The sequence below is a fragment of the Paenibacillus violae genome (assembly GCF_032461945.1).
GTDB lineage: Bacteria > Bacillota > Bacilli > Paenibacillales > NBRC-103111 > Paenibacillus_E > Paenibacillus_E violae.
On the sequence record NZ_JAWCUD010000017.1, the window covers coordinates 1 to 97,681 of the forward strand.

Below are 97,681 nucleotides of genomic sequence, written 5' to 3' on the forward strand. Positions count from 1 at the left end.
GGTAACAGGGGTTCGAGTCCCCTACGGGTCACCATCAAGTAATTCCCATGGAGGCTTAGCTCAGCTGGGAGAGCATCTGCCTTACAAGCAGAGGGTCGGCGGTTCGATCCCGTCAGCCTCCATTTTTCCTTTTTTAACGACGCGGGGTGGAGCAGCTCGGTAGCTCGTCGGGCTCATAACCCGAAGGCCGCAGGTTCAAATCCTGCCCCCGCAACCAACCTCTTGATGAGGTGTTATATTTTAGTGTGGAGCCGTGGTGTAGAGGCCTAACATGCCTGCCTGTCACGCAGGAGACCGCGGGTTCGAATCCCGTCGGCTCCGCCATTTTTTATGAAGTTTGAGTCATTAGCTCAGTTGGTAGAGCACCTGACTTTTAATCAGGGTGTCGTAGGTTCGAATCCTACATGACTCAGTTTTTTTTTGTTTTATGCGGTCATGGCGGAATTGGCAGACGCGCACGGTTCAGGTCCGTGTGGGCTAACCCCCCGTGGAGGTTCGAGTCCTCTTGACCGCATCACCAAGAGCTTTCTTAATTCCTTTTACAGGAGTTAAGGAAGTTCTTTTTTTGCATATCTATTTCTAAATTTCTGTTGACATTGATTATTATTATCACTAATATCATGGTATAGGCGGTAGATATGAGCGGTGGAGGTTATGACATGAAAACGATTAAATACTGCTGCAGAAATGAGAAATTCGGATCCAAACAAATATATAAGTCATTGAAAAATGAATACCCTGATTTGAAGCAAAAGAAGAAGGATTGCCTAGGAAACTGTAAGCATTGCAAGAAAGAGTGCATCGCGATGATCGGCAAAAAGAACTTGATTTGCGCCGCTTCGCCTGACCTACTATATGCTCAACTCAAGCAGATTATTGCTGAATCCAGGGCTGAAACTGTCATGGCCTAAGTACATAATCTTTGTAAAATTTATGACTTCCGTTTGTATTTGTATATGAAGTTCTGGTAATCTTGTATGTATGGGGATTTGCAAAAAATAACCATACAGAAAGGATGTGCAGCACATCATGTTAAAAGATGAACTAACGGAAGCGCTCAATGAGCAGATGAACTATGAATTTTACTCCGCGCACGTCTATTTGGCCATAGCTGGTTATTGTGCAGCAGAAAGCTTGGATGGGTTCTCGAACTTTTTTATCGTTCAAGCGGAAGAAGAGAAATTTCATGCAATGAAGATTTTCAAATTTATTAATGATCGCGGGAAAAAGGTTACTTTCGCCGGCATGGATACGCCTGTGAATGAGTACAAATCGATTCTCGACGCTTTTGAGCATGCATACAAGCATGAGCAGGAAGTCACTAGACGTATTTACCATCTGTCTGATTTGGCTCTCAACGATCGCGAGCATGCGACGATGCAGTTCCTCAAATGGTTTATTGATGAGCAGGTAGAGGAAGAAGCGATGTTCGACAGCATTATTAGCAAGTTGAAACGAATCGACAAAGACAGCAATGCCTTCTTCATGTTGGATGCGGAATTTGCACAGCGCACGTTCACTCCACCAACCGGGGAATAATTACATACGATACTAAGGAAGACCGAAACTTACTTTTTCGCCGTTTACAGCGAAGGGTAGGTTTTTTCTATGTTTACTGACGTATAGCTGTCAGGGTTTCTTTTATATACTGAAAGAAAAAAAGGAAGTGGCGCATGGAAAAGTTAGATTTAGCCAAAGTCTACAAATCCTATTACACAGCTCCGACGAAACCACAGCTAATTGAATTTGGACCTGTTTGGTATGTGACCATCGTAGGAACCGGGGACCCGAATGGAGATGTCTTCGCACAAGCGACTGAAGCGCTCTACACGCTTTCTTACAGTATTAAGGGCATTTATAAGATGGAGGAGAAAGACTTCACTGTGGCCAAGCTGGAGGGCTTGTGGTGGGTAGATGGAGATAGCCGGAACGCGCTCGAGGTGCCGAAGGAGCAGTGGTGTTGGAAACTTATGATCAGGATGCCCGATTATGTTACTTCAGAGAAAGTGGAGGAGGCTCGAGTTAAAGCTTTAGGCAAGAAAAAGGAGCTAGATTTGCTTTCAAGTATTGTATTTGAAAGCTTGCATGAAGGAAGCTGTGTCCAGATGCTGCATATGGGTCCATATGCTTCCGAGCATGAAACGCTAAGTCAAATGTACGAATTTATGGAGACAAGCCATTTAAGCATTAGCGGCCTCCATCATGAAATCTATTTATCTGATCCGAGGAAGATTGATCCTTCGAAAATGAGAACTATTTTGCGTTACCCTGTTAAGGTGGCAGGAGTGGTGAAGGGGTGATTTTTGCTGTAAAATAGAAGAAAATGTCGAGCTGTTGGGAGGGAAGGCGATGCGGACAAGGCATATATCCGTTATTGGTCATGTAATCGGTGTGCTGGTGATTTGGATAGGGCTTATGTACCCTGCCTCTGCAGCCCAAGCCTCCTGGCTCGATAGGGTGAAGGATATCTATCAGCTGCCTGAGAATGTGGAGCAAATTCAGAAAGATTACGAGGCAACGAAACAGCAATTAGAGGAGCAAAAGGACAAGCTCTCGGAAACGATTCGGCATTCGCAGGAAACCGAGGAAAAGCTCCTTCAGCAAAACGAAGCGCTTCAGAAAGAAAATGAACTCCTGCAAGAGCGTTTAAAGGCCATGGAGCAGGTTGCAATAGATAAAGAGAACCGGAATCGGAAGATAACGAATATGGTTATCGCGGTGGTTGTACTTGTAGTGTTGTATTTTGTACTCGGGCGGGTGTTTCGTTATGTGGTCTGGCGGAGGCAGAAGCGTCAAATGAGATAGGAGGTCTGAGAGGCGTGGAAGTTACTTTCGAACATGCAAGCTCACACGCAAAAATGGCCACACTGCGCATCGAGAAGGACGAATCGATCCATGTGCTGCATCCGAGCCAAATCATAGCTTTTCAAGGGAAGTCTGAGCAAAGAGAGGATTCTTTGATGAAGCTGCCCAGCATGTACCGCAAAAAACGTCTGATTCAGTCGCGCGTGTATGGTCCTGCTCAGCTCATGCTAGGCTTGCCAGAAGGCTACAGTATGTCTGTGGTGCCTATTGGCGATGAGGATGATCTTTTGTACGAGTTTCGGCATGTTCTGTTTTATACCAGCGGTGTCAGCTTTACTTCTCACTTACAAAATGTTAAAAATACGCTGATCACGCAAGATCTCGTGAAAATGCAGTTTAAAGGGCCGGGAACGCTGGGACTTTTGACCGCTGGTCCGTTGTATCAGATGGCTTTGGATCCGAAGCAGCCTTTATATGTGGATATTCATTGTCTAATTGCGTATCCTCGGAATGCAGCACTGCGTCTTTGTGTATATGGCAATACATTAGCGAGCCAGCATATGAATTATCATTGGGAGATGACAGGGCAAGGGCATGTGCTGCTGCAGCCATGCAAGCCGGATCGTAAGTTGGATGAGCATATGAAAAATGATAGCTTATTGCGGCGAATTGCAAGGGAAGTGCTGCCTTTTGGCGGTATTTTTATAAAATAAGCGATTGGTAACAAAAAACATTTGCATTTGTTCTGAAATCCTGATATATTATTCCTTGTCGCCTCTGAGAAAGAAATCAAGTGACAAGCAACACATACCGTGCGGAAGTGGCTCAGCGGTAGAGCATCGCCTTGCCAAGGCGAGGGTCGCGGGTTCGATCCCCGTCTTCCGCTCCATATTTTAAGCGCCCTTAGCTCAGCTGGATAGAGTATTTGACTACGAATCAAAAGGTCGGGAGTTCGAATCTCTCAGGGCGCGCCATTTTAATTAAGTTATAAGCGTTTCGGGATGTAGCTCAGCTTGGTAGAGCACCTGCTTTGGGAGCAGGGGGTCGCATGTTCAAATCGTGTCATCCCGATATTTACGCGGGTGTAGTTCAATGGTAGAACTTCAGCCTTCCAAGCTGGTAGCGTGGGTTCGATTCCCATCACCCGCTTCAAACAAGAGATCACCTTGGGGTGATCTTTTTGTTTTGTGCGGGTAAGGGAAGAGAACCCACTAGGGGTTCGACCGTCCGTGAAGACAGCTTGAGTAATCCCGAGTAGGACGCGCAGAGACACGATACAGCTATGGGGACCATCCTAACGAAATGCCCGAGCCCGCACGTTTCTTGGCAAAAGTAGATGAAAGCGGTATACTTGTTTTGTTAACGTGTGCATTATCGTGAGACTATATCAATGAAATGAGGTCGGCGACTATGAAGGCGAAAAAGCTTGGACATGCAGGTTTTGACATCTCAAACATAACTTTTGGCTGTTGGGAGCTTGGAGGCGGCCCCTGGGAGTTCACGAACGACCAAAATAATATCGAGCTCATCCGTAAAGCGTTCGAGCTGGGCATCACAACGTTTGATACAGCTGAAGGCTACGGCAATGGACACTCGGAAGAGATCGTCGGTGCTGCTTTGGCGGATATACGTAAGCAATGCATTATTACGACGAAGGTGAGCAGAAGCAATCTAGCTCCTCAAGATGTAAGAAGATCGGCAGAAAACAGTTTGAACCGTTTGAAGACTGATTACATAGATGTTTATTACATTCACTGGCCAAGTTTTGAGATCCCGGTGCAGGATACGCTTGGTGAATTTGTGAAGCTGAAAGAAGAAGGCTTGATTCGGGCTATCGGCGTTTCGAATTTCTCTTTGGAGCAGCTGAAAGAAGCGGTAAACTATGCGCAAATCGATGTGATTCAGCCGGAATACAGTTTGCTGCACAGAGCTATCGAGCCAGAGATTTTGCCATTCTGCCAGAAACATAACGTTGGTGTAATGAGCTACAGCTCGATCGCCAAGGGGATACTGACAGGCGCGTTCCATCTTCATGGCAGGACGCTGAAAGAGGGAGACTTCCGCAAGGAGAGAAGGCTGTTCCTACCGGAGCATCTGGAGGCGGAGAAAGAGCTTTTAGCTGTCATGAAAGAAATGGCGGATGCCAAGGACGCTAACGTAACACAGATCGCAATTGCTTGGCTGCTGCACCATGAAGCACTTACTTCGGCTATTATAGGGACACAGGATGAGCATCATCTTGAAAATAATATCAAAGCGGTCTCATTGTCATTATCCGATTCAGAGGTAGCAACTTTGAACACAGTCAGTGATCGTGTGCTATCCGTAATTGGCTACTCCTAATCGCAAGCAAAACCACCCTATTGGGTGGTTTTTTTTGCCTATTATCCCGTGTATTCCGTACGCAATATGCGACAAAATCTATTGGTAAAACTTACCGTTTTGCAAAGCTTGTACCTACCAATTAAACTATGCTAGTCTAACATAGACAAAAAATGCCGAATCTTGGAGCATCGCAAGCTCTGGTACGGGGGACTTCTTTATTTGGGGTGAATGAGCGCTGCTAGCTGAGCGTACTAGGGAAAACCTCTTCCCGAACCCGTCAACTAACCTCGGAGGCGTCAAGGAGGCAAGGTTTTGAAATCTTTTTCTTCACGTCTTATTTGTTCATGCGCACTATTATGCGCCGCAGTACCGATGTTTACAGCACACTCCGCTCAGGCTGCATCCACGCCTACGGACAGCCCTGTCAAGGTGCAAGTCAATGATGAGCTGCTGAAGTTTCCGGAAGTTCAGCCTTATATTGATAACAAGGGCATCATGCAAGTTCCACTCCGAGTGCTATCTGAGAAGCTGGGCTATCAGGTGAGCTGGGAGAAGCAAGAGGACCAAATCGAGGTCACACTGGTTAACAAACAGCAGTCCATCTTACTTATTACAGAGCAGCAACAAGCGCTTGTGAACAGTAAGAAGATCAGTTTGGAAAGCAGTCCAACCGTGTACCAAGGGAATACATATGTTCCACTGCGTTTCATCACGGAAACCTTCGGTTCGCCAATTGAATGGAATGAAGCCAATCAGATTGCGATTGTGGATGTGGATGGAAAATCACACAAGCCAGCCTGGATTGCGCCGCCACCACCACCAGCACCTAAGGTTGTAGCCGCGGCCGCTCCCGTTGTTCCGTCAGTGAGTGAGCAAATTATTCAGACGGCAAACTCCTATATGGGCGTGCCTTATGTATGGGGTGGGACGACGCCGAGAGGATTTGATTGCTCCGGTTTTGTGCGATTCTTGTTTCAAGCGAAGGGGATCGATTTGCCCCGTACGTCAGCGGAGATGCACAGTGAAGCAGGTACGAAAGTGACGGATTTGAAAGCCGGAGATTTGGTATTTTTTGCTTCAAAAACAGTGAATCACGTAGGCATTTATCTTGGCAACGATCAATTCATTTCAGCGACTACATCCAGAGGCGTGGCTGTGGATAGCCTTTCGAGCGCTTATTGGAGCGCAAGGTATGTCGGAGCGAGAAGAGTTCTGTAAGGATAGGACTATCGAACACTTGTTTCTATGTTCTTTCGAATGAAAGGCATAGAAGGCAGGTGTTTTTTTTCGTTCGCACAATCATGCGATTTTTATCGAAATTTTATGGTTTTTAGCCTATAATGAAGAAATGTTTGGAAGAAAGAAAGAGCAGGTGAACACGAGCGCATGCAATTAAGTGTCTGGAAGAGTTGGTTTCATAAAAAGAGACATTCGAGTGTAGCAGATAGCATGTATACCGTGGATAAGGGACCTGCAATGCCAGATGAGGTCAGGGAAGTTATTCAGCAGTTTTTCCGTACATACAATCATTTCAAAGGGGCCAGAAGCCTGCAAACGGATACGTTTATCAAAGAAGTATTTTATGCAACGAAGCAGGATCCGAGAGATCAGCGAACAGTTGAAGAAATGGAAGCCTATATTCAACACAAGAATGTGCTGCGATTGCGCTTGAAATCTTATGTAGTCGATGAGTATCTTAGTCTAGGCGAAAAAATATGTATGATTGGTGTTACGAGGGAATTTAGCAACAATCACAAGAATCGCGTCTTGTATTTTCTCATTAAAGAAAACGATTCCTGGAAGTTTCACCATATCGCAAGGTCGCATCATGGCACCATTTTAGATAAATTTCAAATTAAAGAACAAACAGGTTTCGTCGTAGGCAACGATAAAGCCGCGCTCCTGTTCCTTACACACTCCAGTTCGTTAGATGCCTCCACGTTTATTACGGGAGATTATGTGCATGCGGAGGGGTATTTGGAAGTGGAACAAGAGTCGAGCAGCCATTTGTATTATAGGGTTGTGCGAATGAATCGTGTTCACTAGAACGATAAGATGATGCCACAAACCGTGAGGGTAAGCTTTGCTCTATCGAGTAACGCTTATTTGGCGTTTGTCCAAGGTTACCTTTTACTTCTTTTAAGTTCACGAAGCGAATAAAAAGTGCCTCTCCAGTAAATGCCGCCTTGTTTCCAAGTAAGCCAAACGGAGCGAACGATTGTATAAACAAGCAGTGAAGCGCTGACCGGAAGCAGATAGGCCGAATCACCTCTAAGACTCATTAATCGGGACATTAGCTTGCGATAGAGCCAGATTTGCAGGATAACCGCAACCGCATAGACGGCTCCGCGCCAATCCCAGAGGAAGAGGAGGCCAAGCCAGGGGCATATAAAAAAGCCGATCTGTCCCAAACAAGCTAGCAATGCGACCATATAGCTGTAACGAAAGCCGGAAAACAGGTTTTTTTCCAGTCCAATTACCGCATCTTTGAGCGAACGGTACCATTCCACTTGAAGCAGGTGTTTGGCAGACAGCACTCTTTGGCGATAACCTGCTCTTTTGAGGAAGATACCTAACTGTAGATCATCGTCAGGTCGTAAAGCGATCGCTTTATGCATGCCAATCGCTTCGTAGGCGCTCCGGCTTACCATATTAAAGGCTCCGATACCGATGCCCGGTCCTTTCGCGTTGTCGATATTCGCACGCCAAGGTCGAACGAACAAAGAAAATGAGAACAGAAAGAAATGGACGAATCCTTTGAGTAAAGCGCCTCTCGCAAACATATTGGGGGTCAGCGTGAGATGGTGCACATCCTGTTCCTTCATATAGGTGACTGCGTCGGTTATCGTACCGGGAGCGAAAAGAATATCCGCATCTGTAAAAAGCAAATACTGCCCTCTAGCCTGGAGATACCCTTGGTATAGCGCATGGTTTTTGCCAAGCCAACCATCCGGCAGATGCGTGATGTGAATGATTTGCAGTTTGGTACGGATGTCCTGCTTACCTTCCGACCACTTGCGCAGTTCCTCCAACCGGACACCGGTAGCATCCCGAGATCGATCATTCACGGCAATGATCTCGAGGCGCGGGTAATTTTGGGAAAGCAGATGCTTGACGGTTTCGCGGATTGTCGTTTCCTCTTCTTTGGCTGCGATGATAACGGATACGAGCGGTGGCTTGTCCGAGAAAGGAGTGAGCGGAGACTTAGGCAGCGTTCGCAGGTTGGGCAAACCTTTTAACACATCCACAGTGGCGTATAACCAATACAGGAGGGTCAGAAGAGCGATGATGCCGAGAGTGGACACAGGATACCTCCTTATGGAAGAATAGAAGTTGATCGCATTATATCATTCATCCTTGGTAGGGGGAAATTTTTGCTGGAAGCTTGTAAGAGGAGGTAATGATGGATGGGGGAAACGTTGGACAAAAGGGAGCAATTTTGGAAAAAAATGAATGGCGAGCAGTTGGCTTCCTTTCTTGCAACCATTGGAAAATCGTCTGAGTTGGAGCCAAGCGCGCTCTTTTTTGTATGTATCGGGACGGATCGATCAAGCGGCGATGCTTTGGGCCCGTTAGTAGGCAGCAAGCTCGTTCAGTTTGGATATCCTCATGTTATAGGGACGTTGGAAGCACCTTGCGATGCCAGTAATATCGCGGCGCGTCTGCAGGAAATCCCGCAGGGCCATGTCGTTATTGCGATAGATGCTTGTTTGGGTCAAAAGCTATCGGTTGGCATGTACCAAGTATCGAATCAGCCCCTGGCGCCAGGGAAGTCGGTTGGCAAAGATTTACCGCAGGTTGGCGATTATACAATTGCCGCTATTGTTAATGTGGATGGCCCTAGGCAGTATAACATTTTGCAAACGACGTCGCTTTACAGGGTTATGAATATGGCGGATGAAGTGGTGAAAGCGATTCGGCATGCATTTCCCCTTGCATAGACAGTTAAAGTAACAGAATGGAGGATGAAAATGGCACCAGGCGATATGAGGCGTCTATCCGATAGGGACCGGCCTAAAGCGAAATTGAAGGATGTGTCGGTTAAAAGAATTCTGTCCTTATTCCGAGGATACTGGGGACAACTGTTAGGCATTATCGGATTGGCGCTGCTTGCAGCAGTGGTCGGATTGATTCCCCCTTTGGTCATGAAGGAGATCATTGACCAGGCGATTCCGCAAGGAAGTATGAAGCTGCTGGCCGAGATGGCAATGCTCATGCTGCTGCTTCCAGTCGTGAGCGGTGTGCTGGGCGTATGGCAAAATCACCTCAATACCAAAGTAACGCAAGGGGTTATCCGGGATTTGGGGCTGTCTTTGTTTCAAAATTTGCAGCGCCAGTCGATGGCGTTCTACACGGATGCCAGATCGGGCGAAATCGTACAGCGGATTACGGGGGATGTCCAAGCTGTTCAAGGGGTGGTAACCTCCCTTGTGGTTTCTTCCATCACCCAGCTTGTCATCGTTGCGACAACGATTGGGATTTTGTTTGCCCTGGATTGGAAATTGGCCATTATCGCTGTGCTGATTCTTCCTCTTTTCATGATGCCGGTTAAAAAGGTTTCCAAGCTGCGCAAGGCGCTTCGCATCGAAACACAAAAGGTGAGGTCCGATATTTCCTCGCAGCTGAGTGAAAACTTCGGTATCTCCGGCGCTTTGTTGACCCGTATTTTTGGCAGGGAGCGGCAGCAGGAGGCTGAATTCAAGGCGATGAACCAGAAGGTGATGGATCTGGAGCTGCGGCTCAATCTGGTCGGCCGATGGTTCGGGATGGCGACGAGCACGCTCGGGCCGCTCGGTACAGCCATTATTTACTTGTATGGCGGGTACTCGGTTATTTCCGGCACCATGTCACTTGGGGCGATTGTTGCTTTCTCGGCCTATCTCGGCAGACTGTATATGCCTGTAGGCACACTACTGAACCTACAGGTAGAAGTTGGGACGGCGCTGGGCGTATTTCAGCGCATTTTTGAATACCAGGACATGGTGCCCGATGTCATGGATGCTCCTGATGCGCGGCCGCTGAGCCAAGTGGCGGGGCGAGTGGCTTATAAGCAAGTTTCCTTCGCTTATAAGCCAGGGCAGTACGCGCTGCGGGACGTCACGTTCGAGGCGCAGCCGGGCGAAATGATCGCGCTCGTCGGGCCGAGCGGCGCCGGCAAATCGACGCTGATCGGCATGATCGCGCGGCTGTACGACCCGACGGAGGGGATCGTCGAGGTCGACGGCGTGAACGTCCGCGACGTAGGGCTTGCCTCGCTGCGCGAGCAAATCGCGTACGTGACGCAGGAATCGTTTCTGTTCCACGCGACGATTGGCGACAACCTGCGCTTCGCGCGGGAGGACGCTACGCGTGAGGAGATGGAGGCCGCGTGCCGCCAGGCCTACATCCACGATTTCATCGTGTCGCTCCCCGAAGGGTACGACACGATGGTTGGCGAGCGCGGGCACCGGCTCTCCGGCGGCGAGCGCCAACGGATCGCGATTGCTCGCGCGATCCTGAAGCGCCCGCGCATCCTCATCCTCGATGAGGCGACGTCGCACTTGGACTCGGAATCCGAGTCCTATGTGCAGGCGGCGCTCGAGGAGCTGATGCAAGGGCGCACGACGCTCGTGATCGCGCACCGGCTCTCCACGGTGCTGGCCGCCGATCACATTCTGGTGATCGAAGCGGGCAGCGTCGTGGAGCGGGGCACGCACCGCGAGCTGTTGGCTCTTGACGGGCTGTACGCGCGGCTGTACAGCACGCAGTTCGCCAAGACGGAAGAAGAGGCGTAGGGGACAGCCCTGCCCTGCCCTGGAAGGTCTGGAAAGATCTTTCGGGTTTTTTTTGTGTTTTGAAGAGAAGGGGAGCGCGAAGGTAGGGGAACTATGGCCCTCTATTTTGGCCGGGACCAGCGATTTGGCTTTGGGGTGGGAACTACGGTCCCCTATTTTGCTGTTCTCTGAGCTGGATATGCCTTCTTGGGCGAGAATAGGGTCCTGTAGTTCCACTTCACGAGGGAAACATGCCGATTTTGCCCAAATAACGGTCTGTAGTTCCCTTCGGCTATCCAACGGTTGCACAGAAGAGACACTTAATGTGGAGATTGCAGGATTTGGTGCATAAACCGCTAACTATAGGATATTCCCACATGTCGGTGAGAGGACAAGGAGTAAAAACGATGGTCGAGATTAACCAGGTGCTGGAGGAGATCGTAAGCGATATTTATGAGAAGTTTGGTAGGAGCGTTACGGATGCTTGCCGGCTTAATAGAGGTTGGCTGAATGTGAAATGGCGGTTTACGACGGATCATGGTCCTGCATTCGTTAAGTTTTATCATCCGGATCGGTATAAGCTGCATGTACCGGAGAAAAGGAGAAAGATAGAGTTGACTCTATCTTTGCAGCAGCGACTGCATGAGTCAGGTTTGTCTTGTCCAGAGGTTTATGCCTCCTCAGAGGGAGTGTTCATGCATGAGACCTCGGCTGGTCACCATTATGTGATCATGAACTGGGTGGAGGGGAATGTTCCAATTCCCGGTAGCATGGGCCATTCTCATATGGTTGATTTGGGTAAAACAACAGGCCATATGCATCAACTGCTTCAGAAGGTTCCGCTAGCCAAACAAGCATGGAAACCGGATCAAGCAGCATGTCTGAAGGAGCTTCAAGCTAACCTGGAGCAAGCGATTCAGAACAATAACCTGCGACTGACTGCCTTGCTGGAAAAGGCGATCAGGAACATTCAGACGCTGGATTTTGAACGTTTTTCGGAGTGCCCGGTCGGCTGGCTGCACTGGGATCTGTGGGCGGATAATCTGCTGCTAGATGCGGAGGGGATAGCGGCGATCGTCGATTTTGACCGAATGGATGTGGCTTATCCAGAAATTGATATCGCTCGAGCTGTGTTGTCCGGTGCATGGGAGGTTGGCGGGATTCGAGTGGATACGGTTCATGCTTTTTTACATGGGTATCGGGAGCATGCTGAGGCGCCTAAGGGAAAACTTCTGCGGGCTGTTCAGATGCTGTATTTAATTGAATCCGTTTGGTGGCTTCGTACGGAGATTTATGAGGAGACTGGCGTCCCGGCGCGGTTTTTGCAGGAGATGGAGTGGCTGACTGAGCAGTGGGACAAGCTGCCGGAATTAATTGGGCACTTGTAGTAAACATCCATGATCTGCACAAGCTAACTGCAAATAAGTAGAATGTGAGGTTGTTATTTTGAAAATACTTATGTGCATTTGGATGGTTGTCCTCCTGTTGAGTGCCAGTTATAATCCAGTTTCAGCAGCTGACGGGGCAGAAGCGTTTGATATTCAGAAGGGTGAGGTCGTGAAGATTATTCCCCACTCGGCCAAACTGCAGAGCGAAGTAGAGAAGTGGCTAGCAGCGATTGAAGGTCCTGTAGGTTCTATGAACATTGAGCCAGATAGTGGAATAGCTATTAAAATTGAGCTTGCGCCCCCTTTGAAAATCAACAATCCATGGCTTAAGGGAACGGTCACGCAAGTTGTCTTATTTGTAAGTCAGTCGGATACATACACTCCAAAGCTTTTAATTTTTACACAGGAAAATAATACGCTCGCAATGACGCTTAAGTATGATTTACATACATTCTTCATTAGGAATAATCTTTACCACCCACAGCTAAACCTGTCCATGCCAAACTAGAACTCTTGCATACGATATAGGGAATCGTATTTCTAGTAGGAAGCGGGTGAGGTTCCGTGAAAAAAACGCAGGCAGCTAGATTGGAAAATCAGGTGTATTCCAATCGGGTGGCGAGATCGGAGTTCGATAAAAACTGGCGGACGGTGATAAGCAGAGGTGGGTATATCATCTATATTGCGACGGCTAATCAGGCCAAAGTGACCGTTTTGCTGAATAACGGGTCAAGCAAATTAATTACCTTCAATAAAGGCGGCAGGGTGTTGGTTGGTTCTGGGGGCGTTAGTCATTATAGTAAACCCCATTTTGCCAAAGACCTTTAAATAGAAGTAGGAAGATGAAGGCTGCCGAGGTTCGGTGGCTTTTTTTACGCCCAGATATGGTACGATGTAAATAATATGTTTGCAGGAAGAGAGGTCATCCATAGTGGAATTAACGTATTTAAAAACCTTTCGAGAAGTAGCCAAATGGGGCAGCTACACACGCGCAGCGGAAGTGCTTGGGTATGCGCAGTCGAGTATTACGACTCAAATTCAAAAGCTGGAGGAAGCTTACGGTGCCGTTCTTGTAGAACGGTTCGGAAGAAGTATGAAGCTGACGCTTGCCGGCGAGGCGCTTTTGCAATATGCCAACGACATTTACAGGCTCCATGAGGAGTCTAAGGAGGTCGTTTCTCGGCAGTCCAAAGGCATACTGTCCATTGGAACGATAGAAACGTTAGCCGCTTTTTTCCTTCCGCCGCATCTTCAGACGTACCGCCAGCATTTCCCGGAAATCAATGTGATGATTCAACCGGGCAATGAGCCTTTCATTATTGAAGCTGTAAAAGAGGGGGCCCTTGATGTGGGCATCATTTTGGATCCGCCTTTTAGCGATCCTGAGCTTTATTGCCGCATTTTAAGGGAGGAAGAGTTGGTTATCATCGCTAGTCCTGCGCACAAATTTGCCGGTGTCAACGGCGTACAGATCGGAGATTTGGAGAAAGAATCGTTAATTCTAACGGAAGAGGGCTGTACATACAGGGCCATGCTGCTTAGGACACTCAAAAGTAATCAAATTCCCTTTTCATTGTCTTACGAGTTCGGAAACCTGGAAGCAATCAAGCAGTGCGTCATGTACGGTCTTGGCATTGCGTTATTGCCGCGCATCGTTGTTGCTGAGGATATTCAGAAAGGCCGGCTCACCGCGGTTCCGCTTGTTCATCCGGATTTTAAATTCTATACGCAGCTTATTTATTCGAAGAAAAAATGGCAGTCCAAAGCATTTACCGGCTTCTTAGACGTTCTCGGTGCATCCAATTATCAGAATGAATGAAGTATAGTATCGATTTCTATCGATAACTCCATGGTTTAGGAACGTGTTATAGTCAATTCAAGTCATTCAGCGATTGAAAATAACACTCAAATGGAGGTCTTCATTATGAACAAACAACCCTTAATTTCACTAGTCCTGGAAACACCTGCTGCTTCACCGGAGGCTGTACATCGCCATTTTATGAATAAATTAGCGGTCGAAACGGATGTAGCGGATGTGCGCTATGACATGCAGCATGGGATCAATGATTTCTTGCTGATTGATGTGAGGAGCAGTAAGGCGTATACGGAATGTCATATCCCCGGTGCAATCAATGTGCCGTCAAACCAGATCAATGAGGAGACGACCGCTGCATTTTCCAAAGACCAAGTGATTGTTGTCTACTGCTGGGGGCCAGCATGCAATGGAGGTACGAAAGGCGCAGCCCGTTTATCTGGACTTGGATTTAAAGTGAAAGAAATGTTAGGCGGAATTGAGTATTGGCGCAAAGAAGGAAACGAGGTAGAGGGCACATTGGGGCAAGCGGCTCCATTGATTGGATAGTATTATAACCGGAAAAAAGGCACTTCCTCGGTCATTTGATGACTTTGGGGGCGCCTTTTTCTTTTCTGATTGGAGGGGAATGGATATAAAGGGTTTTTTAGATAAAACAATTGATATTGATTATCAGTATCAATATAATAAAGTTATTGAATAGGTAATCACCCAACAAATACCAGGAGGTGAACGGATATTGTCTTTTCAGGAGCAAATCTTGCTTTGGAATCATGCGGCGCTGAAAGTGTTGGACGTACGTCGTACGACTATGCAGCCAGGTGAAAGTATACATGGTTATCAGCTTCCGGCGAGTGTATTTCTGTATGCATCTCGGGGAAGGGCACAGTTGCTGCTTGATCATACGGTGTATTCAGCGGATAGATGTCATGTTTGTCATGCGGGCAAGGGCACTTTTCTTGATATTGTCAATGTTATGGAGACTTTTGAGTATTTTATGGTGTTCTATAAAGCCGTTCTGGCGCTTCCTGCCAGGAAAGATCTGCTGCGACTGCAGGAGAAAAGCAATCCATTTAAATTGCAGTTTGGATTCATGCCGCAGCATTCGCTCTCCTTGTTTCTGCAGATGGAAGAAATGCACCAACAATGGATACAGCTTGGCGCATTGGAAAAGTTCCATGTCAAAGCGTTATTTCACCGTTTTGTCTATGAGATGCTGCAGCAATTACAGGAGCAGGGCGGCGAAATGACAGGCCCAGAGCCTGTCGGTCAAGCGATTCGCTATATGCAGGAACGTTATGCGGAGCAAATTACGCTGCAGGGATTGGCGGAGCTGCTGGACTGCAACGGACGACAACTGCAGCGGCTATTCAAAGCGCAGGTCAGCATGGGGCCAATGGAATATTTGATGCAGGTCCGATTGGGGAAAGCGAAATCGCTTCTGCAACACACAGACGTACCGATTACCGAAATTGCAGAGGATGTTGGATATGCGGACAGTTACTATTTTAGCCGAATATTTAAAAAGCATGTTGGCGTCTCTCCACGCCGATTTAGGGAGAAGTCGGGTCAGGCTGATTTCCGTCGTCAAAATCCATTGGTTTTGTCGCATTTTCCTATTGTTCCCAGTAAATTGCAAACGTATAGTGGGTTAGGTGAGGATGAATATCATTATCAAAATCTGGGTGGAGGTATGACGTCCTATGCCAACTCAAGTCCAAAGTCTTCTATTGCCATTGGCTTCATGATGACGCTTGCCTTGCTCCTTAGTGTATGTTCAGGACCGGCCGCTGTGAGCGCTCAGGCAGACGGGAGTTCAGTTTATACAAAAAGAGCTTTGGTACAGTCTACGGCAGTAGTCGGAGGGACGTCAGAGTCGACTGCTATGGCTTCTGTACAGACAACTCGTACGATCACACATCTTAAAGGCGAACTGCCCCTGGACAAAATACCCGAAAAAATTGTTGTACTCGATGCGCAATATATCGATCAGTTGTTGGCGCTTGGCACACAGCCCGTTGGCACGGTGATTGCTACATCGGATGTTTCGGAATTCCCCGCCTATCTTTCACATCAGCTGAGTGGCATCCAATTGATGGGGACTAAGGAGAAGCCTGACCTCCAAGCGATTAGGCTGGCAGAGCCCGATCTTATTATTTGCACGGAGTTTCAGGCGCATAAATATGACGAGCTTGCTCAGATGGCGCCGACGCTGCTGCTGGATCGGAATGCGGATTGGCGTTCTACGCTTCAAACATTCGGGCAGATTTTGGACAAAGAGCAAGAGGTTCCTTACGTATTAGCCTCCTATGAGCATAAGATAGCTACTCTGCAGGCTGCGTTGGCAAGCAAGTTAGGCGGCGAGACAGTTGCTTTAATCAGACCGCGCGATTATCAGATTCGGCTTCATACGATTGCACATCGCACAGCGGATATCCTGTACGGAGATCTAGGGATTCAAGCCCCGGATTGCGCTAAGGATAAGGAGAGTTCCAGCAAGTGGATTTCCCTGGAGTCGCTTCAACATGTTGATCGCTTACTAGTTTTAACTGACGATTCCAACAAAGAACTGATTAGTGAATATCAGAAATCCGAAGAGTGGCAGCGTCTAAGGGCCGTACAAGCCAATCAAGTGTACTCCGTTAATACAACAATGTGGATCGGATATTACGGTCCTATTGCCATCGATCTTATCTTGGATGAGATAGCAGAAGCTTTCCTGCAAGAAAATTTGCCGACGGTATAGAGATACTAGTGTGAGAGTCACCTACTATATACGGATGGAGAAGAGAATATGACCTTAACCAAAGTGCGATTGACGATCGATTCCAGTGCGGAGGATGAATTGGCACGTGCTAAACTGATCGATTTGCATCAAATTGTCGTTGATCAGGTGATGCGACTCAAGATAAATGAATCGGTGAAAGTCACGATTGAATATGGGGGAGCCGATCTGGAAGATCGGCTTTCTTCGCGAACGGTGGCTAATGGCGAGAATGATGGGGATGAACCGCAAAGCGGGAAAATGGAAAGCTTGAGTGAGAGGCAGCGGCAAATCGCCGAGATGCTCTGCAACCATTATTCGATTAAACGAATTGCGAAAGAGCTTTATGTAAGTGTAAATACCGTCAAGAAACATATTCAGAATATGAAAAAAGCACTTAATATCGATGTTTCGGGCGCAGATTTTATTTATACGGTGAAGAAGATACTTCAATATGGGGGCAGTGAGAGTAAGGTGATGCTTCAATCGGAGTAGTGATATTATCTGATCGGAGAATTTACGGTATTCGGACTTGTTTGGTATGCTAATTATGTTAAATGATAATGATTATCATTATTATGTAGATAACATCAAATAAACAAGATCTGAAGGAGTGAAGCAATAATGGTTAATCTTACTGTCACGAAACAGTCCCAAAATACGCGCTATCTCGAAAGCCAATCGCAGCGGGAATCCAATGCGAGATCGTATCCTAGAAGGCTTCCGATTGCGATACAAGAAGCGGAGGGAATTTACGTAAAAGATATGGACGGCAAGGTGTACTACGATTGCCTTGCAGGAGCCGGGACGCTTGCGCTCGGTCACAATCATCCTGTGGTCGTTGACGCGATCAAGCAAATGCTGGACAGCAAGCGACCGCTGCACACGCTGGATTTGACGACTCCGCTCAAGGAGCAATTCGTGGATGAGCTGTTTGCCAGTTTGCCGGAGGAATTCGCCAAGAACGCACGCATCCAGTTCTGCGGTCCAACAGGCGGAGACGCCATCGAAGCTGCGATTAAACTTGTCAAAACGGCTACAGGCAACCGCAGCATCTTGTCCTTCCAAGGCGGATACCACGGATCAACCCATGCGGCCATGAGCCTAAGCGGAACGCTTGGGCAAAAAGAAAAGGTGAACGGCCTGATTCCGGATGTACACTTCATGCCATACCCCTATGCCTATCGCTGCCCTTTTGGCGTCGGCGGAGAACAGACACATGAGCTTTCCTCCCGCTATATCGAAAATTTACTCGACGATCCCGAAAGCGGCATTGTTTCTCCGGCCGGCATGATTTTTGAGGTCGTGCAAGGCGAAGGCGGGTCTATCCCTGCACCTGTGGAATGGCTTCGCGAAATGAGGAGAATTACGCAAGAGCGGAATATTCCACTCATTATTGATGAGGTGCAAACAGGGCTTGGCAGGACCGGTAAGCTGTTTGCTTTCGAGCATGCCGGCATCATTCCGGATGTGCTGGTGCTGTCCAAAGCGATTGGCGGAAGCTTGCCTCTTTCAGTCGTCATTTATAACAGCAAATTGGATGTATGGAAGCCAGGCGCGCATATCGGCACGTTCCGGGGCAATCAGATGGCGATGGCGGCAGGCCTGGCTACACTGAAGTTCATTAAGGAGCATGACGTACCAGGTAATGTAGAGAAGCTTGGCCAACATCTGCGCAATCATTTAAACGAGTTGAAACTTGATGTGAACTGTATCGGAGATGTGCGTGGAAGAGGCTTAATGGTCGGCGTAGAAATCGTCAACGCGAAAGCAGCGTTGGATCAGCTTGGCCATTATCCCCAGTATCCCGAGTTGGCTAGAAGGATACAGCAGGAGTGTTTCAACAGGGGGCTGATCCTAGAAGTCGGAGGCCGACATTCTTCCGTCATGCGGTTCTTGCCACCGCTGATCGTCACGCAGCAGCAATTGGATGAAATTGCGCGTCTGTTCAGTGAAGCTGTTCATGCGGCCTGCGCTGCTTTGGATGCGTGAGCGGAGCGGTAGAGAGAGGAGAGATCGACCACGAATGTTACAACAGCAAACGGACGCAACCGCGAAAAGCACGGAGCTGGCGGAAACGGCGACCATACGCGCATTGCTAAACAGCTATTTGAGAGAAACCGGAGAAAGAGACCCAAGGGCAGCAATCCCCGGATTACGATATTTTATTGATTCCTTTCCTAAGCAAGGCGATCCGTTTATGCTTCATCTTCCCATGATCGGCAAAACGATCACCGGGGCCATAACGTATTACTCGGCTATTGGCCAGCATACGTATGGATCGTTCTTTTATGAAGCCATATCCGGTGGTGTATTTCGTGAGCTGAACCTGGAGCGGTTGCTTACGCTGCTGCTCGCAGAGCTGGGAAAAAGTGATAAGGCTGAAAATGGTCTTAATGACGAACAGCGGGTTAGATCCCGAATCGACAATAGCTACCGGAAAATGAGCCTGTATATGGAGCATTTTCTTAATCAAACCCAGTCGCAACTCGCCTGGAAGCCGGAATACGTCCGCTCGGAGCAGTCGCTCTATATCGGTCATCCATTCCATCCTTATCCGAAAAGCACCGAAGGTTTTGACTTTAGTGAGCTTGCCGCTTACAGCCCTGAGATGGGTGCTTCCTTTCAACTGCATTATTTTGCAGTCCGCAAAGAGTTGGTGCATGAAGAGTGGCTGGATGGAGAAGAAGCCGTGGCGCTTCGGCCTTTTGCTACTCTGCATGCGCGTCAGCAAATAGGCGATGCAGCAGGAAGTTACAAATTGCTGCCTATGCATCCTTGGCAGGCGGTTCATGTCATGCGCCAACCGCAAATTCAGGAAAGGATGAAGAAATCGGATATCATCAGCCTTGGTTTATGCGGTCCTGTCGTATATCCGACTTCATCGGTAAGAACAGTGTGGGAACCGGCCGGAGGCTACGGCTTCAAGCTGCCGCTCCATGTTCGCATCACGAATCTGCTGCGCGAGAATACACAGGAGCAAGCAGAACGGACGATGGATGCGGCACGAATGTTGCATCATCTTAAGAATGCTTGTAACAATGATCATTTTCAGATTCTTTCCGAAACGGGCTACAGCAGTGTTCGGTTGGCGGAAATGCCAGAGGAATGGTCAGCCTGTTTCACGGTCATTTACCGTCCAATGAAGCTTCCTAACCCATCCACGTACGTGCTGGCTTCGGTGTTAGAAAGCTTGCCAGGGCAAACGGAGCCTAAACTGATCCAGGCAATTAGACAAAGCGGGCAAGGAACACTGCCTGACTTGCGGGAGTGGCTGGCTGCTTACTTGCAAATCTCAATGGTATCGCTGCTGCGCCTACTAGCCGAGCAGGGAGTTTCCTTCGAGGCTCATTTGCAGAACTCGCTTGTGTCCTTGAAGCATGGCATGCCCGATTGCTTCTATGTGCGTGACCTCGAAGGCGTAAGCATCGACCGCCGTAAGGCCGTAGAAGCTGGCTGGACCCGAACGCTGCTGGCAGAGAGCAGTCCTGTGCTCTACGAAGAGTCTGAAGCCTGGATGAGAACGAAATATTATTTCTTCGTGAATCACTTAGGTTCACTGGTCCATACGATTGCAGCCTATAGCTGTGAAGCTGAGGAGCCATACTGGCACATCGTCAAGGACGTGCTCCAACAAGAGCGTTCAAGAGCGGACGAAAGGATGCTTCCTTACCTTGACGATTTGCTGCATAGCGAAAGCCTGCCCGCGAAAGCCAACTTCACAAGCTGCTTTTTATCTAGGGGAGAAAAACCGCTGTTTGTCGACATCCCGAATCCGATGAAGGTATAGCTGTGGAGAAGTGGAAACGGAATCTTTACATTTTATACGTCGGTCAATTTCTGGCTTTGGCCTCAACGAGCAGCATCACCCCCTTTTTACCGCTGTACTTACAAGAACTTGGACTTACGGATCCGAAAAAGGTGCTTTTCTGGTCCGGTATGATCTACGGAGCGAACCTGTTGACGGCCTTTCTGTTCTCCCCGATCTGGGGGAAGCTGGCCGACCGCTATGGTCGCAAAGTGATGCTCGTCCGATCCGGCATCGGCATGGCGGTCACGATTACGTTAATGGGCGTTGCCACCAGCCCGGTGCATTTGCTGCTGCTGCGCCTCGTCAACGGCGTGCTTTCCGGGTTCGGCCCGGCGGCCATCGCCCTTACCGCCACGAATACGCCGAAAGAGCGCAGCGGGTATGCGCTGGGTATTTTACACTCCGGGGCGGTAGCCGGAACGATTTGCGGGCCGCTGCTGGGCGGCTTGATGGCTGACCATTTCGGCCTGAGAGAGGTATTTTTTTATACCGGCATCAGCATATTTGTAGCTGCCCTAATCGTTATTTTCGGCATTAAGGAAAAGTTCGAGAAGAAAGTGAAAGCAGAAAAGAAAACGGATCTGATTCAGGATTTTAAACTCATTGTGGCTAGAAAGCCAATTGCCTCGCTTTTCGTCTCCTCCGCAATATTAAGGGCGGCAATGATCGGCACCCTGCCGCTCATTCCGCTATATGTACAGCATTTGGCGGCCGGATCCGATAATCTGGTCGTTCTGGCAGGGATCACCTCAGCATCCATGGGGATTGCCAATATGATCACAGCTCCGTATCTGGGCAAGCTCGGCGACAAATACGGTTCGCATCGCATTTTTATCTATGCGGTGCTTGGTGCGATTGTGTTTTCTATCCCGCAGGCGTTTGTCCACCAATTGTGGCAGCTAATTTTCTTGAGATTTTGCACCGGCGCTTGCATTGGCGGCATGATGCCATCGATGAACGTGCTGATTCGGCAGTATGCACCGGCAGGCATGGAGAGCCGCACATACAGTTATGTCAACTGCGCCGTGCTGCTTGGCGGCTTGGCAGGCTCACTCGGTATGGGTGCCATCGCGTCGAACTTTGGCTTGCCGATGATCTTTCTGTGTGCAGCCGGATTGCTGATAATGAGTAACATTTGGATGAGAGTGAACGTGTTTCCCCACATCACGCAGCGCAAGGAATCGGCTGCCCTGGCCGTCGGTCAGGAAATAATCAAATGAGGTGTAGCGAATGAATACGACACAATGGGTATCTGCAAGCCAGGTTGATTTGGATAAAAAAGTAGAAGAACGGGTGCTTGGCCAGTTAATTGAAGCTGTTCTTTATGAGCAAATTGCCATCCCCATAAGCGGAGTGCCGGCTTCCGGATTTGATGGGGAGCTTGTTTTGCAAGGGAAAGCGGCTGACGGGGAGACGGTTACATACCGTTTTCAGGCGAAAAGAAAAATGACCTTTGACCGCATCCGTTTAGCCAGAGATACGATCAAGCGCCAGAAGGGGAAAGAAGAATGGGCCACTGCGCAAGTATCCCAGTTCGTCCTGGAAGTGCTTGGCCAGATTCAGCCGGACAAAGAACGGCTGGGTATGCTGCTTCAAGAGCTGCAAAGCACGTTCGTGAACGATGTGCAGGCTCAGGCTTACCGGGCATCCTTGCCGCAAACAGGGCAGCAGCGCAGCTATGATGAGTTGGAAAGCTTGCTGGACGGCCATCCGTATCACCCGTGTTATAAATCTCGAATCGGTTTTAGCTTAGAGGAGAATGCACGTTACGGCCCTGAGTTTAATCAAGATTTGCAGCCTGTATGGTTGGCCGTTGCCAAGGCTCATTGTCAGCTTTCCCTTTTGGAAGGCGAAGATTATCGGAACATGATTCAGGCTGAACTTGGCGGTGACGTTGTTAGCCGATTCGAGGCGATTTTGACGGAAAAAGGGTTGAATGCGGCCGATTATCTGTTCATGCCTGTTCATCCTTGGCAGTGGGAACACATGATTACCTCTGCATTCCAGCAGCAATTAACGGATTCTACAATCGTGAAGCTTGGGTTTGGGGAAGATGTGTACCGTGCGCAGCAATCCATTCGCAGTTGGGCGAATCAGTCGAACCCAGAGAGAGCTTATTTGAAAATGGCGCTGAATATTACGAATACATCAACCAGACGCATGCTTGCGAAGCATACGATTCTGAACGCGCCGCTTGTTTCACGCTGGTTGTTGTCATTGACGGAGAAGGATGAAACGGCTCAGAAGCTTGATCTTGTTTTTCTGGCTGAATTTGCAGGCATCACCTATGAGTACGATAAGCTTCCAGCAGACTTGCAGCCCCAGGCTTACGGGAACTTGGGGGTCGTGTGGAGGCAAAGCGTACACCGCTTTTTGAAAGACGGCGAAGCCGCTATTCCGCTGAGCTCCGTCACGTATGTAGACGGCCAGCAGCCATTCATTGAGCCGTGGGTACAGCAATATGGCCTCCAGGCCTGGACGCGCCAGCTGCTTGATACAGCCATAACCCCGCTTATTCACATGCTGTATGCGCACGGATTGGCGATGGAGTCGCACGCCCAAAATATCGTGCTCATTCACAAAGACGGCCTGCCAGCTCGACTGGCGTTGAAGGATTTCCACGATGGCTTGCGATTCTCCAAAGCGCAGCTTCCGCAGCCGGAGCTTTGTCCGGATCTGAACTTAGAACCTGCAGCGCACCGGGCAATCAACCGGCATTCCTATATGCAAACGGATGACTTGGAAGCCGTGAAAGATTTTCTGCATAGCGCCTTTTTCTTCGTGTGTTTAGGCGATATCGGGATATTTTTGAACGAGCGTTACGAGCTTGAAGAGTCGAAGTTTTGGCAAATGGTCGCCGATGTGATTCAGCAGTATCAACAGGAGCACCCCGAGCATGAGGCTAATTTCAAAAAATATGATCTCTTCTCCGATACAATTCGGATCGAACAATTAGCGCGTAGAAGGCTGTGGAAGGACATGGAAGTCGATCCAAAGCATGTTCAGAACCCCTTAGCACATTATCGTTTCTCACAAGGAGGCCATATATAATGCCAAACAAACAGAAGGGCAATAAGGCTGAACAACGGGTAATGGAAGATCTGGTGAATGCTTTACTGGCGGAACAATTTCTAGAATGCCAAGCGTCTGTAGAGCTGCTAGCCAAAGAAGAGTGGACATCAATTGCCTCACAGGATGATCAGTTGACAATGGTTCAGCAGCAATTTGGAGCTGAGGTAGAAGCGCAGGCAACTCATGTATACCGGTGGAAGTTGGAGGATGCCGTCATTGTGTTTCCAGTGAGCACGTCGATCACACAGCCATATCGGTTTGAAGCTTCCTACGGTGTGTTTAAAGTGAACCAAGGAAAACTGTCCAGGCTCGGCTCGCTGGAGCTTATGGGGCATGTTGTGACTTTGTACGCCAATGACCCGGTGGCGGTCGATCCATATGGCGCGGTGAAGTTCCTGCATATGATCGAACAAACGCTGCTGCAAACCTCAATTTCGCTGGAAAATGAGCAGCCGAGCGCGCCGATTCTCGGATTGCCGCAGGCGGCTTCCCTGCTGGAGGCAGAGCGTAAAGCGGCTTACCGTGACCGGCCTTTCCATCCAGTGTCCAAAGTGAAGCAAGGATGGGTTTATGACGAGTACAGCAGCTACACGGCTGAATTCGGACGTCCGATCAAGCTGAACTGGATGGCTGTGAAGCAGGATTACGTCGTATCCGGGCTTGAGGAAGGGCGCGAGTTGTTTCCGGTAGATCTGCTGCTTTCGGAGGAGGAACGAAACCAAATCAATTCGGAGCTGGACAGACGCGGTCTAGGTGAAGGCGCATATACAGCGATTCCTGTGCATCCGTGGCAGATGTCCGCGATTTTGCCGGAGCAGATTAAAAGGGAGCTCGAAGAGAAGATCTGCATTCCTTTGGAGACGGAAACGGGCACCTTCTACGCAACATCATCCGTGCGTTCCTTAATGCCGGAGAATCAGAGTCCATATCATGTGAAACTGCCGCTAGGCATTTATTCACTTGGCGGACTCCGTTATTTATCAGCGATTAAGCTGATGAACGGCCAGCAGGCGGAGTCATTGATGAGACAAGCCGTGGAGCGGGATGCCGTGCTGAAACAAAAGCTGTTTTTATGCGATGAAACGAAATGGTGGGCGTATTTGCCGGAAGATCGCGATTTGTTCGCGGACTATCCAAGACATTTATCGACGATGATTCGGGAATATCCGGCAGAGCTTGTCCAAGATGCTGATATTCGTCTGCTGCCGATGTCGGCGCTATCGGTTCACGAATCCGTGGAAAACGGGCATCTATTTGATGAGTGGTTAACATGGATAGGATCGGATCTTAATACCGATGCCGTCGTGCAGCTGTTTCGTGAAGTGCTGGTGTCCTATTTCGAGATCTGCTTCCGCTTGTTCCGACTCGGGATGATGCCGGAAGTGCACGGTCAGAACTGCGTGCTGGTTTGGAAACAAGGCAAAATCGAAGGCCTGCTGCTTCGCGATCATGATGCGCTGCGCGTGCATGTGCCTTGGTTAAACGCGAATGGTCTTGAAGACCCGGCGTACACGCTCCGTGCGGGATATCCGAACTCGCTGTATCACGATCAGCCGCAAAAGCTGTTGACTTTTTTCCAAATGCTCGGTATCCAAGTGAACAGCTACGCCATTCTGAAAAGCGTTGCTGACTATTACGGCTTGAACGAAGCCTTCTTGTGGAAAGAGCTTCAGTCATGCTTGGAGGAGGCCATCCAGAAAGCAGAAGTGCCGGATGAAGTAGCGGAAGTACTGAACGACGCGCTGTTCGTTAAGGCTGCCTGGCCATGGAAGCAGATCGTGCGTCCGCTTCTTAAAAAGCAGGCCTTGCGCGTTCCGGGCAGCATGCCTTATGGCCAAGGCGAGGTGGCGAATCCCTTTCATGTTTTGAGTGAGGCACATCAGTCAAAGGACTTGAGCAAAGAAGCTCAGCTGACGAGTCGCGCATAATTAACAATGTTAACGATAGGAGTGATCACGTATGTTTCGTATTGAACCAAGGGTACAAGGCGTAACGCCTGAACTTCTGGATCTGTATAAAGACATTAGCCCCTCTACGATCGGTCATATGACAGACTTCGGCTTTCTGCACGGCGCTCAGCCGCTGTTCAGGCCGATTCGGCTGCTGGGGAACGCTGTAACGGTGCGTACACCGCATATTGACTCCAGCGCCATTACTAAGGCTATGGAGTTGGTGCAGCCCGGGGATGTGCTCGTGATTGACATGTCCGGTGATGAGCAGCGTGCTTGTTGGGGAGAATTCAGAACCTATGCGGCGATAGCCAAAAAGGTTGCCGGTGTCATTGTTTCCGGCTGCGCTGCGGATGTTCGCGCGATTACGGGGCTCGGCTTTCCCGTGTACTCCAAGGGAATCAGCGCGCTCACCACGCGGACGCTGAAGCTGGAGGGCAAGGTCAATACGCCTGTTAGCGTATTTGGGGTAAGCATTCAGCCCGGCGACTTGATCGTGGGGGATGATGACGGTGTTTTCGTTATCAATCCGAGCGAAGCGACGGAAATCGGCTTGAAGGCTTTGGAGAAACAGCAGAAAGAAGAGCAGAGGAGAAAAGAATACGGCTACGTCCTGCCGGTATAGGTAAATTCCAGTATATGAGGTGATAGGAGTGAACGAACCGAAGAAACAGTTGCATTTGAACTTGTTTATTTTGAGCACAGGCCATCATGAAGGCTCATGGCGGCATCCGGATGCGCAGCCGCAGCTGGCGACAAGTCTGGACTACTACCAGCAGCTGGCCAAAACCGCCGAGCGCGGCAAAATGGATTCTATCTTTTTAGCTGAAAAATACAGGTTAACCCCGTTAATTAAATATCGGGTCATTCCTCAGCTTGAAGCGTTCACGCTGCTATCGGCGATAGCGGCCGTGACCGAGCATATCGGACTGACGGCAACAGCCTCGACTACCTACAATGAGCCGTACCATATTGCGAGGAAATTCGCTTCTCTCGATCACATTAGCGGAGGTCGGACGGGATGGAATATTGTGACCTCGACAGGGGATGCAACTGCGCATAATTTTAGCAAGGAGCACCATTTGGACCATAAAGTTCGCTATGAACGCGGCAAGGAATTCGTGGAGGTTGTTAAACGGTTGTGGGCTGGTTGGTCAGAAAACTCGCTGCTGGTTGATAAGCAGTCAGGCATCTATGCCGATGTCAGCCGGATTAAGGGCGCTGAGTTTGCCGGTGAATTTTTCTCTGTAAAAGGGGCCTTGAATATCCCGCGTTCTCCGCAAACGCACCCTGTCCTGGTGCAGGCCGGTTCATCCGAGGATGGCAAGCAGTTTGCTGCCGAGTTGGCGGAAGTGATTTTTACGGCGCAGAACACGATGGAGGAAGCGATTGCCTTTTATACCGATGTGAAAAGCAGATTGAAGCAGTTTGGGCGCTCCGAGGATAAATTGAAAATCTTGCCAGGGTTTATCCCCTTTGTCGGGGACACGGAAGCGGAAGCTAAGGCTAAAGAGAGAGAGCTGAATAAGCTGGCTGTTTCGGAATATGGCATTCGGAGCTTATCCGATCTGCTCAAAATCAATTTGTTTCAGTATCCGCTGGACGGTCCGGTGCCGCTCGAGGATCTTCCATCCATAGACGAGATACAAGGGCAAAAAGCTCGGTTCCAACTATACGTCGATCTGGCACGCCGGGAAAACCTGACGATTCGTGAGCTTATTATTCGGACAGCCGGGGGCAGGGGGCATTTTACTTTTGCAGGAACCGCTGTGCAGATTGCAGACGAAATGGAGCGTTGGTTGGTGAACGGGGCGGCAGACGGGTTTAATTTGATGCCTGCGCTCTTGCCAGGGGGTTTGGATGATTTTGTGAATAAAGTGATTCCCGAGCTTCAGAAAAGGGGTATTTATCGCACGGAATATACAGGTTCCACGTTGAGAGAGCATTTAGGTTTAACGCTTGAACATGAACTGGTAACACGTAGTTAGGTTTGGAAGTACGGGGATGATTGTCAGAAAAGTCCAAAAAAGTTGTCGCGAATGTCCATTTTCATTGCCAAGCACTTCCGTATAATAAGAATGAGAATCAATATCATTTATCGAATATATATGTAGGGGGATCAACAAAAATGGTAAGGCAAAAAAAAGCAACACTAGTACTGGCTGCAATGCTTTCAATGGTAACTGTATTTACAGGCTGCCAGCCTAAGCAGGAAGCGGCTCCGGCAGCCGCACAGACGCAAGCGCCGGCACAGGCGACTGCGGACGCGAATAGCGTCAGAGTGATTAAGCACGCGATGGGTACGACGGAAATCAAAGGTACGCCTAAAAAAGTCGTGACTTTGTTCCAAGGGGCGACAGACGCTGCTTTGGCTTTAGGTGTGAAACCGGTTGGAGCGGTTGAGGCGTGGATTGAGCAGCCTTGGTACAACTATATCAAGGACAAAATGGACGGCGTTACGAACCTGGGGTCGGAAAATCAGCCGAACCTAGAGAAATTGGTTGCTCTGCAGCCGGACCTTATTATCGGAAGTAAATTCCGTGATGAAAAAATTTATGAGCAATTAAAAGCTATTGCACCGACGGTGATGACGGAAGACGTTTATTTCTGGAAAGACTCATTGAAATTGACAGCTGAAGCGACGAATACGAAGGATGCTGAAACTAAATTTTTGGCTGACTGGAATAAAAAAGTAACGGATTTTAAAGGGAAAATGGGAGATAAGTTGAAACTGGAAGCCGGTATCGTTGACTTCCGTGTGGATCATGCCCGTATCGTGTACACAGGGTTCTCGGCATCTGTTTTAGAGGAACTCGGTATCACACGCCCAGCTAACCAACGCGGCAAAGAGTGGGGCATTCAGCTGCAATCCAAAGAAAATATCACACAGATGGATGCAGACATCATTTTTGACCAAACGGCAAATCGTACGGATGGACGCTTGGAGTTAAGAAAAGCTTGGAGTGACTCCCCGCTATGGAAAAATTTGAGAGCTGTTAAAGCAAATAAAGTATTCGAAGTGAATGCAGCAACGTGGAATAACGGTTCCGGCCCGTTAGCAGCATCTCTAATAATTGATGATCTTTATAAATTCTATGGTGTGACGAAATAATTGGAAATTTGAGGCTGTTGACCTTTATGTCAACGGCCTTCCCTTAATTTTACAGTAAATGTATATGAGGAGGATCCCTGTGAGACCATTATTGCACCAGACACCTTATAAAGCGCTGGGTTTGGTGTTTGGGATAATTATTTTTGTATTATCCTTTGTACTAAGTGTTGTGCTTGGTTCATCGCATACAAGCATTGCTTCGGTTGTACAGTCGTTGATTCATTACGATGTGAAATCGAACGAACAAGTGATCATTCGAACGACCCGGATTCCCCGGGCTCTATTCGCTACAATGGTTGGAGGGAACTTAGCCATTGCAGGTGCGCTCATGCAGGCGCTGACACGGAATCCTTTAGCGTCCCCAAGTATTTTTGGCATTAATGCAGGGGCCGTTTCTTTTGTCGTCATCGCGATTACATTTCTACCGCTTACATCAATTGACCAATTGATATGGGTTGCCTTCGCTGGGGCAGGTATTGCTGCTTTCGCTGTATATTTCCTCGGTTCTCTTGGGCGAGAGGGACTGACGCCGATTAAAATTGTATTGGCCGGTTCCGCGATGACCGCTCTATTCAGTTCGTTTACGCAAGGGATGTTGGTCGTTCGTGAGGCTACTTTACAGAATGTCATGTTTTGGTTAGCAGGGGCTGTGGCGGGCAAAAACCTGGATACGCTGATTCCGGTGCTGCCTTATATGTTAGTTGCCGCCGTTACAGCGCTGGTGATGGCCCATCCTGTTAACATTCTTGCTTCGGGTGACGATGTTGCCAAAGGTTTGGGCCAGAAGCTTGGATTAGTTAAAGTGACGGTAGCCATAACCGTAATCCTGTTAGCAGGCAGCTCGGTGGCTGTCGCCGGTTCGATCGGTTTCGTCGGTCTTGTGATTCCTCATATTGCCCGGTTTGTTGTTGGATTCGATTATCGTTGGGTGATTCCATATTGTGCTGTTTTGGGGGCTATTTTGCTTCTTTTAGCTGATCTTGTTGCCCGGTTTGTCATTATGCCGGGAGAGATACCGCTTGGTGTTATGACCGCTTTGATCGGCGTGCCTTTTTTCATCTATACCGCTAGAAAAGGGCTGCGTTCGAAAGGAGGGACGTCATCGTCATGAGTCGATTAATCGTGTACCGAAGTAAGGCGGGCAGGTTTTCTTTTCTTTTTCATAGGAGGACACTCCTTGTTATATCCGGTCTGACATTGCTGACAATCGTGATGTTCTTAATTAGTACTGGGCTTGGCAGCAATTTCATAACACCGCAGGATGTGTTGAAAACGATCTTTGGACAAAGCACCCCGCAGCACGAACTAGTAATCGGAACGCTAAGGCTTCCACGGATTATTGTGGCTATCCTCGTGGGCGCTTCGCTAGGTGTTGCTGGATCGATTCTTCAAGGAATAATCCGTAATCCTCTTGCCTCGCCTGATATTATTGGTGTAACTGGAGGGGGCACATTAGCGGCAGTTACGTTCATTACTTATTTTGCAGGTACTTTCAGCATCCATTGGTTGCCTGTAGCTGCTTTTGTGGGGGCTGCCTTCGTGTCCCTTATCATTTATTTATTGGCTTGGCATAAAGGAATTACCCCTACGAGGCTCGTTCTAATCGGGATCGGAATTTCGGCAGCGACCAGTTCATTAACGATGTTAATGATCGTGCTTAGCCCGATGAATTCAGCGACTAAAGCATATACCTGGCTGACTGGGAGCGTCTACGGCGCTTCTTGGGACAACGTATATACCTTGCTGCCTTGGGTCATTGTGTTCATTCCATTGGCGCTCTATTTTGCCAGACATATTAACTTGCAGGAGATGGGAGATGATCTGGCTGCAGGGCTGGGAGCCACCGTTCAGCTGCATCGCTTCTTCTTGTTGTTCATCAGCGTGGCGCTGGCGGGTTCGGCCGTGGCGGTTGCCGGCGCGATCGGCTTCGTAGGATTAATTGCGCCGCATATTGCCAAAAAGCTGGTCGCTCCCTCATATGGGGGATTAATTCCCGTATCAGCGCTTATTGGAAGCCTGATGGTCTTGATCTCCGATACCGTGGCAAGAACGGCGTTTCCTCCGCTGGATATTCCGGCCGGCGTGTTTACCGCAGCCATTGGCGCTCCGTTTTTTATTTTTCTGCTGTATCGGAATCGGAATCGGTGAAAGCAGCCGAACAAAAGGGAACGGACACAGGGGATTCCCTGAATCCATTCCCTTTTTAGGCGATAGGATGCTGCGCTCCACGAGTCCTCGGCACGTACTCAGCACGCAGGTGGCTGCGCTTGGAGCGTATTGCGGCTGCAATCGATATACATCGGGTAAACAACTTCCCGTTTTTGTACGGAAGACAAGGGCAGTGGCATTGTCTCCTCATAGGCTCCGAAATCTGCAAGCCCTTCAAATACCTCAATGACCTTAGAGGACTTTTCACTGCTTTCATTCCCAAGTTGATTCTGATAGGAGAACCTCATCGCTTTGTCCTTTATGAGCACATCTACAAACATGCAGAACATGATACCTACAACGAACACACCCATTATAATGAATTCCAAATCTCTCATCATGGTTGTCCTCCTATGAATCATTTTTCATAGGTTAACGTACTTTGGATAAAATGTCGCTCGAATGGCGGTGTCGTATTCTAGCTTATTTTAACGACAAGGCTCAATAGCCCTCTGCCTTACTCAAAATAGGCTTTTTTCCCCTTTCCATGAACGCCGGCCAAGCCGATTTGCCCGAATCCGGTTACACCTTCACGGGCGCCGTCAATCATTGGATCGACGTAACGGGCAAACCAGGCTTCCAGTTCTCCTCTCATCGCGACACTCTGCTCTTGCGTTCCGGGGAGGTCGATCAGATTATGCCTTTCATCGGGATCCTCGGCCAAATTGTACAGCTCATGCGGGCCATAAGGGTAGCGGTGCACATATTTCCAGTCGGTCGTCCGAATCATCCGCACAGGGCCGTACTCGTCATAAATGACAACCTGCTCTCGCATAGGAGCTGATTCGCCCAGGAGGAGGGAGTGGAAGCTTGATCCAGGAAGCTTGGTGGTATTCGGTTGCTCACAGCCCACATAAGCAAGCAGCGTAGGCATAAAATCGTACCCGCTTACGAGATTATCGCAAACTTGACCTTGGGGAATGATGCCCGGCTGGCTAAAAATAGCCGGTACTTTGACGGAAGTATCGAACATGTTCTGCGGGAACGTACCGTTTCCTTTTCCCCATATGCCATGATGGCCGCAGTTGAAGCCGTTGTCTCCCATATAAATAAGCAGGGTATCCTTGCGAATGTCCATGCTGTCCAGCTTATCTACGATCCGGCCGATATTCGTATCCATGGCGGTCACAGCGGCAAAGTAACCTTTCAAATTCTCCCGTTGATCATCCGACCATGGCGCTGTTTTGATCGACCATGGATGCTTGGGCTCTTGCGGACAAGTTTCAAACTCGCAGCTATCGTAAGAATCGACAATGTCCTGCGGATGATTATCGATCCATGGACTGTGAGGCGCCGTGTAGTGGACGCTTAAGTAGAACGGCTTGCTGCCGTCCTGCCGATCTAAGAAGGAGAGCGCATCGTCCGTGATGACGTCGGTCAAATAGCCAGGCTCATTCACCAGTTCGCCGTCGCGAATCATCGGGGCATGGTAATAATTGCCGCCGCCGCTTTGGTGCACATACCAGTGCGTGAACCCTTTTTGCGGTGTGATGCTGTCTCCCAAATGCCATTTGCCGCTTAGCCCGCAAACGTAACCGGCGTCAGCCAACACATCGGTGTACGCCGTCTGCCCCTGCAAATACTGGATGGCGGATTGGCCCACATTGCCATCCCTGATCCAATCGTGTACACCGTGCTGGGACGGAATACGCCCTGTCATCAGCGAAGCACGTGCCGGCGAGCAGACCGGCGAGGTGCAGAAAAAGCTGGAGAACCTCATCCCTTGGTCTGCAATGCGATCCAGATGAGGTGTGCGGATCTCGTGATTGCCTGCACATCCCATAGCCCACGCCCCGTGGTCGTCCGATAGGATGACCACAATGTTAGGCTGCTCATTTATGCTTGCTTGCGTCGAACCCTGCTTTTGATCGGTACTCATCGTCGTTCATTCGCCTCCATCACTTATTTTTTTGTGCCAAATAAGCTTTATTGACAGCTTCCAGCACCTTGTCTCCGCCTTGTTCCCGCCACTTCTTGGACAGTTCGGTTAGCCCGCTGTCGATATCCTTCTTGCCCGTAATCATATCCAAATAATATTGATTGGCCAGTTCATTAATGACACTGCCTCGTTCAATTTCTTCCGGCGTTGTCGTGTTGACCAAATTCGTAACCAAATATTTGGAGGCAATCTCTACGGATTGTTTAGCCCTGTCGGCTTGAGGCTCGGTTTGCGGCAAGTAGGTTTCTGTCAGTGGCCAAACGACACTACCCCAAGCAAGCGGATGAGACCATCCGTTCGAAGCAAAGTTATCTTTTGCCCGTTCTTCTTCATTGTAAGTAATTTTATCGCCTTGTTTGGTATAATGGACGCCTTCGATACCTAGCTCCAGCAAATCCCGACCTTCTTTGGAGAGCATAAATTCAATGAATTTAGCTGCTTTTTCCGGATTTTTCGCACTTTTCGTAATAGCCGTGAATAAGCCGCTCTTCGGGGCCTGCGCCAAACCCCGCTTTCCTTCCGGACCTGCAGGCGGAGCCATAAAACCAAGTTTGCCGTTAGGGTTCACTTTTTGCAAACTTGTTTCCAGTCGATTCACATGGCGGTACAGAGCTGGGGCCATGAATCCGACTTTGCTTTGATAAAACTTTTGCTCGCGTTGCTGCGTGTCGTTGAGCAAAAATTCGGGATCGATCAGCTTCTCGCTCCACAATTTGTGAATATACTGAACGCCTTGCTTAAATGCGGGATGTTCAAAAATGGGAATGACCTTCCCACCGTTATCTAGCGCCCAATCCGAGTAAGGCAAACCATAGGCAAAAAATACAAAGTTAAAGGAACTGTTAAACCCCGTACTCTTAACTCCCGTTAGGCCATAGGTGTCCGCTTTGCCGTTTTTGTCCGGATCTTGCGTAGCAATGGCTTTCATGGTTTGATAAAAGTCATCCAGTGTCTCGGGCGGTTTCAGCCCAAGCGTTTCCAGCCAGTCCGCCCGGTAGGCAAGCGCTTGATTGGAGCGATCGAGTTCGACGAATGGATATCCATAATACTTTCCGTCAACAGCCGTTCCCTTGAAATTGGCCTCAATTTTCGCTTTCGCGGTCGGCATAACGGGGAAATAGTCGTTAAGCGGGACTAGCAACCCCTCACTGATCCATTGGCTCACGGAAGCCGAAGGATAGTTAATCGTTACGACATCCGGCATATCGCCCGAAGCCATGGCTACGCTGATTTTCTCATATCCGCCCTCTGGAACGGTTCTGACCTCGAGATCAATACCTAGTCGCTTGTTAATTTCAGCAATAATTCGGTCCCCGGGTTGAATCGACTTAGCGGCCGCATCGCCCGATGTCAGAAACACCAGCTTCGTGGGCTGCCCGTTTTTTGCGCTGTTCTCCGCCAGGTTCGCATTGTCCGTTTTAGTAGAACAACCTGCCGTTGTTAATGCAAGTATTGAAGCTAATGCAAAACTTACCCATTTTGTTGGCAATTGCATGCTTGTTCCTCCTCATTTTCCTATACTTCAAATTACGATTCTTGCTACTCCTTAACTGCTCCAAGCGTAACCCCTTGTACGAAATAACGTTGAAAGAATGGATAGATAAGAATAACGGGAATCACGGATATCATAATCGTCGCCATTTTGACGGATGGACCGAGCAGGAAAGGGCTGTCCCCTCCCGATTGGAAAGCGGCCTCGTTATCAATCAGCATGGAGCGCAGGAAGAGCTGTAGAGGCCATATCTTTTTATCTGTAATGTACATGACCGCCGTGAAAAATTCGTTCCACCTGGAAACCGAGTAGAAGAGGGCGATCGTCGCCAGCGCCGGCATGGAAAGGGGGATGACCACCCTTAGCAAAATGCCGAAATCATTACATCCGTCCAGCTTGGCGGACTCTTCCAAGCTTTCCGGTATGGAGCTGAAAAAGCTGCGCATGATGATCAGGTTGTAGGTTGTAATGGCTGTTGGAACCATCATGGCCCATACAGTGTTCATCATGCCAAGCTGCTTAATAACCAAGTAAGTCGGAATAATGCCACCACTGAACATCATCGTAAAAATGATCAAGAACATGACCGTTCTGCCGCCGGGAAGCTGCTTTTTTGAGAGGGCATAGGCGGCCATTGTCGTTGCGATCATGCTGATGATTGTCCCCAGGACGGTAATGAAAATACTGATCCCGTAAGATGTCCATAGCTGCTCCAGACTGAGCATGTATTGATAAGCCTCGAATGTCACGCTCTTTGGAATTAGATGCAAACTCGAAGTCACGCTCTCTTGCATCGGTGTAATCGAGACAATCAGCGAATCCCAGAACGGATATATCGTTAGTAACGCTAATAGAGCAAGGATCACGTAATTGAGCGAATCGAAGATTTTGCTCCCTAAGCTGCTGTTAGGCATAGCTGTCCCTCCTAATACACACCCTGCTCACCGAGCGCTCTGGACAACCAGTTGGCGACGATAAGCAGCGTGAAGTTGATAGCAGATTTGAACAGACCGACTGCGGCAGCCAGGCTGTAGCGCCCTTCGGTGAGCCCGATGCGGTAAACATAAGTGTCGATGATGTCGGCTACGCGATAAACGCCAGGATGATACAAAACAAATATTTGCTCAAATCCTGCCTCCATTAAGCTGCCAATCCGCAGGATGAACAAGATGATAATCGTACCGCGGATGCCAGGCAGCGTAATGTGCCAGATTCGCCGCCACCGATTCGCCCCGTCCATCACGGCGGCTTCATACAGCTGCGGATTTAGTCCAGCCAGAGCGGCCATGTAAATGATCGTATTCCATCCGAACTCCTTCCAGATCATCGAACCTACCAACGTGCTGCGAAAAATACGCTCATCGGTTAAGAATCCGATCGGTTCTCCGGATAGCGAACGGACGGCATTGTTAACGGCGCCCTGATCTGTAGAAAGCAAGCTGATCAAGAGTCCGCCCATAATGACCCAGGAAATAAAGTGAGGCAAGTAGATGATGGTTTGAACTGTCCGTTTGAACATGATTTTACGGGCTTCATTAAGTAGAATAGCGACGATAAGCGGCAGCGGGAACCCAAAGATGAGTCTGTACAAGCTGATTACGATCGTATTCCAAAAGACTTGCCAAAATTTTTCCAACTCGAATAAATACGTGAAATGCTGGAATCCGACCCATGGGCTGCCCATAATGCCCTTGGTGATGCTGAACTGCTTGAAAGCAATAAGCGCCCCGTACATCGGTACATAATGAAACACCGTATAATAGACAAGCGCAGGCAACAACATGGCATACAAATAACGGTTGGCCAGAAAACGTTTCCAAAAAGTCGTTTTACGAAGCTGACGTTTGCGTGTAATTGTCGTCATTGGCACTGACATAGCTTTTTTCCCCCTCTCTTCTCCTGCATTTGTGACTGCACTTTCATCATAAGAAGGAGGGGGAGGTCGGGCAAGAATCAATACCGTTAAATGGATTCAATTTTCGATTTTGATTAGGTATCAGATTTTCATTTTAGTATCAATTGTTGCTTTTTACCCCTTAATGCGCTGCACAGATCGCTGATTCCGATATTCGGAAGGCGTTAAACCGCAGTATTTTTTAAATGTACGTATCAAATTTTGTTTCTGCCCGAATCCGGTTGCTTCTGCAATTTCGTTTATTGTTAAATACGTTTGTTCAAGCAAATGGCAAGCTTCGTTGTAGCGTGTTTCAGTCAAATAGTCGAGGAAATTTTTCCCGGTCACTTCTTTGAACAATTTGGACACGTACTGGCTGTTCATCAAGGCCATATCCGCAAGCGTCTGCAAGCTGATCGGCTCACGGTAATTCCGCTTGGTATACTCGACCAGCTTCTCGACGACGTCTTGATGCTTGATCTCCCGCTTTCCTTCCAGCCTTTCAGCGATGTCACGTATAACGAGATCGAGGTCGACGCGCACTTGCTCCAGGCTGTTCTTTTTGCTGAATGCCAAAATCAAGTCTGGACTGCCGTCTTCTTCGCCTCCGCATAGCTCGATACGAACGGTCATGAGCGCATGAAGAAGCTGAGTCAACATAATATCCTTGTAAGGAAAGCCCACGAGCTCATCGCTCGCAAGCCGCTCGATCAGCTCGTCCTTGAGCTGCAGCGCCTTATCCGTGTTCCACGTTTTGAGTTCATGGATCAGCTTGTCCACAAGCTGCCTGCAGGCGGTGAAGCGACTTCGGTCCACATGGTTGGACTGATAGTCTGAAATGCTTAGAATGCTGCCTTTGCCGGCAATGCGCTCGTACAGCAAAGCATCCAAAGCTTCGTTATACGAGAGGGAGATCTCGCTTAACTTTTCATATTTCCCGCCGATGCCAACTGTAACTGCCGTTCCGTGCAGCTCGTCAGCCACCCGGTTGCGCAACCGAATCGCCAGCTCCTTCGCATAATGGTAGGCGGATTGAGGGCCTCCCCAATGACCGGCGTTCATAATAAGCACATCACGGCTGTGGAACTGGCTGACGTACAGCCCTTTCCCACAAGCTGCGATGAGCTCCTCACAGATGGCGCGTACCTGAAAATGCAGTAAGTTTAGCGCCTGCTCCTCAGGCCCTGCCGGAATATCGGCACCCACATGAATGCGAAGTACAAGCACAATGAAATGAGTGTGATCTAAATCCAGCTCATAGTACTGCATTTGGCGCATCAACTCGTTGTCATTCGTCTTGCCCGACAGCAGGCTGAGTACAACGTGATCCCGAATGACGAGTTCTTGACCGCGAAATTTTTCTTTAAATGCTTCTTTTTCGACATAAAGCCGATTGACCGAATCGCCGATGTAGCTGAACTCATCTCTGTCGTGCATTTTGGAGAATGGCTTGTCCAGCAGCGTTGAAATCATGTGCACCGTTCTTCTTACAGGCTTGTAATACCTGATGGATACGATAATCATCATCAGCATTCCCAGGGAAAAAGCGATATAGGAAATCAGGAGCGTCACGCGGATGACCTCGTGAGATCTCTTAAAGACTTCGGCTGACGGATTCAAAGTCAAATAAATCCAGCCGTTGGCATCCGAGGTCAGAAAGGAAACAAGGGTATCCTGTCCGTTGATCTTCTCCGTGAACGAGCCTTCCTTCTCGCGCTGGATCCGCTGGATGTCGGCTTGATTAAACCGGCTAAGCAGCATGCTTTTATCCTTATACGAGAGCACTTCGCCTTCCTGGTTTAAGATAGCCATATTCCCTAGCTTGCGGTTATTCGAATTGACGACAGCACTGTACAGCACATCCTCTTTCAAGTTCATAAGGATCGCGCCTTGCTTCTGAATGCCCCAGATGGGAACGGAGAAAAGGAACGTCATGACGTTGACGGAATGATCGCCTTCTTCCAGATGTACCGCTTGCCAATCGTAGATATGTTTGCTTTCCATAAATTGCTGCACCCCTTGCTTGTATGAAAACTGCTGCAAGTCGGTGATGCCGGAGGAGGAGATCAACTTTTGATTTTGGGCGCTGTACAAATAGATGGAGTCCAGGTACGTGGAGGAATTGATCCGTTCGGTGATGAGATCTTCGGTATTTTTCAAAAATCGGTACTCCTCCTCCAAATCCCATGAAAGCCATACCGCTTTCTGTAGATCGGAGTGCAGGGCGAGCGAAGCCGCTGATTGCTTCACTTCTCCAAGTGCCTGCTCGACCATTTTCCTCGATTGCCCGAGCAATTCCTGATTATGGAGGAGCACTTCTTCTCGCAGCATCGAATCTGTATATCGGTAAACGAGTGTACCGACCAAAAGTGTAATCAACACGACGGCAATGGTTAAATGCAGCAAAAGACGTATAAAAATAGTTCGTTTCATAGTTTCCCCCTAGAACGCCGGACTTTTGCCTCTATTTTATGTAAGCGCTTTATAAAAAAGTAATTCGAAGCGACTAAGCAACTAAGCAACAAGAAGCAGTATATCTATGAAGGATACCACAAAATTTATCGGCATAGATGTTTAGCAGCATTAAAAATAAGACAACCCTCAGGAGATCTGAGTAATTTCAGACCTTGAGGGTTGTTATGTCTTACTATTTGACAGTTTGGGGGGAGCTTTCACTGCTAGAAGTACTTGAAAGCGTTGCGTCTGGATCCAGTTTGGACTCTTCACGCAGCAGATAGCCGAAAAACAGGATGTAGTAGGAGACGATGATGAAGAATACGCCGGCTGTCACCGGATCTTTTGTAAATTGTGTCGGATCAGCGGGATTCATGCTGGATGCATTCGGAGAAAGCGCGATGAAAGCTACACGATAAATAATCCGGCTGAGAAATAGCACGAGAACAGCAATCTCAATCCATAGATGAGTGCGGTAATAGCAGCCGTCGGCCCGGTGCTCGAAGCGGGTGTGGCGAATGGCGGTAAGCCCTAGTCCCGCGCCGGCAGCAAGGCCGATTAAATAGCCGATGAAATGGATCGGATGAACGAAGCCCAGCAGGAAAATGGCGATTCCCAGGATGCTGAACAGCGTGAGCCGGAATTTGAGCCGGCCCTTAGCAAGCTTTTGAAAGCCAATGGTGCGTTTAGTTCGACGATAGATGAAAAAACAAATTAAAACGGCAGGGATGGCGTAATGCATCCAATCTTGCATGGGTGTTCCTCCAATCGGATTTGTAACATTTCCTCATTGTAGCAAATTTAGGCAGCTTGTCATGAGAAATCTTATTCCGTTTACAAAAAACTGTCATACACTTAATAGTAGTGCTATAAACTTACTATTACACACAAAATGCGCCGCAAGGAGTTGACATGCATATGGCTCTAATCACTCACGTTAATGTATGTAATGCAGATGATGAAATTTACTGCTGTCTAAGGAATAAAATTGTTAAGCTAGATGCCAATCAACAGAAACACTTCTGTCAGGGATGTAAAATGTTTGCTGGAAATGCAGACGACTATGGGCGTGGGGTATCCTGTGTGTGGGAAGATCTTCGCATCGTCAGCAATCCGCATATCGCCAAAGATCCGCTTGAGGAGTTCGCGAATAATCAAATCAAAGAAGTGCCGACTGAGGGGCCGGCCCTGTTTCTATATACAACTGAATGGTAAAACATATCCTATTTGATTTTGATGGGACACTTGTCGATTCCAGGGCTTTGCTTGTTAAGTTGTACAATGAAATAGCGGGACAGCATCAGTTTCGCAAGATTCGCGAACAGGATCTTGCGCTTCTCCGAACACTTTCAATTGCGGAGCGGGTTGATCGGTTAGGCGTGCCGGCCCTGCAGATTCCTAAGCTTATTATCGCCGGAAGACAGATGTATCAAGAAAACATTCGCACGCTTCACGTGGTGCCGGGAATGAAGGAAATCATAGCCAGGTTATCTTCCCATGGGCTGAAAAGCTCCATACTCTCTTCCAATTCGGAGGCAAACATTCGTACATTTCTGAAAAATAACAAGATGGAAGGCTCCTTTAAGGAAGTGATCTCGGCTAAACTTCTTTTCGGCAAGCACCATGCCATACGCAAAGTCATGAAGCAGTGGGGCACAACGCCCGGGCGAATGATTTATGTTGGAGACGAATTAAGGGATATCGAGGCCTGTAAAAAGTTAGGTGTGCCGATCGTCGCCGTTACATGGGGGTATGACGCCCCGCGACTGCTGCTTCGAGGACAACCGGATTATTTGGTAAACACCCCCGGGGAGCTGTTGAGAACACTTTTGACATTAGCATGATGGAGAGCGTGAAGATTACATGCAGAATGCTCCGTGTGTAGCTGCCTAAGCGTGACTGAGGCGGCTATTTGCGTTGCTAATGGAAGACTATGGAACAGAAGGGAGACCGAGGCCGCAAGATTCGCAGTAGAGGCTATTCATCATGTAAAATGGTGAGGAGGTTGTATTTTCAAAATAGGGGGAGTGTTATGCTATTTTATATTGTCTTTTTTGTCGTAACAGCTATTGATCAGATTTCAAAGGTTTGGATTCGTACGATGCTGAAAGTGGGAGAATCCATGCCATTCTATAAGGACATTATTTCATTTACGCATTATCAAAATACGGGAGCAGCGGGCAGTTCGCTGCAGGGTTGGGCGCGTTACCTCGGCATTTTTGCTGTCATTATTGTCATAGCGATCTTCTACTACAGGAAGAAAGGACGTCTTCAAGGCGTTCTGCTGCAATGCGGAGCAGCGTTGTTTGCAGGCGGAGCGATAGGTAATGCGATTGAACGACTGCTGTTCGGAAAAGTGACGGATTTCATCGTCTTCCGTTCGGGGAACGGTATCATGAATGTGGCGGACTTGGCCATTAATTTAGGTGTCGTATGTTTTGCGTTGGACATGTTTTTCTCACTGCGGCGAAGAGGTTTTCGCAAAGAAAAAACCGCTTCATAGGACCGGGACTAATATACTATAAAATATAGATCAAAAGAACTATTTGTGGTATCCTATTCTACGACAGTGTGGATGATGTTAGACTGGGAGATGGTCGTATGAATCTGGAGAGACAAGCTTTGATCGATGATTTTTTTGTGATGATCCGTAAGTTGAACAAAACGGGCGCTGACATTATACATGTGAGGGATTTCTTCTGGAAATCTTCCGAAATGCGCGGCTTCATCCCTCCGACAGTTGAATTTATGACAGTGCTCAAAACATATAATGCTGTTTTATTTCATGAATTCCGCAAATCACTTGTCCCAAATACAAGTATGCATATATTAGCGAATGTACACATGGAAGCGGGAGAGGCACTGATTAGTCTAGGCATTACGAGCTTAGAGGAACTGCAGTTGGCGGTAAAAGGAAAAATATTGAGTTAGCCTACAGAAAAAAACCAAGCAAGGACGAAAGTCTCTGCTTGGTTTTTTCATGCTTGCTCTAGGTTAGTCTTCCTTATTCTGCTGAAGTGCGGCAAGCAGCTTGTCAGCGAGCGAGTTTCCGACACTCGTTTGATCGGAATATTTCTCGATGAGTTGACGATTGGCTTTGGCAGAGGCACGACGGCCGCCGCCGGAAGCCTCATTATCAATCTTCTCCACCACATTGCAGGGGCGGCATTGGAAATACTTCCCGGATTTCCCAGTGTGGATCTCCATTTTTTTATGACACTGCGGACAACGGTGGTTCGTCAACTGGCCGTCCGCTTCCCGTTTGTAAGAGCATTCCCGGCTGGAGCAAACGAGATAACGCCCGCGTTTCCCCTTAACTTCCTGAAGGAATTCCCCGCAGTCCGGACATTTGCTGCCTGTTAAGTTATGCGGTTTATACGCCGCGTCGCTTTTCTTAACTTCATTAACTAATTCCACAGCTTTTGTCCGAATGCCGCTTAGAAATTGCTCCATGCTTCCTTTGCCTTTGGCAATGCGTTCGAGCTCAAGCTCCCAGCGTGCCGTCAGCTCAGGAGAACGAAGCTCTTCCGAAGCGAGCTCAATGAGCTGTTTGCCCTTGCCCGTCGGAATGAGCTGGGAACCTTGCCGCTCGATGGTGTCGGACGATACGAGCTTCTCTATAATATCCGCGCGAGTTGCCGGCGTGCCGAGCCCCCATTTCTCCATCTGCGATAGCAAAGAAGCTTCATTATATCGGCCAGGCGGTTTGGTCTGGCGGTTCAACTGATGAGCTTGTTTGACCGTCACGGCGTCTTTCTCTTTGGCTTGCGGCAGCAGCTGAGACGCATCGTCATCCATATCTGATTCTTCCCGTTCAGGATCAGTGAAATCGTTCGAGCCGTAAACTTCTTTCCAGCCGGCTTGTTTGACGACTTTCCCTGAAGCATAAAGCTTCTCACCGGCAATTTCGACGGTCAGTTTCGTTTCATCATAGCGGCAAGGGCCATAGAACAAGGCTATGAATCTGCGTACGATCAGATCATAGAGTCGGCGCTCATCTGCGCTTAGCGTTGCGAGCGAGATGGCTTCGCCGGTCGGTATGATCGCATGGTGATCGGATACCTTGCTATCGTCGACGATGCGCTTTGTGATGGTTAGCGGCTTGCGCAATAATGGAGCGGCAATTGGCGCATAGGGACCAATTGCTGCGCCTTTGAGTCTGCCTGCCAACGTCGGAGCCATATCGGAAGTCAGATATCGTGAATCCGTCCGAGGATAGGTCACGATTTTGTATTGTTCATACAAACGTTGCAGCACGTTGGACGTCTGTTTCGCCGAAAAGCCGAACTTGCGGTTGGCGTCGCGCTGAAGCTCCGTCAAATCGTAAGCAAGCGGATGAGGAATTTGCTTTTCGGTTTGTTGAATCTGAGCGATGCGGCCATTTTGGCCTTGCAGCTTCGCTTTCAACGCGTCCGCGCGCTCTCGGTCGAAAATACGCGAGTCGCCTGTTTTGGGGTCCCGCCACGCCGCGCGGAAAGAGCCCAAATCGGCTTCGATCAACCAATAGTCGACAGACCGGAAATCCCGGATTTCCGTCTCGCGGTTGATCATCATGGCCAGTGTGGGCGTCTGCACACGCCCAGCGGACAAGGACGCGCCGAACTTGCTGGTCAGCGCGCGCGTCACATTCAGGCCGATCAGCCAATCGGCCTCGGAACGGCAGACGGCTGCTTGATACAGCCGGTTGTAGTCCGTGCCAGGCTTCAGCTGCGCGAAGCCTTCGCGAATTGCCTGATCCGTCTGCGACGAGATCCAAAGCCGTTTGAACGGCTTCTTCCAGCGGATCAGCTCCATAATCCAACGGGCGACGAGTTCCCCTTCGCGCCCGGCGTCTGTTGCGATCACCAGCTCGGCGAGATCCCCGCGCCGGCTCAGCTGCTCGATGCCGCGAAATTGATGCGACGTTTCTTTCATGACCTTGAGCTTCATACGCTCGGGGAGGATAGGCAGATCTTCCAGGTTCCAGGTTTTGTACTTGGGATCGTAGTCATCAGGCTCAGCGAGAGTAACCAAGTGGCCTAAGGCCCAGGTGACAACGTATTTGGGGCCTTCATAATGATGTTTTTGCTTCTGATTGCAGCCGAGAACGCGGGCAATTTCTTTGGCGACGCTCGGTTTTTCTGTGAGCACAAGAATTTTCATAGAATAATAACCTCATTTCGTATTACAAATTAGCATAAGCGATTGAAGTTTTCTTTTCAAACATGAGCGGATATGGAGAAAAGTCCTTGGTGAAAATTGTCGAATAAGCATATATTCTGCCTGTTTTTGTCTTGATTTCAAGGTATAATAAACGTATGAGAAAGAAAGGGGCTGAGACCAGAATGGGACGCAAATTTGCTTATTTCTCCAGTCAATCCTTGAAAATGAGGTTTCAAATGTGGATTGGCGTCGCTATTCTGGCTTTAGCATTTTCCATTATTGTGCCATTTTATTGGATAGAAAAGAAGAACCGAATCGGGGAAGCGGAAAATCAGCTCAAACAGATGATTACCCTGCAAAGCTTGTATATTGAGAAATGGAATCAGGAAAAACTGGATGCCGTCGAGCGGTTTGCGCTTTCGGATTATGCCAAATTTCATCAGTTGGAACAATTAAAAGGGGAATTTCATAACTATACACGCCTTAATTCGGAATTTGATACTCTGAATTTCGTAGAGCCGAATGGGATTATCTACACGAGCAGCGACACAGCTATTTATGTAGGGGACCGGCCGTTTTTTAAGAATGCGCTTGAGAATAGGAGTTTCATATCGGGGGTCGACATTTCGCGAGAGACCGGCAAACCGATCATTACCTTTTCAGCCCCGGTGCTTGGCAATCTGAATGAATTTAAAGGTGTTGTGATGGGGGTTGTGACCCTGGATATGCTGAATAAGCTAATGAAACAGCTGCGTTTTGGCGAAACAGGTGAGGTCTATGTCTTAGATGCCAAAGGCCAAGTTGTGACGGCGTCAGGCCATTCAAGCATGAGCGAGGCGAACAACAATGTCTTCATGTCATCCGAAATCATTGAAAGAGCGAAAAGCGGCACTACGTCAAGCAAGATCTATACCGGCTTTCATGGTGAAAAGGTCTTCGGTCAATACCAGTGGTCCACGGGGAAAAATTGGATTGTCGTAGGTGAAATCACGCAAAAAGAGGTTTTTCAGAAATTAAATCAGCTGAGTTTGACGATTATTATTATTTCCCTCATTGCTTTCATTCTTAGCGTCCTTGCAGCTATCACGATAGCGTCCCGCATCGAGCGACCTATTCGCTATTTGCTCCGAGCCACCCAACACATTCGTAATGGAACTTACCATTATCAGATTGACGCAGACGAAATCAGAAACGCTCCGATTGAGCTCAAAACGCTGGTTAACACGTTTAATCTGATGTCGGACAAGTTGAATACGACTATTACGCTGCTTGAGAAATCCGCGCTGGTCGATCAATTGACCGATATTCCTAATCGCCGATATGTCATGTCCGAAGGGAATGAAGAATTGAAGGCATGTATCGCAGCGGGCTATACGTGCTCGGTGATGATGATGGATATCGATCATTTCAAAAAAGTGAACGATACCTACGGGCATTTGGTAGGCGACCGCGTTCTTCAACAGGTAGCTTCTTTGTTGAAACAGCTGGCAAGCAGCCAGATCATCGTGGCCCGTTATGGCGGTGAGGAATTTATTTTAGTGTGCCTCCGCCAAAATGCGCAGGACAGTGAATTATTAGCCGAGCGCATTCGGCAATGCATTGCAGCGAAGCCGTATTCTGATGAGCAGGTAACGGTACAGTTAACGGCGAGTATCGGCGTAGCTGAATTTTCGCCCAAGCTGGAGTTTGGCACGATGGTGCTTGAAGATATGATCTCTAGAGCAGATCATGCGCTATATCGCGCAAAATCGGCGGGACGAAACCGGGTGGAGCTAGATCGATGAGAAATCATGGATCTGGCTTTTTTTTGTTTTGGGGGGAGGGGAACTACAGGGCGCTATTGGACCTGAAACAGCCAATTTAGTTGAGGAAGGGAACTGTGGTCCGTTATTTCGTCGCGATGACCGCAAATCAGGGCAATTCGGGTGAAATAAGGCCCTGTAGTTCTCTCAAATGAAGCAACTAAGCGGTTTGTCTCTAAGGAACTAGCTGGAGAACTGAAAGAGAGACTTGCATGTAAGTAACGCCGATTACGCTCGCTAATTATAGAAATTGAACCACTTTTACCCGATTATCTGCATTTTCTACCTCTAATATCAGAAAAACTGCCCAATTTCGCACAACAACCGGCGAGTTAGATGGAGGTTCTCCAGTTATGTTCGTTTTCTGCCCCATAGTAGCGCAGATTAGCTGTAGGTTTTCCATCTATTTCAGATGAGGTGGAGCTTAATGGAGACTCGCTTTAGAAGCTTCCTAGCTGAATTAGCTGAATTACTTATGATTAACGCCGATTACTCCCTCTACTTCCCGCTATTGATCCATATTTGACCAAGTAATTATCCGAGTAGTTGCGTGCAACGCCAGCGAACGGAGTTCCACGATTGTTAGTATCGCAATTACAGGATCAGGGGATAGCGCGGCTTTATTCTTTTGTGCCCGTGGTCCCCGCGCAATCCGAGGCGAACTGCTTTTTCATACAATTTAGTGGTCAGAATTTTGCAGGATTAGTGTATAATAGTCAGGGAGTTAAAGAATTACCAACATTTGGGGGGTTATAGGTAACCATGCAAAATGCAAGCGCACGACCAATGGGAATTGGAAGATTGTTAGACCGCAGTTTCCAGTTATATCGAAAACACTTCATCGTATTAACATTCATCATGCTAATTTTATACGGCCCTTTTTATCTGCTGCAGCACTTGCTGACTTTTCAAGAAACGGCGGTAACTTCGGGGTCCTTTATTGAACAAATTCGTAATGGAGGTTCGCTGCAGGATATGTTCGGACCGAACTCTGCGTTCCTGCAAAACGATCCTGCTTTGCGTGATGAGGGTTACCTGTGGAAAATGCTCGTATTCGTGCTCGTGTTAATCCCGATTATGTTTTTAGGTCTTATGCCAGCTTCAATCGCATCGGTTGTTCATCTGGTAAAAGCTAATTTCGATGGGGAAGAGACGCCGGGGTTAGGGCAATTATTAAAAAAATCATTCACTCGTTTTTGGCCGATGGCAGGCAGTACGTTCTTATTCGGACTCATTATGTTTGGGTTTTATATGGGAATAGCTGTTATTATGATTATTTTTGCTGTCATTTTTGCCGTTGGCGGCAGCTTCTCAAGCTCGGTAGGCGGGTTTGGTGGCGGTGCGCTAGCGTTTACCATTGTGTTTTTTGCCATTCTTGGGCTGGGGGCGCTATTCACGTTTGCTTATTTTATGATTCGCTGGAGTTACTATCTACCTTATGTAGCTTTGGGAGAAGAATCAATTGGCATTGGCCGAAGCTGGAGGTTGTCGCGTAAAAGTTTTTGGCGTTTATTTGGCATGTACATCGTACTCAGCATTATTTTGTACTTGTTTCTAGCTGTTGTTCAGATCGTGATTGCCGCTATTTTCGGGTTGGGGCTAGGGGCGCAGCTGCTGCAAAGCTTGATTTCCATTCTGGTTATGTCGCTGTGGTTCCTGCCGTATGTGGTCAGTTTCTTTGACCAGCGGGTACGAAATGAGGGTTTGGGCTTAGAGTCTATGATCGATAGTACAATCTCAGACGCTTCAGCCCATTATATGCCTATTATTGATTTGGATAAAAAGAATGAGTTATAGGTTCGTAATTTCTTTGCAGGATGACAAAGAACAATTGCTGCAAATCCTGAAACAGGATGAATACACAGCCTATGAAGTCAAAAAGAATGGTTCGCTGTTGACATGGCTGGAACCCATTCTTCAGAAAATACGGAGCTGGCTGCCTCATTTTGAGGTATCTGAATCGGTGACAGACTGGTTGACTATAGTGGTAGCTATTCTGTTGTTGGGTATTGCGGCTTTTGCGATCTACTGGTTCCTGAAACAAATTGTGTGGCAAAAGCGGGTCCGTTCGGAAACGTTTTTACCGCAAGGTGAAGTAAGCCGGTCGTACCGCTATTACTGGCAGCAAGCATCGGAGCTTAAGGGAGTAGGCGATTGGAGAGAGGGAGTGCGCTCCGTCTTTCTGTCGTTTCTGTTTTATATGGAAGATGCGCGTCTGATTCGTGTTGAAAAATGGAAAACAAACTGGGAATATGCAGATGAGCTAAGAGGCACAGCCTCATCGTTAATTCCTTTGTTCCAGGAGAGCTCGCTGCTTTTTGAACGAGTCTGGTACGGCAAAGAAGCCGTAACAGAGCAGCAGTTTTCTTGGTTGTATGAGCAGGTAGCCAGGGTTATCGCCAGGAAGGAGGTAACCGGGGATGACGAAAGGGCTGAATAAGCTCCATGTGGGACTAGCTGTCAGCATTGTGCTGTTTTTTGCTCTGGGGTACTGGCTCGCGAAGCCGAAGCTGCCGGATTTACCTCCTTATCTATCCTTTTCAGCAGATGTAGATGGTACTAAGGCTTGGAAAGAACTGCTTGCCACTAAGCAGTCTGCTGTTAAGGAGTGGAGACTGGACTGGAAGCATTTGCCTAGCGGTACATCGATGCTGCTAGTCGCTGTAGAGCCGTCCGCCGTGACGAAATCGGATCGGGAGCATCTCTTGAAATGGGTGCAGGCGGGGAATGATGCGATTATTTTTGATCGCGAACCTCAAGGCTGGGCGTCTTGGGAGACGGTTCGAGTGGACGGTGGGGCGCAGGAGACACGGGGGAAGTTGGGTGAGCAAGAGAAGCAAGTGAAGCAAGAGCAGCAAGAGCAAAAAGCGAAGGTTGCCTCAACGATTCGCGTTTCGCCGGATTATATGTCAGCGGAAGGGACGCTGACGGGTAAAGTCGAAACCTCTTATCGGCTACAGCCTGGGGGCAGCGGGCTTGCGCTGTTCGAAGATGAGCGCGGCGTGCTCGCCAGCCGCGTGCAGGAAGGGGCGGGCAGCATTACGATGGTGCTGACCCCGACGTGGATGCAGAATGGGACGATTGATGAGGCGTCCCATTTTGAATTAATCTGGCCGCTGTTCGCGAAGTCCTGGGACGCCGTGTGGGTCGACGAGACCCATCACGGCTACGGGACGAAGCCCGGACTGCTGGCCGTGTATCCCGCGTGGCTCGTGCTGGCAAGCGCTGAGCTTGGTCTTGCGCTGCTGCTGTGGCTCTGGCTGCGCGGCAAGCGCTTCGGCCCCGTCCACACGCCCCGGGCGTGGACGGTCCGTCGCGGCGACGAAGGCGTGCACGCCGTCGCCGCTTGGTACGAGCGCCTCGGCTACAGGCGCGAGGCGCTGGCGCAGCAGCAGCTGTTCCTGCGGCAGCTGCTGTATCAGCGCTGGGGGCTTAGCCCTAGCGCTAGTGCTTTGCAAGCCGCGGAAGCTGCGCGCGGCCGCATGTCGGAGGCGCAGGCGGCGCAGCTTGTGCGCCTGCTGGCGGAGCCGCCAGCAGAGAGCGGCGGCGTGAGCACCACAGCGTTCGTGCAGCGAACGCGGGAGATGGGCGAAATGATCGCCTACTTGGAGAAGGAGTGAGCGCAATGAATGAACTGATACAAGCTTTGGAGCAGCGCGTGTTCGGCCAAAAGCTGAACACCAGACTGCTTGCAACCGCCTTATTAGCAGGAGGGCATGTCCTCCTTGAGGGAGTGCCTGGTCTCGGGAAAACGAGAATGGCGCGTACCCTCGCGGAATTAACTGGCGGGGAATACCGCCGTATTCAATTTACGCCGGATTTGATGCCTGCAGATATTACAGGCAGTGTGATCTACCAAATGCAGGACCATTCGTTTACAACGATTCAAGGTCCGATTTTTGCGAACGTGTTATTAGCTGATGAAATCAACCGTTCCGGACCGAAGACGCAGGCAGCGCTGCTGGAAGCGATGGAGGAGCGGCAGGTGACGATTCAGGGAAATACGTACAAGCTGCCTAATCCTTTTCTTGTCGTAGCGACCCAAAATCCCGTCGAATACGAAGGCACGTACCCGTTGCCGGAAGCACAGCTCGACCGATTCATGTTTAAGCTGGTGCTCGATTACCCGGGCGAAGAAGCGGAGATCGCCATTCTTCGGGGACATGTGCCTTTTCACCAACAGCAAGAGGAACCGCTTCAAGCAATCATGACCCCGGAGCGGATCGTTGACCTGCAGCGGAAGTTGGCCGATGTCGTGGTAGAGGACTCCTTATACGCTTACATCGCAACGCTTATTCGCAAAACCCGCGAGTCCAAGAAGATTCAACTGGGCGCTAGTCCCCGAGCGGGAATCGCTGTGCTGATGGCGAGTAAAGCTTGGGCTCTCATGGATAGCCGGACCTATGTCACGCCGGATGATATCAAGCTTGTCGCGCGGCCTGCGCTGCGGCACAGACTGCTGCTGACACCGCAAGCGGAACTGGAGGGCGGAACGAGTGACCAAATCATTCAAGAAACGCTCGGCTCTATTCCGGTTCCTAGATAAAACCTTCTTCCACGACTTCATTTTACCCACGCGAAAACTCATTGTTCTGGTGCTAATTGGCGCAGCCGGGATGCTGATCGCAGCTCCTTTTGATGCGATTATGCCTGTTTTTTGGAGCTTCAATGCGCTATTACTGGTACTAAGTGCAATCGACCTTCTTCTGCTTCCCAAACGCAGCAGTTGGAAAATACGTCGAACACTCCCTGAACAGGCGGATGTGAGGAGCACTTTTGAGGTGAGTCTAGAGCTTGAGAGTTTGGGTTTGGAGCGATCTATTATGCACGTTGAATTAGTGGATCATATGCCCTACACCTTTCAACTGGAAAGCAGCCAATTAAGCGGTTCTATTGCGGGGAAATCAATTACTTTTGGTTATACGGTGACGGCTACTGAAAGAGGTCGGTATATTTTTGAAAACGTGGTTCTGCGTTATTTTGGAGGCATGGGGCTCTGGAAAAAGCAGGTGCTTCTGAACTCCCAAAACACCATTGAGATTTATCCGGATTTGTCACAGGTGCGGGGTGTGCTTAACGCCGTTCAGGACGTTTTAATTTTGGAGGGCCATCGTGTATTCAAAAAGCAGCGCAGCGGCTCCGAATTCCACTATATTCGGGACTATGTGCAGGGGGACGACGTCCGGCTTATCAATTGGAAAGCGTCGGCGCGTTCGACGAAGCTGATGACGAATCTTTTTCAACCGGAAAAAGGGAAGATTGTCACCATTGTGCTGGACTGCGGCAGGCAAATGGCGATTGAGCTGGAAGGGCAAGTGAAGCTGGATCGGACTCTGGAAGCTGCGTTGACTTTAGCTGCAGTAGCACTCAAACAAGGAGATCAAGTAGCGTTAATTGCTTACTCCAACAAGGTTAAAGTGTATGTGCCCGCAGGAAAAGGGCTGCCTCATCTGCAAGTTTTAACGAAGGCGGTGTATGATTTAAGCACGGATTTTGTTGAATCCAGCACACAGATCGCATTTACACATATCCTGCGTTTTCTGAAAAAGCGCTCGCTTGTCGTCTTATTTTCCGATATGGAGAGCTATCTATATAATCAAGAAATGCTGCCGTATGTGCAGCGGCTCCGCAGAAGCCATCAGGCACTGCTTTTATCACTCCAGGATCCGCTGATTCATCAATGGGCGCGTGTACGGGCTGAAGATAGCCGGCAAGCTTATAAGATGAGTATGGCCCACAAGTTTACGACGGATCGTTACGCCTATGTAAACGAAATGGCCGGCAGAGGCATTCCCGTGATGGATGTCCCCGCCGACCAGCTGACGCTTAGCGCCGTTAATGCTTATTTGGATTTGAAAGCTAATGATCGTTTATAGCGTTAATATTTGTCTGCTATTCGCACGTTTGCGGATGCCATAAACGAAGTATAACGCGAGGAGCAGCAAAGTAACGCCGGCGATGATGTATTTCATTTCAAGTGGCAGCGTGGAAGGGGTAATGTAACCTTCGATGAGCCCCGCGATAATGAACAGCGGAATCGTGCCGATCAGGAGCTGGGCGGATTCCTTGGCCGACTCCAGAAAACGCAGCTTGCGCGGATAAGGTCCCGGCACGAAAAAGCGATAGCCCATGTACAAACCGGCACCACCTGCTATGAAAATGGCGGTAAGTTCAATAATACCGTGCGGCAAAATGTACGCCCAGAATACATAACTTTTACCGGATTGCATGTAAACGGCGGCCAAGGCACCAACAAGAAGGCCGTTGCTGATCATCAGGTAGACAGTTCCGACGCCAAGCGTGATGCCGCTGATGAAGGCGAGGACCGCGACTCGGATATTATTCGTCATGATCGCCGTCGAGATTAGCGGCGAATGCAGGTCGCCCCGGGGATCCGCTGTTTTGGACGGATCGATGTTTTCGGCCATGCCACCTGGCATAATGAAGGCCAAATTCAGCGGATCATGCCAAACTGAGAGGAAGCCGAGCAAGCCTCCCAGCAGAAAAAGAACGAAAGCAACGCCAACGAATAGGCTTCTTGCTTGGATCAGCGAAGGGAAATAATGAAGGAAAAACTCCTTCATTTGGGTGCTGCTTGTAAGGCTGTCTTTATACATTGTATTGTGCGCTTGTGAGACAAGATGATTTAGATAAACGGTTGTTTCATCTGCAGGCAAGTGGGTTTGGAGCGTGGCTAAGTGTGCTGAAGCCATTTTGTAAAGCTCCGTAAACCTGTTCACCTGACTGGCCTGCAGGCTGCGCTTTCTCTTCCCTAGCTGAAGCTGCAATTGCTCTAGCTCCGTCCATTGGGATTTGTGTTCTCGGATAAAACGCGAGATGTCCATAAAAGCCTCCTAAGCGTTCAACTAGCTCTTGCTAATTCTACCTGTTGTAGGTTGAGGTTTGCTGTAATCTGTTCATTTTATCATAGGAAAGTCTTAAATTACCATAATTATGCAACATTAAGGAGATGTTATGAACGAGTCTCTGGATAGAGAAGTAACAGTCGTCACCCCTGAGCAGGTGCAATTGCAATTTCAAACTGCTGGAATTGGCAGCAGGGCGGCAGCACATCTGCTAGATAGCCTTATTTTAATATTTGTAAATGTCCTGTTGTTCGTGTTCGTTATTTTGGTGAGCAGGTTATATTCGGGCAGTTGGCTGCCTAACCTTGCGGATTATCTTTTGGCAATTACCATCGTTTTATGGATTGTATTGAACTTGGGTTATTTCGTTTGTTCGGAAGCTTTTATGGGTGGACAAACGCTGGGAAAACGTTGGTTAGGCCTGCGTGTCATCCAAAACAACGGTCAATCGGCAACGCTTTTATCCATTATCATTCGCAATTTGTTTCGTTTGCTCGATGTGATGCCTGTTTTCTATTTTGTGGGAATGCTCAGCATTTTCTTAAGCTCGAAGGATAAGCGGATCGGCGATATCGTTGCTGGCACCCTGGTTGTGATTGAAGCGCGATTTGAACGGATAAAACGGCGAAAACAACTTGAAAAAGCGATAGCTCGCAAGAATTTTCCGGAGATTGCTTTGCATATCGAGGAGGCTCCGAGGCAGGGAGTTACGGCTAAGGATTGGCAGCTGCTGCAGGCTTGGGTTGAAAGAGTGCCTACCATGCCTGACACGAGGTTGGCCGAGCTGGCTGTGCCTATTGCGCACTATTTTGCGGAAAAATTAGATCAGGATTCGGCCATTGCTGATGATGCTTCTGCGTTCTTGATTAAGCTGTATGAGACTCTGCGCGAGGATTGGGAAGTATGAGACAGGCAGCATGGACATTGGAGTAGGCATGGAATGGGTAGCGTCGATCGGTCATCGATGCGAGTTGAAGGGGGAGCAGTATGGGAGTTACGGCCATAGTAGCGGGAGGTACAGGATTAGTAGGCCGGGAATTGATTCGGCTGCTGTTGGAGGACCCTAGGTACGATAAAATTATTGCGCTTGTTCGCAGGGACATGCAAATCCGTCATCTTCGGGGAAGTGAAAAGCTCGTCCAAGTGAAAACAGATTACAGCCAATTAGATGCGGATCTAGGGCCATCTGTTATGGCTGCTATGGAAGGTGCTCACGTGTTTTGCACATTGGGGACAACGATTAAGAAAGCTGGCTCCCAAGAGCAATTTCGCAGAGTAGATTTCGAATTTCCTATGAAGCTGGGTGAAATTGCTGGTGCAGGGAAGGCGGAAGTCTTTGCTATCGTAACTGCGATGGGAGCGAACCATGCTTCATCAATCTTTTATAATCGGGTAAAAGGTGATGTCGAGCAGGGGCTGCGGGCCCTGAACCTTCGCTCTCTCTATATGCTTCGTCCTTCTCTGATTCTAGGGGATCGGGATGAAGTCCGAGTGGGCGAGCAGTTGGGGAGCCTGGTCTCACGGGTGATTTCTCCGCTTATGATTGGCGGGCTTCGGACTTATCGCCCTATTCAAGCGAGCAAGATTGCTGCTGGGTTAATCGCTTGCGCCCAAAAAGGCGAGGCAGGTGCTCACGTGGTATTATCCGATCGGATCGCCGAGTTGGCAGGCACGTAGAGGACTGTTTTCGCGACGGCGCGCTAATCCTGGGCGTGCGCCGGCTTATGACGGTGTTCAAACCCGTGAGATTCTCTGTGGATATCGACGAGTCACTCGCTTCCTGATATGATGAAAGACGTTACATATTAATGTGCCAAAATTGTTTTGGGGAAAGTAGGTTTTGTACGATGATCGATCATATTGTACTTGTAAAATTCGGAGAAACAACTACGCAGGAGCAGCTTCAAGAAGTCGTAGACCGCTTCAAAGCGCTTCGTTCTCATCTGACGGGGATTGTCGATATTCAAGCAGGCATTAACTTCTCAGAGAAAAATAAAGGATACCAAGTGGTTTTGTCGGTTCGTTTTGAGGATCGCGCTGCGCTTGAAGCTTACGGCCCAAATCCGGAGCACCAAGCGGTTGCGGCATATATTCGCGAGGTAGGCCGTGAGGATAGCCTGATTGTTGACATTGAGATTTAAGAGGGCGTTGTCCTCCGATGGGCAATGGGCAGTTTGCTGATCTGTTGTTAACAGGAAAAAATCCCGTTAATTGATTCTTTGCAGCTGGCATTCGACGAATAACTGGAAATAGTACCATTAAAACAGCCGGTATACCTATTATCGTGTTTGCAGTGGCTAATTAACGGCATTAATTCCATCTAAAATTAAAACCGATAAGGGTTATCTCAAAAGGTCAGGATATGACCGTGGGGATAGCCCTTTTTAGTGTAATGGAATCCAGCGAGAGGAACTATGGTCCTCTATTTTCGAAATTACAGGGGCAAAGGCTAATCAGAGGGAACTGTGATCCGTTATTTTATCCATTTTAGCCCAAATCGATGGTTTTTTGGGCGAATAAGGTCCTGTAGTTCCGTAATTATGCCGATATCGGCAATTTGGAACGAATAACGCGCTGTAGTTCCCTTTTTCGCGCAGAAAAGGGGGCAGAGTTGTTTTTAGCCGCTCCGTCGCCGCTGTCACCACCGAGTTGTTCGCGTCCCGCGCCGCTCACGCCCCTACGTTGCTCGTGCCCCCGCGGGCCCTGCTCTCACGCTTGCTCCCGCACGGCTCACGCGCCCCACGTACCCCGTCTAGCCTCCCTTACCCGTCAGCTCCTTCCGGTACACCGAAGGAGCACTACCGCTCCATTTATGAAACTGCTTGGAGAAATAAAGCGCATCGTTAAAGCCGACAGACGAGGCCACCTGGTCGATAGTCATGGACGTTTCCAAAAGCTGCTTGGCGCGCTCCATACGGATTTTGAAGAGGTACTGCATGGGGGCGAGGCCCGTGGCTTGTTTGAACATTTTGCACAAGTAGGTTCGGTGATAACCCAGCGTGCGGGCGAGCTGCTCAATGGAGACGACTTGGGTGTACTGGAGCTCCAGATAGCGGACCGCCTGGCTGACTTGCCGCTGTATCTCCGTCTCGGTGGCCGGCTTGGTCTTTGCCTGATGGGCGCCCGCCTGGCCAAGCTCGCGAAGCAGCAGCCGCAGCCAGCCGGCCGCTTCAATATCCTCCAGCGCCGGGTACATCGACTGCTGAAAGCTGGAGCGGATTCGGCGGTAGTAGTGTCGCATGGAGCGGGGGACGCTACCTGAGATAACGGCGTTTTGCGGGGAAGCGCCGATCTGAGAGAGCATCATGCCCGTAGCGTGACCCGTGAACGCGACCCATGAATAATGCCATGGATTCTCGGCGTCCGCCGTATACCGAAACAGCTCGCCAGGGTAGATGATAAATGTGTCGCCTGCTGTGCAGTGATAGGTACGGTTGTGCATCTCGAAAGTACCGTTACCGGAATGCACGGTGTGGACCAGGTAGTAATCGTGGACACCTGGCCCTGTATTGTGTAAGGCAATAGGTTTGCCTTCTCCGCTAAAAAGCACGGAAAGTTCGCTATTGCTCTCATGCGGATTAATGCTGACGGTAAAATAGGTATGCTCACTACTCATATAAACCTCGGAATTTTTTGTTTTAAGCGTACCTCAATAAACTACAAATGTCCATATTGGAGTTCGTTCAATCCATATGCTTCCAATGCTTCCTGCGCTATAGTGAAGATATGAAAACGACAACCAATTTGGAGGGTATTCACACATGTCCAAAATTACTTTTCTAGGTGCCGGAAGTACTGTTTTTGCGAAAAACGTGCTTGGAGATTGCTTGATGACTCCCGCGCTGCAAGGCTTTGAAATCGCTCTCTTTGATATTGATCACGAACGTCTGCAAGACTCAGCCAACATGCTGAATAATATCAAAAAAACAAGCGGCAGTACGTCCGTTATTAAATCGTATACAGACCGCAAAGAAGCTTTAAGAGGTGCAAAATATGTCGTAAATGCCATTCAAGTAGGTGGCTATGATCCATGTACGATTACGGATTTTGAAATCCCGAAAAAGTATGGCTTGCGACAAACGATCGCAGATACAGTCGGAATTGGCGGCATTTTCAGAAATCTACGGACGATTCCCGTTATGCTTGATTTTGCAGCGGATATTCGTGAAGTGTGCCCGGATGCCTTGTTCCTAAACTACACGAATCCAATGGCTGTTTTAACAAATGTGATGAACACATACGGAGGCGTACGTACTGTCGGCCTTTGTCACAGTGTACAGGCCTGTATTCCTGAGCTGTTCAAGAGCCTTGGCCTGGAAAAGGAAGGCGTCAAAGCCAAAATTGCAGGCATCAACCATATGGCTTGGCTGCTTGAGGTAACGAAGGATGGCGTCGATCTGTACCCGGAAATCAAGAAACGGGCGATCGAGAAGCAAAAAGAAAAGCACAAGGATATGGTCCGTTTCGAAATGATGCTGAAATTCGGCCATTACATTACGGAATCCTCCGAGCACAATGCGGAATATCATCCGTACTTCATTAAACGGAATTATCCGGAGCTAATCGACCGCTTCAATATTCCGCTTGACGAGTACCCGCGCCGCTGCGTCAACCAGATCAGCCGCTGGAAGCAAATGCGCGAGGATCTCGTGAACGATGCGAATTTGACGCATGAGCGTTCCCATGAGTATGCTTCCTACATTTTCGAAGCCATTGAAACGGATGTTCCGTTCAAAATCGGCGGCAACGTCATGAATACCGGCTTAATTACGAATTTGCCGCGCGAAGCGTGCGTGGAAGTACCTTGTTTGGTTGACCGCAACGGGGTTACACCAACTTACGTTGGGGATCTGCCGCCACAGCTCGCAGCGCTCAATCGCACGAACATCAATACGCAGCTATTGACGATTGAAGCAGCCATTACACGCAAGCGTGATCATATTTATCACGCAGCGATGCTTGATCCGCATACGTCAGCTGAGTTGTCGATGGACGACATCGTCGCAATGTGCGATGAGTTGATAGAAGCGCATGGCAGCTGGCTGCCTGAGTTCTCCTAAGCATATCTATAAAAAAAGAAGGCCATGGCGTATGTCTGACATACCCATGACCTTCTTTTTCTTGTTTCAACCGCCGAATGCATCGCGAAAAGCTTGGTTTAGAACCGCCAACTCAACCTTCCATATGGGAGCAATTTCAGGTCCTACGTTGATGTCAAACCAATCGGAGAGCGCTTTGCGGTTTGAGCCGTTCTCCACGATGAAGGGGAGATTGAGCATCACCTTTTTCACATACAGCTCCTCAGCCTCTTTTATTTGCTCGGGGGAGAGCCATATTTTTAACCGTTTCACAGTCCGGTATAATTCCTTGCTGCAAGCCCTCCGAATGCTTCGGGCATTGGGGAATTGCTGTTTATGTTTTTCGCCTTGTTTGTTATTGATCATGACTGCATCCACACTCCTCTATGCTATGTGTATGCATGGAGTGGGCTTGGAGCCACTCGCGACAAAGAGCTAAGGAGCCCAAGTTGAGTGGCACAGCCGTTAAAGTTCGTTAATCAACTACCAGGTAGCCAATCATAGGTCCGTTATGAGCGATATCGGCATGTGTCATACAAATAATGCGGTACGTACCTTCCTGATCGGCAGTGAAATGAACGATGGTCTCTTTTCCTTTTTTGACTTCACCGCTAATGTTAAGCCCTTCAATGAGAAAAGGGTGGCTATCGCCGTTGACGCCGTAAATGCTGAGTTTGATTCGTTCACCTTTCTGAATGACTACGGTGCCGGGATCCCAGCGGTACGCTTCAATCGTTTTGCCATCTTTGGTGGTTGATTTGAATTCCCCTACAACCATGTGAATGGTTCTTTCAGGCGTAGGCTCGGCCAATGTGGGGACGATTTTGCCTCGATTCATGTAGAGAACGCCTGAGAGAAGCAGCAGCAAGATGACGGCTGCCAGATAGAGATGCTTGCGCTTAACAATCCATACTTGGGACATAGGGCCCGCCTCCTGTACAAACATACTTGTACATTTTATGCAGAGGCTTGTCAGCACATGAATATTCTTTCCTATTTTACCGGGCAATAAGTGGGTGAAACTGGTTGATGAGAGCCCGTCTGTGTTAGAATGGAGGGTAGAAATCGGATGGATTATAGAGGGAGAGAGGGTTCATGAATGGGTGAGTTGATTCACAATGTTTTGCTTTACTTGGAAGGGCTTGGGTATTGGGGAATTTTCCTCGGATTGATGCTGGAAGTGATTCCGAACGAGCTGCTTCTTGCCTATGCGGGCTACCTGGTATCCAAAGGTGAGATTAATTTCTATGGTGCCATTGTTTGCGCGGTAATCGGCGGGACACTAGCCCAAATCGTGCTTTATTGGATCGGACGCTACGGTGGCAGACCTTTCCTGGAGAAGTACGGCAAATACTTGCTGATCAGCAAGCATCATATCGATGTTGCTGAAGCGTGGTTCAACCGCTACGGTACGGGCATGATTTTCACAGCCAGATTCATCCCCATCGTCCGTCACGCGATATCTCTTCCGGGTGGCATGGCCAAAATGCCGCTTGGCAAATTTACACTGTACACAGGTTTAGCACTAATTCCGTATTCCTTTCTCTATGTTTACTTGGGGATGAAGCTCAAAGACAATTGGGAAACGATTGATGAAATCGCAGGGCCGTACATTAAACCTTTAATTATTGCAGCGATTGTTTTAACACTCTTGTATGTGGGATACCAACTTTATTTGAAAAGAAAAGCGAAAGTTTAGCGATCTGGATTTGCGCATTCGATTCAATTTGTTACAATAATAAGGAAGAATCACGAAAATGGCGGGACTTTGATCGACTTTCAATGATCCCTATTTTAGGAGGATGGGTAGCGATGAGTACGAATCTTGCAAGCAAATTGCGCACAGGCTTGAAACCACAGCAATTCATTGACAGCATGGAGAAAAATCAAGAGAAATTTTTGGAGTATTACAACGGATTTGCATGGGACAATGAAGAGGATAAGGAATATTTCGAATCTCTAAATAACCGTGACGATCTGCGCTGTGTTATTATTGCTGCGGATTGGTGCGGCGATGTTGTTCGCAACGTACCTGTCGTGTTTAAAGCGCTGGAAAACAGCGGTGTGCCTGTAGAAGTGTTGATTATGGAACAAAACTACGACGTAATCGATCAGTTCCTGACAGGTGGCGGCCGTTCGATTCCAATCGTTGCGTTTACAGATACTGGCGGTTTTGTCCTTGGACATTGGGGTCCACGCCCGAAAAAGGTTCAAGCGGTCATGACGCAGTTCAAAAAAGAAAATCCAGATCGCGAAGCGCCGGATTATAACGAGAAAATTCAAGTAGCCAGAGCCGAAATGGGTCGTCAATATGGCGAAGGTAACGGGTACCACGCTGTTATCGTGAAGGAACTTCGTGACTTAATCGAGTCGTTCTAAGCGAATGCTAAGGTGAGGGCATATGATTAACATAGAAACATTTGTTTTAGGACCAGTTAGTACTAATGCATATTTATTGTCAGATCCGGAGACGAAAAAGGGGATTATTATTGATCCAGGTATGAACCCGAAGTCGCTGATCAAAAAGATTGCTGATTTAGAGATTGAAGCGATTCTTTTGACGCATGCGCATTTCGATCATATTGGCGGCGTTGATGAAATTCGCAAGCTGAAAAAGTGTCCCGTTTACATACACGATCTGGAAGCCGACTGGCTGATGAATCCGAAGAAAAACGGTTCCACTCGCTGGCCTGAGCTGGGCGTCCTTATTGAGACCGAGCCGGCCGAGTATGCGCTGGACGAAGGGCAAACTTTGGAGTTTCTGGGCATTCAGTTCAAAGTGTTCCATACACCCGGTCATTCCCCGGGAAGCGTGAGCTTCTTATACGATAAACATTTGTTTAGCGGGGATGTTCTGTTTAAACTGTCGGTAGGCCGGACGGATCTGCCTGGTGGAGATAACAATGAGCTGCTGGATTCTATCCAGGATAAGCTCTTCCTCCTTGAAGACGATACGATCGTCTATCCGGGGCATGGCGGTAAAACAACGATTGGCTTCGAAAAAGAGAATAATCCATATGTGTAGAAGAAACAGCGAGTCGGGAGTGTGTTCCTGACCGCTGTTTTTTTTGTTCTACCTCTGCGTATTACCCAGGTACAAGCGGACTGATGCAGGAGGCTCGTTCGCCCATGATACGTAACCATTTTTGGGTGATCTGGGTGTTTACCGTGTTCGTGGTAGGTGCTCCCCCATAGACTGATGTTGTAAGCTATTCACCCAACCCTAACGATAACAACCTAATGTTAAAGCTTCAATATTCTAAGGAGGTGCTCCATCCATGGAGTTTGTAAAACCAACGTATCCAATTGCACCGATGCCAGCTCCAATGCCAATGCCAGCCCCGATGCCGATGCCAATGCCAATGCCAGTCGCACCGGCGCCAGCGCCTATTATGCACCACAAACCAGTTCACAATGACATCCACCTGCACGCTTCGTACCAACAAACTTCGTTTGTATTCCCAAAACCGGTTGCCGCAGCGCCAGTAGCCAAAGTTTGTGCATACCCTAACAACAACGTAGGCAGCATTCTTGTTCTGTTCATTTTGCTTGTCATTATCACTCGTTGTATTTGTAAATTTTAATTACGAGTAGTTCACTAGTTCACTCGGCCCACGGCAGGAGACGCCTGCGTGGGTTATTTTTTATGCATGAATGGTACTAGCTGTGTTCTCGGAAGGTTATTCAGCGATGAACCGCAAAGTAGTATCATTTTTTCACAACATAGAGTCACATTTCATCTCCCCATCTTGTTAAGCTTAGAGGGTCAACAAGAACCAATGCAGCGATAATTCATAAATGATAGGGGACTATATACGATGCAAAAAAGCGATGGCATGAATTACGCACCAGTCGGTACATTTAACTCCGTTTGTCAACCTGGCGAGTTTATATTTGCAGCAGCAGCGCTGGATCACGGTCATATCTACGGGATGTGCAACGGGCTTCGCGAAGCGGGCGGCGAGTTGAAATGGGTGTATGACCCGGATCCTAAGAAAGTAGATACATTTGTAAGCAAATTCCCGGGTGTTCGTGTTGCCAGCTCCTTGGAGGAGATCCTTCAAGACAGCGAAGTCAAGCTGGTTGCCGCAGCGGCGATTCCTAGCGATCGCGGACCGCTTGGCCTGAAGGTCATGGACAGCGGCAAAGATTATTTTACAGACAAAGCGCCATTCACGACATTGGAGCAGTTGGAAGCGGCACGCGCGAAAGTTGCTGAGACGAAGCAAAAGTATGCCGTTTACTACAGCGAACGTCTTCATTCAGAAAGCTCCATCTTTGCGGAGCAGCTAATCAAGCAGGGCGCAATCGGACGTGTGCTGCAGGTAATCGGTCTTGGACCGCACCGCATCAACTTGTCGAGCAGACCGGACTGGTTCTTCGAGAAAGAGAAGTTTGGCGGAATTTTGTGCGACATCGGAAGCCATCAAATTGAACAATTCCTTCAGTTCACAGGCGCGAAGGATGCCAAGGTCGTACATAGTAAAATCGCAAACTATAACTACCCGCAGTATCCGACGTTTGAAGATTTCGGCGACGCGACATTGGTTGGAGATAATGGGGCGACAGGTTATTTCCGGGTAGACTGGTTTACGCCGGATGGCTTAAGCACGTGGGGCGATGGCCGCATGACGATTCTCGGCACAGAAGGTTATATTGAGCTTCGCAAATATGTGGATATTGCCAGAGAGCAGACAAGCAATCATGTGTATCTTGTGAACGGGGATGGCGAGCAGCATTTTGCAGTGAATGGCCAGGTTGGCTACCCTTACTTCGGCCAGCTGATCCTGGACTGCTTGCACCGTACAGAAAATGCGATGACACAGGAGCACGCTTTCAAAGCGGCGGAGCTGTGCTTGATTGCGCAACGCGATGCGATGAGAATTACATCGGAAAAGTAATAGCTGCTGTCATGCAGCGTACAGGAGTAAGCTGACCTCTACGGAGGTCGGCTTTTTTTGTGTAAGTGTCATTGTCGCTCTGTTGCTGACTATTCCCTGAAAATCAAATTACGCGTGCGGAATTTGCAGTACTTTTGGTACGTGGACTTGGATTGACCGAGACAAGCCTTGGAAAATTTACTGATGTGAAGGAATCCGATTGGTATTCCGGAGCGGTAGGGGCAGCTGTGAAAGCCGGCTTGGTAGAAGGATTTGAAGATGGGACGTTCAGCCCTAATGCCAACCTTACACGTGAACAAATGGCGGTAATGATTGCTCGAGCCATGGCACTGGCAGGTAACAGTGGGATAGCGGATGTCAAAGGACTACAAGCATTCGATGATGAGAAGTCGATGAATGGATGGGCCAAAGACGCGGTTGCCCGAGCTTTGCATGCTGGCATTATGAACGGCATCACCAATGCCAGTTTCATGCCGGGAGAGAAGGCGACACGCGCACAAGCGGCGGTTATCCTGAAACGATTGCTGCAATTTGAGAAATTCATGAACTAACATGTTGTGGCTGGTTCCATAAGTCCAAAAAACGAGGCTATCCCTCGGTCATTAGATGACCTTTGGGATAGCCTCGTTTCTTTAGGTTCCAAAGTATGGATTTTGATACACATAAGGACTTGTGGGTGCATCTTGCGTATCAACTGTTTTGGCCACGATCGTTAATACGTCTTTGCCGTCTAATTGTCGTTTCTCTATGGTGCCGAGCGCGACTGCGTACATATCGTTTTTCCATTGTTCCGGGGTATCGGCTTCCACCAGGATCGCCAGCGGGACGGAGTCTGCGACACAGCACCTCATGGAAAATCTGCCGAGGGCAAACTGGTTTTTGCTCATAGTATCGAGACGGTATACGTAACCGCTAATCTGCACCTTTTTACCCACAAATTGATCTTGATACAAATCCAGCGACGTCAGTGATTCGATATAAAAATGATCGTTAATCACGATGAGAGGTTCTTTGTACATCTCTGCAGCCCGTTTGGCGTATGGCTTGGTGTATTCATTAAACGGAAAGACCTGACCTGTATCCGATTGCAGCTTATCATTCGGAATTAAGTTCGGGCTTGCATCGCCGTAATTGTTATTCACTAGAATACCCGAAGGGGTGAAATTTAATCCTTTTTTGGCCGCCATCTGACTGCCTAGTACCGCATTGGGAAAAGAAAAGGCAAGGACCAGAGGGATGATCAGAACTCCATACATGGTAATAACGCCGGGCTACCAATGATAAGCATGAACAGGCCGCAGCCGCTGTTGGATTCTTGGCGCGGATCACTCGAACTGCCAAATAAAGCTGATACATAGCCAATACATACATGCCAACAGCAAGACTTTTCACCCATAAATTCATGGTTGGTGCGACATAATAAATCAAAGCATCGGAACGGCTGATCTGCACAATAAAAATAACGAAGGCGAGTAAAACGGCAGCTCGAATTGTTCGATGCGCGAACGTGGACCGGACCCTAGCAGAACGACTGCAGCAGAAATGAGCATAACCGTTACGACGGTTTTTAATTCGGAACACTTTAAGCAGCATCATCGTGCTTTTGATATCGAGCATAGCGCCAAACACGAGAAAGGCAAGTACAGAGCCGAGGCTGAAACCTGGAATGAACGTTGCGCCGACGAAGGCGTCTGCGGTGGAGCAGATGGAAAGAATGTAGGAGAGCCCCATCATAAACAAATGAGGAGTGAAGTCACCCTCGCTTAATGTCAGAAGCCATTTTTTGCTTACAACTGTTTGGAGCAAAGCAGTAATCGTTGCGCCTAAAACTAAAAATTTGCCAACATCAAACATTTCAATGGCGGCATGTTCCAATGTTTCATGCCATTTATTCGTCCATGCTGCTGCTTTTGGTGGTTGGACCGGGAGAGGGCGTTTGGGGCTTTTTTTCATTGGAGTGACTTGTTCAATCGTGTTGCTCACTGGCAAGCGAAGCGCAGAATTGCTTACACCTCGGGCAGCCCACAGCCCAATAATAGCCGCTGCGGCAAACGCCAATACCATGCGGGCCAATGCCATCTCCGGATGAGCGCGAAAGGCCACGAACGTGGATGTAAACACGACGGGATTAATAATCGGTCCGGCCATCATAAAGACAAGACCGATATATGGCGGCATGCCTTTGCGGATCAGTCGGTGCACAACAGGGATAATGCCGCATTCGCAAAGCGGAAAGACGATGCCGAGCAGACATCCAAAGAGGATGCCGGGAATTGTTTTTTTCGGTATCCATCGCTGCAGCGTTTGATCACTGATGAATGTTTGCAGCAAAGCGGAAATCACGACGCCTAGCAGAATAAACGGAAATTACTCTAGTAAAATACCGAGAACCATGGTGCGAAATCACTTAGAAAACTCATTGAGCCCGCTGCCTCCTTAACAAATGGTCAACAAAATAAAAAAATAAAAATAAATGTTGTTTTTATTTGTTTTGTTTGTATTTTCTATTGATTTTAGCAGGCGATTATTATTTCTACATCATTATTTTGTTAAAAAATTGTTAAGGGGAGGAGGGGTTGGTCAATTCTTTATTCCAGTATAAAAAAACACCTAACATCAAAAGATGTCAGGTGTCCTGATTGCTATTAGCAAAATATTCACGAGTTTGTTTGCGAGATTGAGGGGTTAACACACGATCAAGCTCCTCATTTAGCCAAGTAAGCGATTTGTTACGCAGAACATTGCGCATACTATCCTCAGCCTCAAGCATCGCCATGTTAATCGTACAGGGAGTAGCTTTGGTACATGCTGCAACCTCTTCGTCCTTCGTACATAAATAACTATTATCTTTTATGTTTTTGCATTGGAAAATAGGCGCCTTTCCTTCAACAGCTTCGACTACATCCCAAAACGAAATATCCGAAGGAGACTTGGCCAATTTATAGCCACCTTTCACCCCAGGGACAGAGCTTACGATACCAGCCTTGGTCAATTTGCTGAAAATCTTCGAAAGATAGGTCTCGGAAATACCTTGAAAAGCGGAAAGTTCTTTAATCCCAATCGTAGAATCAGGAGGAATATCGATTAAATATACTAAGCAATGCAGTCCATATTCAACGCCAATACTATACTGCATGCAAACACCTGCTTTCAGATATAAAAAAGTTATTATACATCATCTTAGGTGGATTTAGGAACCTTGTCAAATAGGGAGGTTTGGCATTTTTCGGATACTGTCGGGGATGAATTGTGGGTTGACAGCCATGAACGAAAGAGATATATTATAGACAAGGTTAATCGTCGATTAAAGTTATCGATGATATGACTAAGAGTAAGATCAATGAAACCCACCATAATTTTTATAAAAATAATGAAACGAAGGAGTGTCAAACACATGGAAATCAGATTGGACTATACGAAAGTACAGCCGGAGTCTCTACAAACACTTTTAAAATTGGAAGGTTACGTGAAAAAGAGTGGACTTGACAGCAAACTGGTGGAGTTGATTAAAATTCGCGCCTCGCAAATTAATGGCTGCGCCTACTGCCTGGATATGCATACGAAAGACGCACGTGCGATGGGAGAGACAGAGCAGCGTATTTATTTGCTCAACGCATGGAGAGAAGCTCCGTTTTACACACCATCCGAGCGTGCCGCATTGGCGCTAACGGAAGCTGTGACCAGAATTTCAAATGCCGGTGTGCCGGATGATTTGTATGACCAAGTTCGCAGACATTTTGATGAGGAACAATACGTTGATTTAATTATGGCAATTAACGCCATTAACAGTTGGAATCGCATGGCGATTTCAACGGGCATGGTACCTGGCGATTATCAGCCTCCTGCAAGTAAATAATCTAGTTTTGACGTGAAAATGAAAAGAGGGTGTCCAAAAGCCAATTTCCTGGCTATCGGATACCCTTTTTTCATGCCTTTTATTGATTGACAGGCTGCCCGGTTATCGGATCAAAGCGACAAATCCAAACTTATGGAAAACATTTTTAGTTGCATCTATAGCCCTTATGAGTCATTTCAAACTTTCAGCTTTCAAGTATACTTTAGACAGTTAATCTGAGCTGGACTGAAATGGAGGGGCGTGATCCATGTGTTGAAATGGTGAATGGAGCGCAATAAACAACGAGAGCCAAGAGTTTATATGCAGCCATATGGAGTTGGCATTTTTATGCCGGCATGATCTTTGCTCCTTTTTTGGTTATCTTGGCTGTGACGGAAAAGTTGAAAGAAGCTTATCAGGAGGCTAAACTGCAAAAAGTAAAGAGGTGAAGACGGTTGAGAAGATTAACTCAAGGGATTTATGTGAAAATATGCGGTTTATTCCTGATCATAAGTGTATGTTCACGCAGTTTGCCAGCAGCCGCGCATGAACACGGGGACTCAGTGACAGAGATTCAAATGGGGCCTTCTACTTTAACGGTGAATACAAGTATTGCTTCTCTTATTTTCGTCCTGCTTGTAGTGGTCGTTCTCATTCTTCACTTACGCACTAAGAAAACTGTTTTAACTAAAATGACAGGCATGATGGGGGCGATGCTGGGAGTTATGGTAATTTCGGATTATCCGACACTTTCAATCGTTTTCATGGATGTTGTCTTAGCGGTTTCGATGTTGCTTCTATATAAGCTGTTAGATGCCGAAGAAAATCTTCATGTGGGTACTTCCGTTTCTCAGTTAGAAGTGTAGCTGTAGAGGTAGGCAATATCAAGCAGGTAGTTCATCGGATTGAAACTAAATTTTCATCAATCATTCATATTATTAGCACAAAGGACACAATCTAACTACATGTTCAGGTGTATAATCAACCTTGCCGGATTCACTGGCTAGGTTGATTTTTTTTATGATTCGAAAGGGGGGACTAGCTTGAAAAGTCGTTTGACGAAATTCTCAAGATTAGGTCTTATTTCGGGAGTTCTTATGATTTCTCTTTTTATCTTTGCTTTATTTTATTTTCAGCAGTCGGAGTCATCAGCCGAAGAGCCCACGGTTACGCAACAAGACGGATTTCAAGTTGTTACGATAAATGTGAAAGATGATGGCTTTTATCCTGCCAATATCGAGGTTCAGGCAGGTGTGCCGATAAAGCTAAATTTCAAAAAACAAAGCCGCTTGACTTGTATTAAAAGTGTAGCATCTCCTGAATTAGGAATGGATGTCTATTTGGAAAAAGGGGACAATTTCTTTACATTAAAAGATTTAAAACCCGGAACCTATAAATTTCACTGCGGTATGTATATGTACTATGGGACAATAACGGTGAAATGATGGAACAGTTGAAATCTCCATCTATTATAAATGGCGAATAAAAAAGATCGTTTCAACCTTTTTAGGGATGAAACGATTTTTTTCTTGCCCATTTTATGATATTTATACCATACCTCAATATGAAAAGTTTTAACGAGTCTAGCATGATTTTGAATCACACCCCATATAGTTGCAAGTAAGTGATCAGATTCATATCGGAGGTGTAGAGCTTGAACGAACAAGTAACGTTTCAAAAAATAAACCTGCAAATAGAGGGTATGACATGTGCAGCCTGCTCTGCGCGTATTGAGAAAGTGATTGGCAAAATGGCAGGTGTTCATGAAATTGCTGTCAATTTACCAATGGGAAGTGCGGCATTAGTGCTGGACGCAGGTACAGAGTTGAAAGGGGAAATTATTGAGCGTATTGAGAAACTGGGATATTCGGCTAGAAGCTTTGAAGAAGCGAGTGATTCTCAGCAAGCGATATTTGGCCTGGGAGCAAAACTAGTGATTTCGGCGTTATTAACACTTCCTCTTTTGTGGGCAATGGTTCGTCATTATACCATGACATCGAGCATATGGATTCCTGATCTATTTCTGGAACCATGGTTCCAGTGGCTGCTTGCTACGCCGGTTCAATTTGCAATAGGTGCTCCATTTTATTTTAACGCGTGGAAGGCAATAAAAAATAAAAGTGCGAATATGGATGTTCTTATCGTTCTTAGTACGACTTGTGCTTACTTGTATAGCCATTACATGACAATACATATGCTTCGTTCGGGAGGAGCAGACCCGCATGCGGTCTATTTTGAGACAAGCGCCATGATTATTACTGCAGTGCTGCTTGGTAAGTGGTTGGAAGCTTCTGCGAAAGAAAGAAGTATGAAGACTATTCATCGACTGCGCCGCTTAAGTCCGCAAACGGTCACAATCATCAGAAATGAGAGGCAGTCAGAAGTCATATCGATAAAAGACGTCAACATTGGGGATATGCTTCTCATCCTGCCAGGTGAGATTGTTCCTGCGGATGGACGAGTTATTCGTGGCCGGTCAGCTGTTGATGAAGCATTCATTACGGGGGAATCGGTACCTGTCGAGAAACGTCAATACGATTGCCTGATAGGTGGTTCTGTTATAAGAGATGAAGCCATTACGATGCAAGTGACTGCTCTGGGATCTCAAACTGCGCTCGGCAAGATGATCCATTTGATGGAGGAAGCTCAAGGCTCGAAGGCTGAGATCGGACGTTATGTAGATCGAATTGCCGCTGTGTTCGTTCCTGCTGTTTTGGTGCTTGCCTTGCTGACATTGTGTATATGGTCTCTATGGCTTACTCCGGGGGATATCAAAGAGGCGTTATTCAAAGCGATAGCAGTGCTTGTAATTGCGTGCCCTTGCGCTTTAGGATTGGCGACGCCAACTTCAATACTGGTGGGCACAAGCCGTGCTCTGGAGTCGGGCATTTTATTTAAAGAAGGCAAGTATGTGGAACAATTGCAGCAAATCGACATCATTTTAATGGATAAAACAGGAACGCTTACCCATGGAACTCCCCGTGTGACAGACGTCATCACGGACCCGGGCCAGGAGCATCGTCTTCTTCGCATGCTTGCTGCTGCTGAGAATGGCATCGAACACCCTTATGCGAAAGCGATTATGAAGGAAGCCGCTCGGCGCGGACTTCAGGTTAAAGAGACATCCTCCTCACAAGCAATAACAGGTCTGGGTGTGAAGGCGCGAGTAGATGAACATGAGATTCTTATCGGTTCTAAAGCTTTTATGAATCAGGCTGAGATATCCATTCAGAGGTTTACGCACGTAACAGAACAGTTAGAGAGGGAAGGCAAGACGATGCTATTTGCAGCTGTGGACGGTGTGCCTGCGGGTGTAATCGCACTCATGGATACATTAAAAGCCTCTACACCTCAAGCTCTGCGAAGGTTGAAAAAAATGGGGATTGTTGTGGCTATGGTAACCGGCGATCACCGTAAAACAGCTAAAGCGATAGCTGAAAGAGCTGGCATAACAACGATATATTCGGAAATGCTGCCTCAGGATAAGGTTCATTTGGTAAGATCACTGCAGCAAAAAGGGAGACGTGTGGCTATGGTCGGTGATGGTGTGAATGATGCCCCTGCTTTAGCAGCTGCAGATATTGGTATTGCTGTTGGTACCGGTTCAGAGATCGCCAAGGACGCAGCGGATGTCAATTTGCTTCATAGCGATTTGGGAGGCGTTGCGGATGCCGTGGTGATGAGCCGTAAGATCATGCGCAATATTCGTCAAAACTTAATTTTTGCTTTAATGTACAATGTCTTGGCTATACCGCTTGCGTTCATGGGGCTGTTGACACCATGGATCGCTGGAACGGCTATGGCGCTAAGCTCCGTATCTGTCGTTACAAATGCGAGCAGACTGCAAAAAGCATCTTGGCGAAATTAAAATGCTTGATAGCTCTTTCGAGGCATTTTGAATGTTGCGTAAGGTGCAAAAAAATCCTCTGCGTATTTCCTATTGCGTAGAGGATTTTTTCTAAATAATCATGAGATTATGTACGGAGTGCTGCAAGAGATTTAGCAATATCAAGCCCATGAAGTCGTCCATCATCAGGTTTCGGATCTTGACCGTGATGATTACAGCAATAGACGCGGAAATGATCGAAGTAACGTTCTACTTGCGTAACCTGATGATAGGTTAGAATGTTCAATTGCTGTCTCAATACATCAGAACGATAATACCGCATCACTTCCAGCCGAGGAGGGCGTTCCTCCTCAGACAAAAAGGGAATTCCATCACGGAACCCCTTTTTTTATTTATCTTATTAAAGTCATTTTGTTGGGTTATTGACGATTGACAGAATAAGGAGATCGACATATGATGAAATTAATACATGAACATATAATCATATATTAACAGGTATTAAGGAGTATGATCTCTAATGTCTTCTAATTCATCTTGTTGCAACAACGGAGGTAATAAAAAGGACTTACATCATAGTCAGGGATGCGAAGGTACGCAAAATCAGGATAAAAAGCATGTTCATGACCACACACACGATCACACGCATGACCACACGCATGACCACACGCATGACCACACGCATGACTACACACATGATCATACACATGATCACGCTCATGAGCATCACCATGATCACGATCACCACCATGGTGATTCATGCTGTGGTAGCTCATTAGGTGATACGGTGAATCGAACAATTACACTTGAAGGTATGCATTGTGCGGATTGTGCAGTGAAGCTGGAGAAGTCCGTATCTCGTTTAGATGGAGTAAATCAGGTTTCTGTTAACTTTGCTACAGCTAAGATGAGTCTTGCTTATACAGAACCAATGGTTAATTTTGAGTTTATTAAGAAACAAATTAATAATTTAGGATATGGTATTCAACAACAATCATCTGAGAATCAAGTTTCCGTCTTTCGAATAGATGGGATGGATTGTGCAGACTGCGCGCAAAAACTTGAGAAGAGAGTCGGCTCGCTTTCAGCTGTGAATCAGGTAACAGTTAACTATGGGGCTGCTAAGATGACTGTTGAGCATAATGGAACGGCCGATCAAAGCATACTACAAACGGTAAAGCAGGCTGGGTATACGGCCACAATAGATACGGGGAGTATAACTCGAACAACTGCCGAAGCAAGCTTCTGGAGGCGGAATAATAAAGTTCTTCCTACATTTTTATCTGGGTTATTATTTGCATTAGCATGGGTTCTAACATTTGGTGATCTCGTGAATCAGGTCTTCTCAACGGTCTTATATGCCGCGGCTATTGTTGTTGGTGGATTTCGGATTGCCAGGACAGGATTTTATGGTTTGAAGTCCCGTACAATTGGGATGGATCTACTCATGACTGTCGCAGCTGTTGGAGCTGCACTTATCGGGCAATGGGAGGAGGGTGCAGCGGTTGTATTTTTATTCTCATTGGGTGAAACATTAGAAGCTTACACAATGGATCGGACTAGGAAATCAATCCGTGGGCTGATGGATCTCTCTCCAAAAGAAGCCTTAGTTCGTAGAGATGGCCGCGAGTCCATGATTGCCATTGAAGATATTCAAATTGGTGATACCGTTATCATCAAACCTGGTGAGAAAATAGCGATGGACGGCGTCATTATCAAAGGTAATTCAACGATAAACCAAGCCCCAATCACTGGGGAATCAATTCCTGTGGAGAAAGCAAGAGGCGATGAAGTATTTGCAGGGACAATTAACCAACAGGGTTCACTAGAAGTTGAGGTAACGAAACTGTCTAAAGATAATACCTTATCTCGTATTATTAGTATGGTTGAAGATGCCCAAGCTCAAAAAGCTCCTTCTCAACGTTTTGTTGATGTTTTTTCTAAATATTATACGCCTGCCGTGTTAATTATTGCTGTGGGGATAGCCATTATTCCTCCTGTATTCTTTGGTCAGCCCTTTCAAACGTGGATTTATCGCTCACTCATGATGTTGGTTGTATCTTGCCCGTGTGCATTGGTGATTTCAACGCCGGTTTCAATAGTGTCTGCAATAGGAAACGCGGCAAGAAATGGCATTCTTATTAAAGGCGGAGCACATCTAGAAAGATTAGGGGCAGTTTCGGTTGTTGCCTTTGATAAAACAGGGACATTAACCACAGGGATGCCGCAAGTAACTGTAATAATCCCTTTGAATGGACGAAAAGAGGAAGAGGTTTTATCCATTGCAGCAGGAATTGAGTCTTCATCGGAGCACCCTGTTGCAGAGGCAATTGTTCGGCTCGCAGAACAAAAGGGTATTCGGATGAAGGAAACTTCATCGTTTAGTTCTGTTACTGGTCAAGGTGTCAAGGCTACAATTCTAGGCGAGGAATATTTTATCGGCAGTCCAAAATGGTTTGTTCACGATTTGAATGTGTCACTTGAAGAGATCAAGGCAAGAGTTCAACACTTAGAGCAACAAGGGCAAACAGTTATGGTCATGGGTACAAGTGAGCACGCAATTGCAATTTTTGCTGTAGCGGATGAAGTTCGGCCAAATAGTAAGTCTACACTCGAACAGTTGAAAAGTATTGGGATTAAGAAGACAATCATGTTGACTGGAGACAATCGAGGAACAGCTCAAGCTGTAGCCGCTAAGCTTGGGGAAATCGAGTATTATGCTGAGCTGCTTCCACAAGATAAGGTTTCTTCTATGAAAAAGTTAATGGCGGACTATGGTCATGTTGCTATGATTGGTGACGGAGTGAACGACGCTCCTGCCTTAGCTACAGCTACTGTAGGTATCGCTATGGGGGCAGCAGGTACAGATACGGCCTTAGAAACGGCAGACGTAGCTTTAATGGCAGATGATCTATCCAAGCTACCTTATGCAATAAGTTTAAGTCGGAGAGCATTGATAATTATAAAGCAGAACATCGTTTTCTCCTTGTTAGTAAAAGTTGTTTTTCTTGTCATGATCTTTATGGGAACTTCAACTCTTTGGATGGCTGTATTAGCGGATACGGGGAGCTCACTCATTGTAATCGCTAATGGAATGAGACTACTTCGAAAAAAATCTGATTAACCTTGAAGTACTGAAAAGCATACCAATAAGAAAATTGTTCGAGGCAGTTCATTGCTTTGAACAATTTTTTATTTAGAAAAAGAAACGCCTAGCTCGTAAGCCAGCGTTTCCACATAAAGTTTAGCTATTTATGCTTCATGCTTCCAGGTAGTTGCTTTTCCTGTCTTAGGACAATTAGGGAAAGTATCACCTGCTTGGAGAACAACGTGTCCCCCATCACCATCAATATAATGCCCAGCTTCAGTTACCTTTTCACCCGTCTTGTGGCGATGATTTGGGTTTGCCATGCGGCATCACACTCCTTAGTTTATTGTGACACATAAATAAAGAACATGTATTCACAAAAAGTAATATTCCCATATCATTAATAAGATGAGCCTTCCAATTTTGGCCATATCCAAGAAGTACTAATAAGTCCATGAATAAGTTTAATAGAAGTAATGGGGCAAGCAATGTTTTGCCGTCTCAACAGTTCGGTGAAAATAAAGTTGTAGACTGACTGGGAATTAAACTATCGGAGGATTGTGTCATAATAATGAGGAGGACTCAGGCTAGAAAGGCTGGCTTTAACACTTCCTCGCACCATTTGATAAAGCTGGTGGGAGTGCGCTGCGCAGCATGCGACTCTTTATTGTAAATGCCCTGATCCTGGGCTGCGGCCATGTCGATCAGGCCCTGCGCCCATGCCTCAGTCATCCCGTACTGCATCATTGTCGCCTTATAATCCGCGCTAGGGATTTGCTGATAACGGACCGGCAGCTCTAACACCTGTGAAATGATCCTCGCCATGTCGTTGGGGGAAAGATCATCGGGACCGACTACCGAGACGCTATCCTGACCGGTCCAGGAGGTATCCAGCAGCAATTTGGCAGCTACATTAGCGATATCGCGGGTGGCACAGGTTGCGAGCTTGTGATCTCCGGAGTTAGCCATAAAGAACATGCCCTGATTCTTAATCGCATTGACCTGGTGGAGCAAGTTCTCCATGAAGAACGGCATGCGAAGTGCTCGGTAGTTTACTCTCGTGGTTTCGATAAGATCGTCCATAGCGAACGCAGGAGACAGCAGTCCGGCGGGGATGCCGAAATCGTGCCCCAGGCTCGAGATGCCAATCATGCGCTTAACGCCTTGGCTCTTGATCGCCTCGCACGCCGGCCGTGTGAAATTCAGGTAGTAACTCATGGGGTTCTCGGCACGTGAGTTAGGGGGAACCAACCATAGCACGCAGTCAGCGCCTTCGAACGCCTTGGTGACGACAGCGATATCGTCATGCGACCCCTGCACGACCTCGACGCGTTCACGCACACGCGGGGACAGGCGGGATGGATCGCGGACGATCACACGGATTGCTTCTGTACTGTCAAAGATGTTGTCGAGGATCAGTTGGCCGATCTGGCCTGTGGGAGTGGTAACGACGATCATGAAATCCACCCCCAAGAGAGAGAGCCATTGACATTGGGTTCTCCAAATCTTTTTATTACTATTGCTATCATAGAAATCATCCTTTCTCGCGTTTTGCCCACCTAACATGGTTGATCTGAGTGACCAACATTGAAATGCAACACTGTTGTTTACACATCAATTTCGTGTATATTACACTGTGAAATGAATGATAAACGGTTTGAGCGATCTGTACAATCAGCAAATGGTAGTTACCGTGGTATAAACAACAGCTGCGCGTTTTTGTTGTCTTAGTAAATTGAGGAGTGAAGGGAAACATGCCGATAAACGCAAACGATCCTCGCGTGAAGCGCACGCGTCAGTTATTGATGCAGTCCTTTATGGAACTGCTAATAGAAAAGAAGAATATCTACTCCATCTCAGTTCAAGACATTGCTGGTCGGGCGACTGTGAATCGAGCCACATTTTATGCGCACTTCGAAGATAAATTTGCGTTTCTTGAGTGTTGGATGAGGGAAAAATTTCAGAAGAAATTGAAAGAAGCTTTGCCGGATTCTTCAATATCGAATATGAGTAGTTTGCGAACCCTCCTTCTAGCCGTTTTTGATTTTCTTGCCCGTACTCGGCAGTACATGGCTTCAGAGGACCGTCAATTTGAACCGCTGTTTGAAATCGCGATGCAAAAAGAACTTTATCGACTCCTATTCGAATGGTTGAGTGAAGAGGCAGAATCCAAGGTCTCGCTAGAGATTGTACAAGCAACATCCCTCGTCACTAGTTGGGGCATATTTGGGTCTGCCGTTCAGTGGAGTCGAGATCCCCAGAATCGCACAGCGGAAGCGATGGTTCAAGACGTATTGGTAGTTGTGGCGGCGGGGCTGGCACCCGTAATGACATAAACCATCTGATGGATGTTAGTTCATATGAGCGTTAGATACATAATTTCGGTGATTTTCAGCTAGCAAATTTTGACCAACATAAACACATTATTTTAGGAGCACTGCGTTCAAGATAACGATGGAGAGTTTGCCAGAAACATCAAATGCTGAATTAAGCTAACATTAGAACGTTAGTTCAATAAAAACAGCGGTGGTCTAGAACTTTATTTTTCAGTTTTGGTCCACCGCTGTTCCATTTTTATAGTTAACCTACAGTTTTTAATGACAATTTCATTCGATTACATCACTACTTCTCGTAACCCAAAAAAGCAAAAATACGAGCGAAAACAGCACAATAACCGGCGCAGCGTATTGAATTAGAAAGTTTTCCATGAGTTTAACTTCCTTTCTTTATTAATTTGCCCTGTACATAATCAGCATCGAATAGGAATAAACGCATTAGTAAAAAGAGTGATGGGACTAGAATTACGATTCCTGCGATAAAGGCGATAACCAGTGCAGTCCCCATCGTTTGATTTGTGAAGTTTTCATGGATGGAGATGTAGGGAAATAAAATATACGGTAAATGGGCTTTGCCATAACCAAAAAAGGCAAAAGCAAATTGAAGTAACACAAACACGAATGATGTACCCAAATTCCTTTGGCTCCAAAGGAGAAAGACTGCAATCAAGAAGCATAGGAATGATGTTCCAAACATCCAGCCATGGGAAAGCATGTTGCTAAAATGTTCCGGGTTTTGTTGATTGATCGTGAAAAAAACAAGAAAACTTGCAAGGATCGTTGGCCCACTCCAAAAAAGGGCGTACCCACGTAAGATTTTAAATGCGGGCTTGTCTTCTGCTCTGTATGCATAATACGAAAGAAACATGGAAGAAATGTAAAGCACACTGACCAACGACAGTAAAATGACTGACCAAGTATAGGGGCTGCCAAGCAGGCTTTGCCAGTTAAGCAGAATCAACCCATTTTGCTCAATAATGATTCCACCTTCTGAAATGGTAAGTACCGTAGAGAGAGTTGCAGGAATGAGCAAGCCAGTTGCTCCATAGATGAGCATATACCATTTGTTATCCTTCGAACCGTAATTGCTAAAGGCATAGTATGCTCCTCGAATAGCAAGTAATATGATTGCTATACTGCCTGGAACGAGAAGCGCGGTACCATAATAACGTGCTGTTTCCGGGAAGAATCCAACCATTCCGATGTAGAAAAAAACCAAAAACACATTCGTTACTTCCCAAACAGGAGAAAGATAGCGCTCAATAATTTTATGAATGATATGCTGTTTCATTGTAATTACAGAATAGTAACTGAAGAAACCTGCACCGAAGTCAATGGATGCCACGATTAAATATCCGTATAAAAAAATCCATAAAACCGTTATTCCTATAACTTCAAGACTCATTTCTTTGTCCTCCCCCCGAAAATGCCAAGAGCCATTAATTCGTCTGAGACATCACTTTTTCCAAAGAGTTTGGATAACACTTTGACAGCGGTTAGTGCTAGTACGATATAAAGTAAACAAAAAAGTACTAGCATCATATCCACGTCTTGAGATGTAGTTGCAGCATCTGCAACCTTTAAATACCCACGTAAAATCCATGGTTGACGACCAACTTCAGCGTAAAACCATCCACATTGAATACCAAGCATGGAAAGGGGCCCGCAAACAACTATAATCGCTAACAGCCATTTAGGATAAGGTTTAACGGATCTTTTTCTTGAGTACCACAAATGAACAATAGCAACAACAATCACGAGCATACCTATACCAACCATAGCATCGAAAAAGTAATGAACATATAGAGGAGGACGAAGATCAGGGGGAATCTCATTAAGCCCTTTTACTTCAGATTTTGGAGTACCTCCTGCTAAAATGCTAAGTGCGTATGGAATTTTTAAAGCATATTTAATTTCATTACCATCAGTTAAAATACCACCCAGTATGAGCGGCGCATTGGCAGTGGTTTCGAAATGCCACTCTGCTGCAGCAAGTTTTTCAGGCTGATTTTGAGCTAGGAATTTCGCGGATAAATCACCAATAAGTGCTGTAGAAACAGCAAATACAAGGCCGGCAGTGACAGTCAATTTTAATGCCTTTTTAGCATATAAGATGTCTCCTTTTTTCTTAAGAAGAGAGTATGCTGCAATAGCTGCCAAGATAAATGCGCTTGTCATGTAAGCAGAGGAGAGCACATGCGCTACTTTGGTTGGCATAGAAGGGTTAAACATAGCTAATATCGGTTGTACATTAGTAATTAAGCCGTCTTTCAGTGAGAATCCTTGAGGCGTATTCATAAATGCATTTACAGTAGTTATAAAAAAAGCTGAAGCGGAGGAGCCAATGACAACAGGCACGAGTAGAAGGAGATGATGCATGGGTTTTAATCGTTCCCATGTATATAAGTAAATACCTAGGAATATAGCTTCAATGAAAAAAGCAAAGGTTTCTAGGAATAGTGGAAGCGCAATGGCCTGTCCGGCAATTTGCATAAATGTAGGCCACAATAAACTGAGTTGAAGACCGATTGCTGTACCGGTAACCACGCCAATAGCAACGGTGATAACGAAACCCCTGGCCCATCTTCGTGCTAATAATGTGTAGTAGGGGTCTTTGCGTTTAATGCCAGCGAGCTCAGCCAACATGATCATGACTGGAACACCAACGCCAATTGTAGCGAAAATGATGTGAAACGCCAATGTGGTCTCTGTTAGTAAGCGGCTATAAAACACGGAATCGTAGGTAGGCATGTAAAATCATCTCCTTTTCGTTTATCAAGGTTAAAAAAGCTTGCGAATAAATGAAACCAACATGACAATAGCAACACTGAACATGAGGTACATTAATTGCTTTTCATGTTTTCGAAATTGGCCCAAGTTGTATCACCCTCTGGTAAATTTTATTTCGTTATGGACTTAGTGTACTCTATAGTATGTGATTATTTTCACATAATGTGTGAATACGATTTGAACAAAGTTTTACAACTTTAATAACGAGAAAATGAACTTTATAAGAACAAAACAGTCCTGAGAATATACGTAAGAAAAAGAGTCGCTGTTTATAAATAAACAACGACTCATTTTCTATAATTTTATATTTTGCATTCAGCATGTTGGATATTTGCAGTTTCAATTTGAAAAGTTGTATGCTGTATTTTAAATTTCTTTTCTATTTCATGAATGGCTGACTGTAAAATAATCTGACTGTCTTTTGAATCAACAATTAAAATATGACAACTCAGAGAGTCAAGACCTGAAGTAATTGTCCATACATGCATATCGTGAACGTTAATAACTCCGTCAATGCTTTCTAGAGTCTTTTTAACTAGATCGGTATCAATGGTTACAGGTGTACCCTCCATTAGTATGTGTATGGCAGTGCGAATAACCCCCCATGCGCTTTTAAGGATAAGTATAGAGACGATTACACTGATAAAAGGATCGGCGATGTACCAATCGAAGAAAAGCATTAGTAATCCTGCAAGAATAGCGCCAACTGATCCTAAAGCATCTCCAATTACATGTAAATAAGCACTTCGAACATTGATGTTGTCCTTCACATCACTTTGTCTCATCAAAGCCCAAACGCTCAACAAATTCGCTAAGAGTCCAACTAAGGCAATTAATATCATAGACCCACTGGAAACGGTAGGTGGATCAAAGAACCGTGCTATGGCTTCCTTAATAATAAAAACAGCTATGATGAATAAGGCCAATCCATTGAACAGCGCGGCCAAAATTTCAAACCTGTAATAACCGAACGATTTTCGCGGAGAAGCTGGTCGGTTTGCGAACCACATAGCAACTAAGCTTAATGCCAAGGACACGGCATCACTTAACATATGTCCTGAATCAGAAAGAAGAGCCAAACTATTGGTAAGTAGCCCTCCGAAAAACTCCACGAACATGATACCACTTGTAAGAATGAGGGCAATAGCTAATCCCTTTTTGTTATTTGGTGCATGACTATGCCCAAATCCATGCCCATGATTGTGGTCATGATGGCTGTGTTCATGATCAGGATGGTTATGTCCCTGTTCATCATGTGAGTGACTGTGATTATACATCTAAACCCCTCCTACAACACATGATCAATTATTCATGCGATATTATATTTGAAAAAGTTTTAAATGGCAATAATATGAAGAGATAATGGTCAATAGTATTTCCAATTTCTCAATATACATAAGACTGCATGTTTCACGGCTATACAGCGGTAATAAGCAGAGATTTCTGTTATAATGAGTGTAAATCGTAAGTTTTATCATCAGAAAGTGAGAATGTTTATGGAAGATATATTGCCTAAAACCGTACAAGATCAATGTGATGACACTTGTAACGGAACTTCAAATATTGATGTCTTAAAAGATCAATTAATAAACGATCACACTGTTAATGGGTTAGCTGAAGTATTCAAGGCACTCGGGGATCCCACCAGATTGAAAATCATTCATACCTTATTGAATAAAGAGTTATGTGTTCAGGATATTGTACAAATTTTAGGAATGGGCCAGTCCGCGGTATCACATCAGCTAAGATATCTACGAAATCTTAGAATTGTTAAACGCCGTAAAGTTGGAAAGACCGTATATTACTCCTTGGATGATGAACATATTGAGCAAATTTTTGTGCAGATGCTTCAGCACGTGAAACACAACTAAAGGGGAGTTAGTCGTTTTCTGGGATCACTGGAGACTTTGATTATGGAGTTAATGTGGGATTCGAGGAAGATAATAAATATAAAAAAGAACCTCATTGACAGACAAAGCACTCCTCCCTATAATTTAAACAAACGTTTAATTAAAATGATCGTTTAAATTTAAATAGGAGTGGTAATTTTGAAACAAGCATTAGGCGCATTTTTTAAGCAAGGTACGACGAAAGTAGGAATCATAACAGCCATTATGTTTCAACTGTTATTCAGCTTGATCTGGATGACGGGTTATGCGGGCGTATCTGATAATACGAAAAATTTGAAGATCGCCATCGTCAATGAAGATCAGGGCATGGGAAGCACAGTGGCAAGCAATTTGAAGGCGAATCTGCCTTTTCAAACTGAGCAAATAGACTCAAATGACAAAGCGCAAGAAATGCTTAATAACCGTCAAGTGCAAATGGTTATACACATCTCATCCGATTTTACAAAAAAGCTGCAAACGCCGGGGCAAACGGCTCCGATTTCGTATACAATCAATGAGTCCAATCCCTCTATGATGAAACCCGTGATGCAGGCGGTAGCAGGCAATGTAACGGCAACTGTGAACGGGGAAGCAGTAGCTGCAGGAGCATCTGCCGTGCTTACTCAAATGGCTCCGAAACTACCGGCTGAGCAGGCGGGGCAAATTGCACAAGGGTTGGCGAATAAGGTAACCTCGGATATTCAGAGTACAAATAAAGTTAAAGACATGCCGAATCAAATGCTGCCTATGATGCTTGTGCTTGCTTCTATTGTAGGAACAATGATTATGGGGATGAACTTCAGCGTTTCCACGAAGATTCTCGGTGCATCGGTAAGTAAAAAGGGCAAATTAGCCGCACGTTTCACGCTGACCGTCATTGCTGCAGTAGTTGTTGGGCTTATCAGCGCGACGATGGTTGTTGCTTTGGGAGGACATGTAGAGAAAGGATTTATGGCATTATGGCTGTTTGAATCCTTATTCTTGCTTACGTTTGCGTGTGTTGCACAAATGTTTTTGACATTGTTTGGGAACGCAGGTATGCTATTTAACATCGCGATGTTATCCTTGCAATTGGTGTCTTCCGGGGCCATCGTGCCAAGGGAGCTTTTGTCGAACTTTTATCATTCTTTGAGCAATTTTTTCCCGGCCACGTATGCGGTTAACGGTCTGATGAATATTTTGTTCGGCGGTCCTGGTGTAACAAAAGAAGTAAGTTCTTTGCTCCTGATTGCCGTTATCGCATTAGCTATTGATTGTGTTGTTGTATTTATGAAAAAAGTAAAAGCAGCACCTGCTGCGAGACAGCTTTCACAAATCGCTTAACTTCTATATAAGGAGGGCGCTAAAGAATGGCACACCAAGATTCAGACATGAAGATAAAAATTGTACTCGCAGCAAAAAAATTATTCGCCGAGCATGGTTATGATGCTACAAGCGTTCGACAAATTTGTGAGGAAGCCGGGGCCAATGTGGCTCTGGTTTCCTATTATTTTGGTGGAAAAGAGAGCGTTTTCCATGAAATTTTCCATCAGTTTTTTCCCTCACATAAACTTTCCGGCCTGTTTGACATTGAAGATCCTGTAGAAGGAATTAAAGCGATTATCAAAGAAATTATTTTGATCCGGAGTAAAGACCCTCAAATGATTAGTCTGATTCAAATGGAAATTATAATGGCATCCCCGCGTATTGAGAAGATACGATCTCTCGTTTTTCCAGCATGGGAAAGGGTTAGATACTTGTTGGAAAAGGGGAGGCGCGAAGGCTGTTATCGCTTCGATTCCTTGGACAGTACGCTAATGTTTGTATTAGGTTCGATCTTTTTCTATAAGCAACGAGACTTCTTTGAGCCGCTTTTTTCGGAGCCGCGACCCGAGACGGGAACGATTATTCAGCAAACAACCACTTATGTGATGAACGCATTAGGCTATCAAAGTAAAGGGGAGTAAGGACTTATGGGTAAAAGGTATATTGTGTGTTTGGGTGAGCTTTTAATTGACTTCGTCCCTGAAGTAAATGGACAAGCTTTGGCGGACGTCACAAGCTTCCAGCGGGCGGCGGGCGGAGCACCCGCCAATGTGGCGGCGGCGGTCGCCAAACTCGGCGGCGACGCAAGGTTTATCGGCAAAATCGGCCGGGACCCCTTCGGCGATTTCCTCGTGCGCACGCTTGACGAAGTCGGCGTGCAGACGGCCGTTGTCCAGACCGATGAGGCGAAGACCGGTCTGGCTTTTGTTTCGCTGCGCGCGGACGGTGAGCGCGATTTCTTGTTTTTCCGCGACCCGGCGGCGGACATGCTCCTGCGCGCAGACGAAGTCCAGTCGCAGTGGCTGGAAGACGCAGCGGTCTATCATTTCGGCTCGGTATCCTTGATTGCCGAGCCTTGCCGCACCGCGACGCTGGACGCAGCGCGCCGTGCGAAAGATCTTGGCGCACTGGTGTCGTACGACCCCAATGTGCGCCTAGCGTTGTGGCCGAGCGCGGACGCGGCTCGGGCCGAGATCCTTGCGCAGCTTCCGCTTGCGGATGTGGTCAAAGTCAGCGAGGAGGAGATCGAATTCCTCCTCGGCGTGGACGCGACCACTGGGGCGCAGCAGTTGCTGCAGCGCGGGCCTAAAGTGATTATCATCACTTTAGGCCCTGAGGGCTGCCGCGTCGTGAGCGCGCGGCAGGATGTTGTCATCCCCGGCACCCGGGTGGCAGCCGTGGATACAACTGGCGCCGGCGACAGCTTCGTCGGCGGCATGCTCTTTCAGCTGGCGTCGCTGGGCGTGACGCCTGCGAACATCGTTGACGCGCTCGCTGAAGCCGGCGTCGCCGAGCGCGTTTTTGGCTTTGCCAACCGCGTGGGCGCTATCACGACTACGCGTCGCGGTGCGATTCCTGCGCTTCCAACGCTAGCGGAAGTGGAATAAATTTCATTCTTGTAAGATAGATTTCATTTTTATGTTGAAATATGGAAGATTCTATGCTATTTTTAATGTGCGAAGAACGCAGATTTCGGATGAATGTCCGAGAGCTGCGTTTTTTTGTTTTTTTATATCAATGGAGGTGAGAATTTGAATCGCAGGAGAAGCCTGCTTATTGCTGTGGTGGCTGCTGTTACGGCGGCTATGCTCGTGTATGGGCTATACGTGCTGCAAGTTAATCAGGTGGAGATGCAGCAGACGGTACCGGTCGTTGTGCCAAAAGATTTTATTCGTGCAGGAGTCTTGATCCGTGAGGACATGGTGGAGCTCCGACCTGTTCAAAAGGGAAGTTATACATCAGGTATGCTGACTAGTTTGGACGAGATCATTGGGCAGGAAACATTGATACCGCTAGGCACGAAGGAACCTATTTTGAAATGGAAGGTGAACCGCTATCATATGCTTCCGAATGAGAGGCAGGCAACGTTCCAAATGCCTAAAGAATATTTATTGTCGGTGTCTAACGGTATTCGTGCGGGAGATCGTGTTCGTGTGTATGTCTCAGGAACGGAGGACGGCAGCTCGCGAAGGCTTTTTGATGAGAAAGAAATTACGGTTGCTTCTGTAAAATCCTCGGCGAATGTGGAAGTGGACAATCCCAAAAATCCAAATTTGTTATCCAAGGTGGAAGGTGATAAGGAGAAAATGTATGCTTCCCGCTTGGAAGCTAACGGGGCTATTGACCAAATCAACTTGAATTTAACCGAAAATGAATGGCTGGAGATTGATCGTTTATGCAGCTCGAAGAAAGCAAAATTGGTTATTGCTTTCAGTTCCTCTTCGATTTTGACCGGAGAATGAGAGAGAAGGAGGGATGAGGTATGAATATCGGTTTACTTTCAACAGATCAAAGATTAATAGACGAAATTATTCATGTCGTTTATAGAAAACCATTGAACTGGATCATTTCATCAACAGCTGCGGATTTGATCAGCCATTTAGCGCAGTTAACATTTTCACATGTGATTATTTCCGATCGAGAACTGGATTTCGGCGGCTTGGAGGAGTTCCTTGAAGGGCTGCAGCTAGCAAAACCTGAACTGAAAATCATTGTTTTGCTTTCCAACTATCATGATGTAACGATCAATGAGAAGTATGTGAAAATGTGCAAACTCATGAGGTTGGACTACATTCAGCCGGGACGCAGTACCGCAGTTATTGCGGATGACATTCGGGCTTGGGTCGACGGGTTCGGGGGAGATTTAAGATACCAACAGCCAGTAGGTAAGTTAGTTACATTTATCGGATCCACGCCAAATATCGGGACGACCCTGGCTTCTTTTGGTGTGGCTTATTCGCTGGCGGCGGAGACTTCGCAGAAAGTGGGATATGTATGCTTAAATCTAAAAAGCTCTAAACTCCACCGCTATTTAGGGAGAGACGAAAACGGCTTTACGCTGGATGGCTTGCGTGCGGAGCTAAAAGCTCAAAGTTTGACACCGGATAGGCTGCTGCTCGTTTGCGATAAACCGAAGGAAGCCCACGGGCTGCATATCCTCTACGGTAATATGCTGCGCGAGCAAGCAGAGTTCTTTTCGCCATCGGAAATCGTACATTTGCTGCGTGTAGCCCGGAGGGCTTTTGATATTTGCGTCATAGAAGTCAATGCTTATTGGGACAATGCGGCAACTGTTTGTGGGTTATTGGAAGCTGACAGCAAAGTAGTCGTTACGACAGCGGACATTGCTCATTTTCAAGAAGATTTTTCACGGTGGATTAGGCAGGTTGGCTCGGTTTTTGGTTTGCAGCCAGATGGTTTTGAGTTAATGGCCGTTCAGACAGAACGTCATTCGAAGCATAGTGAGTTTACGATTAAAGATATTCGCAAGGAAACGCAGCTACATTTGATTGGACAGATTGCTAAGCATGGCGATGCACTTTCTCGCTGTAATCAAGGTAAACTGTTCGACATGCTGACCCCAAGTCATTCGATGTATGAGGAGGTTAAAGCTGTTGCGTCCAAATTGGCCGACTTTTATAAGCTGCCGAGGAAAGAGAATGTACGGCAAATTACATGGCTGCAGAAGCTGATGACGGGGAGAAAAACAGCAAGTTAATGACATGGAAGCGAGGTGAAAGGAGTGAACGAGGAAAGATTTTCTATTATTACTTATATGCACGAACGAAAATTGAAGGAAAAGGTCGTAGGAGCAGGTTTTGAGCCGGGAACCTATCAGGCAGGCAACGGAAGCACAGAGAAAATGGTTGGATTAGAATCAGAACATAGAGATAGCTGCAACGATTTAGGAGAGGGAACGGGTGGAATGGGTGGACAGTCCTCACAGGAGGATGTCATTTTTGATCAGTGGGTACAGGATATACGCAGTGAGCTTGTAACGATGAAAGGCAGAACGGAGGCCGAGAAACAGCTCTACAATGAGACGCTGAATCGCGCCATTCTTGGTTATGAGGAGGATCGAGGAAAACTGCTTGCCGTTATTCATGATCTCGTTTCAAAAAGAAGGCTTACCGGTAGGCCACCCCGAACGAGCGGATACACGACTTTGCCGGAGGCGATTTTTGCAGAAATTATTGGCATGAATGTACTGGAATTGGTGTTGAAACATAAGGAGGGACTTGAGGAGATCCAAGTTGTGGGGAGGCAGATTTTTGAGGTGCGTGGCGGGAATGCAATTCCATCCGCTTATGCGCTGCCTTCTGTACGTGAATTAGCAAGAATTCAACAAAATTTAGTGCTGTTTAACAATGATACGCTGAATCCTAGAAAGCGCTGGGCCGAGGTCGTGCTGCGGGATGGATCGCGAGTGACGATGACCGGCTTCGGTTTTACGGCGGAGCCCACTTTGACGATCCGTTTTTATACGGTAAAGAGGTTTGACTTGGCGACTTTGGCTTCTGCGGAGCTTGCCACAATGAATCATCGAATGGAGCAGTTAATTCGGTGTTTGATCCGTTCTTATTTTAACCTGATCGTTATTGGCCCCACGAATTCCGGTAAAACCAATCTTATTAAAGCAATCATTGCTGAAATGGATCATAACGAAAGGATTATTACGATCGAATCACGGTTTGAACTAAATTTGAAGCGTGATTTTCCGTACAAAAATATCGTCGAATACGAAATTGACGAAGAAGACCCGAGACATTCCGGCTTGCAGGCTTTTAAGCTGGCATTGCGTCAATCGCCGAAGCGGATTTGTCATGCTGAAATTCGAGACGAGGATGCGAACCTTTACGTCAGAGCTTGTACGCGAGGCCACGAAGGCAGCATCACTTCCGTTCACGTAGGTGAACTTGAGGATGTTCCTGATGCGATTACGGACATGTGCATGTTGGATGGCAGGGGAATGGATCCTCTGCGTTTGACGAAACGGATTACAGCGTTTGTGACACAAATCGGGATGGAGATGGCCGTTGTCCACGGGAAAAGGAAGATTGTGCGGATCGTCGAATATCGGTACGAAAATGAGGAGGTTTGCGTGACGGAACTCGCAGTTTATGACAAGTCGACAGAGGATTGGAAATTTCCCGGGAAATTGTCGCAACCTGCATCGCGGAAAATCAGTAAGGCTGACCACGAGGGCTATGCTTTGTTGATGAAGCTCGGTTTTATTGAGAAAGAAGGCGAGTGATGCATGATTTTCGCTACATATGCCTTTCTGACATTGCTGTTTATCGTCGTATATCTGGCTGTGCGATCCGGTTTACACGTATTAATCCGACAGCGCAAAGCCAGATTTAGGCTGCATTATGTCAAAACGTCTTCGTTCGGCAATCGTTTCAGTGAATATTTGGGCAATAGAAGTCGATTGATTAAGCATGTAAAGGAGATGATGGAATCCGTCGAATTAGGCATGAGTCTGCAAACGGTGTTGGTGGTAACTTTTGTCTTATTTTTAGTCGGCGTGATAGCGGGAATCTTGTATTTTCAGTCGGTAAAAGGTGTTCTGATTTTAACTTGCATCTGCGTGTCACTGCCCTATGTGCTGCTTCGACTTAAATTGGTTAGTGTGAGGCTGCAAACCCGACTGGAGTTTCTCCCGGCTGTAGAAGTATTTTACCAGTATTACATGGTAGATCCTCATAAGAATATGAAAATGGCACTGAAATATTGTTTAGAGGAAAACCGTATTTTGTATCCGATTAAGCCTGTGTTCGAGCAGCTTTATAGGAATCTAATGACTCAAAGAGATAAGGAGGAGAGCCTGCGCATTTTTTCGCTTACTTTGGGCCATGCATGGGCTGAGTATTTCGTTGGGATTCTGCGTGTCGCTTTGACGGAAGGAAGTTTTGTTGGCGATAGTTTCAAAGAGCTAATTATCGACATGCGAAAAGCGCAGCGATTCGATCAAATGGAACGAAATCGTCTTTTGGAGATTCGGATTGCCAATTTTACGCCGATTTTATTTCTAGCCTTATTTTTGTTCATTAATTTCAAAGTAAACGCTGACAATGCCTATTTATACTATGTTTTGGACCCTGGCGGACGAAATATGATTTTGGATGCGCTTTTGCTGATATTCGTTTCTTTTATCATGGGGATTTATCTTTCAATGCGAAGAATGTGAGGGTCTAATGAATGATTCAAATTGCATCCAATTTGCTTCTTTTCGTGCTTTTCATGACGGCTGTTTATCACGGTATTCTGCTTGTGCCTGTCCGGGCAAATAGGTGGAGGACATCGCAGGTTATGAGCGTGCTTCGGGAGAAGAAACTTCCTGACTGGTTGTTCAAATGCTTAGGGCTTAAGGCAAAGACTATAGAAGAGAAGCGTCAGCTTCTTATAGGGTGTGGCATCCGGATGAATGCAGGACTCTACGAAGGAGGCAGGAGAATTCTGCTGCTGACTGCCTTTCTAATTGGGGTTTTAGGTTACGCCGGCTTACAGTATCCATTGCTGACTTTGTTTATTGAGCCTATCTATGTATTAACCGGGACGGCCTGCCTGTCGCTATTTTTGTTTTTCGATAAAAAAGTGCTGGCTCAGTTGAAGGAAAAGAGGGCGCATCGCATTGTCCGGGAAATTTACGTCATTAGTCATCATCTGCTTTATTACAATGATTCACATATGAGTTTACATGCAAAGTTATCTTTATGTGCTTCTCAAACTCGTTCAATTCGGACGCAGTTCGGGCTGCTGCTCAATGAGTGGTATCAAGGTTCTGAAGCCGCAATTGCCCAGTTCAAAATAAGGCTGGGAACGGACGAAGCACACAGCTTCGGGGAGACATTGAATGTGCTCAGATTGAATGAACATGCGAGCTATTATGATCTGCTCAAGCAAAGGATTCAGGACTATAAAGAGAAGATGGAGTTAGTGCGGGAAAGTAAAAAAGAGGCAGTCTCTTACGTGTTGTTTGTGCTTGCCGGACTGCCGATTTTGAATACGTTTCGGGTATTTATGTACCCGTGGGTTGCTGAGGGTCAGCGTTTATTTCATGCAATTAACTAAAGGAGTGGCGTGTTATGAGAAATATTTTAGTTACCGTTATGATGTTGATTGTAGTTGCTTTCCTTTTTACATCGATTGTTAATGATGGTTCGACAGGATTAAGGCGGAACATTTCGACGCATGGCACGCAGGCTAATTCGGATATTACGTCATTACGGCCTTGATGCAGAGGGCAGGCTGTGAGGTCAATTTTGATGACAGTGATGTTGATTATGGTTGTAATTGTTATCTATAACAATGTGGTTGGAGGAAATACGGGAACACGGATGCAGGTGAACAACGGAGGTGCCAGAATTAATGGAACCATAGAGCGGATTGATCCATGAAGCAGCTATTAGTGTTCGTTTTACTTGTGACTATGCTCTGTTGGTTCATGTTCGCTCCTGTGTATAAGCATGTCATTATCGTTCGCCAGGCTGTTTTGCAAAAAGAGGTTGATTATTTACTTGAGATTGGCGCTAACGGCAGGCATGGGTACATCGATCAGTCGATGATTCAAGAGTCCAGGAATCGTATGGAGGCCAGGGGTTTCACGTCAGGAGAACTCGTGTATACGATTGAAACCACAACGGGAACGGGAGGGACGGATGTAAGATCACCTGTTTGGCGGGGAGCCGGCTTAGGTTTGAAGCTGACGTACCCCTATCATCGGCTTTTTGTTATTGATCAATTAGTGGGGATAACGATCCCTGCCGAAACAGATCGCATGGGGGCTAGCGGCATGAAGATGAGTGAGTATGTGCCTTGAAGGTTGAGGGGATGTTGTGTATAAGCTGCTATTCATGGCGCTGATGAGTGTCGTATTTATGTCGATGTATGCGCTGCAAACGGATGAAGAGCTGGCCATGCACACGCTTTTTCAGGGGAAGCATGCGCTGAACCGTGCGGTTCATGCGGCTGCTCAGCAAAATGATCAGGTGAAGCTGGCTGAGGGCATTCATGCGATTGATGAGAGCAGAGCCAAATCTGTGGCCTTACAATATTTGCAGGCAAACTTAAGACTGGATACGGCAAATACTCCGCTGCCTGGCACTTTTTTGCAGGATGAGGTGGTGGTGGAGTTATTTAAGATCGTTAATGAAGGGGAGGTATTTCCTTATACCTATACGAATTCCGCGTACGGTTACTCGGTTACGCTGAACCGACCAGGGGTAATTATGTTCATTCGTTTGAAATTCCCGCGAACGTATACCGTTTTGCAGCCGATTACTTGGAGGATTAAGTGTTCTGCAGAAATGGTATTTTGAATGTATAATAACAGATGAGGTGTACATTCTTGGAGTTGTGAGGAGAGGTACGAATGACGATTTTCCAGCTAAGGCAGCAGTGGCTTCAGGGTGAGATGATCAAACGGGGATGGTCCGGCTTCCTGGTCACCCATCATGTGGATATATATTATTACTGCGGCTCGATGCAGACGGGGTATTTGTTTATTCCAGCGGAGGGCGAGGCGCTTTATCTCGTTCGCCGCAGTTTGATCCGCGCGGAGGAGGAAGCGTCAGCGGACGTGGAAGCGCTGGGATCCTGGAAGACGCTGGCTGAGCGTCTTCGTGCGCGCTGCGCCGCGGCGGCGGATGCACCGCTGTGGATCGCGACGGAGCTGGACGTGTTACCCGTCCAGCTGTTTGGAAAGCTCCAGGCGGCGCTGCCCGGCGCGGCCTGGGAGGATGGCTCGCTGCTCGTGCGCGAGCAGCGAATGATCAAATCGCCGGACGAAGTCGCGGCGATTCGGGAGGCGGCGCGCGTCGTCGACGCGGCGCTGGAAGCGGTCATCCCCCACATTCGTGAGGGGATGGCGGAGTTTGAGCTGATGGCGCTCATCGAGCATCAGCTCCGGCTGCGCGGGCACCAAGGGCTGATGCGCATGCGCGCGTACAATTCCGAGTTAATCACCGGAATGGTCGCGACAGGCGCGGCGGCAGCGGTGCCCACCTATTTTGACGGGCCGGCCGGGGGTACAGGGCTCCACCCGTCCAGCCCGCAAAGCTCTGGCCGCGCGCTGCTTGTGCGCGGCGAACCGATTCTCGTCGACATTGGCTGCATGGTCGACGGATATTTGATCGATCAGACGCGCACGCTCGTGATCGGCGATTTGGACCCTGAGCTGCAACATGCCTACGACGTGGCGGAGCAGGTGCTCCGTGCCACGGAGGCTAAGCTGCAGCCGGGCATGATTGCCGAGCATCTGTATCTGCTCGCGCTGGATCAAGTGCAGGAAGCGGGGCTGGGCGCCCACTTCATGGGGTACGGCGCCGACCAAGTGAAGTTCCTTGGTCACGGTATCGGGCTCGAGATCGACGAATTGCCTGTTCTCGCCAAAGGTTTTAAATATCCGCTGGCTCCTGGCATGGTCATCGCCATCGAGCCGAAGTTTACGTTTCCCGGGCGCGGAGTAGTTGGCGTTGAGGATACGTATCTGATTACGGACAGCGGCTGGGAGAAGCTGACGATTTCGAGGCAAGGTCTTATCCGAGTTTAGTTTTATAGTAGCCATATCGCATAAAGAAGCTGTCTTGAAAGTAGAGTTTGCTACTTTTGAGACAGCTTCTTTTTTTTGAGGATCTATCACTGTTTAGCCCAATTCGCTTACTTTAGTGCGAGCGAGCAGAGGGAGGGAACTATAGGGCGCTATTTGAGATACTTTGGCTAACTTCGGTAGTCCTGCAGAACTGTAGGGTCTTATTTGCCTTAGGTTGGTCTCATTTCGCTTAAAATCACGAAAATAGCGGACCACAGTTCCGTTTTAATCTAAGCGTCTTGGTCTTGACCTTAAATCCTTTCAATCACTTTATCAATCAGACCATACGTTTTCGCATCCGCGGCCTCCAAGTAGTAATCGCGGTCCGTATCCAGCTCGATTTTCTCAATGGGCTGTTTCGTTGTATCTGCGAGAATACGGTTAAGTGTGTGGCGTGTTTTGAGAATATGCTGAGCGCGAATGTGAATATCGCTGGCTTGCCCTTGAGCGCCGCCCCAAGGTTGATGAATCATAACTTCTGCGTTTGGCAGAGCAAAACGCTTGCCTGGTGCACCGGCTGTCAGAAGAACTGCGCCCATGGAAGCCGCCATCCCCACGCAAATTGTAGAAACGTCAGGTTTAATGAAATTCATCGTATCATAGATAGCCAATCCGGCTGATGTTGAACCGCCAGGGGAGTTGATGTAGAGAGAAATGTCTTTCTCAGGATCTTCAGCGGAAAGAAACAAGAGTTGGGCAATAATTGCATTGGCTACTTGATCATTCACTTCTGTTCCTAAGAAGACAATTCTGTCTTTAAGCAAACGGGAATAAATATCGTAAGAGCGCTCTCCGCGCGCGGATTGTTCAACAACCATAGGTATGAAGCTCATAGAATTCATCCTTTCTATTTTGAGGAGTACCTTCTTTTTAGGACGCGGCTCTGCTTTGTAACGTATGACGGTAAGCAGGCTGTTTCTGACCAAAACCAGACGAAATGATGACAAGACGGACGGGTTCCTCACCCTGAGAAGAAGGGAATTCACGAACGTTAAAGGTAACTTCTGACTCAGATGAACCTTGGCGACGATAATTGTCAATGGAGATCACTTGGCCGTCTGATTTGATTGGAGCTACACGCTCTTTAGGGCGCTCCCATGTGATAATAGCTGCACCTGGCACTGTGTCCTTTTGTTCTCTTTTTGATTCTTTCTCTTGCTCATGTTCTTGACTCATCGTAGGCGTCCTCCTCATTCTTTCGGTTTCGGATACACGGCTAATAACACTTGATAGGCTTCATTCTCGTCTTTGCCAGCAGCGTAACGTTCCACTAACTGCTGTACCATGGCAGCATACTCCTCAATGAATGCCTGTCGCTGATGCTCATCGGACAAATGAACTTGGAGCTGTAGCGTAGCACTGGGAATTTCTTCTCCAACATCAGATTGCTCCATGAGCAGCATGGCATCACGCCTTATTCGCTCTGACGTTGTGACAAGATGTGCGAGCGAGCTTTGGTCCTTCAGCTTCTGCACGGTCTCGGGCTTCATGCTCAAACTGTCAGCGAGCACGAAAGTTTTGGCAATGGATCTATACAGGACTTCGACCAGATTGCGTACTTGACGCGTGCCGACTCGCTGCACTAGACCCGCTTTTTCCAAAGCTTTCAAGTGATAGTTGATCCGCTGCGCAGTCTCACCAAGAGTTCGAGCTACTTCAGCTGCAGAGCCAGGTTCGAGGAGCTGTGCAATAATCTCCCCGCGGATGGGGTTAAGCAGTACTGTAGCTTGCTCGGGTGACTCGATGTAAAACCTTTCTTGAATATCGTTTAGCATGGAGAGGATGCCTCCAGTACAATGAATATGTTACGTAAAAATATTTTATTACGTGGAGGATGGAAAGTCAATGGGCGGTTAGAAATCTCTTCTAACTAACTGTTGGTGTTGGTGGATGACAAATTGGTTTCAAAATTTTCAATAAGGTTTTTCTACGATTAACAGTAGAGAAGATTAAGCTATAGGGCAGGTTAATTCCAACCATTTACGATATTATATGGTATTATATGGATATGTCTTTGAAATGTGGAGGGTATTTGTGAATGAGTGTAGAGATTGTATCTTTAAATAAGTCCCTTGTTCCTTATGTATATTCATCGCCGAAGCATAGGAATAAAGGTGTAGGTAGAAAGCTAATGCAATACGCCATAGATATAGCCATTGATAACAAAGCGTCCCGATTCCAGCTTGAAACAGATGATGAAAATGCTCCTGCTAGAAATTTATTTAATAATCTTGGATTCAAGTTAATACCAGGTAAAGGAGTGTACATGGCATTTTTATAGACGATTGGTTCATTGTGCTAACTGGAAACTTTAGCTCAATAACCATCTCAGGAGAAGGCTGCCGACAGTAAAGGATCGGCAGCCTTTTGCTCAACTAACGGGCAGTATACTCCCAATATGTGTTAATATTTAAGGGTTCGAATTTATTATAACTAGTAGTGCTGTTTTACAAAGGGGGAAGATGTGTGGCTATTTATTTTGTGAGACATGGTGTGGACGATGATGGCTATCGTGGGGGATGGAGTCAAAGAGGGCTTAATGTTGAAGGATATAGGCAATCACAAAAACTAGGTTGCCATCTGAATAACCAAAGCACTTTTCAGATACATCGTATAGTGAGCAGTGACTTGCAACGGGCATTAGATACTGCGAATGAGATTGCTATTTTTTTGAATTTGTCTGTTGAAAGTAGCAATCAATGGAGGGAAATGAATAATGGTGTAATTGCTGGAATGCCTAATGAAATCGTCAATGAACGATTCCCTGGGCTATATTTTTCAAGCTTGCGTATAGACGAGAGGTATCCTGGTGGAGAGAGTCCGCTAGAATTTTATACTCGCATAGAAGAAACATTCAAACGGTTATGTGAGGAGCAATCAGCAAAAGAGCATCTGGAGAATGTAGTTATTGTTACTCATGGCGGGGTTATCAATGTCGTTTATCATATTCTAAAGGGATTGGAATGGACAAATAAAAATAAATCGTTTCCAGCTTCAAATACAGGCATTCATAAAGTTGAGAACATAAATGGACAATGGAAATTAACATTAGAAAACTTTAGTGGGCACTTATAGTCTCCATAGGTTTGCTACGCTAATGGATAACTTTGAGGGAATTGAAAAATGGGAGAAAATCAATAGGAGATGAAGGAACAATGAAATTATTATGGGAAAGACTAGAGAATTGGCTTAAAGATCATGCACCTGAAATATTAGATGACTTAAATCCTGGGGCAAGTGATTCGGAGATTTTAGCTCTAGAGACTAATCTGGGATTTAAATTACCAGATGACTTGAAAGAATCGTTGAGTATTCACAACGGACAATCCGGTAAGTCAAAATGGCTTGTTGCGGGCTGGGAGCTGCTATCTACAAAACGGATCCTGGAGGAATGGGAGGTTTGGAAAGATCTTTATGACAGTGAATCATTCATAGACTATGATGTAGAACCACAAGGAGGTATAGCAAATGTTTGGTGGCAACCAGCTTGGATACCATTAACATACAACGGTTGTGGTGATCATCATTGTCTTGATTTAGCACCAGCGAACAGAGGTAAAAATGGTCAAATAATAAGCATGTGGCACGACTCGGATGAAAGAAAAGTATTAGCAGAGGGTTTTAAGCAATGGTTCGGTCATCTTGTCCAAACATTTGAATCAAACGATGCAGAATATGTTTTTAAAAGTGGCGACTTCAAATTTGATGCAATTGAAGATTAAACTGACGGAGAACGTTAGCTTAGGAAGCTATAAGGATACGTAGGGGAGCTGTTAAAGTCGGAAATTTCAAAGGAAAGAGCTTACGTATATCTATTTTATTGTGTTCTATTAGATATTCGGAGTGCTTCTTATACTCATCGTATTACATGGTGGAATCCTGCGTCATGGATCCAGGCAAAAATTGATATGCAAGAAATAAACAATATTGCTGATGTATATCACAACTTACCTGACTTGCTTGTTATCCGACCCAATGAATTTGATGAAAGATGGTTTTGGGATTACCTAAAACAGCGACTTCCAGAAAAATACGAATTTTACTTCCAAGTATTTATCGAAAAGATAAACGAAAAAGTATGAGTTTTCACTGTTTGATTAAACTAACTGGGAACGATAGTTCAATCACGACATGACGGCAGCCGGCACACGTTCGGTTGCCGTTGTTCGTTAAAGTAACGGGAGTTTAATGGAGCAAAAGTGGTCAACTGTGATGGACATAGATGCTCCACAATTTATTATCTTATTGTCAGGCAACTGCTCCTTGTTTATTAAGCTAAAGGATAGGAGAGTGGAGGTAAATATGATGGATTTCAATAAGTCTTTAGAGGAAATCGATGGGGAAGACTGGGGAGATCCTGAAAAGGGAGCCACTGGTTTAATAAGAAAGTGTCTTGCATTAAGAAGAAAACCTCTAAAGGATTTTACAAATGATGATCTTACCAGGATGATATCTCAGAAAAAATCCCTTAAATACCTTGTCCCTATAGCCATTAAAAGATTAGTTGATAACCCGTTGAACTCTGGTGATTACTACAGGGGAGATCTATTGAGTTCTGTCCTAGAGGTTAATATGGATTTTTGGAAGGAAAACTTAGAGCTTCAAGAAGAGTTCGATATGGTTGTGCTTGATGTTCTCCAAGCATATGAGACAATAGTTCCCCTTATTAAGGCTTATCAGGATACAAACAACCTGAAGTAAATATTGCTGAATGTTGGTATTGAGCTAACGGATAACGATAGCTGAATAGCCAGGGAACAGATCGCCGCGATGGCATCTGTTCTTATTTAGTAACTGGCAGGAGAATTGAAAAGCTTAGGGGAATTTTAGGAGAATAAGGATATGGAAATGAGGGCTTAAGATGAGTTGTCCATTTTGTTTTCCAGAAAAAGACCGTGAACAGAGCATCGTTCTAAGTAATGAATACTGTTTCTTTGTCCAAAAACCCCAAGAAGTCTTAATAGGTTCTGGTTTGATTGTTCCAAAAATGCATAGAGATACCGCTTTTGAATTAACGCCTGAAGAATGGCAAGCAACGTTTGATCTATTACAACAGGTCAAGGAGTTATTAGATAAAGAATATGCTCCACAAGGATATAATCTTGGGTGGAATTGTGGAAGTGTTGGAGGACAGGAAATATTTCACGCTCATCTGCATGTAATTCCTAGATTCGAGGACGAGCCTTTAGCTGGTAAAGGTATAAGGTATTGGTTAAAGCAAACAACGAACCAGCGTTCATTACGCTAACGAGGAACTTAAGCTCAGCGATGGAACCGATCCACCGCTTGTTATCGTTCCAATATACTTCGCTCAACAATCGGGCAGATTTCTGTTTAATATAGTATTTTATACAAAGGAGGCTTGACTTTCGTTGTCAAATACAGGGGTCACTCTTATAAAGATTTGGGAAGACGAAAACTTTTTTGAAATAAGTCTTGAAGTTCGTTCAATCTTTTGTATTTCAGAAATAAAATTTTACACGGATAATTCTGAGTTAGATGAATTAAGACAGGGATTATTATTAATTTCATCATTGTCAGACAATGAGTACATTTGGACATCTGGTGAGGATAAAGAGAATACAACTCATTATGTACAAACGCGTTGGTACGTACAAGATAAACGAGGACATATCGGGGTTGAATTTATACTTGATAATAAAGACAGCGCACCTGATAAAATGCGATCACATTCATTCGTAGTTACTGAGTTGAATCAACTTGATGATTTTATTAACCAACTCCAACAATTCATTAAAGGGAAAAGCAACGTAATAAAGGGGTTATTAAACTCCCTCGGTATGATTTAATTTCCTCACGCAAGCTCGTCTATTCGCAGGATTTCATCCTTTAGGTTTCGATGCTGAATGAAAAGGAGCGAGATATATTTAGGGTGTTTCGTTAAAAAGGCATGCGGGAATAGAGGTGGAGTTGAATCACCCAGTTCATTCCAATTACTGCACGTATTCTCCACGGTGCCCTTAGCGATTTTCACTCCCATGTCTCGACGGGTCAATAGCCCTTTCATTCCTTCGTCACATCTATCTAAGGGGTGGAGGTCGGTCTTTCTAACGGAATGGGTCGGAGCCCTTTTGTTTAACGTATCCCGATACTCCGTGCTTTCTTTGTCTCCTGCGAATACGCCAACTTGCGTGATACAAGGTTTATGTTAAGCTGCTAATGCAAAGATTTTATCGGGTTTGTATGCGACATCACTACGAGCCATTCCTACTAAGAGTCGAGCTAGCTTACCACATAGCTTCATGATAGACTTCATCTTTTTAAGCTTTTTCACCTGAACATTGTAGTGATGTAAGGCTTTAAATTCTTGGTTACTCATGACCATGCACATCGTAATTAAATAGAGAAAGTGACGTAGCCGTGGACGGCCTCGTTTACTGAGCTTCAGTTGTCCCTTCCATTTACCCGAGCTT

Annotated in this window: 103 protein-coding genes, 9 tRNA genes and 1 riboswitch; of the genes, 83 read left to right on the top strand and 29 right to left on the bottom strand. The window is 47.0% G+C overall.

The annotated features are described in order from the left end of the window. Positions 1–49 precede the first annotated feature (49 nt). The 17 genes from RQP52_RS32915 to RQP52_RS32995 all read left to right on the top strand — a co-directional run bounded on the left by RQP52_RS32915 (position 50) and on the right by RQP52_RS32995 (position 7,176). A tRNA-Val gene (locus RQP52_RS32915) sits at positions 50–122 on the top strand. 18 nt (positions 123–140) lie between these two features. Continuing rightward, a tRNA-Met gene (locus RQP52_RS32920) sits at positions 141–217 on the top strand. Between the two features lie 30 nt (positions 218–247). Beyond that, positions 248–324 (top strand) — tRNA-Asp (locus RQP52_RS32925). Positions 325–339: 15 nt separating this feature from the next. Further along, positions 340–412, top strand: a tRNA-Lys gene (locus RQP52_RS32930). Between the two features lie 17 nt (positions 413–429). Continuing rightward, positions 430–514, top strand: a tRNA-Leu gene (locus RQP52_RS32935). A gap of 145 nt (positions 515–659) precedes the next feature. After that, complete coding sequence (locus RQP52_RS32940; RefSeq protein WP_315955759.1) at positions 660–911, top strand: DUF1450 domain-containing protein; 252 nt, start codon at positions 660–662, stop codon at positions 909–911. Between the two features lie 118 nt (positions 912–1,029). Beyond that, positions 1,030–1,539 (top strand): ferritin, encoded by a 510-nt coding sequence (locus RQP52_RS32945; RefSeq protein ID WP_315955760.1) that lies wholly within the window; start codon positions 1,030–1,032, stop codon positions 1,537–1,539. 134 nt (positions 1,540–1,673) lie between these two features. Then, positions 1,674–2,300: a GyrI-like domain-containing protein gene (locus RQP52_RS32950; protein ID WP_315955761.1), complete on the top strand. Its 627-nt coding sequence runs from the start codon at positions 1,674–1,676 to the stop codon at positions 2,298–2,300. Positions 2,301–2,349: 49 nt separating this feature from the next. After that, positions 2,350–2,805, top strand: coding sequence for a hypothetical protein (locus RQP52_RS32955; RefSeq protein ID WP_315955762.1), 456 nt, complete (start codon positions 2,350–2,352; stop codon positions 2,803–2,805). Positions 2,806–2,819: 14 nt separating this feature from the next. Then, the gene (locus RQP52_RS32960) at positions 2,820–3,518 is read left to right on the top strand and encodes an AIM24 family protein (protein ID WP_315955763.1); all 699 of its coding nucleotides are present in this window, start codon (positions 2,820–2,822) and stop codon (positions 3,516–3,518) included. Between the two features lie 101 nt (positions 3,519–3,619). After that, positions 3,620–3,694 (top strand) — tRNA-Gly (locus tag RQP52_RS32965). Between the two features lie 8 nt (positions 3,695–3,702). Further along, positions 3,703–3,779 (top strand) — tRNA-Arg (locus RQP52_RS32970). 23 nt (positions 3,780–3,802) lie between these two features. Continuing rightward, positions 3,803–3,876 (top strand) — tRNA-Pro (locus RQP52_RS32975). A 7-nt stretch (positions 3,877–3,883) separates the two neighbouring features. Next, positions 3,884–3,954: transfer RNA gene (locus RQP52_RS32980), tRNA-Gly, on the top strand. 261 nt (positions 3,955–4,215) lie between these two features. Further along, complete coding sequence (locus RQP52_RS32985) at positions 4,216–5,148, top strand: aldo/keto reductase (protein ID WP_315955764.1); 933 nt, start codon at positions 4,216–4,218, stop codon at positions 5,146–5,148. A 143-nt stretch (positions 5,149–5,291) separates the two neighbouring features. Continuing rightward, a riboswitch (cyclic di-AMP (ydaO/yuaA leader) is annotated at positions 5,292–5,441 on the top strand. A gap of 1 nt (position 5,442) precedes the next feature. Next, the gene (locus tag RQP52_RS32990) at positions 5,443–6,348 is read left to right on the top strand and encodes a C40 family peptidase (RefSeq protein ID WP_315955765.1); all 906 of its coding nucleotides are present in this window, start codon (positions 5,443–5,445) and stop codon (positions 6,346–6,348) included. 168 nt (positions 6,349–6,516) lie between these two features. Beyond that, complete coding sequence (locus RQP52_RS32995; RefSeq protein WP_315955766.1) at positions 6,517–7,176, top strand: hypothetical protein; 660 nt, start codon at positions 6,517–6,519, stop codon at positions 7,174–7,176. A gap of 77 nt (positions 7,177–7,253) precedes the next feature. On the opposite strand, the gene RQP52_RS33000 is transcribed toward RQP52_RS32995, so the two are convergent. Continuing rightward, a complete protein-coding gene (locus tag RQP52_RS33000) occupies positions 7,254–8,435 on the bottom strand; it encodes a glycosyltransferase (protein ID WP_315955767.1) in 1,182 nt (393 codons plus the stop codon). A 102-nt stretch (positions 8,436–8,537) separates the two neighbouring features. On the opposite strand from RQP52_RS33000, the gene yyaC reads away from it, so the two are divergent. From yyaC to RQP52_RS33095, 19 genes are all read left to right on the top strand, one after another. Beyond that, entirely contained in the window at positions 8,538–9,071 is a 534-nt protein-coding gene (gene yyaC / locus RQP52_RS33005; RefSeq protein WP_315955768.1) for a spore protease YyaC, read from the top strand. A 30-nt stretch (positions 9,072–9,101) separates the two neighbouring features. Continuing rightward, positions 9,102–10,904: an ABC transporter ATP-binding protein gene (locus RQP52_RS33010; protein WP_315955769.1), complete on the top strand. Its 1,803-nt coding sequence runs from the start codon at positions 9,102–9,104 to the stop codon at positions 10,902–10,904. A gap of 386 nt (positions 10,905–11,290) precedes the next feature. Further along, a complete protein-coding gene (locus RQP52_RS33015) occupies positions 11,291–12,271 on the top strand; it encodes a phosphotransferase enzyme family protein (RefSeq protein WP_315955770.1) in 981 nt (326 codons plus the stop codon). Positions 12,272–12,329: 58 nt separating this feature from the next. Further along, positions 12,330–12,779, top strand: coding sequence for a hypothetical protein (locus tag RQP52_RS33020; protein ID WP_315955771.1), 450 nt, complete (start codon positions 12,330–12,332; stop codon positions 12,777–12,779). 56 nt (positions 12,780–12,835) lie between these two features. Next, positions 12,836–13,099, top strand: a complete 264-nt coding sequence (locus RQP52_RS33025; RefSeq protein ID WP_315955772.1) for a hypothetical protein — start codon at positions 12,836–12,838, stop codon at positions 13,097–13,099. A gap of 103 nt (positions 13,100–13,202) precedes the next feature. Next, a complete protein-coding gene (locus RQP52_RS33030) occupies positions 13,203–14,090 on the top strand; it encodes a LysR family transcriptional regulator (RefSeq protein ID WP_315955773.1) in 888 nt (295 codons plus the stop codon). A 105-nt stretch (positions 14,091–14,195) separates the two neighbouring features. Then, entirely contained in the window at positions 14,196–14,633 is a 438-nt protein-coding gene (locus RQP52_RS33035) for a rhodanese-like domain-containing protein (RefSeq protein WP_315955774.1), read from the top strand. A 190-nt stretch (positions 14,634–14,823) separates the two neighbouring features. Then, positions 14,824–16,830, top strand: a complete 2,007-nt coding sequence (locus RQP52_RS33040) for an AraC family transcriptional regulator (protein WP_315955775.1) — start codon at positions 14,824–14,826, stop codon at positions 16,828–16,830. 48 nt (positions 16,831–16,878) lie between these two features. Then, positions 16,879–17,343: a helix-turn-helix transcriptional regulator gene (locus tag RQP52_RS33045; RefSeq protein WP_315955776.1), complete on the top strand. Its 465-nt coding sequence runs from the start codon at positions 16,879–16,881 to the stop codon at positions 17,341–17,343. Between the two features lie 129 nt (positions 17,344–17,472). Beyond that, positions 17,473–18,840, top strand: coding sequence for an aspartate aminotransferase family protein (locus RQP52_RS33050; RefSeq protein WP_315955777.1), 1,368 nt, complete (start codon positions 17,473–17,475; stop codon positions 18,838–18,840). Between the two features lie 34 nt (positions 18,841–18,874). Continuing rightward, complete coding sequence (locus tag RQP52_RS33055) at positions 18,875–20,638, top strand: IucA/IucC family protein (protein ID WP_315955778.1); 1,764 nt, start codon at positions 18,875–18,877, stop codon at positions 20,636–20,638. A 2-nt stretch (positions 20,639–20,640) separates the two neighbouring features. Further along, positions 20,641–21,879 (top strand): MFS transporter, encoded by a 1,239-nt coding sequence (locus RQP52_RS33060; RefSeq protein WP_315955779.1) that lies wholly within the window; start codon positions 20,641–20,643, stop codon positions 21,877–21,879. Positions 21,880–21,889: 10 nt separating this feature from the next. Next, a complete protein-coding gene (locus RQP52_RS33065) occupies positions 21,890–23,710 on the top strand; it encodes an IucA/IucC family protein (RefSeq protein WP_315955780.1) in 1,821 nt (606 codons plus the stop codon). After that, positions 23,710–25,659: an IucA/IucC family protein gene (locus RQP52_RS33070; protein ID WP_315955781.1), complete on the top strand. Its 1,950-nt coding sequence runs from the start codon at positions 23,710–23,712 to the stop codon at positions 25,657–25,659. Before RQP52_RS33065 ends, RQP52_RS33070 begins: the two co-directional genes overlap by 1 nt. Before the next feature lie 31 nt (positions 25,660–25,690). Next, positions 25,691–26,305, top strand: coding sequence for an RraA family protein (locus tag RQP52_RS33075; RefSeq protein ID WP_315955782.1), 615 nt, complete (start codon positions 25,691–25,693; stop codon positions 26,303–26,305). A gap of 28 nt (positions 26,306–26,333) precedes the next feature. Further along, positions 26,334–27,668, top strand: a complete 1,335-nt coding sequence (locus tag RQP52_RS33080) for an LLM class flavin-dependent oxidoreductase (RefSeq protein ID WP_315955783.1) — start codon at positions 26,334–26,336, stop codon at positions 27,666–27,668. A 140-nt stretch (positions 27,669–27,808) separates the two neighbouring features. Then, positions 27,809–28,792 carry an ABC transporter substrate-binding protein gene (locus tag RQP52_RS33085; RefSeq protein ID WP_315955784.1) on the top strand — a complete coding sequence of 328 codons (984 nt, stop codon included), beginning with the start codon at positions 27,809–27,811 and terminating at the stop codon, positions 28,790–28,792. 79 nt (positions 28,793–28,871) lie between these two features. Next, positions 28,872–29,903, top strand: coding sequence for a FecCD family ABC transporter permease (locus RQP52_RS33090; RefSeq protein WP_315955785.1), 1,032 nt, complete (start codon positions 28,872–28,874; stop codon positions 29,901–29,903). Beyond that, a complete protein-coding gene (locus RQP52_RS33095) occupies positions 29,900–30,940 on the top strand; it encodes a FecCD family ABC transporter permease (protein WP_315955786.1) in 1,041 nt (346 codons plus the stop codon). The genes RQP52_RS33090 and RQP52_RS33095 overlap by 4 nt, the downstream gene beginning before the upstream one ends. A gap of 98 nt (positions 30,941–31,038) precedes the next feature. Here the strand turns inward: RQP52_RS33095 and RQP52_RS33100 are convergent, their stop codons facing one another. The 7 genes from RQP52_RS33100 to RQP52_RS33130 all read right to left on the bottom strand — a co-directional run bounded on the left by RQP52_RS33100 (position 31,039) and on the right by RQP52_RS33130 (position 39,533). Continuing rightward, positions 31,039–31,338 carry a hypothetical protein gene (locus RQP52_RS33100; protein ID WP_315955787.1) on the bottom strand — a complete coding sequence of 100 codons (300 nt, stop codon included), beginning with the start codon at positions 31,336–31,338 and terminating at the stop codon, positions 31,039–31,041. A gap of 119 nt (positions 31,339–31,457) precedes the next feature. Then, positions 31,458–32,879 (bottom strand): sulfatase-like hydrolase/transferase, encoded by a 1,422-nt coding sequence (locus RQP52_RS33105; RefSeq protein WP_315955788.1) that lies wholly within the window; start codon positions 32,877–32,879, stop codon positions 31,458–31,460. A gap of 19 nt (positions 32,880–32,898) precedes the next feature. Next, complete coding sequence (locus RQP52_RS33110; RefSeq protein WP_315955789.1) at positions 32,899–34,434, bottom strand: extracellular solute-binding protein; 1,536 nt, start codon at positions 34,432–34,434, stop codon at positions 32,899–32,901. Between the two features lie 44 nt (positions 34,435–34,478). Continuing rightward, positions 34,479–35,345 (bottom strand): carbohydrate ABC transporter permease, encoded by an 867-nt coding sequence (locus tag RQP52_RS33115; RefSeq protein ID WP_315955790.1) that lies wholly within the window; start codon positions 35,343–35,345, stop codon positions 34,479–34,481. An 11-nt stretch (positions 35,346–35,356) separates the two neighbouring features. Then, on the bottom strand, positions 35,357–36,307 hold the full coding sequence (locus tag RQP52_RS33120) for an ABC transporter permease (protein ID WP_315955791.1): 951 nt from the start codon (positions 36,305–36,307) through the stop codon (positions 35,357–35,359). Positions 36,308–36,460: 153 nt separating this feature from the next. Continuing rightward, a complete protein-coding gene (locus RQP52_RS33125; RefSeq protein WP_315955792.1) occupies positions 36,461–38,758 on the bottom strand; it encodes a helix-turn-helix domain-containing protein in 2,298 nt (765 codons plus the stop codon). A gap of 214 nt (positions 38,759–38,972) precedes the next feature. Continuing rightward, on the bottom strand, positions 38,973–39,533 hold the full coding sequence (locus tag RQP52_RS33130) for a hypothetical protein (RefSeq protein ID WP_315955793.1): 561 nt from the start codon (positions 39,531–39,533) through the stop codon (positions 38,973–38,975). A 164-nt stretch (positions 39,534–39,697) separates the two neighbouring features. On the opposite strand from RQP52_RS33130, the gene RQP52_RS33135 reads away from it, so the two are divergent. From RQP52_RS33135 to RQP52_RS33150, 4 genes are all read left to right on the top strand, one after another. Then, positions 39,698–39,994 carry a hypothetical protein gene (locus tag RQP52_RS33135; RefSeq protein WP_157323947.1) on the top strand — a complete coding sequence of 99 codons (297 nt, stop codon included), beginning with the start codon at positions 39,698–39,700 and terminating at the stop codon, positions 39,992–39,994. Further along, the gene (locus RQP52_RS33140; RefSeq protein WP_315955794.1) at positions 39,988–40,623 is read left to right on the top strand and encodes an HAD hydrolase-like protein; all 636 of its coding nucleotides are present in this window, start codon (positions 39,988–39,990) and stop codon (positions 40,621–40,623) included. Before RQP52_RS33135 ends, RQP52_RS33140 begins: the two co-directional genes overlap by 7 nt. Before the next feature lie 188 nt (positions 40,624–40,811). Continuing rightward, the gene (lspA, locus tag RQP52_RS33145; RefSeq protein WP_315955795.1) at positions 40,812–41,282 is read left to right on the top strand and encodes a signal peptidase II; all 471 of its coding nucleotides are present in this window, start codon (positions 40,812–40,814) and stop codon (positions 41,280–41,282) included. A 98-nt stretch (positions 41,283–41,380) separates the two neighbouring features. Next, on the top strand, positions 41,381–41,710 hold the full coding sequence (locus RQP52_RS33150) for a hypothetical protein (RefSeq protein ID WP_315955796.1): 330 nt from the start codon (positions 41,381–41,383) through the stop codon (positions 41,708–41,710). A 63-nt stretch (positions 41,711–41,773) separates the two neighbouring features. Here RQP52_RS33150 and RQP52_RS33155 read toward each other — a convergent pair whose 3' ends face one another. Continuing rightward, entirely contained in the window at positions 41,774–43,921 is a 2,148-nt protein-coding gene (locus RQP52_RS33155) for a DNA topoisomerase III (RefSeq protein WP_315955797.1), read from the bottom strand. A gap of 182 nt (positions 43,922–44,103) precedes the next feature. Between RQP52_RS33155 and RQP52_RS33160 the strand changes: the two genes are divergently transcribed. From RQP52_RS33160 to RQP52_RS33185, 6 genes are all read left to right on the top strand, one after another. Further along, positions 44,104–45,705 carry a sensor domain-containing diguanylate cyclase gene (locus RQP52_RS33160; RefSeq protein ID WP_315955798.1) on the top strand — a complete coding sequence of 534 codons (1,602 nt, stop codon included), beginning with the start codon at positions 44,104–44,106 and terminating at the stop codon, positions 45,703–45,705. A gap of 780 nt (positions 45,706–46,485) precedes the next feature. Further along, positions 46,486–47,520 carry a hypothetical protein gene (locus RQP52_RS33165; protein ID WP_315955799.1) on the top strand — a complete coding sequence of 345 codons (1,035 nt, stop codon included), beginning with the start codon at positions 46,486–46,488 and terminating at the stop codon, positions 47,518–47,520. Beyond that, entirely contained in the window at positions 47,510–48,163 is a 654-nt protein-coding gene (locus tag RQP52_RS33170; RefSeq protein ID WP_315955800.1) for a DUF4129 domain-containing protein, read from the top strand. Before RQP52_RS33165 ends, RQP52_RS33170 begins: the two co-directional genes overlap by 11 nt. 7 nt (positions 48,164–48,170) lie before the next feature. Beyond that, entirely contained in the window at positions 48,171–49,343 is a 1,173-nt protein-coding gene (locus RQP52_RS33175) for a DUF4350 domain-containing protein (RefSeq protein WP_315955801.1), read from the top strand. Positions 49,344–49,348: 5 nt separating this feature from the next. After that, the gene (locus RQP52_RS33180) at positions 49,349–50,269 is read left to right on the top strand and encodes an AAA family ATPase (protein WP_315955802.1); all 921 of its coding nucleotides are present in this window, start codon (positions 49,349–49,351) and stop codon (positions 50,267–50,269) included. Further along, positions 50,220–51,599: a DUF58 domain-containing protein gene (locus RQP52_RS33185; protein WP_315955803.1), complete on the top strand. Its 1,380-nt coding sequence runs from the start codon at positions 50,220–50,222 to the stop codon at positions 51,597–51,599. The genes RQP52_RS33180 and RQP52_RS33185 overlap by 50 nt, the downstream gene beginning before the upstream one ends. Here RQP52_RS33185 and RQP52_RS33190 read toward each other — a convergent pair. Then, the gene (locus RQP52_RS33190; RefSeq protein ID WP_315955804.1) at positions 51,594–52,568 is read right to left on the bottom strand and encodes a stage II sporulation protein M; all 975 of its coding nucleotides are present in this window, start codon (positions 52,566–52,568) and stop codon (positions 51,594–51,596) included. The genes RQP52_RS33185 and RQP52_RS33190 overlap by 6 nt on opposite strands. A gap of 130 nt (positions 52,569–52,698) precedes the next feature. Between RQP52_RS33190 and RQP52_RS33195 the strand changes: the two genes are divergently transcribed. From RQP52_RS33195 to RQP52_RS33205, 3 genes are all read left to right on the top strand, one after another. Further along, a complete protein-coding gene (locus RQP52_RS33195; protein WP_315955805.1) occupies positions 52,699–53,496 on the top strand; it encodes an RDD family protein in 798 nt (265 codons plus the stop codon). An 80-nt stretch (positions 53,497–53,576) separates the two neighbouring features. Then, complete coding sequence (locus RQP52_RS33200) at positions 53,577–54,266, top strand: NAD(P)H-binding protein (RefSeq protein WP_315955806.1); 690 nt, start codon at positions 53,577–53,579, stop codon at positions 54,264–54,266. A gap of 170 nt (positions 54,267–54,436) precedes the next feature. Further along, on the top strand, positions 54,437–54,730 hold the full coding sequence (locus RQP52_RS33205) for a Dabb family protein (protein WP_127457671.1): 294 nt from the start codon (positions 54,437–54,439) through the stop codon (positions 54,728–54,730). A 397-nt stretch (positions 54,731–55,127) separates the two neighbouring features. Here the strand turns inward: RQP52_RS33205 and RQP52_RS33210 are convergent, their stop codons facing one another. Next, a complete protein-coding gene (locus tag RQP52_RS33210) occupies positions 55,128–55,262 on the bottom strand; it encodes a hypothetical protein (protein ID WP_315955807.1) in 135 nt (44 codons plus the stop codon). A 79-nt stretch (positions 55,263–55,341) separates the two neighbouring features. Continuing rightward, positions 55,342–56,205: an AraC family transcriptional regulator gene (locus RQP52_RS33215; RefSeq protein ID WP_315955808.1), complete on the bottom strand. Its 864-nt coding sequence runs from the start codon at positions 56,203–56,205 to the stop codon at positions 55,342–55,344. A 145-nt stretch (positions 56,206–56,350) separates the two neighbouring features. Here RQP52_RS33215 and melA point away from each other — a divergent pair, with 145 nt between their 5' ends. Next, on the top strand, positions 56,351–57,649 hold the full coding sequence (melA, locus tag RQP52_RS33220) for an alpha-glucosidase/alpha-galactosidase (protein WP_315955809.1): 1,299 nt from the start codon (positions 56,351–56,353) through the stop codon (positions 57,647–57,649). Between the two features lie 66 nt (positions 57,650–57,715). Here the strand turns inward: melA and RQP52_RS33225 are convergent, their stop codons facing one another. Both RQP52_RS33225 and RQP52_RS33230 read right to left on the bottom strand, forming a co-directional pair. Beyond that, a complete protein-coding gene (locus RQP52_RS33225; protein WP_127457991.1) occupies positions 57,716–58,033 on the bottom strand; it encodes a dehydrogenase in 318 nt (105 codons plus the stop codon). A 109-nt stretch (positions 58,034–58,142) separates the two neighbouring features. After that, entirely contained in the window at positions 58,143–58,505 is a 363-nt protein-coding gene (locus RQP52_RS33230; RefSeq protein ID WP_379173117.1) for a cupredoxin domain-containing protein, read from the bottom strand. 261 nt (positions 58,506–58,766) lie between these two features. Here RQP52_RS33230 and RQP52_RS33235 point away from each other — a divergent pair, with 261 nt between their 5' ends. The 6 genes from RQP52_RS33235 to RQP52_RS33260 all read left to right on the top strand — a co-directional run bounded on the left by RQP52_RS33235 (position 58,767) and on the right by RQP52_RS33260 (position 63,119). Further along, complete coding sequence (locus RQP52_RS33235; protein ID WP_127457989.1) at positions 58,767–59,366, top strand: DedA family protein; 600 nt, start codon at positions 58,767–58,769, stop codon at positions 59,364–59,366. Positions 59,367–59,479: 113 nt separating this feature from the next. Next, positions 59,480–60,046, top strand: coding sequence for a thioredoxin family protein (locus tag RQP52_RS33240; protein ID WP_315955811.1), 567 nt, complete (start codon positions 59,480–59,482; stop codon positions 60,044–60,046). 22 nt (positions 60,047–60,068) lie between these two features. Beyond that, positions 60,069–60,692 (top strand): MBL fold metallo-hydrolase, encoded by a 624-nt coding sequence (locus RQP52_RS33245; protein WP_315955812.1) that lies wholly within the window; start codon positions 60,069–60,071, stop codon positions 60,690–60,692. 253 nt (positions 60,693–60,945) lie between these two features. Beyond that, positions 60,946–61,251, top strand: coding sequence for a hypothetical protein (locus RQP52_RS33250; protein ID WP_157323918.1), 306 nt, complete (start codon positions 60,946–60,948; stop codon positions 61,249–61,251). A gap of 234 nt (positions 61,252–61,485) precedes the next feature. Next, positions 61,486–62,568: a Gfo/Idh/MocA family protein gene (locus RQP52_RS33255; RefSeq protein WP_315955813.1), complete on the top strand. Its 1,083-nt coding sequence runs from the start codon at positions 61,486–61,488 to the stop codon at positions 62,566–62,568. A gap of 152 nt (positions 62,569–62,720) precedes the next feature. Next, positions 62,721–63,119 (top strand): S-layer homology domain-containing protein, encoded by a 399-nt coding sequence (locus RQP52_RS33260; protein ID WP_315955814.1) that lies wholly within the window; start codon positions 62,721–62,723, stop codon positions 63,117–63,119. An 81-nt stretch (positions 63,120–63,200) separates the two neighbouring features. Here the strand turns inward: RQP52_RS33260 and RQP52_RS33265 are convergent, their stop codons facing one another. The 3 genes from RQP52_RS33265 to RQP52_RS33275 all read right to left on the bottom strand — a co-directional run bounded on the left by RQP52_RS33265 (position 63,201) and on the right by RQP52_RS33275 (position 65,704). Beyond that, positions 63,201–63,812, bottom strand: coding sequence for a TIGR03943 family putative permease subunit (locus tag RQP52_RS33265; RefSeq protein WP_315955851.1), 612 nt, complete (start codon positions 63,810–63,812; stop codon positions 63,201–63,203). Continuing rightward, complete coding sequence (locus RQP52_RS33270) at positions 63,703–64,926, bottom strand: permease (RefSeq protein ID WP_315955852.1); 1,224 nt, start codon at positions 64,924–64,926, stop codon at positions 63,703–63,705. The genes RQP52_RS33265 and RQP52_RS33270 overlap by 110 nt, the downstream gene beginning before the upstream one ends. 268 nt (positions 64,927–65,194) lie before the next feature. After that, a complete protein-coding gene (locus RQP52_RS33275; RefSeq protein WP_315955815.1) occupies positions 65,195–65,704 on the bottom strand; it encodes an Rrf2 family transcriptional regulator in 510 nt (169 codons plus the stop codon). A gap of 258 nt (positions 65,705–65,962) precedes the next feature. Here RQP52_RS33275 and RQP52_RS33280 point away from each other — a divergent pair, with 258 nt between their 5' ends. From RQP52_RS33280 to RQP52_RS33295, 4 genes are all read left to right on the top strand, one after another. Then, positions 65,963–66,424 carry a carboxymuconolactone decarboxylase family protein gene (locus tag RQP52_RS33280; protein WP_315955816.1) on the top strand — a complete coding sequence of 154 codons (462 nt, stop codon included), beginning with the start codon at positions 65,963–65,965 and terminating at the stop codon, positions 66,422–66,424. Between the two features lie 434 nt (positions 66,425–66,858). After that, positions 66,859–67,269: a hypothetical protein gene (locus RQP52_RS33285; protein WP_315955817.1), complete on the top strand. Its 411-nt coding sequence runs from the start codon at positions 66,859–66,861 to the stop codon at positions 67,267–67,269. A 177-nt stretch (positions 67,270–67,446) separates the two neighbouring features. Continuing rightward, positions 67,447–67,848 (top strand): cupredoxin domain-containing protein, encoded by a 402-nt coding sequence (locus RQP52_RS33290; protein WP_315955818.1) that lies wholly within the window; start codon positions 67,447–67,449, stop codon positions 67,846–67,848. Between the two features lie 209 nt (positions 67,849–68,057). Continuing rightward, positions 68,058–70,271 (top strand): heavy metal translocating P-type ATPase, encoded by a 2,214-nt coding sequence (locus RQP52_RS33295; RefSeq protein ID WP_315955819.1) that lies wholly within the window; start codon positions 68,058–68,060, stop codon positions 70,269–70,271. 106 nt (positions 70,272–70,377) lie between these two features. Here RQP52_RS33295 and RQP52_RS33300 read toward each other — a convergent pair whose 3' ends face one another. Both RQP52_RS33300 and RQP52_RS33305 read right to left on the bottom strand, forming a co-directional pair. Further along, positions 70,378–70,575, bottom strand: coding sequence for a hypothetical protein (locus tag RQP52_RS33300; protein WP_315955820.1), 198 nt, complete (start codon positions 70,573–70,575; stop codon positions 70,378–70,380). 240 nt (positions 70,576–70,815) lie between these two features. Further along, on the bottom strand, positions 70,816–70,944 hold the full coding sequence (locus RQP52_RS33305; protein ID WP_315955821.1) for a hypothetical protein: 129 nt from the start codon (positions 70,942–70,944) through the stop codon (positions 70,816–70,818). Positions 70,945–71,034: 90 nt separating this feature from the next. On the opposite strand from RQP52_RS33305, the gene RQP52_RS33310 reads away from it, so the two are divergent. Next, positions 71,035–73,371 carry a heavy metal translocating P-type ATPase gene (locus RQP52_RS33310; RefSeq protein WP_315955822.1) on the top strand — a complete coding sequence of 779 codons (2,337 nt, stop codon included), beginning with the start codon at positions 71,035–71,037 and terminating at the stop codon, positions 73,369–73,371. Between the two features lie 128 nt (positions 73,372–73,499). Here the strand turns inward: RQP52_RS33310 and RQP52_RS33315 are convergent, their stop codons facing one another. Together RQP52_RS33315 and RQP52_RS33320 are read right to left on the bottom strand one after the other, a co-directional pair. Beyond that, entirely contained in the window at positions 73,500–73,658 is a 159-nt protein-coding gene (locus tag RQP52_RS33315) for a YjzC family protein (protein ID WP_127457982.1), read from the bottom strand. Positions 73,659–73,917: 259 nt separating this feature from the next. After that, positions 73,918–74,793, bottom strand: a complete 876-nt coding sequence (locus RQP52_RS33320; protein WP_315955823.1) for an NmrA family NAD(P)-binding protein — start codon at positions 74,791–74,793, stop codon at positions 73,918–73,920. Between the two features lie 296 nt (positions 74,794–75,089). Between RQP52_RS33320 and RQP52_RS33325 the strand changes: the two genes are divergently transcribed. Further along, positions 75,090–75,671: a TetR/AcrR family transcriptional regulator gene (locus RQP52_RS33325; RefSeq protein ID WP_315955824.1), complete on the top strand. Its 582-nt coding sequence runs from the start codon at positions 75,090–75,092 to the stop codon at positions 75,669–75,671. Between the two features lie 270 nt (positions 75,672–75,941). On the opposite strand, the gene cydS is transcribed toward RQP52_RS33325, so the two are convergent. The 4 genes from cydS to RQP52_RS33340 form a co-directional block, all read right to left on the bottom strand. After that, positions 75,942–76,043: a cytochrome bd oxidase small subunit CydS gene (gene cydS / locus RQP52_RS36570; protein WP_379173050.1), complete on the bottom strand. Its 102-nt coding sequence runs from the start codon at positions 76,041–76,043 to the stop codon at positions 75,942–75,944. Positions 76,044–76,047: 4 nt separating this feature from the next. Beyond that, on the bottom strand, positions 76,048–77,076 hold the full coding sequence (locus RQP52_RS33330; protein ID WP_315955825.1) for a cytochrome d ubiquinol oxidase subunit II: 1,029 nt from the start codon (positions 77,074–77,076) through the stop codon (positions 76,048–76,050). Beyond that, positions 77,073–78,422 (bottom strand): cytochrome ubiquinol oxidase subunit I, encoded by a 1,350-nt coding sequence (locus RQP52_RS33335; protein WP_315955826.1) that lies wholly within the window; start codon positions 78,420–78,422, stop codon positions 77,073–77,075. The genes RQP52_RS33330 and RQP52_RS33335 overlap by 4 nt, the downstream gene beginning before the upstream one ends. 341 nt (positions 78,423–78,763) lie before the next feature. Beyond that, on the bottom strand, positions 78,764–79,738 hold the full coding sequence (locus RQP52_RS33340) for a cation diffusion facilitator family transporter (protein ID WP_315955827.1): 975 nt from the start codon (positions 79,736–79,738) through the stop codon (positions 78,764–78,766). Between the two features lie 219 nt (positions 79,739–79,957). On the opposite strand from RQP52_RS33340, the gene RQP52_RS33345 reads away from it, so the two are divergent. The 14 genes from RQP52_RS33345 (at position 79,958) to RQP52_RS33410 (ending at position 91,208) form a co-directional block, all read left to right on the top strand. Continuing rightward, positions 79,958–80,332, top strand: coding sequence for an ArsR/SmtB family transcription factor (locus RQP52_RS33345; RefSeq protein ID WP_326062634.1), 375 nt, complete (start codon positions 79,958–79,960; stop codon positions 80,330–80,332). 177 nt (positions 80,333–80,509) lie between these two features. Next, positions 80,510–81,673, top strand: a complete 1,164-nt coding sequence (locus tag RQP52_RS33350; protein WP_315955828.1) for a YhgE/Pip domain-containing protein — start codon at positions 80,510–80,512, stop codon at positions 81,671–81,673. Between the two features lie 26 nt (positions 81,674–81,699). Then, positions 81,700–82,296: a TetR family transcriptional regulator gene (locus RQP52_RS33355; protein ID WP_315955829.1), complete on the top strand. Its 597-nt coding sequence runs from the start codon at positions 81,700–81,702 to the stop codon at positions 82,294–82,296. A 6-nt stretch (positions 82,297–82,302) separates the two neighbouring features. Then, positions 82,303–83,262: a PfkB family carbohydrate kinase gene (locus RQP52_RS33360; protein ID WP_315955830.1), complete on the top strand. Its 960-nt coding sequence runs from the start codon at positions 82,303–82,305 to the stop codon at positions 83,260–83,262. Between the two features lie 144 nt (positions 83,263–83,406). Further along, positions 83,407–84,117, top strand: coding sequence for an SAF domain-containing protein (locus tag RQP52_RS33365; protein WP_315955831.1), 711 nt, complete (start codon positions 83,407–83,409; stop codon positions 84,115–84,117). Between the two features lie 20 nt (positions 84,118–84,137). Next, on the top strand, positions 84,138–85,373 hold the full coding sequence (locus RQP52_RS33370; RefSeq protein WP_315955832.1) for an AAA family ATPase: 1,236 nt from the start codon (positions 84,138–84,140) through the stop codon (positions 85,371–85,373). A gap of 57 nt (positions 85,374–85,430) precedes the next feature. Then, positions 85,431–86,909, top strand: a complete 1,479-nt coding sequence (locus RQP52_RS33375) for an ATPase, T2SS/T4P/T4SS family (RefSeq protein WP_315955833.1) — start codon at positions 85,431–85,433, stop codon at positions 86,907–86,909. Positions 86,910–86,912: 3 nt separating this feature from the next. After that, the gene (locus RQP52_RS33380; protein WP_315955834.1) at positions 86,913–87,845 is read left to right on the top strand and encodes a hypothetical protein; all 933 of its coding nucleotides are present in this window, start codon (positions 86,913–86,915) and stop codon (positions 87,843–87,845) included. 11 nt (positions 87,846–87,856) lie between these two features. Then, a complete protein-coding gene (locus RQP52_RS33385) occupies positions 87,857–88,729 on the top strand; it encodes a hypothetical protein (RefSeq protein ID WP_315955835.1) in 873 nt (290 codons plus the stop codon). Between the two features lie 14 nt (positions 88,730–88,743). Further along, positions 88,744–88,893, top strand: a complete 150-nt coding sequence (locus RQP52_RS33390; RefSeq protein WP_315955836.1) for a hypothetical protein — start codon at positions 88,744–88,746, stop codon at positions 88,891–88,893. Positions 88,894–88,923: 30 nt separating this feature from the next. Next, on the top strand, positions 88,924–89,055 hold the full coding sequence (locus tag RQP52_RS33395; RefSeq protein WP_258567494.1) for a hypothetical protein: 132 nt from the start codon (positions 88,924–88,926) through the stop codon (positions 89,053–89,055). Next, positions 89,052–89,477, top strand: a complete 426-nt coding sequence (locus RQP52_RS33400) for a hypothetical protein (protein WP_315955837.1) — start codon at positions 89,052–89,054, stop codon at positions 89,475–89,477. Before RQP52_RS33395 ends, RQP52_RS33400 begins: the two co-directional genes overlap by 4 nt. Positions 89,478–89,493: 16 nt before the next feature. Next, positions 89,494–89,976, top strand: a complete 483-nt coding sequence (locus RQP52_RS33405) for a hypothetical protein (RefSeq protein ID WP_315955838.1) — start codon at positions 89,494–89,496, stop codon at positions 89,974–89,976. Positions 89,977–90,029: 53 nt separating this feature from the next. Next, a complete protein-coding gene (locus RQP52_RS33410; RefSeq protein ID WP_315955839.1) occupies positions 90,030–91,208 on the top strand; it encodes a M24 family metallopeptidase in 1,179 nt (392 codons plus the stop codon). A gap of 290 nt (positions 91,209–91,498) precedes the next feature. Here RQP52_RS33410 and clpP read toward each other — a convergent pair whose 3' ends face one another. The 3 genes from clpP to RQP52_RS33425 are packed head-to-tail and all read right to left on the bottom strand — an operon-like array spanning position 91,499 to position 93,022. Then, positions 91,499–92,080, bottom strand: coding sequence for an ATP-dependent Clp endopeptidase proteolytic subunit ClpP (gene clpP / locus RQP52_RS33415; RefSeq protein WP_315955840.1), 582 nt, complete (start codon positions 92,078–92,080; stop codon positions 91,499–91,501). 37 nt (positions 92,081–92,117) lie between these two features. Next, a complete protein-coding gene (locus tag RQP52_RS33420) occupies positions 92,118–92,423 on the bottom strand; it encodes a hypothetical protein (RefSeq protein ID WP_315955841.1) in 306 nt (101 codons plus the stop codon). A 14-nt stretch (positions 92,424–92,437) separates the two neighbouring features. Beyond that, entirely contained in the window at positions 92,438–93,022 is a 585-nt protein-coding gene (locus RQP52_RS33425; protein ID WP_315955842.1) for an ArsR/SmtB family transcription factor, read from the bottom strand. Between the two features lie 263 nt (positions 93,023–93,285). Here RQP52_RS33425 and RQP52_RS33430 point away from each other — a divergent pair, with 263 nt between their 5' ends. The 7 genes from RQP52_RS33430 to RQP52_RS33460 all read left to right on the top strand — a co-directional run bounded on the left by RQP52_RS33430 (position 93,286) and on the right by RQP52_RS33460 (position 97,057). Beyond that, a complete protein-coding gene (locus RQP52_RS33430) occupies positions 93,286–93,528 on the top strand; it encodes a GNAT family N-acetyltransferase (protein ID WP_315955843.1) in 243 nt (80 codons plus the stop codon). A 185-nt stretch (positions 93,529–93,713) separates the two neighbouring features. Further along, positions 93,714–94,322 carry a histidine phosphatase family protein gene (locus RQP52_RS33435; RefSeq protein ID WP_315955844.1) on the top strand — a complete coding sequence of 203 codons (609 nt, stop codon included), beginning with the start codon at positions 93,714–93,716 and terminating at the stop codon, positions 94,320–94,322. A gap of 80 nt (positions 94,323–94,402) precedes the next feature. Further along, positions 94,403–94,969 carry an SMI1/KNR4 family protein gene (locus tag RQP52_RS33440; RefSeq protein WP_315955845.1) on the top strand — a complete coding sequence of 189 codons (567 nt, stop codon included), beginning with the start codon at positions 94,403–94,405 and terminating at the stop codon, positions 94,967–94,969. A gap of 186 nt (positions 94,970–95,155) precedes the next feature. Next, a complete protein-coding gene (locus RQP52_RS33445) occupies positions 95,156–95,329 on the top strand; it encodes a hypothetical protein (protein ID WP_315955846.1) in 174 nt (57 codons plus the stop codon). A 223-nt stretch (positions 95,330–95,552) separates the two neighbouring features. Then, entirely contained in the window at positions 95,553–95,948 is a 396-nt protein-coding gene (locus RQP52_RS33450; protein ID WP_315955847.1) for a contact-dependent growth inhibition system immunity protein, read from the top strand. A 160-nt stretch (positions 95,949–96,108) separates the two neighbouring features. After that, positions 96,109–96,495, top strand: coding sequence for an HIT family protein (locus RQP52_RS33455; protein ID WP_315955848.1), 387 nt, complete (start codon positions 96,109–96,111; stop codon positions 96,493–96,495). A gap of 124 nt (positions 96,496–96,619) precedes the next feature. Further along, complete coding sequence (locus tag RQP52_RS33460; RefSeq protein ID WP_315955849.1) at positions 96,620–97,057, top strand: hypothetical protein; 438 nt, start codon at positions 96,620–96,622, stop codon at positions 97,055–97,057. Between the two features lie 359 nt (positions 97,058–97,416). Here the strand turns inward: RQP52_RS33460 and RQP52_RS33465 are convergent. Next, positions 97,417–97,681: transposase (locus RQP52_RS33465; protein ID WP_315955850.1), on the bottom strand; the 265-nt coding region annotated here is incomplete at its 5' end.

Coding starts and splice junctions, on each gene's coding strand:
- RQP52_RS33370 (WP_315955832.1), top strand. CDS start 84,138: ATGAATATCGGTTTACTTTCAACAGATCAAAGATTAATAGACGAAATT.
- RQP52_RS32940 (WP_315955759.1), top strand. CDS start 660: ATGAAAACGATTAAATACTGCTGCAGAAATGAGAAATTCGGATCCAAA.
- RQP52_RS33150 (WP_315955796.1), top strand. CDS start 41,381: ATGAATCTGGAGAGACAAGCTTTGATCGATGATTTTTTTGTGATGATC.
- RQP52_RS33235 (WP_127457989.1), top strand. CDS start 58,767: ATGGGTGAGTTGATTCACAATGTTTTGCTTTACTTGGAAGGGCTTGGG.
- RQP52_RS33200 (WP_315955806.1), top strand. CDS start 53,577: ATGGGAGTTACGGCCATAGTAGCGGGAGGTACAGGATTAGTAGGCCGG.
- RQP52_RS33245 (WP_315955812.1), top strand. CDS start 60,069: ATGATTAACATAGAAACATTTGTTTTAGGACCAGTTAGTACTAATGCA.
- RQP52_RS33135 (WP_157323947.1), top strand. CDS start 39,698: ATGGCTCTAATCACTCACGTTAATGTATGTAATGCAGATGATGAAATT.
- RQP52_RS33155 (WP_315955797.1), bottom strand. CDS start 43,921: ATGAAAATTCTTGTGCTCACAGAAAAACCGAGCGTCGCCAAAGAAATT.
- RQP52_RS33055 (WP_315955778.1), top strand. CDS start 18,875: ATGTTACAACAGCAAACGGACGCAACCGCGAAAAGCACGGAGCTGGCG.
- RQP52_RS32985 (WP_315955764.1), top strand. CDS start 4,216: ATGAAGGCGAAAAAGCTTGGACATGCAGGTTTTGACATCTCAAACATA.
- RQP52_RS33230 (WP_379173117.1), bottom strand. CDS start 58,505: ATGAATCGAGGCAAAATCGTCCCCACATTGGCCGAGCCTACGCCTGAA.
- RQP52_RS33455 (WP_315955848.1), top strand. CDS start 96,109: ATGAGTTGTCCATTTTGTTTTCCAGAAAAAGACCGTGAACAGAGCATC.
- RQP52_RS32950 (WP_315955761.1), top strand. CDS start 1,674: ATGGAAAAGTTAGATTTAGCCAAAGTCTACAAATCCTATTACACAGCT.
- RQP52_RS33345 (WP_326062634.1), top strand. CDS start 79,958: ATGGAAGATATATTGCCTAAAACCGTACAAGATCAATGTGATGACACT.
- RQP52_RS33125 (WP_315955792.1), bottom strand. CDS start 38,758: ATGAAACGAACTATTTTTATACGTCTTTTGCTGCATTTAACCATTGCC.
- RQP52_RS33440 (WP_315955845.1), top strand. CDS start 94,403: ATGAAATTATTATGGGAAAGACTAGAGAATTGGCTTAAAGATCATGCA.
- RQP52_RS33215 (WP_315955808.1), bottom strand. CDS start 56,205: ATGAGTAGTGAGCATACCTATTTTACCGTCAGCATTAATCCGCATGAG.
- RQP52_RS33425 (WP_315955842.1), bottom strand. CDS start 93,022: ATGCTAAACGATATTCAAGAAAGGTTTTACATCGAGTCACCCGAGCAA.
- melA (WP_315955809.1), top strand. CDS start 56,351: ATGTCCAAAATTACTTTTCTAGGTGCCGGAAGTACTGTTTTTGCGAAA.
- RQP52_RS33400 (WP_315955837.1), top strand. CDS start 89,052: ATGAAGCAGCTATTAGTGTTCGTTTTACTTGTGACTATGCTCTGTTGG.
- RQP52_RS32995 (WP_315955766.1), top strand. CDS start 6,517: ATGCAATTAAGTGTCTGGAAGAGTTGGTTTCATAAAAAGAGACATTCG.
- RQP52_RS33065 (WP_315955780.1), top strand. CDS start 21,890: ATGAATACGACACAATGGGTATCTGCAAGCCAGGTTGATTTGGATAAA.
- RQP52_RS33120 (WP_315955791.1), bottom strand. CDS start 36,307: ATGTCAGTGCCAATGACGACAATTACACGCAAACGTCAGCTTCGTAAA.
- RQP52_RS33280 (WP_315955816.1), top strand. CDS start 65,963: ATGGAAATCAGATTGGACTATACGAAAGTACAGCCGGAGTCTCTACAA.
- RQP52_RS32945 (WP_315955760.1), top strand. CDS start 1,030: ATGTTAAAAGATGAACTAACGGAAGCGCTCAATGAGCAGATGAACTAT.
- RQP52_RS33205 (WP_127457671.1), top strand. CDS start 54,437: ATGATCGATCATATTGTACTTGTAAAATTCGGAGAAACAACTACGCAG.
- RQP52_RS33330 (WP_315955825.1), bottom strand. CDS start 77,076: ATGAGTCTTGAAGTTATAGGAATAACGGTTTTATGGATTTTTTTATAC.
- RQP52_RS33085 (WP_315955784.1), top strand. CDS start 27,809: ATGGTAAGGCAAAAAAAAGCAACACTAGTACTGGCTGCAATGCTTTCA.
- RQP52_RS33045 (WP_315955776.1), top strand. CDS start 16,879: ATGACCTTAACCAAAGTGCGATTGACGATCGATTCCAGTGCGGAGGAT.
- RQP52_RS33430 (WP_315955843.1), top strand. CDS start 93,286: ATGAGTGTAGAGATTGTATCTTTAAATAAGTCCCTTGTTCCTTATGTA.
- RQP52_RS33390 (WP_315955836.1), top strand. CDS start 88,744: ATGAGAAATATTTTAGTTACCGTTATGATGTTGATTGTAGTTGCTTTC.
- RQP52_RS32955 (WP_315955762.1), top strand. CDS start 2,350: ATGCGGACAAGGCATATATCCGTTATTGGTCATGTAATCGGTGTGCTG.
- RQP52_RS33100 (WP_315955787.1), bottom strand. CDS start 31,338: ATGAGAGATTTGGAATTCATTATAATGGGTGTGTTCGTTGTAGGTATC.
- RQP52_RS33255 (WP_315955813.1), top strand. CDS start 61,486: ATGCAAAAAAGCGATGGCATGAATTACGCACCAGTCGGTACATTTAAC.
- RQP52_RS33275 (WP_315955815.1), bottom strand. CDS start 65,704: ATGCAGTATAGTATTGGCGTTGAATATGGACTGCATTGCTTAGTATAT.
- RQP52_RS33380 (WP_315955834.1), top strand. CDS start 86,913: ATGATTTTCGCTACATATGCCTTTCTGACATTGCTGTTTATCGTCGTA.
- RQP52_RS33165 (WP_315955799.1), top strand. CDS start 46,486: ATGCAAAATGCAAGCGCACGACCAATGGGAATTGGAAGATTGTTAGAC.
- RQP52_RS33410 (WP_315955839.1), top strand. CDS start 90,030: ATGACGATTTTCCAGCTAAGGCAGCAGTGGCTTCAGGGTGAGATGATC.
- RQP52_RS33010 (WP_315955769.1), top strand. CDS start 9,102: ATGGCACCAGGCGATATGAGGCGTCTATCCGATAGGGACCGGCCTAAA.
- RQP52_RS33050 (WP_315955777.1), top strand. CDS start 17,473: ATGGTTAATCTTACTGTCACGAAACAGTCCCAAAATACGCGCTATCTC.
- RQP52_RS33160 (WP_315955798.1), top strand. CDS start 44,104: ATGGGACGCAAATTTGCTTATTTCTCCAGTCAATCCTTGAAAATGAGG.
- RQP52_RS33180 (WP_315955802.1), top strand. CDS start 49,349: ATGAATGAACTGATACAAGCTTTGGAGCAGCGCGTGTTCGGCCAAAAG.
- RQP52_RS33240 (WP_315955811.1), top strand. CDS start 59,480: ATGAGTACGAATCTTGCAAGCAAATTGCGCACAGGCTTGAAACCACAG.
- RQP52_RS33110 (WP_315955789.1), bottom strand. CDS start 34,434: ATGCAATTGCCAACAAAATGGGTAAGTTTTGCATTAGCTTCAATACTT.
- RQP52_RS33095 (WP_315955786.1), top strand. CDS start 29,900: ATGAGTCGATTAATCGTGTACCGAAGTAAGGCGGGCAGGTTTTCTTTT.
- yyaC (WP_315955768.1), top strand. CDS start 8,538: ATGGGGGAAACGTTGGACAAAAGGGAGCAATTTTGGAAAAAAATGAAT.
- cydS (WP_379173050.1), bottom strand. CDS start 76,043: ATGGAAAACTTTCTAATTCAATACGCTGCGCCGGTTATTGTGCTGTTT.
- RQP52_RS33170 (WP_315955800.1), top strand. CDS start 47,510: ATGAGTTATAGGTTCGTAATTTCTTTGCAGGATGACAAAGAACAATTG.
- RQP52_RS33035 (WP_315955774.1), top strand. CDS start 14,196: ATGAACAAACAACCCTTAATTTCACTAGTCCTGGAAACACCTGCTGCT.
- RQP52_RS33420 (WP_315955841.1), bottom strand. CDS start 92,423: ATGAGTCAAGAACATGAGCAAGAGAAAGAATCAAAAAGAGAACAAAAG.
- RQP52_RS33315 (WP_127457982.1), bottom strand. CDS start 73,658: ATGGCAAACCCAAATCATCGCCACAAGACGGGTGAAAAGGTAACTGAA.
- RQP52_RS33195 (WP_315955805.1), top strand. CDS start 52,699: ATGAACGAGTCTCTGGATAGAGAAGTAACAGTCGTCACCCCTGAGCAG.
- RQP52_RS33075 (WP_315955782.1), top strand. CDS start 25,691: ATGTTTCGTATTGAACCAAGGGTACAAGGCGTAACGCCTGAACTTCTG.
- RQP52_RS33450 (WP_315955847.1), top strand. CDS start 95,553: ATGGATTTCAATAAGTCTTTAGAGGAAATCGATGGGGAAGACTGGGGA.
- RQP52_RS33445 (WP_315955846.1), top strand. CDS start 95,156: ATGCAAGAAATAAACAATATTGCTGATGTATATCACAACTTACCTGAC.
- RQP52_RS33115 (WP_315955790.1), bottom strand. CDS start 35,345: ATGCCTAACAGCAGCTTAGGGAGCAAAATCTTCGATTCGCTCAATTAC.
- lspA (WP_315955795.1), top strand. CDS start 40,812: ATGCTATTTTATATTGTCTTTTTTGTCGTAACAGCTATTGATCAGATT.
- RQP52_RS33355 (WP_315955829.1), top strand. CDS start 81,700: ATGGCACACCAAGATTCAGACATGAAGATAAAAATTGTACTCGCAGCA.
- RQP52_RS33335 (WP_315955826.1), bottom strand. CDS start 78,422: ATGCCTACCTACGATTCCGTGTTTTATAGCCGCTTACTAACAGAGACC.
- RQP52_RS33225 (WP_127457991.1), bottom strand. CDS start 58,033: ATGATCAATAACAAACAAGGCGAAAAACATAAACAGCAATTCCCCAAT.
- clpP (WP_315955840.1), bottom strand. CDS start 92,080: ATGAGCTTCATACCTATGGTTGTTGAACAATCCGCGCGCGGAGAGCGC.
- RQP52_RS33070 (WP_315955781.1), top strand. CDS start 23,710: ATGCCAAACAAACAGAAGGGCAATAAGGCTGAACAACGGGTAATGGAA.
- RQP52_RS33305 (WP_315955821.1), bottom strand. CDS start 70,944: ATGTGTGTAGTCATGCGTGTGGTCATGCGTGTGGTCATGCGTGTGGTC.
- RQP52_RS33140 (WP_315955794.1), top strand. CDS start 39,988: ATGGTAAAACATATCCTATTTGATTTTGATGGGACACTTGTCGATTCC.
- RQP52_RS33395 (WP_258567494.1), top strand. CDS start 88,924: ATGACAGTGATGTTGATTATGGTTGTAATTGTTATCTATAACAATGTG.
- RQP52_RS33015 (WP_315955770.1), top strand. CDS start 11,291: ATGGTCGAGATTAACCAGGTGCTGGAGGAGATCGTAAGCGATATTTAT.
- RQP52_RS33325 (WP_315955824.1), top strand. CDS start 75,090: ATGCCGATAAACGCAAACGATCCTCGCGTGAAGCGCACGCGTCAGTTA.
- RQP52_RS33190 (WP_315955804.1), bottom strand. CDS start 52,568: ATGGACATCTCGCGTTTTATCCGAGAACACAAATCCCAATGGACGGAG.
- RQP52_RS33105 (WP_315955788.1), bottom strand. CDS start 32,879: ATGAGTACCGATCAAAAGCAGGGTTCGACGCAAGCAAGCATAAATGAG.
- RQP52_RS33375 (WP_315955833.1), top strand. CDS start 85,431: ATGCACGAACGAAAATTGAAGGAAAAGGTCGTAGGAGCAGGTTTTGAG.
- RQP52_RS33130 (WP_315955793.1), bottom strand. CDS start 39,533: ATGCAAGATTGGATGCATTACGCCATCCCTGCCGTTTTAATTTGTTTT.
- RQP52_RS33320 (WP_315955823.1), bottom strand. CDS start 74,793: ATGATCGTCGTTACCACTCCCACAGGCCAGATCGGCCAACTGATCCTC.
- RQP52_RS33360 (WP_315955830.1), top strand. CDS start 82,303: ATGGGTAAAAGGTATATTGTGTGTTTGGGTGAGCTTTTAATTGACTTC.
- RQP52_RS33250 (WP_157323918.1), top strand. CDS start 60,946: ATGGAGTTTGTAAAACCAACGTATCCAATTGCACCGATGCCAGCTCCA.
- RQP52_RS33385 (WP_315955835.1), top strand. CDS start 87,857: ATGATTCAAATTGCATCCAATTTGCTTCTTTTCGTGCTTTTCATGACG.
- RQP52_RS33340 (WP_315955827.1), bottom strand. CDS start 79,738: ATGTATAATCACAGTCACTCACATGATGAACAGGGACATAACCATCCT.